The sequence below is a fragment of the Hydrogenophaga sp. OTU3427 genome, from assembly GCF_038440225.1.
GTDB lineage: Bacteria > Pseudomonadota > Gammaproteobacteria > Burkholderiales > Burkholderiaceae_C > Hydrogenophaga.
In genome coordinates this window covers 1-109556 of the sequence record NZ_JASATI010000009.1, presented here as the reverse complement: position 1 = coordinate 109556, position 109556 = coordinate 1, and the positions used below count along the sequence as shown (strand labels likewise).

Sequence of the window (109556 nt, the reverse complement as noted above, 5' to 3'; positions counted from 1 at the left end):
GTCATGAGCAGGGCCAGCCCGCTGGACCCGACAAAGCCCCAACCCACCCAGGCCACGGCCACCAGGCCCAAGGCAAAAGCAACGGCAAAAAAGATTCTGTTCATTGTGATTTCCGGGCGTCGTGGCCCATGGCTTCCATCATTCCCATGACCGGCTGCAGACGCAGGTCGAGTTCCGCTTGCAGGACGGCCTGCCACTCCTGGCCGAACACGTCCAGCCGCCCGCTCTGGCGCAGGTGCTCGAAGCGCCGCTCCAGCAGCACAGGCACCTTGGCGAGCAGCTTCTGCTCGCGGCCGGCGAGCGACTGGCCCAGCACGGCGTCCAGCCCGGCCAGCTGCCGGAGCCTGGGCGAGACCCGGGACAAGGCCTGCCGGACGCGGTCCCGCAGGGGTTCTATCTTCAATTCCATCTGACGTTGCTGCTCGGCATACCGCTGGCGGTAGGGGGTGTACCCGGCCTCCGCGTCCGCGTCCGCCTGCGTCTCGGGCACCGGGGCCGCGATGGCCTTCACCAGCGCGCTCCGCACCCGCTGGACATCGGCCGCCACGGCGGTGCTGGCGGCCGCGCGCGCATCCGGCGGCGGGCCGTCGGCGGACGCCCGGACCGGTTGCTGCACCGCATGCAGCTTGACGGCATCAAAGGCGTTCAACCACAGGCTGAGTTTTTCCGCAAAGTCCTGGTCGGATGCCGCCACCCCCACACCGGTCGAATCACTGAGCAAACGAACAAGTCTCGAACTGCTGAAGTTCCTGTGCAAATCCATACCTTCGAATCACTGGGACAAATCACCATGGGTCACCCATGGTGGGGCGTTGGCGGTCGTCCTGACCCCACCCGCCGGGAATCCACGCCAGTCGTCACACGACCGATCACCGCGGCATTCCACGCCAGCAGCAGGCGGTACCGGCCCAAAACCTTGGGCCGTGGCGCAGCTGCCAGGGGGTGATTAGAAACGATCCGCCGCGCCGTCCGTCGGCGGGCGGCCAGCGCCCATAATGCGCCGACCGGTGTGAATGAGGAGACCCGATTGAGAACACGACGAGAACTGCTGCTGGCCGCGGGCGCCCTGTGCGCGAGCGGCCTGGCAACGGCCCAGAGCTGGCCGGCCAGGCCCATCCGCCTGGTCGTGCCCTTCACACCGGGGGGCAGTTCCGACCTGCTGGGCCGTGCCATCGGCCAGAAGCTCAGCGAGAGCCTGGGCCAGCCGGTGGTCATCGACAACGTGCCGGGTGCCGGCGGATCGCTGGGTGCCGACCGCGTGGCCAAGGCCGCGCCCGACGGCCACACCCTGCTGATGGGTCACATCGGCACCCACGCCGTCAACCCGCTGATCGTGCCCAACCTGTCCTACGATCCGGTGAAACACTTCGCGCCGGTGGCCTGGGTGGCCAACGTGCCCAATGTGCTGGTGGTGCACCCCTCGGTGCCGGCGCGCAACCTCAAGGAGTTGGTGGCCCTGGCCCGCGCCAGGCCGGGCCAGCTCAACTACGGCACCGGGGGCAACGGCAGCGCCGCGCACCTGGCCACCGAATACCTCAAGCTGCGGACCCAGACCTTCATCGTCCACGTGCCCTACCGCGGCGCCGCGCCCGCCATCACCGACCTGGTGGCAGGCCAGACCCAGCTGATCTTCACCGGCGCCCCGGCGCTCACCCCCTTCGTGAAATCGGGTCAGCTGCGCGCGCTGGCGGTGTCGAGCAGCAAGCGGCTGGAAGCACTGCCCGACGTGCCCACGGTGGCCGAAAGCGGCTACCCGGGCTTCGAGGCCGACCAGTGGTACGGCGTGCTCGCGCCCGCCGGCACGCCGCCGGACATCGTGCGCAAGCTCAACAGCCACATCAACCAGGCCCTGGCCACGCCCGAACTGCGCCAGCGCCTGCAAAGCGAGGGCGCGGTGGCCATGCCCGCCACGCCAGAGGCCTTCGGCAGCCTGATCGCGCGCGAACTCGACCGCTGGCGCCCGGTGGTCAAGGCCGGCAACATCCGGCCCAATTAGGGCCTGTTCACAGGCGGCTCAGCAGCCGCGCCGGGTTGAGCACCACCTTCACCTCCTCGGCCGCCACGCTGGCCTTGACCTCGTAGGCGCGCTCGGTGGTGTCGCGCAACGCCGGCTCGCCCAGGGGCATGCCCTGGCGCCCGATGATGCTGAACACGGTGGGGGTGTTGGCACGCCGGCCGCGCTTGACCACCACCGCCACCTCGTCGTTGGCCAGGCGCACGAAGCTGCCTGGCAGGTAGATGCCCAGCGTGCGCACGAACACCGCGCCGGTGGCATTGGCCTCGCCCTTTTCGTTGAGGTAAATGCCACGGGCGGCCTGCTGCGACAGCAGGGCCGGACGCGACTTGCGCGGGCTGATGCGCGCCACGAAGACGTCGGCCAGGCACAGCAGCTGCAGCGCCGGGTGCGAGGCCGCCCCTTCGGGCGCGCCGTGGTGTTCGGCCACCAGCTTGAGCCACAGCGGGTCGCCCACGCCCAGGCCCTTGAGCACCTCGACAGTACGCTGCGGGTGGTTCTGTACCTCACGGCGCTGCTCGTCGGTCAGCGGCCCGGACTGGCGCGCCAGCTCGTCCTGCAGCCGCGCCATGCCCAGGTTCATGGTGATGGCGGCGCGGAACAGCGAAGCGCGGTCCGCCTCCGACAGCCCGGCCACCGGGGCCACCAGCTCGCACATCGTGGCCGACAAGAGCGCATGGGCGGCGCAATAGCTCAGGTTGCGGTCCTGCAGCAGGCTCACCAGCATGAACAGCGCCTGGTCAGGCCGGAAGGCCACCAGCCGCTGGGCCTTGGCCTCCAGCGCGGTGAGCCGGGACACAAAATCCTGCGCCTGGGCGCCCTGGTGCAACAAGGTGGTCAGCGAGGCGTGCAGGTCGGGCCAATCGGACACGGGCTCGAGCAGTTCGCGCTCGGTGCCCCGGCTCACCTCGCTGGGCAGGCCGGCCTGGGCAATTTCGTCCAGCGTGTGGTTGCGCCGCACCATCTGATCGAGCTGGGTGGTGTAGCTGTAGCTCCAGGCGCGGTAGTCGGTTTCGGTGATGACGGGCGAGTGCGCCATCAGGTTCTGCAGATGCCGTTCGCCTTCGATGACCTCGCCCTTGCGCAGCAACAGCGTGCCGTTCGGCTCCCAGATGTTGACCGGGATCGGTTTGTTGAGTTGCAAGCCCTCCAGGGGCAGGGGAACATAAAACGACATGGCGTTTGACAAACGAAGGGCACGGGGAAACGTGAAGGAAGTTTAGACATAATGGCACAAAGCCTCGTTGCCCCCTACCCGCCCGCATGCCATGAAAGACAGCCAGACCACGCCGATCGCCGTCGAAGAGCTGCGCATTGGCATGTTTGTGCACCTGGATCTGGGCTGGATGGACCACCCCTTCCCGCTCAGCAGCTTCAAGATCAACAGCCCGCAGCAGTTGGAAACCCTGCGCTCGCTGGGCCTGAAGACGGTGCGGTATTCCCCCGAGAAAAGCGACGCACCGGCCCCCGCTGCCGACCAGGTGGTGGCCAAGGACGTGCTGTCGCCAGAGGCCGAGGCCCGCGCCCTGGCCCAGGCCGAGGCCGAGCAGCAGCGCCTGGCCCGCCGCGCGCAGTTGCAGGCGCAGAAGTCCAGCCTGCTCCAGTGCGAGAAGCAGTTTGCCGAAGCCGCCCGCAGCTACCGCCAGCTGGTCGATGAGGTCGACAGCAACCTGGCGGCGGCCCGCACCCGCTGCGAGGGCGTGATCAACGGCTTTCTGCAGCAGATGCTGGGCGACGGCGACGCCGTGATCCGCCTGCTCTCGGAGGGACTGGGCGACCGCGCGGCCCTGCACTCGGTCAACGTCACGGTGTTGTGCCTGCTGCTGGGCAAGGCCATGGGCCTGTCACACGAGACCCTGGGCGACCTGGGCCGGGCGGCCATGCTGCACGACATGGGCAAGCAGCAGTTGCCCGACCGCGTGCGCTTCCGCGAGGACCACTTCACCCCGGCCGAACACAAGCTCTACCAGAGCCACGTGGGCCACGGCGCCATGCTGGGCAAGCAGCTGGGCCTGTCGGTCAACGCGCTGCTGGGCATCTCGCAGCACCACGAGATGGCGGACGGGACCGGCTTCCCGCTGGGCCTCAAGGACGACAAGATCGGCCCGCTGGCCAAGATCCTGGCCCTGGTCAACCGCTACGACAACCTGTGCAACCCGGGCAACCCGTCGGGCGCGCTGACGCCACACGAAGCGCTGTCGCTGATCTTCGCGCAGATGAAGACCCGCTTCGACACCCAGACACTGGGCGCCTTCATCCGCATGATGGGGGTGTACCCGCCGGGCTCGGTGGTGCAGCTGGTCGACGCCCGCTACGCCATGGTGGTGTCGGTCAACTCCTCGCGCCCGCTGCGTCCCCGCATCATCGTGCACGAGCCGTCGGTGCCCAAGGACGAGGCGCTGATCCTGGACCTGGAGCAGGCGCAGGACCTGGGCATCAAGCGCAGCGTGCGCCCTCTGCAGTTGCCCAAGGCCACCATCGACTACCTGTCGCCACGGCAGCGCATCTGCTACTTCTTTGAACGCGCCGCCGATCCGCTGGTGGTGGCCAGCGGCGCATGAAGGCCATCGACTGGACGCCGCTGATCGAAGGCATGCTCGAGGCGGTGTGGGTGGTCGACCCGCTGAGCCTGCGCATCGTTGCCGTCAACCAGGCCGCCTGCCAGCTGCAGGCGCTCACGCGCGACGAGATGATCGGCCGCCCGGTGATCGAGATGACGGCCTCGCCGGAGGACATGTTCTTCTGGGAGGACGTGGCCGCCGGCCAGAGCGACCACATCCAGTCGGAAACCCTGCTGCGGCGCGCCGACGGCCGGGCGGTGCAGGTCGAGCGCCGCGTCAGCCGCGTGCGCGCCGACGACATGCTGCGCTTCTACGTGGTGGGCATCCTCGACCACAGCGAACAACGCCGGGTGGAAGGCGAGCTGGAGAAGCTGGTGGCCGAACTGCGCGCCACGCTGGAGTCGACCGCCGATGGCATCCTGGTGTGTGACCTGGACGGTGGCATACGCGGCTACAACCAGCACTTCGCCCAGCTCTGGGACATCCCGCAGGCCCTGCTGATGGCGCGCGACGACGCGGCCATCCACGCCCATCTGGCCACCCACGTTGCCGACACAGAGCATTACAGCCAGCGCCTGAGGCAGATCACGCGGTCGCCGCTGCTGGAAGGCAACGACCTGCTGGTGCTGCGTTCGGGCCGCGTGCTGGAGCGGGTGACGCTCCCGCAGTACGGCCGCGGACGTCCCATCGGCCGGGTCTACTCCTTCCGGGACATCACCGACCGGCTGGCCGCCGAAACCCAACTGCAGCTGGCCGCCAAGGTGTTCGAGTCCAGCCTGGACGCCATCTTCGTCACCGACCCGGCCTACCGCATTCTGGTGGTCAACCCGTCGGCCGGGCGCTTGCTGCAGTGCGAGCCGCCCACGCTGCTGGGCAGTTCCTCGCGCGACCTGTTCTTCTCGCCGCACGACCCCGAGCTGACCGCGCAGATCGACGAGAAGCTGGTCCAGAACGGGTTCTGGGAAGGCGAAGTCTGGCACCGCCGCCCGGACGGTTCGGCCTTCGCGGTGCTGGCCTCGTGGGTGTTGCTGCGCGACAGCGACGGCAACCCACGCAACATCGTGGTGTTCGCCAAGGACCTGACCGAGAAACTGGCCGCGCAGCAGCGCATCGAACAGCTGGCCTACAGCGATCCGCTGACCGGCCTGCCCAACCGGCTGCTGCTGACCGAACGTGTCGAGCACGCCCTGCACCTGGCGCAGCGCGAAAACACCACCTTCGCCATCCTGTTCCTCGACCTCGACCGCTTCAAGCAGATCAACGACTCACTGGGCCACCTGTTTGGCGACCGCGTGCTGATCGAGGTGGCGCACCGGCTCAAGGGCTGCCTGCGCCAGACCGACACGCTGAGCCGCCTGGGCGGCGACGAATTCGTCATCCACCTGCACGAGGCCGACGCACGCGCGGCCGAAGTCACGGCGCAACGCATCCTGGATGCGCTGAGCAAGCCGGTCGAGCTCGACGGCATGCACTTCACCATCAGCTGCAGCATGGGCATTGCCATGCAGCCCGGCGATGGCCGCACGCTGGACGAACTGATCAAACACGCCGACACCGCGATGTACCGGGTGAAGGAACGCGGCAAGGGCAATTTCCGCTTCTACCAACCGCAGATGAACGTGGACCTGCTGGCGCGGGTCAAGATGGACCACGCCATGCGCCAGGCCCTGGCGGACAGCCGGTTTGCCCTGCACTACCAACCCCAGGTGGACACCGTCTCGGGGGCGCTGCGGGCCTGCGAGGCCTTGCTGCGCTGGAACGATCCCCAGCTGGGCCAGGTGTCGCCCGGCATCTTCATTCCGGTGGCGGAGGAAACGGGCTTCATCGTCCAGGTCGGCCTGTGGGTGCTGCAGGAAGCGGTGCGCCAGGCCGCCTCGTGGGCCACCGCCGGGCACCCGCTGCGGGTGTCGGTCAACGTCTCGGCGCTGCAATTCCAGCACAGCCAGTTCGCCGCGACCGTGGCCGACTGCTTGCTCGAACACGGCCTGGACCCCGCGCTGCTGGAACTGGAGCTGACCGAATCCATCCTGATCCACGACGCCGACGAAGCGCTGGAACGCCTGCAGGCACTGGCCGCGCTGGGCATCAAGCTGTCCATCGACGACTTTGGCACCGGCTATTCCAGTCTGGGCTACCTCAAGCAGTTCCCCATCCACAAGCTCAAGATCGACCGCTCTTTCATCGCCTCGCTGCACGAGCAGGAAAGCGACCGCGCCATCGTCACCGCCGTGGTGCAGATGGGCCACGCCCTGCGCCTGGAGGTGGTGGCCGAAGGCGTGGAAACCGAAACCCAGCGCGCCTTCCTGGCCCGCGTGGGCTGCGACCAGTTCCAGGGTTTCCTGCGCTCGCCAGGCCTGCCGGCGGCGGAGTTCGAATTGCGCTTCCTGTCAGGGACCTGAACCCGCTGATCGGGAAGATCGGTTGGCCTGCCGCGAAGGTGGCGGCCCACGGGACTCAGCCGACCGCCCCCAACCACCGCACCAGGTCGTCCGGCTTGAGCTGCCCCAGCTTGCGTTCGGCGACGCCGCCGCGCGAGTTGAAGGCCACCGAAAACGGCAGGCCGCCGCTGCTGTTGCCCAGGGCCTTGCTCAGCTCGGTGCCCTGCAGGCCACCGATGGCCACCGGGAATGCAAGTGGCAGCTTCTGCGTGAAACGGCGCACCGCGCTGGGCTGGTCGATCGCCACGCCCACCACCTGCCAGCCACGCGCCTGCTGCTCGCGGTAAAAGGCGTTGAGCAAGGGCAGTTCCTCCACGCAGGGCGGGCACCAGGTGGCCCAGAAGTTCACCAGCAAGGGCTTGCCACGCCACGCCGCCACCGCCAGCGGCGCACCGTCGGGTGTGTCGAATTGCTGCGACCACCACAGTTCTGCCGCGCCATCGGCAGGCGCATGGGGCTGGAACTTCCACCAGGCCCAGCCGGCGCCCAACGCGCCGGCGATGGCGGCCACGCCGCCGGTCAACAAGGATCGTTTGTTCATGTCTGTGAGAAGGCGCGCGGGCGCAAAAGTTCAGGCGTCGGCGCTGCCGGACAACAGGGCCCGCACGGCCCGCGCATCGCCGCGTGGCTTGCGCCCCTGGTCGTCCAGGTGCAGGGCACCGCGCTGGTCGTCGGCGTCGTAGACCATCAGGTGCACGCCGATGAATTCGCCCAGTGCGTCGCAGCGGCTGTTGAAGCTCAGCGCCTCGACCGGTTTTCCGTTGAAACCACTCACCGTGCGCGGCTCGTAGTCCACGCCCTTGTCGATCAGCGCCAGCTCGGCCGATTTCGGATCGTCGCAGAACAGCTGCAGGTAGATGTCGCTCAGGCGCGTGGCGGTGCCGTGCCAGACCGCGCCGCCCAGGTGCGGGCGGAACTCGGCCAGGCGCTCCATCCACAGCAGCGCCAGCTCACGCAGCGCGTGCAGCTCGGCCGGCTGCGTGTCGGCGCAGAACAGCCCGATGTACTCGCGCACGGCGGCTTCCAGCAGGCGGTTGTCGGGCAGCTCGGTGCGCTGCGGCAGGCCCAGCTGCTTGGCGGCGCGCTTCTTGGCCGGGCCATACTCCAGGCCCTCTTCCACCACCAGCCGGGCGGCAGTGGCGGCGATCTCATGCTTGACGGTGTGCAGTGCGCTGTCCATTGGGCGACATTGTGCATTGCGTGATCGGCGGGCGCTCCGTACAGTGCCCAAGACCACAAGGAGCCAAGCCCGATGCTGACCACCATGATGGACGTGCCGCTGTCGTTGAACCACCTGCTGGAACGCGCCGGCCACCTGTTCCCCACGCAGGAGATCGTGTCGCGGCTGCCGGACAAGTCGCTGGTGCGGCACAGCTACGCGCAGTGGCACCAGCGCACCCGGGCGCTGGCGGCGGCGCTGCAAGGGCTGGGCCTGCAGGCCGGCGACCGCGTGGCCACCCTGTGCTGGAACCACCACGCCCATCTGGAATGCTACTTTGGCATCCCGGCGGCCGGCGGCGTGCTCCACACCCTCAACCTGCGCCTGTCACCCGACGAGATCGGCTGGATCGCCGCCGACGCCCAGGACCGCATCCTGGTCATCGACGACATCCTGCTGCCGCTGTACGAGCAGTTCAGGCACCTGCACGCCTTCGACCACGTGCTGGTGTTCCCCTTCTCGGGCGCTCCGGTGCCGCCCGGCTTCACCGACTACGAGCAACTGCTGGCCGCTGCCGCTGGCGCCGGCCTCACCTACCCCACACACCACGAGACCGACCCGGTGGCCATGTGCTACACCTCGGGCACCACCGGACGCCCCAAAGGGGTGGTGTATTCGCACCGTTCCACCATCCTGCACACCCTGGTCGGCTGTATGGGCGACTTCTGGGGACTCAAGGGCACGGACGTGCTGCTGCCCGTCACCCCCATGTTCCACGCCAACTGCTGGGGCACGCCCTATGGCGCGGTGATGGCGGGCGTGAAGCTGGTCTTCCCCGGGCCACACCTGCACCCCGACGACTTGCTGGACCTCATGACCCTGGAGCCGCCCACGCTGTCGCTGGGGGTACCCACCATCTGGATGGGCCTGATCCAGACCTACAGCGCCGCCCAGGACCCGGCCCACCCGCAGCACGGCCGCTGGCGCCTGCCCAAGGGCATGCGCTCGCTGGTGGGTGGCGCGGCCGTGCCCGAGGCCCTGATCCGCGCCTTCGACGCCCACGGCATCTGGCTGCTGCAGGGCTGGGGCATGACCGAAACCTCGCCGCTGGCGTCCGTGTCCTACCCCAAGGCCGAGCTGCGCGATGCCCCGCCGGACGAACGCTACCGGCGCGCCGCCATGGCCGGCGTGCCGGTGCCGCTGGTGGACCTGCGCATACGCGGCGACGACGGCATGGACGCGCCCTGGGACGGCCAGGCCGTGGGCGAGATCCAGGTGCGCGGCCCCTTCATCACCGGCAGCTACCACCGGGTGCCGGTGAGCGAGGACAAGTTCACCGCCGACGGCTGGCTGCGCACCGGCGATGTGGCCTCGGTGGACACCCTGGGTTTTGTGCGCATCACCGACCGCACCAAGGACCTGATCAAGTCGGGCGGCGAATGGATCAGCTCGGTCGACTTGGAAAACGCCCTCATGGGCCACCCGGCCGTGGCCGAGGCGGCGGTCATCGCCATTCCCGACGAGAAATGGAGCGAGCGCCCGCTGGCTTGTGTGGTCATCAAACCCGACCACAACGTTGAGCCCGCCGCGCTCAACGCCCACCTGCTGACCCAGCACTTCGCGAAGTGGCAACTGCCCGAGCGCTATGAGTTCATCGCCGCGGTGCCACGCACCTCCACCGGCAAGTTCTGGAAACTCAAGTTGAGAGAACGGTTTCCGCGCTAGGGATAATCGGCGGATGCACATCCACATCCTCGGCATCTGCGGCACCTTCATGGGTGGCGTGGCGGCCCTGGCCCGCGAGGCGGGCCACACCGTGACCGGCTGCGACGCCGGTGTCTATCCGCCCATGAGCGACCAGCTGCGCGCGCTGGGCATCGACCTGATCGAAGGTTTTGGCGCCGATCAGCTGGCGCTCCGGCCCGACATGTTCGTGATCGGCAACGTGGTCAGCCGCGCCCGCCTGCCCGACGGCACGCCCAAATTTCCGCTGATGGAAGCCATCCTCGATGCCGGCGCACCCTACACCAGCGGCCCGCAGTGGATGAGCGAACACATCCTGCAAGGCCGGCATGTGCTGGCGGTGGCGGGCACCCATGGCAAGACCACCACCACGTCCATGTTGGCGTGGGTGCTGGAGCACGCCGGTCTGCAACCGGGTTTCCTGGTCGGCGGTGTCCCGCTGAACTTCGGCGTCTCCGCGCGCCTGGGCGGCAATGTCAGCGAGGGGGCTGCGCGCTCTGCGCAGGTAAAGGAGGAGCCCGCGCAGCGGGCGGGGGACACGGAGCAGAGCGCGCAGCCCCCTCGCGGGCCCCGCCAACCTCTCTTTGTGATCGAGGCGGATGAATACGACACCGCTTTCTTCGACAAGCGCAGCAAGTTCGTCCACTACCGCCCACGCACGGCGGTGCTCAACAACCTCGAATTCGACCACGCCGACATCTTCGACAGCCTGGCCGACATCGAGCGCCAGTTCCACCACCTGGTGCGCACCGTGCCCGGCAGCGGCCGCGTGGTCTGGAACGGCCTGGAGGAAAGCCTGGCCCGCGTGCTGCACCAGGGCTGCTGGAGCGAACAGCGCAGCTTTGGCGCCGCGGTGAGCGATTTCTCAGCAGAAGGCGAGCCACACGACTTCGCCGTGCTGCAAGCCGGGCGCGAGGTGGCGCGGGTGCGCTGGGGCCTGGGCGGGGTGCACAACCAGCTCAACGCGCTGGCGGCCATCGCCGCGGCCGAACACGTGGGCGTGCCACCGGCCCTTGCGGCCGAGGCGCTGGGTCTGTTCCACAACGTCAAGCGCCGCATGGAGGTGCGCGGCACGGTCAACGGCATCACCGTCTACGACGACTTCGCCCACCACCCCACCGCCATCCGCACCACGGTGGACGGCCTGCGCCGGCAGGTGGGCGCGGCGCGCATCCTGGCGGTGTTCGAGCCGCGCAGCAACACCATGAAGCTGGGCACCATGAAAAGCCAGCTGCCCTGGAGCCTGGAGCAGGCCGACCTGGCCTTCTGCCACAGCGGCGGGCTGGGCTGGGACGCGGCCGAAGCGCTGGCCCCCATGGGCGCGCGCGCGCAGGTGGCGGGCGACATCGGCACGCTGGTGGATCAGGTGATGGCCGCGGTCCGGCCGGGCGACCGGCTGCTGTGCATGAGCAACGGGGGCTTTGGTGGCGTGCACCAAAAACTGCTGGACGCGCTGGCCCTTCGCTTTCCGGAGCACTGACGGATCACCGCCTGGCCGCCCCAAGGTGGCTCCGCCCCTCAGGGGCAGCGGCGGAGCGTGGGGGCGTTCTTCAGTAGCTGACGGAGAGGGAAGGCACATCGATACGCACCACCGGCTTGGCCAGCACCGCGCTCACGGCGCGCGCAAAGGCGTGGGCCCAGGGGCGGTGGGCTTCCTGTGAAAAACGGTCCTGGCCAGCGGCCTGGGCCACCACCACCACCTTGTCGGCCAGCAGCAGCTTGCCCGTGGGCCGCAGGGGCTCGCACTCCATCTCGGTGAACTGCTGGTCCAGCCACTGCCGGGCCAGCTCGTGGGGCATGGGCTGCACCTCCTCCAGGTCGAACGGGTACTGGGTGTGATCGCCCCAACTGACAATGACTTGGCAACGCATGATCGGCGGCTCCTGGGTGGCGTGGTGTGCCGCCCATTGTGCCGACAAGCGCCCGGGTCTTCAAACCCGGGGCCTGCCCACCGCAACAGGTCAGCGGGCGCGGCGCGCCTGGACGGACTGCGCCAGGTTCTCCAGCACCTGTTCCGACTGCTTCCAGTCGATGCAGGCGTCGGTGATGCTCTGGCCGTAGGCCAGCTTGTTCACATCGTCCTTGCCGGGCGTGAACTTCTGCGCGCCGGGGTTGATGTGGCTTTCCACCATCACGCCGAACACGCTGCGCGAACCGCCGGCGATCTGTGCGCCGATGTCGCGCGCCACCTCGATCTGCTTCTCGTGCTGCTTGCTGCTGTTGGCGTGGCTGCAGTCCACCATCAGGGTGGCCGGCAGCTTGGCCGCCTCCAGTTCCTTGCAGGCGGCGGCCACGCTGGTCGCGTCGTAATTGGGTGCCTTGCCACCGCGCAGGATGACGTGGCAGTCCTTGTTGCCGTTGGTTTGCACGATGGCAACCTGGCCGTTCTTGTGCACCGACAGGAAGTGGTGGCCGCGCGCTGCCGCCTGGATGGCGTCGGTGGCGATCTTGATGTTGCCGTCGGTGCCGTTCTTGAAGCCGATCGGGGCGGACAGGCCCGAGGCCAGCTCGCGGTGGACCTGGCTTTCGGTGGTGCGCGCGCCGATGGCGCCCCAGGCGATCAGGTCGCCGATGTACTGGGGCGAGATCACGTCGAGGAACTCGCTGCCGGCCGGCAGGCCCAGGCGGTTGATCTCGATCAGCAGCTGGCGGGCGATGCGCAAGCCCTCGTCGATGCGGTAGCTCTCGTCGAGGTAGGGGTCGTTGATCAGGCCCTTCCAGCCCACGGTGGTGCGCGGCTTCTCGAAGTAGACGCGCATCACGATTTCCAGCGAATCGGCGTACTTGTCGCGCAGCGGCTTCAAGCGGCGCGCATAGTCGAGCGCGGCCGCCGGGTCGTGGATGGAGCACGGGCCGATCACCACCAGCAGGCGGTCGTCCTTGCCATGCAGGATGTTGTGGATGCTCTTGCGGGTGCGGGTGATCAGCGTTTCGACCGCGGTGCCGCGGATGGGGAAAAAGCGGATCAGGTGTTCGGGAGGGGGCAGCACGGTGATGTCCTTGATGCGTTCGTCGTCGGTTTCGCTGGTTTTCTCGACGGCCGCATACCAGGACTCGGGGCTGGGGCTGTGGGCTTTGGCATTCATGGCTGACTCCTCGAACAGATGGTGGACAAAGGGGGTGAACGGTGGGGAAACTGGAACGGGTGCGTGGGGCAAAAAAAAACCGCCGGGGGGTCCCGACGGTTTTTCAGATTTTGCTGGCCTTCGCGTGTGATTTGCTTACGCCTGAGCCTCTCTGCCGTCGGGGACGCGTGAGAACCAAAAGTAGGCAAAATAAAAGCGAGCGGCTTTCATAGCGGACAAATGTAGCACAGGTTTCTCAAAGATGGTTTCGCCGCCGGGCCGCTCCAAGGCGACACGCACCCCCTCGGGAGGCAGCGGCGGAGCGTGGGGGCTTCGTCATGCCGTCCCGCCGACCGTCAGGCCGTCGATGCGCAAGGTGGGCTGGCCCACGCCCACGGGAACGCTCTGGCCTTCCTTGCCACAGGTGCCCACGCCACTGTCCAGCGCCAGGTCGTTGCCGATCATGCTGACCTTCTTCATGGCCTCGGGGCCGTTGCCGATCAGCGTGGCACCCTTGACCGGGTACTGGATCTGGCCGTTCTCGACCCAGTAGGCCTGGCTGGCCGAGAACACGAACTTGCCGCTGGTGATGTCGACCTGACCGCCGCCGAAGTTGGTGGCGTAGAGGCCGCGCTTGATGCTGGCGATGATCTCCTGCGGGTCGCGCTCGCCGCCCAGCATGTAGGTGTTGGTCATGCGCGGCATGGGCAGGTGGGCGTAGCTTTCGCGGCGGCCGTTGCCGGTGGGCGCCACACCCATGAGGCGGGCGTTCAGGCTGTCCTGGATGTAGCCGCGCAGGATGCCGTCCTCGATCAGCACGTTCTTCTGCGTCGCCTGGCCCTCGTCGTCGACGTTGAGCGAACCGCGGCGGTCGGCGATGGTGCCGTCGTCGAGCACGGTGACGCCCTTGGCCGCCACGCGCTGGCCGATGCGGCCGCTGAAGGCGCTGCTGCCCTTGCGGTTGAAATCGCCTTCGAGGCCGTGGCCCACGGCCTCGTGCAGCAGCACGCCGGGCCAGCCCGGGCCCAGGACCACGGTCATCTCGCCGGCCGGGGCCGCGCGCGATTCGAGGTTGGTCAGCGCGGCGTCCACCGCTTCGTCCACATAACGCTGGGCCATGGCGTCGTCGAAATAGGCGAAGCCGAAACGGCCACCACCGCCCGAGGAACCCATTTCCCGCCGTCCCGCCTGCTCGGCGATCACCGTGACCGACAGGCGCACCAGCGGGCGCACGTCGGCGGCCAGGGTGCCGTCGGCGCGGGCCACCAGCACAACGTCGTATTCGCTGGCCAGGCCGGCCATGACCTGCACGATGCGCGGGTCCTTGGCCTTGGCCAGTTTTTCCACCTTTTCAAGCAGGGCGACCTTCTCGGTGCTGTTCAGGCTGGCGATGGGGTCGGTGGGCGCGTAGAGGCTGCGCGCCTTGGCCACCTTGCGGGCGCCGACCTTGGCCTTCTTGTTCTGGCCGTGGCTGGAGATGGTGCGCACGGTGTGGGCGGCGTCCTGCAGCGCGGCCCAGGACAGATCGTCGGAATAGGCGAAAGCGGTCTTCTCGCCACTGACGGCGCGCACGCCCACGCCTTGGTCGATGCTGAAGCTGCCGGTCTTGACGATGCCCTCCTCCAGGCTCCAACCTTCGCTGCGGGTGTACTGGAAATAGAGGTCGGCATCGTCGACGCCGTGGGACATGATCTCGCCCAGGGCCTTGCGCAAATGGGACTCGTCCAGACCAAAGGGGTCGAGCAGGAGGGACTGGGCGGTGGCAATGCGTGCCAGGGTGGGTTCGCGAGCGATCATGGGTCGATTGTAGAAAGGGTGGCAAGACGGTGCCACCGCAGGGGTCAAGCGGCGCGGTCGGGGCCACGCAAGAGCTGGAACAGCGCTGCGTCGTCGAATTCGGCCAGGCCCGCCTGGTGGGCCGCGCGGAACACGGCGGCGGCACGGGCACCCAGCGGGCCTTCAAAGCCCACCGCCTGCCCGGCCGCGACGGCCAGGCCGGTGTCTTTTTCCAGCAGGGTCACGTGGGCGCGCGGCGCCAGGTCGCCGGCGATGGCGCGGCGCATGCGGTCGCTGCCTATCCAGCTCTGACCACTGCTCTGCTCGATCACGTCCAGCGTGGTCGACAGGTCCAGCCCCAGGCGCCCGGCCAGGGCCAGGGCCTCTGCGGCGCCCACCAGGTTGATGCCGGCCAGCAGGTTGTTGACCAGCTTGGTGCGCGCGCCGTCGCCCACCCGTTCGCTGACCACAAAACGGCGCGACGACAGGTCGGCCAGCAGGGCCACGTGCCGCGCCAGCACGGCCTGCGGACCGGCCAGCATCAGGCTCATGCTGCCGTCTCGCGCCCGCGCGGGGCCGCCCGACATCGGCGCGTCCAGCGTGAACACGCCCCGTTCGGCCAGACGCGCGGCGCAGCGTTCCACGGTGTCGGGCGCGATGGTGGGGCACAACAGGACGGTCTGGCCGGCGCGCAGGCCGGTGAGCGCACCCGAGCGGCCGAACAACACGTCCTCGGTCTGCGCCGCGTCCACCACGGCCACGATCAGCACGCCGTCGGACGCCAGGCCGCGGGCCACCTCGGCGGCGTTTGCACAGACCCGCGCACCCAGCGCCTGGGCCTCGTCGCAGCGCGCAGCCGCGATGTCGTGCATGGCCACCAACCAGCCGCATTCACGCAGGCGCGCCAGCATGGCGCCACCCATGTTGCCAGCGCCAACGAGGCCCACCTGAACCGATGCGCTCATGTCTGCACCAGCCGCTTGGAGCGCGCGATCGACATCAGGATGCCCAGGCCCGCGCCCAGCGTGACCATGGCCGTGCCGCCATAGCTGACGAAGGGCAAAGGCACGCCCACCACCGGCAGGATGCCACTGACCATGCCCATGTTGACGAAGGCGTAAACGAAGAAGTTCAGCGTGATGGCGCCGCCCACCAGCCGCGAGAACAGGGTGGGCGCCTCGATGGCGATGGCCAGGCCGCGCAACACCAGGAAGGTGAAGCCGGCCAGCAGGGCCAGCACGCCGAGCAGGCCGAACTCCTCGGACAGGCCGGCGAAGATGAAATCGGTGGTGCGCTCGGGGATGAACTCCAGGTGGGTCTGGGTGCCCTGCATGAAACCCTTGCCCCAGACGCCGCCCGAGCCGATGGCGATCATGCCCTGGATGATGTGGAAGCCCTTGCCCAACGGGTCCTGGGTGGGGTCGAGCAGGGTGCACACGCGCTGCTTCTGGTAGTCGTGCAAGACCTTCCAGTCGACGCCAGGCTGGCACCAGTCGCCCTCCATGCTGACCAGCACCACCACCCCGATCACGCCCAGCAACACCGGCGGCAGGATCAGCTTCCAGCTCAGTCCGGCGAAATAGATGACCCACAGGCCAGAGGCCAGCACCAGCACGGCCGTGCCCAGGTCGGGCTGCTTGACGATCAGCCCCACCGGTACCAGCAGCAGGGCCCCAGCGGCGATGAAATCGAGCGCACGCAACTGCCCCTCGCGCTTCTGGAACCACCAGGCCAGCATCAACGGCATGGCCAGCTTCATCAGCTCGCTGGGCTGGATCACGGTGATCTGGATGTCCAGCCAGCGGGTGGCGCCCTTGCGGGTGATGCCGAACAAGGCCACCGCCACCAGCAGCACCACGCCGGCCATGTACATGGGCAGGGCCAGGGCCATCAGGCGCTGCGGCGGCACCTGGGCCACGGTGAACAGCACCGCGCCGGCGATCAGCATGTTGCGCCCGTGGTCGGCGAAGCGGGTGCCGTGGTCGAAGCCAACGGAATACATGACCAGCAGGCCCATGCCCGCCAGCAGGGCCACGGCCAGCGCCAGCGGCCCGTCAAAGCCCTGGAAGACGGGCGCCACACGCTGCCACAGAGAAGGTTTGTCAAATACAACGGCCATGGGGGTGAATTATCCTCGGGGCCATGCCCGACTCCGCTCCGCGCCCCCCGGCCACCCACCTGCTCTACCTGCACGGTTTCCGTTCCTCGCCCCAGTCGGCCAAGGCCAGGCAGATGGCCGAGCGCGTGGCCCGCGAGCACCCCGACGTGGTGTGGTGGTGCCCGCAGCTGCCGCCCTCGCCCGAGGCGGCCATGCGACAGGTGTTGGACGGTACCCGGGACTGGCCCCACGAGCGCATGGCCGTGGTGGGCTCGTCGCTGGGCGGTTTCTACGCCCGCTGGCTGCACACCCGCCTGGGCTGCCGCGTCGCCCTGCTCAACCCGGCCATCCGGCCCGCGCGCGACCTGGCCAAGCACATCGGCGAGCAGACCACCTGGCAGAACCCGCAGGAGCGCATCTTCTTCGAACCCGGCTTCGTGGCCGAGCTGCAGGCCCTGCAGAACCACATCACCCTGCCCCTGCGCGACGCCTGGGCGCTGATCGCCATGGGCGACGAGGTGCTGGACTGGCGCGAGATGGTGGGTGGCTGCGTGGGCGCCCACATCCAGCTGCTGACCGGCGGGGACCACGCGCTGTCGGATTTCGACCAGCACATCGGCGAACTGATTCAATTTCTGCAACTGGCCTGAAACGGGCTCACCCATGGCCAAAGACAAGACTCTCTACACCTGCAACGAGTGCGGCGGCAGCAGCCCGCGCTGGCTGGGCAAATGCCCACACTGCAACGCCTGGAACACGCTGGTGGAATCGGTGGCCGAACCCGTGGCGGGCACCAGGAACCGCTTCGCCGCGCTGGCGCCCACGGCCCAGATCGCCGTGCTGTCCGAGATCGAGGCCAGCGACGTCGACCGCAGCCCCACCGGCCTGGACGAGCTGGACCGCGTGCTGGGCGGCGGCATCGTCGAAGGCGGCGTGGTGCTGATCGGCGGCGACCCCGGCATCGGCAAATCGACCCTGCTGCTGCAAGCGCTGGACGCGCTGCAGCGCAGCGGCCTGAGCACGCTCTACGTCACCGGCGAGGAAAGCGGCGCCCAGGTCGCGTTGCGCTCGCGCCGCCTGGGGCTGAACCAAAGCCAGGTCAAGGTGCTGGCCGAAATCCAGCTGGAAAAAATCCTGCACACGCTGCAGGCGCAGCAGCCGGCCATCGCGGTGATCGACTCGATCCAGACCGTCTACTCCGACCAGCTGACCTCGGCTCCGGGCTCGGTGGCCCAGGTGCGCGAGTGCGCCGCCCACCTGACCCGCGCCGCCAAGGCCAGCGGCTGCGCCATCGTGCTGGTGGGCCACGTGACCAAGGAGGGCGCGCTGGCCGGCCCGCGTGTGCTGGAACACATGGTGGACACGGTGCTGTACTTCGAGGGCGACACCCACAGCAGCTTCCGCCTGGTGCGCGCCATCAAGAACCGCTTTGGCGCGGTCAACGAGATCGGCGTGTTCGCCATGACCGAAAAAGGCCTCAAGGGCGTGAGCAACCCCAGCGCCATTTTTCTCTCGCAACACGCGGAGCCGGTGCCCGGCAGCTGCGTGATGGTGACGCTGGAAGGCACGCGGCCCATGCTGGTGGAAATCCAGGCCCTGGTCGACACCGGCGGGCCGTCGCCCCGGCGCCTGAGCGTGGGCCTGGACCGCGACCGCCTGGCCATGCTGCTGGCCGTGTTGCACCGCCACGCCGGTGTGGCGTGCATGGACCAGGACGTGTTCGTCAACGCCGTGGGCGGCGTGCGCATCAGCGAACCCGCGGCCGACCTGGCGGTGATGTTGTCCATCACCAGCAGCCTGCGCGGCAAAGCCTTGCCCAAGGGCTTCATCGCCTTTGGCGAGGTCGGCCTGGCCGGCGAGGTGCGCCCCGCCCCGCGCGGGCAGGAACGCCTGAAGGAAGCCGCCAAACTGGGCTTCTCGGTCGCGGTCGTGCCCAAGGCCAACGCGCCCAAGGCGTCCGACAAGGCCTTGATGGCGGCCTTGAGCGGCATGAGCATCCACGCGGTGGAGCGCATCGAGGACGCGCTGGAGGTGGTGCGCGGCTTTTGAGCCCCGACCACCCCCCGCCCGGTAAACTCGGGGCTTTCCCAGACCGACCCCGAAAGCCCCTTTTGTTTGCATTGTTCGAAGAAGCCGGCAAGTTCCTGACCGGCCGCGTGTTGTCCGAAGCCGAAAGCTCGCTGCAGGTCGAGCTGGACTCGGGCAAACGCGTCAAGGTCAAGGCCGCCAACACGCTGCTCAAGTTCGAGAAGCCGGCGCCGGCCGCGCTGCTGTCCGCCGCCCAGGCGCTGGCCGATGGCATGGAGGCCGAGCTGGCCTGGGAATTCGCGCCCGAGGACGAGTTCGGCTTCGCCGATCTGGCGGGTGTCTACTTCAGCGACCCGCCCTCGGTGGACCAGCAGGTCGCCGCCCTGTTCAAGCTGTCCGAGGTGCCACACTACTTCCGCCGCGCCGGCAAGGGCCGCTTCAAGAAGGCCTCGGCCGAGATCGTGCAGCAGGCGCTGGCCGCCATCGAGAAAAAGAAGCTGGTGCAAGCGCAGATCGAAGCCTGGGCCGGCGAGCTGGCCGCCGGCCGCTGCCCGCAGCCGGTGCGCGACCAGCTCTACAAGATCCTGTTCCGCCCCGACAAGAACGCCGCCGAATACAAGGCCGTGGCCGAGGCCACCAAGCTCACCCACCTGGCCCCGCTGGCCCTGCTGGAGAAAGCCGGCGCCATCGCCAGCGCCTACCAGTTCCACTGGCAGCGTTTCCTGTTCGACTTCTTCCCCAAGGGCACCGGCTTCCCCGCCTTGCAGGCGCCGCCGGTGGAAGGCGAGCTGCCGCTGGCCACGGTGTTGGCCTTCTCCATCGACGACTCGCACACCACCGAAATCGACGATGCGCTGTCGGTGCAGGGCCTGGGCAGCGGCACGGTGACGCTGGGCATCCACATCGCCGCGCCCGGCCTGGCCATCGCGCCCGGCGGCCCGCTGGACCAGGTGGCGCGCGCGCGCCTGTCCACCGTCTACATGCCGGGCCACAAGATCACCATGCTGCCTGACGCCGTGGTGCAGGCCTACACACTGGACGAAGGGCGCGACTGCCCGGCGGTGTCACTGTATGTGAGCATCGACGAAGCCACGCTGGCCTTCACCGCCACCGAAACGAAGCTGGAGCGGGTGCCCATCGCCCACAACCTGCGCCACGACAAGCTGGACGAGCTGATCACGCCCGCCTGGCTGGCCGGCGTACCCGACACCAGCGCCCCGGCCGAGCTGGTGGCGCTGCAGCCCCAGCTGGCCTTTCTGTGGCGCCTGGCCCAGCACCTGAAGGCGCAGCGCGAGGTGGTGCGCGGCAAGCCCGAAAGCTTCAACCGCCCCGACTACAGCTTCAAGCTGGCCGACAAGGCAGGCGACGAACCGGTGGGCGACGAGACAGTGCTGATCACCACCCGCAAACGTGGCGCGCCGCTGGACCTGATGGTGGCCGAGGCCATGATCGTGGCCAACAGCACCTGGGGCCAGTGGCTGGCCGACTGCGGCGTGCCCGGCATCTACCGCAGCCAGCACAGCCTGGCGCCCGGCATGAAGGTGCGCATGGGCACCAAGGCCCTGCCCCATGCCGGCATCGGCGTGAAGTGCTACGCCTGGAGCACGTCGCCCCTGCGCCGCTACACCGACCTGGTCAACCAGTGGCAGATCATCGCCTGCGCCCGCCATGGCAAGACCGCCGCGCTGGCCGCGCCCTTCAAGCCGAAGGACGCCGACCTGTTCTCCATCATCAGCGCCTTCGATGGTGCCTACAGTGCCTACAACCAGTTCCAGGGTGGCATGGAGCGCTACTGGACGCTCAAGCACCTGCAGCAGGCCGGCACGACCGAGCTGACCGCCACCGTGATGAAGGACGGCCTGGTGCGCGCCGACAGCCTGCCGCTGGTGCTGCAGGTGATGGGCGCCGACGGCCTGCCGCGTGGCGCCCACGTGCGGGTGCGCCTGGGCGCCATGGACCTGATCTCGCTCGATGTGGGCGGCACCGTGATCGAGCGCCTGGACCTGGACGTGGACGAACTGATCGACGACGAGGCCGAAGGCGAGGAAAGCCTGGCCGCGCCGCTGGCGATCGCGGTCGACATGGATGCGGGCGACAGCACCGCCGCCGCGCCCGAAACCTCGTCAGACACGGATAATCCCACCCCGTGAAAGCCCCCGCCGCGTTCAGCCCCCTCCAGATCGCCCTGGGCGTGTCGGTGGCCGTGCACGCGGTCTTGCTCACGGTGCGTTTTGTCCACCCCGAGGCCTTCAACCGCGTGTTCCAGGACACGCCTCTGGAAGTGGTGCTGGTCAACGCCCGCAGCGAGGACAAGCCCGACAAGGCCCAGGCCATCGCCCAGGCCAACCTCACCGGCGGTGGCGAGGCCCAGCGCGGGCGTGCCACCTCGCCCCTGCCGCCCTCGGCCCAGGCCCGCCTGGGCGACCCGGTGGAGGAAGAGGAAAAACGCGTCGAGGCGATGAAGGAGCAGCAGAACCGCATGCTGGCCCAGATCCGCAAGCAGCTGGCCAGCTACCGCGTCAACGAGACCCCCGAGGCCCAGCGCACCCACGACGAGCAGGAGCGCGAGGAGCGCCGGCTGGCGCTGGTCAAGCTGCTGGCCGAGATCGAGCGCCGCATCAACGAGGAAAACGCGCGGCCCAAGAAGCGCTACATCAGCCCGGCCACCCGCGAAGCGGTGTACGCGATCTATTACGACCAGCTGCGCCGCAAGATCGAAGACCGTGGCACGGCGCAGTTCCCCGAAGTCGGTGGCCGCAAGCTCTACGGCGAGCTGACGATGCTGATCACCGTCAACTTCGATGGCCGCGTGCTGGCCACCGAAATCGTGGAGAAATCCGGCAAGGCCGCGCTGGACGCGCGCGCCGAGGCCATTGTCAAGAGCCTGGGCTTTGGCGGCTTCACCAGCGCCATGCGGCAACGCGCCGACCAGATCGTGGTGGTGTCACGGTTCCGCTTCACGCGCGACGAGACACTGCAGACCCAACAAATGATGACCCCATAAGCCTACTCAGCATGGACCGTTACGCCATCGTCGGCCACCCCGTGGCCCACAGCAAATCCCCCGACATCCACGCCCGTTTTGCCGAACTGACCGGCCAGACGCTGGTGTACGAACGCCTGGAGCTGCCGCTGGGCGGTTTCCTGTCCGGCATCCAGGCCGCCCGCGCCGCCGGACTGCGCGGCGGCAACGTGACCGTGCCCTTCAAGCTCGACGCCTACCAGTGGGTGCAGCACCACAGCGCGCGCGCGCGCCTGGCCGAAGCCTGCAACACCTTCTGGTTTGAAGCCGACGGCGTGCACGGCGACAACACCGACGGCATCGGCCTGGTCCGCGACATCACCCAGAACGCCGGCGTGCCCCTGCGCGGCGCGCGCGTGCTGCTGGTGGGCGCGGGTGGTGCCGGTGCGGGCGCCCTGGGCCCGCTGTTGTCGGAGCGCCCGGCCGAGCTGGTGCTGACCAACCGCACCGTGGCGCGCGCGCAGGCGCTGGCGCAACGCCATGCCCACTGGGCCACCCAGCATGGCGTGGCCCTGAGCACCGCTGGCCTGCACGATGTGAGCGGCAGCTTCGACGTGGTGGTCAACGCCACCGCGTCCAGCCTCAACGGCGCCGAGCCCCCGCTGCCCGCCAGCGCGCTGCGCGGTGGCACCCTGGTGGTCGACATGATGTACGGCCCCAAGGCCGAGCCCTTCGCGCTGTGGGCCGCCGCCCATGGCGCCACCGTGCGCGACGGCCTGGGCATGCTGATCGAACAGGCGGCGGAGGCCTTTTTCCTCTGGCGCGGCGTGATGCCACCGGCCGCACAGGTGATGGCCGAGCGCCGCGCCGCCATGGGCTGACATGCGCGCTGTGCTGCGTTGGCTGCTGTGGATGCTGGCGGCCCTGGTCGCCCTGCAAGTGTTTTTTATCGGCCGCATCGCGTTGATGGCGGTGGTCGATCCCCAAAGCACGGCCTTCATGCGCTCGGAGGCCTGGCGTCTGGCGGTGGCCGAGCGGGGCCTGCCGCGCTGGCGCCAGCAGTGGGTGGACTACGGGCAGATCTCGCCCCACTTGAAGCGCGCGGTGATGGCCTCGGAGGACGCGGCTTTCAACGAACACAATGGCGTGGACTGGGACGCGATCGAGTCGGCCCGGGAAAAAAACGCCAAGCGGGCCGAACTGGCCGAACAGCGCGCGGCCCGCGCCAAGAACCCGGCCACCGTGAAGCCACCCAAGGTCGTGGGCGGCTCCACCATCACCCAGCAACTGGCCAAGAACCTGCTGCTCTCGGGTGAGCGCAACCTGCTGCGCAAGGGCCAGGAATTCGTGCTCACGCTGGCCCTGGAAGCACTGCTGGACAAGCGCCGCATCCTGGAGATCTACCTCAACAGCGTCGAATGGGGCGAGGGCGTGTTCGGCGCCGAGGCCGCGTCGCAGCGCTATTTCCGCAAGTCCGTGCGGCAGCTGGCCCCGAGCGAGGCCGCGCGCCTGGCCGTGATGCTGCCCAGCCCCAAGTTCTTCGAGAGCCGCCCGGGATCGCCCTACCTGGCCGGGCGCGCCGCCACCATCACCGCCCGCATGGGCGCGGTGCAGGCCCCATGAGGCGGCGGCCATGATGGCGCGCATCGTCGGCTGGCTGCTGCTGGGTTTTGTGCGGGTGCTGACCGGCGCCCAGGCGCGTTGGCACGGCTGCCCGCCCAAGGCCGAGCAGCGCATCTACTTCGCCAACCACCAGAGCCACGCCGACCTGGTGCTGATCTGGGCCGCCCTGCCTCAGGAGCTGCGCGGCATCACCCGCCCCATCGCCGCCAAGGACTACTGGACCGCCAGCCGCTTCAAGCGCTGGATCACCACCGAGGTGTTCAACGCGGTCTACGTGGACCGTCAGCGCCAGATCGGCCCCGACGGCGAAGCCACCGACCCGCTGGAGCCGCTGATCGACGCGCTCACGCGTGGTGACTCCATCATCCTGTTCCCCGAGGGCACGCGTGGCCACCAGGAAGACCCGCAAGCCTTCAAGTCGGGCCTGTACAACCTGGCGCAGCGCTTTCCCGACGTGGTGCTGGTGCCCAGCTGGATACACAACGTGCAGCGCGTGATGCCCAAGGGCGAGGTGGTGCCGGTGCCGGTCCTGTGTTCGGTGACCTTCGGCGCCCCGATCCGGCTGGAAGCCGGCGAGGACCGCGCCGCTTTCCTGACCCGCGCGCGCGAGGCCGTCATGGCCCTGCGCGACATCTGAGCCCGGTGGCCACGGCATGACCAGTTTCCTGCGCAGCCTGAGCCACAACCAGCAGATCGGTCTGCTGTTCGTGCTGCTGTTCGGCCTGCTGGCGCTGGCCAGCGTGGCGGCGCTGCTGCTGTCGATGCGCGAGCGGCACCAGACCGACGGCGGGCATGAGGCGCGCATCCGCAACCAGCGCGACAACCGCCACCTGCTGCAGGTGTCCTGGATCATGGCCACCGTTTTCTGGATCGGTTGGGCCGCCGGCAGCGGCGTGGGCACCCTGATGTTCGGCCTGTTGTCCTTCTTTGCCCTGCGCGAATTCATCAGCCTGTCGCCCACCCGCCGTGGCGACCACCGCAGCCTGGTGCTGGCCTTTTTTGTCGTGCTGCCGCTGCAGTACCTGCTGGTCTGGGGCGGGCGCTACAACCTGTTCACCGTGTTCATCCCGGTCTACGTCTTCCTGGCCCTGCCGGTGGCCAGCGCCCTGGGCAACGACCCCCAACGCTTCCTGGAACGCAACGCCAAGCTGCAATGGGGCATCATGGTCTGCGTCTACGGCATGAGCCACGTGCCAGCCCTGCTGGTGCTGAACTTCCCGCGCTTCAACGGCAAGAACGCCTTCCTGGTGTTTTTCCTGGTGCTGGTGGTGCAGACCTGCATGCTGGTGCAGCACCTCGTGGCGCGGCGCCTGCGGCGGCCGGTGGCGCCCGAGATCAGCGACAGCTTCAGCTGGCGCAGCTGGACCGCGGGCCTGCTGGCCGGTGGACTGCTGGGCACGCTGCTGGCCGGCTTCACGCCCTTCGTGCCCGGCCAGGCGCTGGCCATGGCACTGGTGGCGTGTGCCGCCGGCTCCCTGGGCCACCTGGTGATGAAAGCCATCAAGCGCGACCGCGGTGTCACCCACTGGGGCGGCGCCAGCCGTTCCGTCACCGGCGCCAGCGGCCTGCTCGACCGCGTGGACGCCCTGTGTTTTGCGGCGCCGGTGTTCTTCCATTCCGTGCGCTGGTACTTTGGACTCTGACCGACCATGCGCATCCTCGGCATCGACCCTGGCCTGACCTGCACCGGCTTCGGCGTGGTGGACAGCGAAGGCGCCAGCCTGCACTACGTGGCCAGCGGCACCATCAAGACCAGCCCGGGCGACGGCGTGCTGCTGCCCCACCGCCTGAAAATTCTCTTCGACGGCATCGGCGAGGTGGTGCAGCGCTACCAGCCCGCCATCGCCGTGTGCGAGATCGTGTTCGTCAACGTCAACCCCCAGGCCACCCTGATGCTGGGCCAGGCGCGCGGCTGCTGCATGACGGCCCTGGTGGCCAACGGCCTGGACGTGCGCGAATACACCGCCCTGCAGCTCAAGAAAGCCGTCACCGGCCACGGCAAGGCGGCCAAGGAACAGGTGCAGGAGATGGTCAAACGCCTGCTGCAACTGCCCGGCCTGCCCGGCAAGGACGCCGCCGACGCGCTGGGCCTGTGCATCACCCACGCCCAGGTGGGGCGCACCCTGGCCGCCATCAACAAGACCACGCAGACCCAGGCCCGCACCAGCAGCGCCTACCGCGCCGGCAGGACGTACTGATCAGGCCCATTGCGCCAGGCGGGCGTAGAAGGCATCGACCTGGGCCTGGGCGTTGGCGCGCATGGCCTGGTCACGGGCCACGCAGGCCTGCGGGTCGGCCAGCTCGCGCGCGCCGGCCTCGCCCACCGCGCGGGAGGCGGACTGCACCATCTCGCACACAGGCTGGCGGCGCTGTCCGAAGGTGGCTAGCGCGGCCTGCAGCGCCGTGGCGTCCTCGGCATCCACCCCGGCCAGCACCTGGGCCAGCACCACAGCGTCCACCATGGCCATGGCGCCGCCCTGGCCCATGAAGGGCGTGGAGGCGTGGGCGGCGTCGCCGATCAGCAGCACCCGGCCCCGGTGCCAGGGCAGCGGCGCCACCACCTCCTCGACGGCGGTGTAGAGGATTTCGGACTGGGGCCCCAGCTCGTCGAGAAAGGCGCGCACCGGCCCCTGGTAGGGCGCGAAGGCCTCGCGCATCAGCGCCGGCCAGTCTCCGGGTGGCAGGTGGTGCCCCGCCGGCTGGCGCACGGTACCGAAGATGTAGAGGTGGTCCTGGCTGATGGGCATGATGCCCAGCCGCGTGCCCGGCCCCATCTGCATGACCTTGGCGCGCAGTCCGGGCGGGCGGCGGTGCACGCTGCGCCAGACACCGAAACCGCTGTAACGCGGCGCCAGCGGGCCGCAGACATGCTCGCGCAGCGACGAGCGCAGGCCCTCGGCACCGATGACCAAGTCGAAGCGACCGCCACTGCCGTCCGACAACCTGATGCCCACGCCCTCGGGCGATTCGTCCAGTCCCGCCAGGGTCACGCCCAACCGCGTCGGCACGCCCAGCGCCGCCAGCCGCGCGGCCAGCACGCGGTGGATCTCGGCGCGCTTGATGCCCAGGATGGGCGGCGCCGTGCCGTCGGGCGAGCGCGGGTAGAAGGTGTCGACGATGGACTGACCGAGGTGGTCGAGGTAGATGTTGCGCCCATCCTCGATGGCAAAGCCGGCGGCCAGGATCTCGTCCAGCACGCCCACCTCGCGCAGCGCGGCCAGGCCGTTGCTGTAGACGAAGATGCCCGAGCTCTGGAAACGCCAGACCGGCTGGCGCTCGATCAGCTCCACCGCCCAGCCCTGGCCGGCCAGGGTGATGGCGGCGCAGCAGCCGGCGATGCCGGCGCCCACGATCAGGGCGCGGGGCGGGGTCATGGGTGTGCGTGGGGTGCGTGGGGTGCGTGTCATGGGACGTGATGGTGCCGCGCCAGGCGCCCGGGCTCAACCACCGGACGGCCGCCAACCGGCACCGATCGGCCGGGACTCAGTCCGCCCCGCGCAGCCAAGCGGCCGGCGTGGCGCCCATGTGGCGCTGGAAGGCGCGCGCGAAGGCCTTGTCCGAGCCGTAGCCCACCGCCTCGGCCACCGACCACAGATCCCGCCGGCGCTCGCGCAGCAGGCGCGCGGCCAGGGCCATGCGCTGGGCCACCAGGTGGTCCATGGGGCTTTGGCCCATGAGGGCGCGAAAGCGCTCGGTGAACACCGTGCGCGACAGGCCACAGGCGCGCGCCAGCGCGTCCACGGTCCAGGGCCGGGCCGGCTCCTCCTGCATCAGCGCCACGGCACGGGCGATGCGCATGTCGTCCAGGCCGCGCCACCAGGCGGCATGCGGGTCCTGTGCCTGGCCCAGCCACTCGCGCAGCACGTGCACCAGCAGCAGGTCGGCCATGCGGTTGGCGCTGAGCTGCCAGCCCGGCCGCTGGCGCAGCGTGTCGTCCACCAGGGCGCGCATGGACAGCGCCAGCAGGGCGTGCGTGGGCGATTCGGCCTGGCGCAGCAGCAGCAGGGGCGGCAACCGCCGCAGCACCGGCGCCAGCACGGCGGCCGGCACCCACAGGTGCAGCGAGTACAGCTCGGTCGCCGCGCCGCCGCCGCCGTGCGCGAAACACAACGGGTGCTCGCCGTGGCGCCCGCGCATGTGGGCGGCGATCAGGGGTTGTATGGGCTGGGGCGACAGGGCGGGGTCGCTGGCCACGATGTGGGCCACGCCCGAGGGCAGCAGCGCGATGTCGCCCTCGCCCAGCGGCTGCGGCGCCAGTCCATCGACCTGGAGCCAGCAGGGAGCGCCCGCGCCCAGGCGGATCAGCAAGCCCTCCACCCCTTCGGAGCGCAGGGCCCAGGGCGCCGTGAGCGAAAAGCGCGCCGTGGCGGCGCGTTCGGAACGGCAGGCGGCGAGCACGCGGCTGAGCGTGTCGCCTGTTGTGTTGTGCGGATCGGTCGTGGGCCCCATGGGGCGCGGATTCTAGGCTCAGTCGACACCGGCTTCGAGCAGCTCCACCGGGTCCCCGTAGCGCTCGGCCAATGCCACCACCTCGGGGTCGCGCAGGGCGCACAGGAAACCCTGGTCGATCAGCAGGTTGTCGCCGGCCTTCACGGTGGCATCCAGGGTCACCAGGTCGACGTGGATGGGCGGCTCCTCCCAGTCGGGCATGGTGCGGCGGATGTAGTCGGCCGGTTTCGCCAGATCGATGCCGAAGTGCAGCGCGCCAGGAGCGTTGGAGCCGGCCGGATAGATGACGTGGCGCGGCGCCTTGGGGTTGAAGCCGCAGCCGCCGCCCTCGATCATGCGGCCGCCCACCAGCATGTCACGCAGCAGCCGGGCGTCCTTGGACTCGCCGGTGACGTGCGAGACGTACTCGCCATCGAAGAAGACGCCGATGCGTTCATCGAAGGGCCTGGCGAAACCCACGGCCCACTGCGGGTAGAGCACGCCGCTCATGCGGGTGGGCACCGACAGGTCGTTCTTGACCGCGTTGTGGTCCCACAGGTTGGGGCCGTGCGAGGCCAGGTAGTGCACGTAGCAGCCGTCCTCGTCGGCGCCCATCTTGCCGCGCCAGCGGTTGGTCGAGAGCATGTTCTCGCGCATCTGCGGCGTGAAGCCGATGCGGAAGTCACTGCCGCGCGTGTCGCTGAAGTGCAGGTCGAAATCCTGCCCCTGAGGGTAGCGGCGCGCCGTGGCGCGGGTGATCTCGCCCACCAGGTCGATGGGGAAACGCGCCTGCGGCGTGTGCAGCAGGTCCAGGTTGCGGAAGTAGGTGATCTTGACCCAGCGCTGGCCGCGCTTGCGCAGCGCGATGCAGAAGGGGTCGATGATGGAGCAGAACCAGGTGGAGACCACGAAGCTGGCGCGCTCCAGCAGTGGCTTGATCGCGTCCGGGATCTCGGTCACGCGCGAGCTGGGCTCCATGTAGACCCGCACCGTGGCGCCACGCGCCTTGGCGTGGCCCTGCACCGCGTCGATCACGCGCGGGTCCAGCAGCGGATCGGCCAGCATCAGCACCTCGTCGCCGGGGCGGAAGGCAAAGGTGCGGGTGAAGTTGTCCAGCGCCTGGAAGTAGTGCTTGGTCTCGGTGATCTCGGGCCGCAAGGCCAGGGGCATGCCGAAGTAGGACGTGCCCGAAGGAGATGGATGGTTCATGGTGGTGGTGCGAATGAAGTGCCTCAATCGGGGATGCCGCCGATCCGGCTTTGCCGGTCGGCTGGCATCGCCCCCTGGGGGGTGATGCGCCGCAGGCACGGCGCGGGGGGATCAATCAATCATCGCGCCCGAGCGCTTGACGGCCGCGCCCCAGCGCTCCAGCTCCGTGTTCACGAAGCGGCCCAGCTCCTCGGGCGTGGAGGGCGCGGGATCGCTGCCTCGGCTGGCCAGTTGCTGCTTGAGCTCGGGATCGGCCAGGGCCTTGTGGATGGCGGCGTTGACCTTGTCGACCACCGCGCGCGGCGTGCCGGCCGGCGCGAAGACGGCGTCCCAGGCGCTGACGTCGAAACCGGCAACGCCGGATTCGGCCACCGTGGGCAGCTCGGCGAAGCTGGGCACGCGCTGGGCGGTGCTGACCGCCAGGCCACGCACGCGGCCGCCGCGCACCTGGGGCGCGGTGTTGGGCATGACGTCGATCATCAGGTCCACCTGGCCGCCGATCAGGTCGGTCATGGCCGGCGCGCCGCCCTTGTAGGGCACGTGGACCATGTCCAAGTCGGCCTGGGACTTGAGCATCTCGCCCGCCAGGTGCGAGGTGGTGCCGTTGCCGGCCGAGGCGAAGGTGTACTTGCCCGGGCGGCTGCGGATGAGCTTGAGCAGCTCGGGCATGGTGACGACCTCCATCCCCGGGCGCACCACCACCAGCGCGGCGATGCGGGTCATGCGGCTGATGGGCACGAAGTCCTTGCGCGGGTCGAAGCCGGTGGACTTGTACAGCGTGTGGTTGATGGCATGGGTGCCGTTGGTGCCGTACAGCAGGGTGTAGCCGTCGGCCGGCGCACGCGCGGCGGCCTGTGAACCGACGTTGCCGCCGGCGCCCGCCAGATTTTCCACCACCAGGGGCTGACCCAACTCCTTGGCGGCACGGGTCATCACCAGGCGAGCCAGGGTGTCGCCACCGCCACCCGGCGGGAAGGGGACGATGAGGCGGATGGGCTTGTTGGGGTAGTTGTCGCCTTGGGCGTGGGCCAGGGGGAACAGGGCGGTGCAGGCCATGGCCAGCAGCCAGACGCGACGGGCATTCGTCATCGGTGTCTCCAAGTGGGGTAGTTATGCATGCAATATTAACTTTATTTGATTTAAACAAGAAGTCAAAACTATTTTTTGCATGCAATTTTGGCGACACCTACACTCTCCCCCCATGGCAACCCAGATCCACGCCACCGCCGCCGAACTCCGCCGCCGCATCCTGACCGGCCACTACCAACCGGGCGAACGCCTGGTGGAGCTGGCCGTGTCCGCCGAGCTGGGGGCCTCGCGCACGCCCATACGCCTGGCTTTCGAGGAGCTGGAGCGCGAGGGCCTGCTGGAGCGCCTGCCGACACGGGGCTTCCGGGTCCGGGCGTTTTCCACCGACGACATCGCCGATGCCATCGACGTGCGCGGCGTGCTCGAGGGCATGGCGGCGCGTCGCCTGGCCGAGCGCGTCGCCACCCCCGAGACGCTGGCGGTGCTGCGCGAGTGCATCGAACTGGGCCGCGCGCTGCTGGAAGAGGCCCGCGCGCAGGACTGGCGCATAGACGCCTCCCGCTGGGTGCCGATGAACGCGCGCTTTCACGCCACGCTGGTGGCGGCGGCGGGCAACCGCACGCTGGCCTCGGCGCTGGAACACGTGGCCAAGACGCCCCTGGCCGGCGCCGCCGCGCTGAGTCTGCACGGCACCGCGCCACGGCTGGAGTTCCACTTCATCCAGCGCGCCCAGCAGGACCACGAGGACATCCTGGAGGCAGTTGAGATGCGAGAGAGCGCTCGCGCCGAGGCCCTGATGCGCGAGCACGCCCGCCGCAGCCGCGACAACAAGCGCGAGCTGCTGACCGGGCAGCGCTCGCCCCGCTGATCAGGCGCTGATCACGGCGGCAGGGCGGTGTTCTGCCCGCGCTCCAGGTGGATCAGATAGAGGCCGCTGGCGATGATGATGGCCGCGCCCACCAGGGTGTGGGCCTGCGGCAGGGTGTGCCACAGCAGCCAGTCGATACCGGCACCCCAGGCCAGGGCGGTGTATTCGAAGGGTGCCACGGCGGCGGCCTGGCCATGGCGGAAGGCTTCGGTGATGCACAGCTGGGCGATGAAGCCGGTGGCCGCCAAGGCCAGCAGCAGGGCCGTGTGTTCGGCGCGCACCGGCACCCACTGGGGCCAGGCCATCGTGCCGGCGCCCACGGTGATCATGGCCATGGACCAGAAAATCAGGCTGACGGCCGAATCGCTGCGGCTGAGCAGGCGCCCGGTCACGGCCGACACCGAGTAGCACAGGGCCGAGCCCAGCACCGCCAGCGCGCCCCAGGTGAAGAAGCCCTCGCCCTGCGGCCGCAGGGCGATCACCACCCCCACCAGACCCACCGCCACCGCGGCCCAGTGCGCCGGCCGGACCTTCTCCTTGAGCACCGGAATGGACAAGACCGTGATCATCAGCGGCGCGATGAAGAAGATGGTGTAGGCCTCGGCCAGCTGCAGCTCACGCAGTGCGAAGGTGAACAGGCTGAGCATGACCACGCCGACCAACCCGCGCAGCAGGTGCAAGGGCCAGCGTATCCGCAGCAGGGTATGGGCCTCGCGGCGCCAGAGCACGTAGGCGACGACCAGGGGCATGGCCACGAGGCCCCGCAAGGCGGCCACCTGGGTCGCCGGGTAGTGGGCGGACAGCAGCTTGAGCACGGTGTCCATCACCGAGAAAAAAGCCACGGCGGTCAGCATCGCGGCGATGCTGCGCAGGTTGCCTGAGACGGGCATCAGCTTCGCCGCCGGGCCGCCCCAAGGCGAGGCAGCCCCCGTGGGGCTGAGGGCTGCGGCTCCAAGCCTGCCCGCGCAGGCTTGGACAGCCCGAAGAGGCGCTGACTCTGGCAGCGCCGCGGCCTGCAAGGCCAGCGACCCGCGCGGCGGTGGAGCATGGGGGCAGACATCAGGCGAGTCGTTCCAGGAAAAGGACGGCGAAGAAGCCCAGCGCCGCGATCACCGTCCACTTGAGCACCCGCAGGCCGAACAGTCGGAAGCGGGCCTGGCCGGTGCCGATGTAGAAGGCGAACGAGACCCCCGCGACCAGCAGCAGGAACATCACGGTCCAGCGGAACAGGAGCATGGGCGGTCCGAACTCGGGGATCACCAGGCCGGGGCCGGCTCGGCGAAACCTTGTGGCGCCTGCGAGCGGTGCTCGAAGTCGACGATTTCGTAGGCGTCGGGCCGGGCCAGCAGGGCGCGCAGCAGCTGGTTGTTCATGGCGTGGCCCGAGCGGTAGGCGCTGTAGGCCGCCAGCAGGGGCTTGCCCACCAGGTACAGGTCGCCAATCGCGTCGAGGATCTTGTGCTTGACGAACTCGTCGCTGTAGCGCAGGCCGTCGGCGTTGAGCACCTTGACGTCGTCCATCACGATGGCGTTGTCCAGCCCGCCACCCAGCGCCAGGCCGTTGGCACGCATCATCTCCACGTCGCGGGTGAAGCCGAAGGTGCGGGCGCGAGCGATCTCGCGGGCGTACTGGCCGCTGCCGAAATCGAATTCCACACGCTGGCCGGTGGCGTTGACCGCCGGGTGGTCGAACTCGATCTCGAAGCTGAGCTTGTAACCGTGGTAAGGGTCGAGCCGGGCCCATTTGGCGTTCTTGCCTTCGCCCTCGCGCACCTCCACCGGCTTGATCACCCGGATGAAGCGCTTGGGCGCGTTCTGCAGCGCGATGCCGGCGCTTTGCAGCAGGTAGACAAAGGACGCGGCCGAACCGTCGAGGATGGGAACCTCCTCGGCGGTGATGTCCACGTACAGGTTGTCCAGCCCCAGGCCGGCGCAGGCGCTCATCAGGTGCTCGACGGTGTGGACCTTGGCGCCACCGTGCGAAATGGTGGACGCCAGGCGCGTGTCGGTGACGGCGGTGGCCGAAATGGGGATGTCGACCGGCTGCGGCAGGTCGACACGCCGGAACACGATGCCGGTGTCGGGCTGCGCCGGGCGCAGCGTCAGTTCGACGCGCTGGCCGCTGTGCAGGCCCACGCCCACGGCGCGGGTCAGGGATTTGAGGGTTCGTTGTTGCAGCACGTGGCAATTTTACTTTTTTGAGCGTTTGGCCGCTGACAAGCCTGGCTATGCCCGCGATAGCGTCAAGACGGGGGTGGTTGCAGGTAGCGCGCATCCGACCAGGTGGCCAGCCACTGCGGGGCGAAGGCCACGAAGATGGCCGCCAGCATGCCGGTGAGGAAGGCGTCGCCCCAGGCCATGAGCCAGTGCGCCACCAGGGCCTGCTCCAGCCCGACCTGGCCCACCAGGCGGTACAGCAGTTCCTGTACGGCGCCGGACACAAACACACACAGCGCCGTGCCCAGAAACCCCCGGCCGAGCACGTACACGAAGGGATTGGGTGGCAGCCAGCGCCGCAGCGCGGCCCCCAGCAGCAGCGCCAGCGTGGCGGGCACCAAGCCCAGCCACACCAGTTGCGACAGCGCCGCCGCCAGCGGCCAGGAACCCAGCGCCCACACCCCGATGGCCACCACGGCCAGGGCCAGGACCGCCAGCGGCCAGCCGACCATGAGCACCAGCAGGCAGGCGCCCGAGAATTGCACCGCCATGCCTTGGGGCAAACGCTGGGGCAAGAGCCACACCAGCGGCAGGCAGACGGTGGCCGCCAGCCAGGGCGTCAGCAGGCTGGCTTGCAGCATGCGCCAGGGCCGCAGGGCGAGGGACACGGCCAGCACCAGCAGGGCCAGCGCGGCTTCCAGCCAGGTCAGCATGACCGGCGCCGGGTCACATACCGGGCAGCTTGGGCATGCCCTTGCCGATGCCGGGCATGCCGCCCATGCGTTTCATCATCTTCATGAGGCCGCCGCCCTTCATCTTCTTCATCATGCCCTGCATCTGCTCGAATTCCTTGAGCAGGCGGTTGACCTCCTGAACGTGCACACCGGCACCGGCGGCGATGCGGCGTTTGCGGGTCGCCTTGATGAGTTCGGGCTTGCGGCGCTCCAGCAGCGTCATGCTGCAGATGATGCCTTCCTTGCGCTTGATGTCCTTCTCGGCACGGTTCAGGTCGGCCTCGCTGGCCTTGGCGGCCATGCCCGAGGGCAGCTTGTCCATCAGGCTGGACAGGCCGCCCATCTTCTTCATCTGCCGGATCTGGTCGAGGAAGTCGTTGAGGTCGAAGCCCTCGCCGCTCTTGACCTTGGCCGCCAGGCGCTGGGCCTGGGCCATGTCCACGCCGGCGGTGACCTGCTCGACCAGGGCCACGATGTCGCCCATGCCCAGCACACGCCCGGCGTGGCGGTCGGCGTCGAACACCTCCAGGCCATCGATCTTCTCGCTGACACCGGCGAACTTGATGGGTGCGCCGGTGATGGCGCGCACCGACAGCGCCGCGCCGCCGCGCGAGTCGCCGTCCATCTTGGTCAGGATGATGCCGGTCAGCGGCAGCGCGTCCTTGAAGGCCTTGGCGGTGTTGACCGCGTCCTGGCCCTGCATGGCGTCGACCACGAACAGCGTTTCCACCGGGTTGAGCGCGGCGTGCAGCTCCTGGATCTCGCGCATCAGCGCTTCATCGATGGCCAGGCGGCCGGCGGTGTCGACCAGCAGCACGTCGAAGTAGTGCTTGCGCGCATGGTCCAGCGCCGCGCGGGCGATGTCGACCGGCTTCTGGTCGGCCGTGCTCGGGAACCACTCGGCCCCGGCCTGTTTGGTCACGGTCTTGAGCTGTTCGATGGCGGCCGGGCGGTAGACGTCGCCCGAGACCGTGAGCACTTTCTTCTTGCGCTTCTCGATCAGGTGCTTGGCCAACTTGGCGGTGGTGGTGGTCTTGCCCGCGCCCTGCAGGCCGGCCATCAGGATCACGGCCGGCGGCTGGGCGGCGAGGTTGATGTCGGCCACGCCCGTGCCCATGGTGGCAGCCAGCTCGCGGTTGACGATGCTCACCAGCACCTGGCCCGGCGTGAGCGAGCCCACCACCTCGGCGCCCAGGGCCTTGTCCTTGACGCGGGCGATGAAGTCGCGCACCACCGGCAGGGCCACGTCGGCCTCCAGCAGGGCCATGCGCACCTCGCGCAGCATGTCGGCGACGTTGCCTTCGGTGATGCGGGCCTGGCCGCGCATCTCCTTGACGATGCGGGAAAGTTTTTCGGAGAGGGCTGAAGCCATGATGAGAACCGGTTGGACAGCCGCGGGCGGGCGGCAGCGGCGGCGCCTCGGAGAGGGCGGGGCCGTTAAACTGTGCGGATGATTTTAGCTGCGAGCCCCTGGTGGAACACGGCGCTGGTCCTGAGCGCCGCGCTGGGCTATGCCGCACTGGCGCTGGGACGCCTGCGCCTGCAGGCCCCGGCACAGCGCACGCTGATGAGCCTGACCTGGCTGCTGCACGCGGCCACCTTGCTGGTGGGCTTTGGCGGCCAGCCGCCCAAGTTCGGCTTCGCGCCTGCGCTGTCTGTCACCGCCTGGCTGGTCCTGGCGGTCTACGCCATCGAGACCTGGGTCTACCCGCGGCTGCAATCCACGCTGGCGCTGGCCGGGTTGGGCACGGTGGCGGTGCTGCTGGCCTGGGTGTTTCCCGGCAGCGACCACCACAACCTGCCCTCGCAGTGGCTGCCCCTGCACTGGGCGCTGGGCGTGGCGTCCTACGCCATGTTCGCCATGGCGGTTTTCCATGCCTGGATGATGCGCCGCGCCGAGCGCGCCATGCGCCTGGGCAGCAGCGAGGCCACGCCGGGCATGCCGCTGCTGGGCCTGGAGCGCCTGACCTTCCGCTTCGTTGGCGCCGGTTTTGTGCTGCTGACCGCCACCCTGCTGGCCGGCGGCTGGTTCGCCGTGACGCTGACCGGCGGCTGGGTCTGGAACCACAAGACGGTGTTTTCGATGCTGGCCTGGCTGACCACGGCCGTGCTGCTGTGGGGCCGCTGGCGCCTGGGCTGGCGCGGGCGCACCGCCGCGCGGGTGCTGTACGCCGGCGCCGGCCTGCTGCTGCTGGGCTATGTGGGCTCGCGCTTCGTGCTTGAAGTGCTGCTGCAGCGCGCATGAAGTTCCTGCTCGTCCTGGTGGTGGTGCTGGCCGGCGTGTGGCTCTGGCGCCGTGCCCGCGTCAACGACATGGCCAGCCGCCAGCCGCCACCGGCGCGCCCCCAGACGCCCGCCCAGCCCCCCGGTCCATCGGCCATGGTGGCCTGCGCGCATTGTGGCCTGCACCTGCCGGCCAACGAGTCCCTGGCCGGCGCCCGTGGGCCGTATTGCAGCGCCGAACACCGGCGCCTGAGTGAAGGCGGCCCATGAGCGCCGCACGGCCGCCGAAGGCGTTCGCGCCATCGCCCGCCAGGGCGTGGGCCAGTCGCTCATGAGCGGAAGCCCCCCACTCCAGCATCGGCCCCGGTGATGAAACGGCGGGACGCGGCGTCAACCTTCATCCCCACCTGGTTCCACGAATCGGAGATGGCCCAGGCGGGCGCGGCCGACGCCCATGCCCATTCCTTCGCCCGCCTGTGGCGCGCCTTCATGCAGGCGCGGGTCCTGGTGGCCGTGGTGCTGCTGGGCTTGCAGCTGTGGGCCCACACCATCAACACCGGCGGCCAGCCCTGGCTGATCGGTGTCAGCGTGGCCTACGTCGTGTCCACCGCGGCTTCGCTGCGCTGGTCGCCACGCAGCGACAGCGGCCGGCGCATCGACCTGCGCTGGATCTGGACCCTGGTGATCGACATCGCCGTCTTCGGCTGCCTGCAATTCTTCCAGCAGGGCGGCTTCAACTACACGCCGCTGTTTGTGCTGCCCTTGCTGCTGGCCTCGGTGCTGGGCTCGCTGATGCTGAGCCTGGCCACGGCCGCCGCCGTCACGCTGTTCCTGCTGTTCGACGCCGGCTGGAGCCTGCTCTCGGCCAGCAACGATTCGGCCGCCCGCCTGGTGCAGACCGGCCTGACCGGCACCGGCTTCTTCCTGGTCGCGCTGCTGGCCAACCAGCTGGCGCTGCGCCTGGCGCGCGAGGAAGCCCTGGCCCAAAGCAGCCAGATCGCTGCGCGCACCCAGGCCCAGGTGAACGAGCTGGTGATCGAAGGCCTGTCCGAAGGGGTGCTGGTGATCGACCGCCAGGGCCGCGCCCGCCACGCCAACCCGGCCGCCCAGGCCATGTTGTATGCCGACGGCCCGCGCGCCGACCACGGCAGCGCGCTGGACCTGGCCAGCCACCAGGCCTGGCAGGACATGCTGCAACTGGTGCAACGCGCCTTCGAGTCGCGTGTGCCGCTGGAGGAGGAGCTGCGGCTGGACCTGGGCCAGGGCGTGCGGCGCACCCTGTTCGCCCGCACCCACCTCACCGGCGTGCACGGCGACGAGACGGACAACCTGTGTGTGGTGTTCATGGAAGACCTGCGCGAGATGGAGGCCCGCGTGCGCACCGAAAAACTGGCGGCCATGGGGCGCATGTCGGCCGCGGTGGCGCACGAGATCCGCAACCCGCTGGCCGCCATTTCCCAGGCCAATGCCCTGCTGGAAGAAGAGCTGAGCGCGCCCACCCAGCGCCGCCTGACCGGCATGATCGGGCAGAACGCGCAGCGCCTGGCGCGCATCGTCGACGACATCCTCAATGTGGCGCGGCTGGAGCCCACGCCAGCCGCGCTGGGCAACGCGCCGGCCCTGGCGCTGGACGTGAATGTGCACGCGCTCGCCCACGACTGGGCGCAGCAGAACCAGTGCGCTGCCATGCTGGAGGTGCGCGCGCACTGCCCGGGCGCCCACGTTGCCTTCGACCCCGAGCACCTGCGCCGGCTGCTGGTCAACCTGCTGGACAACGCCCGACGCTATGCGAGCGGCCACGCCGGCAGCATCTGCGTCAGCACCCAGCCGCTGGGCCTGTACCGCGTGCGCCTGAGTGTCTGGAGCGACAGTGCGCCACTGGACGCAGGCGTGCGTCGCCACCTGTTCGAGCCCTTCTTTTCGTCGGAAAGCCGCAGCAGCGGCCTGGGCTTGTACATTTGCCGGCAGTTGTGCGAACGTTATGGGGCCCACATCGGCTACCAGCGCGGCCCGCTCGACCAGCGCGAAGGCAACGAGTTCATGGTGGACATACCGCGCCTGAACAGCCTGTCGCCCGCCTTCCCCGCCTCGGCCATCGCCCACCCATGACCTCCTCCAGCGCTGCCGCCACCCCCTACGACATCCTGGTCGTCGACGACGAGCCCGACCTGCGCACGCTCTACGAGCTCACGCTGCTGCGCGAGGGCTACCGGGTTGAAGCCGCCCAGGACCTGCGGGAAGCACGCGCCGCGCTGGAGCACAAGCGTTTCCATGCGGTCATCACCGACATGCGCCTGCCCGACGGCCTGGGCATCGAGCTGCTGCGCGAACTCAGCGCCGGGCAACGTCCGGAGCGGGCGATCGTGATCACCGCCCACGGCTCGGCCGAAAACGCGGTCGAGGCCCTCAAGTGTGGTGCCTTCGACTACCTGACCAAACCGGTCGACCTCAAGCAGTTCCGCAGCGTGGTGGCCTCGGCGCTGCACAGCCTGCCAGGCGAGAAGCCGCTGCAGGCCGCCCGCCAGGCGGCATCGGCCCCCACCCTGGCCGAAGAGGCCACCGACAACAGCCCGTTGGCCCGCATCGTGGGCCCGTCGGTGCTCATGCAGACGGTGCGCCAGCGCATCGAGCGGGTGGCGCGCAGCATGGCACCGGTGCTGGTGCTGGGCGAATCGGGCACCGGCAAGGAGCTGGTCGCGCGTGCGCTGCACGGCTGCAGCCACCGCGCCAGCGCGCCGTTTGTGGCGGTCAACTGCGGCGCCATCCCGGAGTCGCTGATCGAGGCCGAGTTCTTCGGCGTGCGCAAAGGCGCCTACACCGGCGCCACCCAAGACCGCGAGGGCTACTGCCAGGCCGCGCACGGCGGCACCCTGTTCCTGGACGAGATCGGCGACCTGCCGCTGTCCATGCAGGCCAAGCTGCTGCGGGTGGTGCAGGAGCGTCAGGTGCGCGCCCTGGGCGCGGTGCAGGAGGAGCGCATCGACGTGCGGCTGGTCAGTGCCACCCACAAGGACCTGGCGGCCGAGGTCAAGGCCGGGCGCTTCCGGCAGGACCTCTTCTACCGGCTCAACGTGATCGAGGTCCGCATGCCGGCGCTGCGCGAGCGGCGCGAGGACCTGGAATCGCTGGTGCATGCCCTGCTCAGGCGCATCTGTGCCGAATCGGGCCAGCCACTGCCCGAGGTGTCGCCCGAGGCCATGGCCTGGCTGCAACAACACCCGCTGCCCGGCAATGTGCGCGAGCTGGAAAACCTGCTGCACCGCGCGCTGGCCTTGTGTGGCTCGGAGACCATCACCCCCGAGGACCTGCACGACGGCGCCCCCCCGCCCCTGGACACCGACGGCGCGCCCGCACCCGCCGAGCCAGCCGCGCCCGGCATGCCCACCGATGCGGGCGTGGCGGCGCCCGCCCCCACCGATCTGCAGGCCTACCTGGACCAGCAGGAGCGCGAGGTGCTGGTGCGCGTGCTGCGCGAGACCCACTTCAACCGCACGCTGGCGGCGGCCAAGCTGGGCCTGAACCTGCGCCAGATCCGCTACCGCATCCAGCGCCTGCAGATTCCCATGCCCAATGGCACCCCCGACAATGACGAGTGACGCGGCACCACCCCGGGGTGGTGCGCCGGCCGGCCACTGGCTCAGCCACACGCGCCACAGTCCGTCGCCCAATTTCGGACCGCGCCCGGCGGGCACCGCCATCGACCTGATCGTGGTGCACTCGATCAGCCTGCCACCGGGCGTGTTCGGCGGCGGCGAGATCGAGGCCCTGTTCCACAACCGCCTGGACTGGGACGCCCACCCCTATTTCCAGGGCATCCGCGGGCTGCGGGTGTCGGCGCATTTCCTGGTCCGGCGCGACGGCTCGGTGCTGCAGTTCGTGGCCTGTGATCAACGGGCCTGGCACGCCGGTCAGTCGTCGTGGCGCGGCCGCGACAACTGCAACGACTACGCGATCGGCATCGAACTCGAAGGCCTGGAAGGCGGGCTGTTCGAAGCGGCGCAATACGCCGCGCTGGCCACGTTGTGCCAACGGCTGGCGCGGCGCTACCCCATCGTCCAGGTGGTGGGCCACGAGCACGTGAGCCCCGGCCGCAAGTTCGACCCCGGACCCGGTTTTGACTGGCCTGCCTTCCGGCGGCAATTGGGCTGGCCGGATCGGTGTTTTCCCCGATAGGCCCGCACCCGCAGCGCCCCACGTCGCCATGACCGGACCATGATCCGGCCGATGCGTCGGATCATGCAAGCCAGCAGCGGCGCGCCCTGCGAGCAAAAAACCACCGCCAGGCCGCATGGCATGAGGCCTGCGACACGCACACCAGCGCCGGCCATGGCGATGCAGCGGGCACCGTGGAGGTGCCATGCCGATCACCTGGGCCCGCAAAAAAATACCCGCTTTTTTGCCTATTGAAACCGGCGATCGATACACTACCGGTAGTGGCTTGTCGTAAGCCGACACACTAGATATAGTGCCCATCCAGCGATTTGGACAAAACACCGGGAAGGCCACCATGCCACCTCCCCTGGTCCCCTGGTGAAGCCTCGAAACCCTGAAAAGCCATCACGCTCAGTCCCCCGCATTGCAGCGAAACGAACCCACAACAATCTCAAGAGGAACCAATGCAAACCACCGAAGCCAGCATCTCCCCCGCCGCCCAGGCCGGCCTGCCCATGGCCACCGACACCGCGGCGCGCGCCACCACCGGCGATGCGCTGTCGCACTACCAGATCATCCGTCGCAACGGCGCCGTGGTGCCCTTCGCCCCCAACAAGATCGCCGTCGCGCTGATGAAGGCCTTCCTGGCCGTGCACGGCACGCAGGGCGCTGCCTCGGCCAGCGTGCGCGAGGACGTGGAGCAGCTGACTCAGGCCGTGGTGCGCGCGCTGATGCGCTCGCGCCCCAGCGGCGGCACCTTCCACATCGAAGACGTGCAAGACCAGGTTGAACTGGGCCTGATGCGCAGCGGTCACCACGAAGTGGCCCGCGCCTACGTGCTGTACCGCGAACGCCGCGCGCAGGAGCGCGCACAACAAGGCGCACCGACCACCACCGCCCCGGTGCTGCACGTGCTGGACCAGGGCCAGCGCGTGACGCTGGACATCGCCCACCTGCAGGGCCTGATCAACAACGCCTGCGCCAACCTGGGCAGCGAGGTCAAGCCCGACCCGATCGTCGCCGAAACGCTGCGCAACCTCTACGACGGCGTGCCGCTCGAAGAAGTGCACAAGGCCGCCATCCTGGCCGCCCGCACCCTGATCGAGAAGGACCCCGACTACACCTACGCCACGGCACGCCTGCTGCTGCACACCATCGTCAAGGAAGTGCTGGGCGAGGAAGTGCTGCAGGCCGACATGGCCACCCACTACGCCGACTACTTCCCGGGCTTCATCAAGAAGGGGGTGGAGAACGAGCTGCTGGACGAGAAGCTGCTGCAGTACGACCTCAAGCGCCTGGGCGCCGCGCTCAAGGCAGACCGCGACCTCGGCTTTGACTACCTGGGCCTGCAGACCCTGTACGACCGCTACTTCCTGCACGTGCGTAAGACCCGCATCGAGCTGCCGCAGGCCTTCTTCATGCGTGTGGCCATGGGCCTGGCGCTGAACGAAATCGACCGCGAGGCGCGCGCCATCGAGTTCTATGAGGTGCTGTCCTCGTTCGACTTCATGTCGTCCACGCCCACGCTGTTCAACTCGGGCACGCTGCGCTCGCAGCTCTCCAGCTGCTACCTGACAACGGTGCCCGACGACCTCGACGGCATCTACGAGTCCATCAAGGAAAACGCGCTGCTGAGCAAGTTCGCCGGCGGCCTGGGCAACGACTGGACGCGCGTGCGCGCCCTGGGCAGCCACATCAAGGGCACCAACGGCGAGTCGCAGGGCGTGGTGCCTTTCCTCAAGGTGGTCAACGACACGGCCGTGGCCGTGAACCAGGGCGGCAAGCGCAAGGGCGCGGTCTGCACCTACCTGGAAACCTGGCACCTGGACATCGAGGAATTCCTGGAGCTGCGCAAGAACACCGGCGACGACCGCCGCCGCACCCACGACATGAACACGGCGAACTGGATTCCCGACCTGTTCATGAAGCGCGTGATGGAAAAGGGCGAGTGGAGCCTGTTCTCACCCAACAACGTGCCCGACCTGCACGACAAGTTCGGCACCGACTTCGAAAAGGCCTACCTGGCCTACGAGGAGAAGGCCGCGCGCGGCGAGATCAAGCCCTACCGCAAGGTGCCGGCCACCGACCTGTGGCGCAAGATGCTCTCGATGCTGTTCGAGACCGGCCACCCCTGGATCACCTTCAAGGACGCCTGCAACGTGCGCAGCCCGCAACAGCACGCCGGCGTGGTGCACTCGTCCAACCTGTGCACCGAGATCACGCTCAACACCAGCGACACCGAAACCGCGGTCTGCAACCTCGGCTCGGTCAACCTGGCGCAGCACCTGAAGGACGGCCAGATCGACCAGGACAAGCTCAAGCGCACCATCACGACGGCGATGCGCATGCTCGACAACGTGATCGACATCAACTACTACGCGGTCAAGAAGGCGCGCGACTCCAACCTGCGCCACCGCCCGGTCGGGCTGGGCATCATGGGCTTCCAGGACGCGCTGTACCAGTTGCGTGTGCCCTACGCCTCGCAGGAAGCGGTCGAGTTCGCCGACCGCTCGATGGAAGCCGTGTGCTACCACGCCTACTGGGCGTCGACCGAACTGGCCCGCGAGCGTGGCCGCTACTCCAGCTACAAGGGCTCGCTGTGGGACAAGGGCATCCTGCCGCTGGACTCGCTGGAGCTGCTGGCCCAGCAGCGCGGCGGCTATGTGGAATGCGACCGCTCGGCGACGCTGGACTGGGACGCGCTGCGCGCCAAGATCGCGGCCGACGGCATGCGCAACTCCAACTGCGTGGCCATCGCCCCCACCGCCACCATCTCCAACATCATTGGCGTGGATGCCTCGATCGAGCCCTGCTTCGGCAACCTGTCGGTCAAGTCCAACCTGTCGGGCGAGTTCACCGTCATCAACAGCTACCTGGTCAAGGACCTCAAGCGCCTGGGCCTGTGGGACGACGTGATGGTCATGGACCTCAAGCACTTCGACGGTTCGCTGCGCCCCATCGACCGCGTGCCGCAGGACATCAAGGCCTTGTACGCCACCGCCTTCGAGGTGGAGACCACCTGGCTGGTGGAAGCCGCCGCACGCCGCCAGAAGTGGATCGACCAGGCACAGAGCCTGAACATCTACATGGCCGGCGCCTCGGGCAAGAAGCTCGACGACACCTACAAGCTGGCCTGGCTGCGCGGCCTCAAGACCACCTACTACCTGCGCACCATGAGCGCCACGCACGTGGAGAAATCCACCGGCCGCACCGGTCAGCTCAACGCGGTGTCCATGGGCAGCGGCGGCGCGATGCAGACCGCACCCCAAGCCGCCGTGAGCACCGAACCGATGCTGGGCGAAGCCGCCACGGACATCAAGTTCTGCGCCATCGACGACCCCGGTTGTGAGGCCTGCCAGTAAGTGCGACCCCACACGCACGGACCCCATCAGGGTGTTCGTGCGTGTTTTCGATGCACTGACACAACAAACACATGCCGCGATTCGAGATGACGCTTTGCTTTTCGAATCGCTGCTTTGATAATCCACACACTCGGACACACCTATGCTGACCTGGGACGACGAAGTCAAGCCCTCATCGCCACGCCAATCTCTGCCGCCGGCATCGCACAGCCCCAGCGGTGTGCCAGCCTCGCCGTCTCTGGCGCAACACAGTCCCGCTCCCCTCGTTGCTTCCGCGCCCATCCAGGCACAGGCCATGGTCGCACAGCAGGCCGCCAGCCGCCTGGGTGGCCGCGTCTCGGCCGCCGACAAGCGCATCATCAACGGCCAGACCGACGTCAACCAGCTGGTGCCCTTCAAGTACAAGTGGGCCTGGGAAAAATACCTGGCCACCTGCGCCAACCACTGGATGCCGCAGGAGGTGAACATGTCGCGCGACATCGCGACCTGGAAAGACCCCAACGGCCTGAGCGAAGACGAGCGCCGCATCGTCAAGCGCAACCTCGGCTTCTTCGTCACCGCCGACTCGCTGGCCGCCAACAACATCGTGCTGGGCACCTACCGCCACATCACGGCGCCCGAGTGCCGCCAGTTCCTGCTGCGCCAGGCCTTTGAAGAAGCCATCCACACCCACGCCTACCAGTACATCGTCGAGTCCCTCGGCCTGGACGAAGGCGAGATTTTCAACGCCTACAACGAGGTGGCGTCGATCCGTGACAAGGACCAGTTCCTGATCCCCTTCATCGAGGCGATCATGGACCCCAACTTCCACACCGGCACGCCCGAGAACGACCAGACCCTGCTCAAGAGCCTGATCGTCTTTGCCTGCCTCATGGAAGGTCTGTTCTTCTACGTCGGCTTCACGCAGATCCTGGCGCTGGGCCGCCAGAACAAGATGACCGGTGCCGCCGAGCAGTACCAGTACATCCTGCGCGACGAGTCCATGCACTGCAACTTCGGCATCGACCTGATCAACCAGCTCAAGCTCGAGAACCCGCACCTGTGGACACCCGAATTCAAGGCCGAGATCAAGGCGCTGTTCGAGAAGGCCGTCGAGCTTGAATACCGCTATGCCGAGGACACCATGCCCCGCGGCGTGCTGGGCCTCAACGCCTCCATGTTCAAGGGCTACCTGCGCTACATCGCCAACCGGCGTGCCACGCAGATCGGCCTGGAGCCCCTGTTCCCCAACGAAGAAAACCCGTTCCCCTGGATGAGCGAGATGATCGACCTCAAGAAGGAACGCAACTTCTTCGAAACCCGCGTGATCGAGTACCAGTCGGGCGGCGCACTGTCCTGGGATTGAGCCCAGCGCCCACACCTTCTTCCACCTCATGCGGCCCTCATCCTCAAAACCCGACCAACACGCTGCCGCGACGCGGCGCGCGGGTTTTGTCTCCCCATTCAACGCGCTGGGCACCACAAGTGGCATGCATCCACAGGCTCCCAACCCGCTGAATCGCTGCACGTCCATCCTGGGGCGTGTGGTGCACTGTGCAACTTGATCAAGGAGAACAAAATGGCAACTGCGAAAAAAGCTGCGGCAAAAAAGGCCGCTCCTGCGAAGAAGGCGGCCGCACCGGCCAAGAAGGCAGCACCTGCTAAGAAAGCCGCACCGGCGAAGAAGGCAGCACCTGCTAAGAAGGCCGCACCGGCGAAGAAGGCAGCACCTGCTAAGAAGGCCGCACCGGCGAAGAAGGCTGCGCCTGCCAAGAAGGCCGCACCGGCGAAGAAGGCTGCGCCTGCTAAGAAGGCCGCACCGGCGAAGAAGGCTGCGCCTGCCAAGAAGGCCGCTCCGGCGAAGAAGGCTGCGCCTGCGAAGAAGGCCGCTCCGGCGAAGAAGGCTGCGCCTGCGAAGAAGGCCGCTCCGGCGAAGAAGGCTGCAGCACCTGCGAAGAAGGCCGCCCCGGCGAAGAAAGCGGCTGCGAAAAAAGCACCCGCCGCCAAGAAAGCCGCCGCCCCTGCCGCCAAGAAAGCCGCCGCGAAAAAGGCGCCCGCCAAGCCTGCCCCTGCACCCGCAGCGCAAACCACGCTGAACCCGCAGGCCGCATGGCCTTTCCCCACGTCCAGCAAGCCCTGATTCGGGGTTTCCTGACGTCAAAAGCCCGGTGCTTCGCGCACCGGGCTTTTTTCATGGGGCGTCGTCATGCCAACGTGCGGTCGGCCTCGCTGAGCTGGTAGTTCTGCGGGCCGCGGCTGGCGATCTTGCGCGCGCCCATGCGGTTGCCCAGGGCCGCACAACGTGCCAGTGGCCAGCCCTGCGACAGACCAAACAGCAGCGCCGCGCGGAAGGCGTCGCCACAGCCGGTGGGGTCCAGCACCTGCTCGGCCCGGTCGCCCGCGACGCGCTGCGCCCGACCCTGCTCCCACACATCAACGCCGTGCTCGCCCAGGGTGACGATGAGCCCGCGCACCTGCTGCGATACCTCGGCCAGGCTCCAGCCGGTGCGCTCGCTGAGCATGTGGCCTTCGTAATCGTTCACGGCCACCCAGTCGGCCAGGTCGATGAAGTGACGCAGCTCGGCACCGTCGAACATGGGCAGGCCCTGGCCGGGATCGAACACGAACGGGATGCCAGCGGCATGGAACTGCTCCGCATGGCTGAGCATGGCCTCTCGGCCATCGGGCGCGATGATGCCGATGTGGCCACCGCCGACCGGGCGGATGGGGTTGAGGTGGGCCTGCGACATGGCCCCGGGGTGGAAGGCGGTGATCTGGTTGTTGTCGCGGTCGGTCATGATCATGGCCTGAGCGGTGTAGGCACCGGCGTCGAGTTGCACATGACTGGTGTCAATGCCCAGCGACGTCAGGCGCGCCAGATAGTCCTGGCCGTCGTTGCCCAGCGTGGCCACGGGTGTGACCGAGGCGCCAAGCTGGCGCAGGCCATAGGCGATGTTGCCGGCACAGCCCCCGTACTCGCGCCGCAGGGCCGGGACCAGGAAAGACACGTTGAGGATGTGCAACTGCTCGGGCAGGATCTGCTCCGCAAAACGGCCCTCGAAGGACATGATGGTGTCGAAGGCCAGGGAGCCACAAACGTAGATGGACATGGTGTGAGCGGGTAGGAAACGGTCAGGGGTAGAAAACCAGGGTGCGGTAGCCGGCCAGCGCGTCGCCCAGCGTGGCATCGATGGACACCTCCATGCGCAGCGTCGTCAGGCCCTGGGGCGGCACCTTGTCCGCCGGTGGTGGCATCTCGGTGGGCAGGATGACGCGGCGCACCAGCAACTGGTCGCGCACGTCGGTCACGCTGAGCTCGAGCGCCGGCATGGCCAGCTCGAAGATCGAGGCGTTGCGCAACACCACTTCCAGCGCGTAGCGGCCGTTGCCACGGCGGGCCAGCGTGGTGCTTTCGATGCTGAGCGCGTCGATCCAGCGCAAGGCCTGGACCTGGCAGCCCAGCGGCTGGCACAGGCGCTGCAGCACCGGGCGCAGATCGGGCCGCAGGGCCGCGATGCGGTCCCGCTCGTGCAAGATCCACTGCAGCGCCAGGGCCAGCACCAGACCCACGCTCGCCAGCGCCAGCATCCAGCGCACACCCGTGCGTTGCCACCAGGCACGGCGCTGGGCCTGGCGCACAAAACCCACCGATTCAGGCACCAGCGGCGTGTCGTCCTCGGACGGGCCTGCCCACTCCGCGGCGGGCGTCCAGGCAGCTTCGGCCGGAACCGCCTCGGGCTCGGGCGTGTGGTTGGGTGGTGAGAGATCGGCGTCGGCCGGCACTTCGGGCGGCTCGGCCGGCCCGTGTTCGCCACGGGGTGCATCGGCCACGGGCCATGCACTGTCGTCGGCCACCGAGGCCGCCCCATCGTCCGAGGGAAATTCCAGCAGCACATCCACCGCCGGATCGTCCGTGGCCTCGGCAGGCAAGTCCAAGCGCTGCTCAGGGGGCTGCGGATCGGGGGCCGTTGGCGGGGCCGCAGACACCATGCCCGCGCCGGCCTCCGTGTCGGACTCGATGCCGGGCTCGGCGTGTACCGGGCCATGCGCCGAATCCGACCAGGACACCAGGTCCTGGGTGGCGTCAAACACCTCCCCACACTGGCCACAACGCACCCAGCCCTCGGAAATCTTGAGCTGGTCCGCGACCACCCGGAAACGGGTGGTGCAGGCGGGGCAACGGGTGGCAAAGCTCATCGTCAGCGATTGTAGAGGCGCGGGTGCACGGCTTTTGTGCCCCCGCCTCGTGGCGACGCCGAGCCTGGACGCCGCCTGTCAGGGCCGCTGCGCGGTCATGAGCACCCAGCCATCGAGCTCGTCGGTCACCTGCAGCGCCATCCAGGGCGCATAGGCCGCCTTGAGCTCGTCCACCTGGCGCGACAGGATGCCCGCCAGCACCAGATGGCCGCCGGCGGCCACGTGGGCACACAGCAGCGGGGCCAGCACCTTGAGCGGCGTGGCCAGGATGTTGGCCAGCACCACCTGGTACAGACCTTGGGCCTGATCCGGCAGACCGGCGTGCAAGGCCACGTGGTTGTTGGCCGCGTTGAGCCGGGTCGATTCGACAGCTGCCGGGTCGATGTCGACCGCGACGATGTCGGTGGCGCCCACCTTGGCGGCGCCAATGGCCAGGATGCCGGAGCCGCAGCCGTAGTCCAGCACCCGCTGGTCGGCGAGGCTGCGTGCCGCGATCCAGCGCAGGCACATGCGGGTGGTCGGATGGGTGCCGGTGCCGAAGGCCAGGCCGGGGTCCAGGCGTATGACCTGTTGGGCTTGCGCCGGCGGTTCGTGCCAGCTGGGCACGATCCAGAACGTGGACGTGATTTCCACCGGGTCGAACTGCGACTGAGTCAGGCGCACCCAGTCCTGGTCGGCCAGCGGGGTCACGGCCAGGATCTCGCAGCCGTCGAAAAAGTCCTGCGCCTGCAGCAGCGCGGCCGCCTCGCGGGCGGCGGCCTCGGCGTTGAACAGGGCCACCACGCGCGAGCGCTGCCAGCCGGCCTTGGGCGGTGGCATGCCGGGCTCGCCGAACAAGGCCTGCTCGGCCTCGGTCAGCGCGTCGGCGTCTTCCACCGACACGCTCAGCGCGTCCAGGGCTTCCAGCGCCTCGCTCAGGGTCTCGACGCGGTCTTCGGGGGCGAGCAGGGTCAGTTCGAACATCAGCGTACCCGCTTGGACAGCCACTCTTCGAGGTAGTGGATGTTGGTGCCACCGGCCACGAAGCTGGCGTCGACCATCAGCTCGCGGTGCAGCGGAATGTTGGTCTGTATGCCTTCGACCACGGTCTCGGACAAGGCCGTGCTCATGCGCGCCAGGGCCTGCTCGCGGGTGTCGCCGTGCACGATGATCTTGCCGACCATGGAGTCGTAGTTGGGCGGCACGAAGTAGTTGGCGTAGACGTGCGAGTCCACCCGCACGCCAGGACCGCCCGGCGCGTGCCAGGTGGTCACCCGGCCCGGCGAAGGCGTGAACTTGTAGGGGTCCTCGGCGTTGATGCGGCACTCGATGGCGTGGCCCCGCAGCTCGATCTGGCGCTGGGTGAAGGGCAGCTTCTCGCCCGCCGCCACCGCGATCTGGGTGCGCACGATGTCGATGCCGGTGATCCACTCCGTCACCGGGTGCTCCACCTGCACGCGGGTGTTCATCTCGATGAAGTAGAACTCGCCGTTCTCGTAGAGGAACTCGAAGGTGCCCGCTCCGCGGTAGCCGATCTTCTTGCAGGCCGCAGCGCAGCGCTCGCCGATCTTCTCGATCAGGCGGCGCGGAATGCCCGGCGCGGGCGCCTCCTCGATCACCTTCTGGTGGCGGCGCTGCATGGAGCAGTCGCGCTCGCCCAGGTAGACGGCGTTGCGGTGCTGGTCGGCCAGGATCTGGATCTCGATGTGGCGCGGGTTCTGGAGAAACTTCTCCATGTAAACCTCCGGGTTGCCAAAAGCGGCACCCGCTTCGGCCTTGGTGGTCTGCACCGCGTGCAGCAGCGCCGCCTCGGTGTGCACCACCCGCATGCCGCGCCCGCCGCCACCGCCCGCCGCCTTGATGATGACCGGGTAGCCGATGGCCTTGGCCGTGCGCTTGATCACCACCGGGTCGGCAGGCAAGGCACCGTCGGAGCCGGGCACGCAGGGCACGCCGGCGCGGATCATGGCCTGCTTGGCCGACACCTTGTCGCCCATCAGTCGGATGGATTCGGGCGTGGGGCCGATGAACTTGAAGCCGCTTTTTTCCACCCGCTCGGCAAAATCGGCGTTTTCACTCAGGAAACCGTAGCCCGGGTGGATGGCCTCGGCGTCGGTCACCTCGGCGGCCGAAATGATGGCCGGCATGTTGAGGTAACTCTGTGCAGACGGGGCCGGTCCGATGCAGACCGCCTCGTCCGCCAATTTGACGTACTTGGCGTCACGGTCGGCTTCGGAGTAGACCATCACGGCCTTGATGCCCATTTCCCGGCAGGCGCGCTGCACCCGCAGGGCGATCTCGCCCCGGTTCGCAATCAGTATCTTCTTGAACATGGCATGGCGCCCATCACTCAATGACGAACAGCGGCTGACCGTATTCGACCGGCTGGCCGTTCTCGACCAGGATTTGGGTGACCGTGCCGCTCTTGTCGGCCTCGATCTCGTTGAGGATCTTCATGGCCTCGACGATGCAGATCGGCTCGCCTTCCTTGATCTGCGCGCCAATCTCGACAAACGCCTTGGCGCCCGGGCTGGACGCGCGGTAGAACGTGCCCACCATGGGCGACTTCACCACGTGGCCCGCCGGCGCTGCGGGTGCTGCCACCTCGGCCGCGACCGGTGCGGCCACCGCCACCGGGGCCGGCGCCACCGCCTGCACGACCGGCGCCACCGCGACCGCGGCGCCCACGGGCGCGCTCTTCACAATTCTGACCTTGCCTTCGGCTTCGGTGATTTCGAGTTCCGACACGTTGGACTCCGACACCAGATCGATCAGGGTCTTGAGTTTGCGCAAATCCATATGTTTCTCCAGTGTGTGCATCTAGAATGCAACAAACCATTTGCAATGGTTCAAAAGCGTGCGGACTATACACGAAGGCCCATTTTCGACCCTCTGGCCGATTGTGGTAAGCAATTTCGGCCATCTACCCGACAAAATGCAGCCATCTGCCATCAATGCCAATCATCCACCATGGGATCGAAGGACCAGGAACGCATGATGGCGACATGGCTCCGTGGTCAACCCGTGATTGGGTGCGTCCGCCAGATGGGCGCTTTTCATGGCTGAAGAAGACAAATCCACCACGGTGACCATGGCCTTGCCGGGCTTGGCGCGCACCCTGGTGGCCGCTGGCAAACTCGACGCCCGACGCGCCGAAGACATCTACGCCCGCGCCCAGGCGCAGCGCGCCAGCTTCATCTCCGAGCTGGTCGGCAGCGGCGCGGTCTCGGCGGCCGATCTCGCCCACACCATGTCGCAGGCCTTCTCCGCGCCGCTGGTCGATCTCGACGCGGTGGACGTCCACCGCCTGCCCCAGGGCGTGCTCGACCCCAAGGTCTGCCAGCAGGCCCGCATCCTGGTGCTGAGCCGGCGCAGCAACCGACTCACCATCGCCACCGCCGACCCCTCGGACCACCAGGCGCTGGAGAAGATCAAGTTTTCGTCCCAGCTGGGCGTGGACTGGGTGATTGCCGAATACGACAAGTTGTCGCGCCTGGTCGATGCCGCCGGCACCAGCGCCAGCGAAGCCATCGACCACATCGTCGGCGGCGAGTTCGAGTTCGACGAGACCAGCGTCGAAATGAGCTCGGGCGAGCCGGCGGAAAAGGTGTCCGCCGAGGTCGAAGACGCGCCTGTTGTGCGCTTTTTGCAGAAGATGCTGTTGGATGCCTTCAGCATGCGGGCATCCGACCTGCATTTCGAACCGTTCGAGACCAGCTACCGGGTGCGTTTCCGCATCGACGGCGAATTGCGCGAGATCGCCAACCCACCGGTGGCGATCAAGGACAAGCTGGCTTCGCGCATCAAGGTGATTTCCAAGATGGACATCTCCGAGAAGCGTGTGCCCCAGGACGGGCGCATGAAACTCAAGGTGGGCCCGGACAAGGTGATCGACTTTCGCGTCAGCACGCTGCCCACGCTGTTCGGCGAGAAGATCGTGATCCGCATCCTCGACCCCAGCAGCGCCAAGCTGGGCATCGAGGCCCTGGGCTACGAACCGGACGAGAAAAGAAAGCTGCTGGACGCGATTTCGCGCCCTTACGGCATGGTGCTGGTCACCGGCCCCACCGGCTCGGGCAAGACGGTGTCGCTCTACACCTGCCTGAACATCCTCAACCAGCCGGGCGTGAACATCTCCACCGCAGAGGACCCATCCGAAATCAACCTGCCCGGCGTCAACCAGGTCAACGTGAACGAGAAGGCCGGGCTGACATTTGCCGCCGCCCTCAAGGCCTTCCTGCGCCAAGACCCGGACGTCATCATGGTGGGTGAGATCCGAGACCTGGAAACCGCCGACATCGCGATCAAGGCCGCACAGACCGGCCACATGGTGTTGTCCACCCTGCACACCAACGACGCGCCGTCCACGCTCACGCGCATGATCAACATGGGCATCGCGCCCTTCAACATCGCCGCCAGCGTGATCCTGATCACCGCGCAGCGGCTGGCCCGCCGCCTGTGCCCCCAGTGCAAGACACCGCTGGACGTGCCCGAACACGCCCTGCTCACCGCCGGCTTCAAGCCGGAGGAGCTGGACGGCAGCTGGCGCCCCTACAAGCCGGTGGGCTGCAACGCCTGCAACAACGGCTACAAGGGCCGGGTCGGCATCTACCAGGTGATGCCCATCACCGAGGAAATGCAGAACATCATCCTGCGCGGCGGCAGCGCGCTGGAAATCGCCAAACAGGCCAGCCGGGAAGGCGTGCGCAGCCTGCGCGAAGCGGGCTTGCACAAGGTTAAACTGGGCGTCACCTCGCTTGAGGAAGTGCTCAACTGCACCAACGAGTGAACACGCCGCCGGCCCACGCCCCGACATTCAGAGGACCCCACATGGCAACCGCGACACAGAAGAACGTCAAGGAGTATCTGTTCGAGTGGGAGGGCAAGGACCGCAATGGCAAGACGGTGCGAGGTGAAACCCGCGCCGCCGGCGAAAACCAGGTGCAGGCCTCGCTGCGGCGCCAGGGCATCCTGCCGAGCAAGATCAAGAAGCGGCGCATGAATTCGGGCAAACCCATCAAGCCCAAGGACATCGCCATCTTCACCCGCCAGCTGGCCACCATGATGAAGGCCGGCGTGCCCTTGCTGCAGTCCTTCGACATCGTGGGCCGAGGCAACCCCAACCCCAACGTGGCCCGGCTGCTCAACGACATCCGCACCGACGTGGAGACCGGCACCTCGCTGAGCTCGGCCTTCCGCAAGCACCCGCTGTATTTCAACAACCTCTACTGCAACCTGATCGAGGCCGGTGAAGCGGCCGGTATCCTGGAAGAACTCCTGGACCGCCTGGCCATCTACATGGAGAAGACCGAAGGCATCAAATCCAAGATCAAGTCGGCGCTGATGTACCCGATCGCGGTGATGGTGGTGGCCTTTGTGGTGGTCACCATCATCATGATCTTCGTGATCCCGGCCTTCAAGGAGGTGTTTTCGTCCTTCGGCGCCGACCTGCCAGCCCCCACCCTGATGGTGATCGCCATCAGCGAATTCATGATCGCCTACTGGTGGCTGATTTTTGGCCTGCTGGGCGGCGGCATGTATTTCTTCCTGCAGGCCTGGCAGCGCAACGAAAAAGTGCAGCAGTTCATGGACCGGGTCATGCTGCGCATCCCCATTTTCGGCACCCTGGTTGAAAAGTCGGTGGTGGCCCGGTGGACCCGCACCCTGTCCACCATGTTCGCGGCCGGCGTGCCCCTGGTGGAGGCGCTGGACTCGGTCGGTGGCGCATCGGGCAACTCGGTCTATGCCCTGGCCACCGAAAAAATCCAGCAGGAAGTCTCCACCGGCACCAGCCTGACCCAGGCCATGACCAATGCCAGCATCTTCCCGTCCATGGTGCTGCAGATGTGCGCCATCGGCGAAGAGTCCGGCTCCATCGACCACATGCTCGGCAAGGCGGCCGATTTCTACGAGGCCGAGGTCGACGAGATGGTGGCCGGCCTGTCCAGCCTGATGGAGCCCATCATCATCGTGGTCCTGGGCACCATCATCGGTGGCATCGTGGTGGCCATGTACCTGCCCATCTTCAAGATCGGCGCGGTGGTCTGAATGGTTGTCACCGATCCCATCGGCCTGCTGCTGGCAGCCATCCTCGGCCTGCTGGTCGGCAGCTTCCTCAACGTGGTCATCCACCGCCTGCCCAAGATGATGGAGCGGCGTTGGGCGCAGGAGTGCGCCGAGCTGTCGGGCCATCCGCCCCCCGAAGGCAAGCCCTTCAACCTGGTGACCCCACGCTCGCACTGCCCGGCCTGCCAGACGCCGATCCACTGGTACCAGAACGTTCCGGTCCTCAGCTGGCTGGCACTGCGCGGGCGCTGTGGCCAGTGTGGTGCCGGCATCTCGGCGCGTTACCCCCTGGTCGAACTTGTGACCGGCGGCTTGTTCGCCTACAGCTTTGCACGGCACGGCTTGAGTGTGAGCACACTCGCCTGGTGCCTGTTTGCCGCCGCCCTGGTCTCCCTGGCCTTCATCGACTGGGACACCACCCTGCTGCCCGATGACATCACCCTGCCCCTGCTGTGGGGCGGGCTGATCGCCGCGGCGCTGCAATGGACCAGCGTGCCACTGGTGGATGCCTTGTGGGGCGCGGTGGCGGGCTACCTGTCCTTGTGGAGCATCTACTGGCTGTTCAAGCTCGCCACCGGCAAGGAAGGCATGGGCTATGGCGATTTCAAGCTGCTCGCCGCGCTGGGCGCCTGGTTCGGCTGGCAGGCCCTGGTGCCCATCATCCTGATGGCCTCGGTGATCGGCGCCATCGTGGGCATCGCGCTCAAGGTGTTCAGCCGGTTGCGCGAAGGCGGCTACGTGCCCTTTGGCCCCTTCCTGGCCGGCGCGGGTTTCGCCGCCCTGTTCTTCGGCCCGCAGGCCATCCTGGGGGCGATCGGGCTGTGAGCGCCCAGCCGCGTTGGCGCCTGGGCCTCACGGGTGGCATCGGCAGCGGCAAGAGCACCGTCGCTGGCCTGCTGGGCGCCCTGGGGGCCCAGGTGCTCGACGCCGATGCCATGTCGCGCGCCAGCACGGCGGCCGGCGGCAGCGCCATGGCCGAGATACGCCGCGTGTTCGGCGACGATTTTGTCGCGGCCGATGGCAGCCTGAACCGCGACCGCATGCGTGCCCAGGTTTTCAGCGACCCGTCGGCCAAGCAGGCGCTCGAGGGCATCGTCCACCCCGCCGTTCAACGCGCCATGGCCGCCGCGCTCCAGGCCAGCACCGCGCCGTGTGTGGTGTTCGACGTGCCCCTGCTGGTCGAATCCCCCCACTGGCGGACGCGGGTCGATGCGGTGCTGGTCGTCGACTGCGACGCCGACACCCAGATCCAGCGTGTCATGGCGCGCAACGGCTGGACGCGCGAGGCGGTGGAGGCGGTCATGCGCCAGCAGGCCACACGGGCGCGGCGGCTCGCGGCCGCCGATGCCGTGGTCTTCAATGGCAGCGGCAACAGCCTGCTGCAATTGGAACAGGATGTGCGGGCGTTCGCCGCGTCATTCGGGCTATGATGGTTCTTTCGCCCCACCCGACTCTGCCTGCGCCGTGATCCTGTACGAGTACCCCTTCAACGAACGCATTCGGACCTACCTTCGGCTGGAGCACCTGTTCCGGCGTCTGGGTGAGCTGGTCCCCCGCACCCACCCGCTGGACCACCACTTCGCCATCCAGACCATCTTCGAGGTGATGGACGTGGCCGCGCGGGCCGATATGAAGACGGACGTGCTCAAGGACCTGGAGAAGCACAAGCAGCAGCTCAACAGCTACCGTGGCAACCCGGCCATCTCGGAAGCCGCGCTCGACCAGGTGGTGAACCGCCTCGACGACTGCTTCAGCGCCCTCAACGCCATCTCGGGCAAGATGGGCCAGACCCTCACCGACAACGACTGGCTGATGGCCATCCGCAGCCGCATCGGCATCCCGGGTGGCACCTGCGAGTTCGACCTGCCGGCCTACTTCGACTGGCAGCACCAGCCGGCCGAACAGCGCCAGCGCGACCTCGGCGAATGGGTGGGCCAGCTCGCGCCCCTGGCCGAGGCCATCCACTGGTTGCTCAAGCTGCTGCGCGATGCCGGCTCCCCCCAAAAGGTGGTGGCGGTGGGCGGGCAGTTCCAGCAAAACCTGCCGCAGGGCCGCACCTTCCAGATGCTGCGCGTGCACATCGATGGCGGATTGGGCCTGGTGCCCGAGATCAGCGGCAACCGCCTGATGTTTTCGGTGCGCATGATGCGCATGGGCGAGGACCACCGTCTGCACGGTGCCACCGACGCCGACATCAATTTCGAGCTCAGCCTCTGCGCATGACGGTGTGACGGTGACCCCAGAGGCATTGCCCCCACGGACCGTGCGCTGTCCCGCCTGCGGCGGCCCCAGCATCTACGCCACCAGCAACCGCTACCGCCCCTTCTGCTCGGAGCGCTGCAAGCAGACGGACCTGGGCGCCTGGGCCAGCGAAAGTTTCCGCATGCCAACCGAGGCACCGCCGGACGAACAGCCCTTCGGCGACCCCCGGCTTCAGTAGCGGCCCGGCTCCTGTTCCAGCCAGTCCAGCACCGGATAGGCTCCGGGCAACACAGGCGACACCGTCAAAGGAAAGGTCTGCCACGCCATCTGCTGGCCTTCGCGCATCTCGAAGTCGCCCTGCCATTCGCGCACCTTGCACCAGTGCAGGCGCACCAGCGCATGGGGGTAATCGTGCTCGGTGACACGCCACTCGACGGCGTCGGCGATGGTCACGCCCAGTTCTTCGTGCAGTTCCCGCCGCAAGGCCTCGGTCACCGTCTCACCGGCCTCGACCTTGCCACCCGGAAATTCCCAGTAGCCCGCATAGGGCTTGCCTTCGGGGCGGGTGGACAGCAGCAGCGCGCCATCCTGGCGGATGAGAATGCCGACGGCCACCTCGGTGAAGGATCGTGCCCCCACGCTCGGCACTTCGTGTGCTCGCTGCCCCCCAAGGGGGTTGGCGCCCGCTTGGGGCGGCCCGGCGCGGTCACCGCTGCTCATCCGGCGTGCCGGCCCGCGTAATCGCGCGCGAACTGGTAAGCCACGCGGCCGCTGCGCGAGCCCCGTTCCAGGGCCCACACCAGCGCCTCGGGGCGTGCCGCCTCGATGGCGGCCGCGGGCACATTGAAAGACGACAGCCACTGCGCCACGATGGCGAGGTACTCGTCCTGGCTGAAGGGATAGAAGCTGACCCAGAGGCCAAAACGCTCGGACAGCGAGATCTTCTCTTCCACCACCTCGCCTGGGTGCACCTCGCCGTCGGCGGTGTGGGTGTAGGTGAGGTTTTCCTTCATGTACTCGGGCAGCAGGTGGCGCCGGTTGCTGGTCGCGTAGATCAGCACATTGGGCGAGGCCGCCGACACCGAGCCATCGAGGATGGACTTGAGCGCCTTGTAGCCCGGCTCGCCGTCCTCGAAACTCAGGTCGTCGCAGAAGACGATGAACTTCTCGGGCCGGCCGGCCACCACATCCACGATGTCGGGCAGATCGATCAGGTCGGCCTTGTCGACCTCGATCAGGCGCAGGCCCTGGGCCGCGTATTCGTTGAGGCAGGCCTTGATCAGCGAGCTTTTGCCCGTGCCACGCGCGCCGGTCAGCAACACGTTGTTGGCCGGCTGGCCGAGCACGAACTGCAAGGTGTTGCGCTGGATCTTGTCCTTCTGCGGGTCGATTTCCTTCAACGACGCCAGGCGCATGTCGGCCACATGGCGCACCGGCTCCAGGCTGCCGTGGCCGCTGCTGCGCTTGCGGTAGCGGTAGGCGATGGAGGCCGACCAGTCGGGCTCGCCCAGGGGTTGGGGCAAGACACTTTCGATGCGGGAGATCAGCTGTTCGGCACGTTGCAACAGACGCTCGAAATGTTCGTTCATGCCGGAGTCAACTCCTGTAGTCGGCGTTGATGGTGACGTAGTCGTGGCTGAAGTCGCAGGTCCAGACGGTGTCGGTCACCGCGCCGCGGTTCAGGCCGATGCGGATGGTGATCTCGCTTTGTTTCATCACGCGCGCGCCGTCTTCCTCGCGGTAGGCCGGGTGGCGCCCACCCTGGGTGACCACGTGCACGTCGTCCAGGTGCAGCTCGATCTTGTTCTGGTCCAGGTCGGCGATGCCGGCGTAGCCCACGGCCGCCAGGATGCGGCCCAGGTTGGGGTCGCTGGCGAAAAAGGCCGTCTTGACCAGGGGCGAATGGGCCACGGCGTAGGCCACCTTGAGGCATTCGTCGGTGCTGTTCCCGCCTTCCACGCGGACGGCGATGAATTTGGTCGCGCCTTCGCCGTCGCGCACGATGGCGTGGGCCAGGGTGCGCGCCACGTCCAGCAGGGCGGCGCGAAGGGCCTGGCCATCGGCCGATGCCAGATCGGTGATCTCGGCATGTGCGGCCTGGCGTGTGGCCACCAGCACAAAGGAGTCGTTGGTCGAGGTGTCGCCGTCCACCGTCACGCGGTTGAAGGAGCCGTCGGCCAGTTCGCGCGCCAGGCCTTGCAGCAAGGCAGGCGCGATCTTCGCATCGGTGGCCACATAGCCCAGCATGGTCGCCATGTTGGGGCGGATCATGCCCGCGCCCTTGGCGATGCCGGTCACGGTCACCGTCTGACCACCCAGGGTGATGCGGCGGCTGGCGGCCTTGGCCACGGTGTCGGTGGTCATGATGCCCTCGGCCGCCTTGAGCCAGTGGCCCGCCTGCGCGTCGGCGATGGCAGTCGGCAGGCCGGCCAGCACGCGGTCGACCGGCAGCGGCTCCATGATCACGCCGGTGGAGAAGGGCAGCACCTGCGAGGGTGCCAGGTCCAGCGCCTTGGCCAGGCCGATGCAGGTGGCCCGCGCGTTCACCAGGCCCGGCTCGCCGGTGCCGGCGTTGGCGTTACCGGTGTTGATGACCATGGCCCGGACACCGGTTCCCATGGCCAGGTGCTCGCGGCAGATCTGCACCGGCGCCGCGCAGTAGCGGTTCTGCGTGAAGACGCCGGCCACCGCCGTGCCCTCGTCGAGCAGGAACACGGTCAGGTCCTTGCGGTTGACCTTGCGGATGCCGGCCTCGGCCACGCCGATGCGCACACCGGGCACAGGGTACAGATCGGTCGCACTCGGTGCGGTCCAGTTCACAGCCATCTCAAACTCCTCAGCTCAATTTGCCGTGGCAGGCCTTGTACTTCTTGCCGCTGCCACAGGGGCAAGGGTCGTTGCGGCCCACGCGGGGCACCTCGCCGGCCACGGTGCTCGCGTCCACGACGGACTCGGCCTCTCCGGTCTCGGTGGGCGCGGTGTAGGTCACGTTGCTCACGCGCTCGGCGCTGGCTTCCAGCGCCTGGGCGGCCTGGGCGATCTGTTCCTCGGACTGGATGCGCACGTTCATCAAGGTGCGGGTGACTTCGTTCTTCACCGTGTCGAGCAGCTGGCCGAACAACACGAAGGCCTCGCGTTTGTATTCCTGCTTGGGCTGCTTCTGCGCGTAGCCGCGCAGGTGGATGCCCTGGCGCAGGTAGTCGAGCGCGCTCAGGTGCTCGCGCCAGTGCGAGTCGATGCTCTGCAGCAGCACCATGCGCTCGAACTGCGTGAAGCTGTCGGCGCCGGCCTGCGCGACCTTGGCATCGAACACCTCGTGGGCGGCCTTGAGCACGCGCTCCAGCACGTCCTCGTCGGTCACGGCCTCGGCCTGGGCCACGAAGTCCACCAGCGTGACTTCCACCGCCCACTCGTCGCGCAGCACCTGCTCCAGGCCGGGCAGGTCCCACTGCTCTTCCACCGTGCCCTCAGGCACGTGGGCGCGCACCACGTCGGTGATGGCGCCCTCGCGCAGGCCGGCGATCTGGGCGCTCAGGTCCTGGGCGTCGAGGATGTCGTTGCGCTGCTGGTAGATCACCTTGCGCTGGTCGTTGGACACGTCGTCGTATTCCAGCAACTGCTTGCGGATGTCGAAGTTGCGGGCCTCGACCTTGCGCTGGGCGCTTTCGATGCTGCGGGTGACGATGCCGGCCTCGATGGCCTCGCCCTCGGGCATCTTCAGGCGGTCCATGATGGCGCGCACGCGGTCACCGGCGAAGATGCGCATCAGCGCGTCGTCCAGGCTCAGGTAGAAACGCGAGGAGCCGGGGTCGCCCTGGCGGCCCGAGCGGCCGCGCAGCTGGTTGTCGATCCGGCGGCTCTCGTGGCGTTCGGTGGCGATGATGCGCAGGCCGCCCAGGGCCTTGACCTGCTCGTGGTCGGCCTGCCACTGGGTGCGCAGCGCCTCCATGCGCTGTGCCTTGGCGGCCTCGTCCAGCGAGGCGTCGGCTTCCACGGCCGCCAGCATCTTTTCGAGGTTGCCGCCGAGCACGATGTCGGTGCCGCGGCCCGCCATGTTGGTGGCGATGGTGATGGCCTTGGCGCGGCCGGCCTGGGCAATGATGTCGGCCTCGCGGGCGTGCTGCTTGGCGTTGAGCACCTCGTGGGGCAGGCCGGCCTTCTGCAGCAGGTTGGCAATGATCTCGGAATTCTCGATCGACGAGGTGCCCACCAGCACCGGCTGGCCGCGCTCGTGGCATTCCTGGATGTCGGCGATGGCGGCGTCGTACTTTTCCTGGGTGGTCTTGTAGACGCGGTCGAGCTGGTCGGTGCGCTGGCTGGGCCGGTTGGGCGGCAACACCACGGTTTCCAGACCGTAAATTTCCTGGAATTCGTAGGCCTCGGTGTCGGCGGTGCCGGTCATGCCGGCCAGCTTGGCGTAGAGGCGGAAGTAGTTCTGGAAGGTGATGGACGCCAGGGTCTGGTTCTCGGGCTGAATACCCACGCCTTCCTTGGCTTCCACGGCCTGGTGCAGGCCGTCGCTCCAGCGTCGGCCCGACATCAGGCGGCCGGTGAACTCGTCGACGATGACGATCTCGCCGCCCTGGTTCACGTAGTGCTGGTCGCGGTGGTAGAGGTGGTGGGCCTTGAGCGCGGTCACCAGGTGGTGCATCAGCGCGATGTTGCTCGGGTCGTAGAGCGAGGCGCCTTCGGCCAGCAGGCCGGCCTGGGTGAGGATGCGTTCGGCGTTCTCGTGACCATCCTCGGTCATGTGGATGGCATGGCCCTTTTCATCGACGGTGAAGTCGCCGGGCTTGATCACGCCTTCGCCGGTGCGCGGGTCGGCCTCGCCCTCCTGGCGGGTCAGCAGCGGCACGACCTGGTTGATGGCGATGTAGAGCGCGGTGTGGTCTTCGGCCTGGCCGCTGATGATCAGGGGCGTGCGCGCCTCGTCGATCAGGATGGAGTCGACCTCGTCGACGATGGCGTAGTTGAGCCCGCGCTGCACGCGGTCCACGGTCTCGTAGACCATGTTGTCGCGCAGGTAGTCGAAGCCGTATTCGTTGTTGGTGCCGTAGGTGATGTCGGCCTGGTAGGCGGCCTGCTTGTCCTCGCGCGGCATCTGCGGCAGGTTGATGCCCACCGTCAGGCCCAGGAAGTTGTACAGGCGGCCCATCCACTGGGCGTCGCGGTTGGCCAGGTAGTCGTTGACCGTGACCACGTGCACGCCCTTGCCGGTCAGGGCGTTGAGGTAGACCGGCAGCGTGGCGGTCAGGGTCTTGCCCTCACCGGTGCGCATCTCGGCCACCTTGCCGTGGTGCAAGGCGATGCCGCCGAGCAGCTGAACGTCGAAGTGGCGCATCTTCATGACACGCTTGCTGCCTTCGCGCACCACCGCAAAGGCCTCGGGCAGCAGGCTGTCGACGGACTCGCCCTGGGCCACGCGGGCCTTGAACTCTTCGGTCTTGGCCTTGAGCGCCTCGTCGCTGAGCTGCTCGAGCTGTGGCTCCAGGCGGTTGATCTGTTCCACCGTCTTGCGGTAGGTCTTGAGCAGGCGGTCGTTGCGGCTGCCAAAGATTTTGGTCAGGAAATTTGTGGCCATAGGTGCTTGACCGGCGGCCCTGCCCTGTCGGCAGGCCGGCGGTGATGACGGATCAGGAAACTCTTGGAATCTGCCAAGCCGTGGGGTCAAAAAATGACAGCAGGCCTCGTGTGAAACGCACGGGGCCAAACTTGCTGATTCTACCCGGGGAGGGATGGCGGGCCGGGCCCACAGGCCTGCCGAGGCGCCGGGTCAGCGGCGCGGTGTGGCGGTGGCCAGGGCGGTGCCCGTCGGGGCCTTGGCGCGCGGTCCGGCACGCGCCTCCTGCGGTTGCGCAGCCAAGCGGCCGGCATCGAGGAATTTCTGCGGGTCTTGCGGCACGCCGGCCACCAGCACCTCGAAGTGCAGGTGGGCACCGGTCGAACGCCCGGTGTTGCCCACCTCCGCGATCTTTTGCCCCCGGCGCACGAGGTCGCCCTTCTTGACAAACAGCCGCGAGGAATGGGCGTAGCGGGTCAGCAGGTCGTTGCCATGGTCGATTTCCAGCGTCTGCCCATAAGCGGCGTTCCAGCCGGAATACACCACCACGCCACCGGCCGCCGCGACGATGGGTGTGCCGGTGTCGGCCGGGAAATCGAGCCCGCTGTGCAGCGCCGACTGGCCGGTGATGGGATCGATGCGCCAGCCAAAATGCGAGCCGGTGTCGACCCCCGCCACGGGGGCCTCGGTCGGCAGGCGGCTGCTGCGCACCTTTTGTTCGAACAGGCTGGACTCGGTGGCGGCCAGCCAGTCCATCTGGCTCAAGGCCGCACCATCCAGGCGCTCCAGCGCCGATTGCAGTTCGGCGGCGGACAACGAGCGCGGCGCGATGAGCAAACCACCGGCGCCCGCCTTGGGCGGGGTGGCCGCGGCCGGCACGCCGGCCAGGCCCGCGACCCGTTCGCTCAGCGATTCGAGCTGCACCAGCCGCGCCTGCATCTGGCCCAGGCGCTTGGCCATGGCGTCCAGGTTCTCGCGCATGATGGCGTCCTGCGAGGCCATCTCGTCCTTGATCAGCAGGCGCACCATGGGCCCGACCACTGGCCAGCCCTGACGGGCGCCCTCCAGGAAGACCCAGTGGTACAGGCCGAGCGAGGTCAGCAACAGCCCCACCGACAGCCCCAGGCCGGCCAGCGCCAACTGCACCCCACTCAGGTGCAGCGCGCGGCTCTTGGCAGCCCAGGCGTCAGTGATAATCAGATGCATACGCTCCTTGCGTCATTCATTCGCGGGCCCATTGATGAACAGCCAGACCCGTACCCACCACCAGATGATGAGCCTGCAACAGGCCGCCAACGCGTCGCCCACGCTGGCGCATTTGAGTGAACTGGTGGCCCAGTCGCAGCAGCGACTGGCCGTGATTTTGCCACTCCTGCCGCCCGGCCTGCGCAAAGCCGTCCGCGCCGGCCCCTTTGACCAGGGCGATTGGTGCCTGCTGGTCGACCACACGGCGGCGGCGGCCAAGCTGCGGCAGCTGATGCCGGCGTTCAAGCTGGCGCTGGAGGGCAAGGGCTTGCCGGTGACAACCGTTCGGATCAAGGTGCAGCAAGGCGCGTGGCGGTAACAGATGCAAGACACCCACAATCCCACCGCCACGCAGCGCGCCTGGATTTTTGCCGCCGCGCTGCTGATGAGCATGAGCTGGCTGATTTCGATCAAGGCAGCGCCTTGGTCCAATCTGTACCAGGAAGCCTGGGCCGCGCTGTCGATCGCGTTGGTGCTGGGCATCCTGCTCTACCGGTCCAAGCCTGCGGCATTCCAGTTTTCCTGGGTCAGCGCCCTCTGCCTCGGGCTGCTGTTCATCCCTGCCATCCAATACGCCTTTGGACTGATCTTGTGGTGGGGCGACGCGGTGATACAGACGACCTACCTCGCTGGTTTGCTGATGGCCATCACGGCCACCCAGCAGTTGGACCAGCGTGCCCAACACACGTTGTTGACCGCTATGGCCCTTTCACTGGTGTTGGCATCCTGCGCGTCGGTGCTGTTCCAATGGTTTCAGTTGTCCGGTTTTCGGCTGGAGTGGCTGCGCCAGGAAATCTACATCACCCGCCCCAGCGCCAACCTGTCGCAACCCAACCACCTGGGCACCCTGCTGGTCTTGGGTCTGGTGTCGGCGCATTTCCTGTTTCGCCAGGCATGGATCTCGCGGGCCTTGCTGCTGCTGATCAGCGCTTTGCTGAACTTCGGCATTGCTCTCACGGCATCGCGCACCGCCCTGCTGGGCGTAGTCGCCGTGGTGGCCTGGCATGCCTATGCGCAGCGACGCGGACGGGAAGACAAGGATCCGCATTGGACAGCAGTGCTGCTGATGCTGGTGCTGGCCCAGGTGTTCGTGTGGCTGATGTGGCAACACTTTCCCTTCGGCGCCATGCTGGACCATGCGTTCAACCCCGAACTTCTGCGGACCCATTCGGCACAGCGGCTGGACGCCTGGCTCATGTTTGTCCACCGCGTGATTGAGTCGCCCTGGGTGGGCTATGGCATGGGTCAGGTCGGCATTGCCCACCTGATCGGCGAAACCCACGTCCATCCCTTTGGCGCATTGTTTCAAAGCGCGCACAACATCGCGCTGGACGTGCTGCTGTGGGTAGGCATTCCACTGGGCATCTCTATTCTGGGTGCTGGCACCTACATCGTTGCTCGCGCGCTGACCATGGCCACCGACGGCCAGCGCCTGGCCAGCGGTGCCATCGTCGCCATCCTGAACCATGCCCTGCTGGAATACCCGCTGTTTTACAGCTACTTCCTGCTGACTGCGGGGGTGTTCATTGGCGCGAACTCACCACGTTTCACCCTGCGTTCTGGCCAAGCCCAGCTCACTCAGCGCTGGCTGCTGGTGCCGCTCGCCCTGCTGGTGGCCGCAGCGGGTAAATTGGCCTGGGACTTCAAGGCCACCAGCGAACTGCTGGCGCGCACGGACGTCACGCAAAAGCCGAGCGACGCTGCCAGGGACGCCGCCACCGCCCACCTGGGGGTCAACCAGCACTGGCTCAAGCTGATCCAGTACAGCCTGACCGACCTCCGCTCAAATCCTCACCTCGTCGATTTGCAGGAACTCCAGGCGGTCTTTTTCCGTTTTCCCACCGTTCATGTGGGCCTGAACTACGCCATACAGCTCCAGATGCGTGGCGAATCACAGGAGGCCCAACACTGGCTGCGACAAACTTGCAGCGTACAGTCGCCGCGCCATTGCGATTACCTGAAAACGCAATGGATAGCATCACTCAACACCAACGCCTCTTGGCCCACCACGGTGTTTGACTCCGCCGCGCAAATGTCACCACGTTGAAAAGCAGAAAAGCCGCATCCTTTCGGCATGCGGCTTATACGGGTGACCCCAACACCAAACTGATCAATAAGGGATGCTGATGACAGTGGTTGCGACACCGGGCGCCAGAGGCGTTCCCGTGACTGAATGCGCGCCCGCCGCGCCCGCGCCAACGATACCCGAGCAAGCTCCAGGCGTGTACGCGGGCATCGCGGCCGTGTTACTGTTGATCAATTCAGCGGACCAGACACCCGCATGCGCGCGAGTATCGGCTCGGCAAGCCCCTTCAGCCGAGCGGATGCGGTAGTTGTTGTACTGGGGAATGGCAATGGCAGCCAAGATACCGATGATCGCAACAACGATCATCAACTCGATCAGGGTAAAACCTTGCTGGACACGTTTCATGGAAAACTCCTATAAGTTTAGAGAAGCAACAATAGCAAATTTCAGACGATAAGCAAACAATATCGACAAAAATTGAATGCGGTGCGGGATTGAAACCACAAATCGCACTCTATAAAAAAACAAAAGACCGCTTTGTCCCGAATGAAAAGAAGCCACAGATCTGTGGCTTCTTTAAGGCTCTTCACTCCATCGCCACCAAGTCAGCTAATGTTGCAACTGCCACGGTAAGCACTGGAAAATCAATACGGAATGCTGATGACAGTGGTTGCCACACCAGGAGCCAGAGGCGTGCCGGTGACGGAGTGAGCCCCCGCTGCACCTGCACCAACAATGCCCGAGCAAGCTCCAGGCGTGTATGCAGGCATCGCGGCCGTGTTGCTGTTGATCAGCTCAGCCGACCACACGCTGGCATGCGCACGGGTATCCGCTTGGCAAGCACCTTCAGCCGAACGGATGCGGTAGTTGTTGTACTGCGGAATGGCGATGGCGGCCAGGATACCGATGATCGCGACCACGATCATCAGTTCGATCAGGGTAAAACCTTGCTGAACACGTTTCATGGAAAAACTCCTAAAAGAGTGAGATGGACCATGCCAGCAGCAAACGCCGTGCCAAGCCCAGGCAACCCTGAAACAGGGGATCTCAAGGCTTTTTGGAGGCCTGGGATCGCCATTTTTGGCAACTTTTGACGCACCACGGGCTGAAAACTGACATTTTTTGTCAATCTCAGCGCACAAACGGAGCCTATCAAAGGCAAAAAGCCTCCAAGGCGCGTGCCTGGAGGCTTTCATGCATTTTAGGTGGTGCGCTTGTCGTAACCACCATTGCCTCTGCAAGCCGCATGATTGCTATGTTTTCGCACATCACTACGACAAAAATACCGTCAAAAATACCGTCACGCCTTGTGCCCTGCCCATCCTGGCCAGCTCGTGTTCACGGCACAACCCCCTAAGGGACACCACTGAACAGTCCGAGATCGGGGCGCGAATTACCCGCATCGGCACCTCGCCGGGAGAACCTGGTCAGTCAAACGCACCATCGACCTGCATCACGGCCTCGGATGCACCGGCCAGTCGCTGAAGCACCTGGTGGATTTCCGCGTACAACAGACGCTGGACTGCTGCCGGGTCGGACTCAGCCGCCAGTATGGGCCCCATACGCGCAGCAATCTGGATCAGTCCCTCGCGGGTGGTGGCGTAATCCAACGCCAGTTGGTCCTGCACCGCCTGCACACGGATCAGCTCGCGCCGCAGCCTGGCCTCATCCATCTCGGCCATGTTCGCCTCCGCGATCTCGCGCCGGGTGCGGGCAGCGTCCCGGTGTTCGTCCGGGAAGTCCGGCATGGGCGGCCAGGCCTCAGCCGGATCTGGCCGGCGACTGGCGGCCACAGCCAGCGGAGCCGGCGTCGGCTTGCGGGCCGCCACGTTCTGCCGGGCCTCTCGCCAAGCTTGCGCCGCTTCCGCCGATTCGACGGGCATCCCCTGATGTTTCAGTTTGCTGATCGACTGCTTTGACAGCCCCAGCCGACGCCCTAGTTCACTTTGAGAAATCATCTTGTCTACCTCCTGTTGGTTGTCCACTGTCCACCGTCCACCCTTTTTCCAGACCACGCACTAGGTCGACAACGGGGCGCGAATTACCCTTACCGCGACCCTCCCGGGAGGACCCATGAACGCCTGGGGCCGGGTTCGTCCTTCCGGTTGGTCACTTTTTTCGCGGTAACAGCGGTAACGCGGTAACCGTCACTGTAAGTCATTGATTTAAAAAGGTTTTCTCCGTTACCGGCACTGCGTTTTTTGTTACCAGGACGAATTCGCCGGTAACTTTCGAATCGCCTCCAAAAGTCAGAATCAAGCATTTACAGGGCCTACCGAGTTAGCGACCACTTACACATTAACTTTGCCGGTTGCCACCCCAACGAGAAAGCACTATCCGAACACCATGGAAGATGACCCACCAAACCGTGGCCAGTCACCCTCTGCGATCAGCAGCACCCATGTGGTCGCACCTGGTGAGACTTCGTGGTGGCCACCAAGGCAAGTGACGCCTGCAGCTGGTAGCGCCACTCAGCACAATCGTCGATCACAGGCTGCGCAAGTAACCAGAGGTGTTCCACCTTGGAAAGTCCGCGCGAAAGTTGACTCTCCCCCGCGCCCCTCCGGCGCCCGGCCAGCCCTGCCGCAGCCGCGGCACAAACAAGAACGGGAGGCAATCGGTCTGAGTGCCTCCCGCATCGGAATGAAAGGTGACAGGCTCCCAACGAAAAGGAGCATCGCGTCCGCAACCTGTCTTACATGTGGACTGCCCTCCACATGCGCGGTGCACCGTTGGTGCTTTCCCGTGACTATCAACAAGCAACCGTCTTCAGATGAAACAGCCGCTGGCCAGGTCGATACTCAGGCAGCGCTGCCACGCACGATGCCGACCCGCCCCAGCATGGCGGCGCCCAGATCGGCCACGCCCTTGACAGCGATGCCATCGATATGAATGGAATCCTTGGGGCGGCTCTCCACCCGCAAAGGCTTCTGAGCGCCTAGCAGGCGGACAACAGCAATGGTTGGCGCCAGCGTTTGATCGGCCAGCGCGTACCAACGCCCAGCAGGCAGGTCTGCCATGGCTGCAACCTGCACGTCCATACCTGCCTCACGGATCACTCGCCGTGCGGTGGCCTCCAGCTCGGGCTCCACCACCAGGTGCCTCAGCTCCAGATCGGCATACTCGCCGCCCGGAGCCCTCTGCCGGCGCAGCAGGCGGATCGCCTCGTTGAGCGCGTCTTCATCAAAAGCACCCGGCGTGGCCAGATTCCCAAAGTCAGCATGAAACACCGGCTGCGCATCATCCATGCTGCCCGAAGACTCGAGCGCGGCGGCCACCAGTCGGGCCTCCAGGCGTGAAGTGGCAGCGCCGTACGCTGCAAACATTCGGCCGATCTCCAGCACCTCGTTATTCACCACCGCCCGACGGGTCACACCGAACAGGCGCGCATACCGCCCCAGTCGAATGCCCTGCGCACCGCCCACGCTCTCAACAGTGCCCCAAGAGATTTCCGCATTCGGACCAAGCAACTGGGGGGACACTTCGAGACCAAGGCCGGGCACATCAAAAGGCTGGTAGTTCTTGGCCTCGACCACGCCACAAAAAGCCAGGTGCTGCGCCTGCTTGCCATAAGTGGCCACAGTGACCTGCAGGCCTGCCTGGCCCAAGGCGTCTTTGAAATCGTCGGTACCGATGCCGGAACTCATCGCAGCAATCCGGTTGCCACCGGCGAGACCGCGGCCATTTTTTAACCCTGCGGCATGGGCAATCGTTCCAAGTGCGCCATCCTCACAAATGAGGCGGGCCAGCGGATGGGGGCGTTCCACATCGAAGCCCATCCCCATGGCAATGGCGTCGGCAGCCGCCGCAACGACCTCCCGTGGATTCCGGTCTACAGAGAAATTGACAGTCATATTGCGTCCTTGAAACTGGTTTTAGGTTGAAGGGCGCACGCCCTTTTTCGTGACTGCAGTTTCTCTGGCCCAAGCCGAAAATGGCTGCCTATTCTTTCGGGCCGGACCGCTTCACGGCGATGTCGTAAATCCGTCGCTGCTCCCTGGGAAATTGCGTGCGGCAGCGGAACAACCGACACAGCAGCACATCGGATGGCGCCGCTGGCCGCACGCTGCCCAACTGGACCCGAGGCCACACGCGCGACTCGAACTGCTTGATCTTTTGCTCGACCCGCATCGCCAGTTCCCACCGAGAGCAGCGGCCATCGTCCAGCAGCTTCGCCAGCTCAGCGAGCAGGCGCCTGGCCTCGCGTTTGCGCTCGTGCTGACCTAGGCCAAAAGCACATGCCAGGTCAGTCCCTCCAAGGTAGGCGAGGCAGCTCTCGCGCACCCAGTTCAGAACCTCGGGGTCGGTGTCGCCATCGGCGGCGCGCTCGATCATTTGCAACGATTGCTTCATAGGTCGAGCTCGAAAATTTTCGTGGTGATCTGGTACACGCGCGTTCGCTTTGCCATACCCGGCACTGCGACGACTGTGGTTGACCGTGAACCCCCTGATTTCTCTTGGTACTTGACCAAGCAGCCGTGATCGATCAGCACCTGCGCCACGGTATCCGGGTCGAAGCCCTTGGCTATCTCTGTTCGGAAAACCTCTGGCAAAACCAGCCACTCAAGCGTTTCATCCTCACGCACCATCAAAGATGGGTCATCAGTAGACAGACGCCGGGAGATTGGTCGCCCATCGGCGGTGAGTACTCGCCGCCATCCCGCGCGATAGAGCGTCTTGCTGTTGTGATCGTCGAACACCCTGTGGAAGTAACCGAATCGACCCTCACCGTGCATCTCAAAGAAGTTGCGCACCTGGCGCAGGATCGACCGAATTTCTCCGTTGCCAGTACCGCCTCTGGACGCCAGCCAGGCATTGAAGCAAGCACGGGCTGCACGCTCACTTTCACCCACGGCCCAGCCCGTCAGGCCCGCAGCGGTGGCCAGTTCACCGGCCGCACCCACCAGGGCAAAGCGGGCGCCCACACGCTCCACCTGGCCGCTGGCGGCCTCGGGCACGATCTGGTCGCCCAGCTGCCCCGCAGCCTCACGAATGCGGGCCTTGAGGCCGTCTGCGTTCTCGGTCAACCACTGCAGCCAGGCACGGCCTGGGGCGCCGTACACGGTGCCGGCCAGCCCCACCACCTGGCGCGAGAACGCGGCGCCACCGTCCAGGCCGTGCAGGTTCTCGAAAGCGCCCAGCCCCTGGCCTGCGTCGGCCGGTATGTCGGCCATGCGCACTTCCTGGCCGGTGCGGGTGCGCTTCATGCCCTCGGCCATGTGGTCGGCAAGGCCCAATTCACCAGCACTTAGGAACAGCAGGCGCCAGGACAGGCGGGCACGGGCCGCACCGCTGCGCGTGGACCGGGCCTTGCTCTGTTCGTTGGCCAGCATGTAGGCGCACTCGCCGGCCGTCTTGGGGTCCACCTGGGCCAGTTCGTCCAGGATCAACAGGCCGTCGCAGTGTTGGGCCGCGATGGCCTCCAAGGCGTTGTCAGTTGTTCGCCACCGCTGCAGGTAGCTCGGGCCACCGTACACACTGGCGGCCACCTTCAAGGCCGTGGTCTTGCCGCTGGAACTGTCGCCCCGGAAGTGAAAGCCTCCACTCTCCACGCCACCAGGGCGCAGCAGCGGACCGGCAAAGGCGCAGGCCACAGCGAACACCAGGCGCGAATTGCCGGCGCACAACGCACCCACGCGGTCGCGCCATTGCTCGGCCGTACCCTTCACGCGAAAGGTGTTTTCCTGGGCGTTCTCGCTCTGGAACACGATGCGTTCGGCATCGTCGCCGATGGTTTCGTGCGGCAGCACGAAGGCGCGGCCGTGCCAGCCCACGCGGTCGGTGCAGGTGGCGTAGTCGTCGGGGCTTCGGGTTTGGATGTACTGCGTCAGCAGGTTGCGGGCACGGGGGCTGGTGGCGATGCGCAGGCCCTCATTCAACAGCGTGGCGCGGTATTCGCCACCGTCGCCGGCCAGCATGCGGGCAGGCATGGCCCATTGTTTGGGGCGGCCCAGCGGGTCGGCGAAGTTCAGCAGGTAGCCCCAGCCGTGGCCATCCGCATCACGGGTCAGTGCCTCCACATCGAGGCGGCTGCACACCCATTCGGGCTTCGTCGGTTCGCCGTCCTTGTCCACCCCACGGTGGAACACGCCGTCATCCACAACCATGAAGCGGTCCCACTCGGGGGCGGGCTTGTCGGGTGGCGGTGCAGGCGCACCAGGTGGCGCACCAGGTGGCGCAGTGGGTGGCACACCGGGCGGCACAGGCGGGCCGCTGACACCGTTTGCAGTCGCTGGCCCTGCCCAGCCCTTGGCCCTGGCCTGTTTCGCGTCCTGGGCGGCCTGCTGTTCGGCCGTGTGGACATTGATGGCGGATTGCACAAGCCCCCTCACAGCATCAAGCCCCGCAGCACCGCCCACGTGTTGGTGTAAGTCGTTGAAGTCGCTGCCACCATCGGGCAGGCCCTCGGGAAACACCACCAGGCCGCGCACCGCTTGGGCCGCTACGCTGGCCTTCATGCGGCCGGGATTGGTGCCGGTCTGCGCCTCAGTGGCGGCATCATCGTCACCGGCCACCACCAGCAGCGCGGCCGGGTGCGCCTTGCGCAGGGCGCGGGCCACGTGCACCAGGTTGCCGGCATCAAAGGCCACCGCCACCGTGTAACCCGTGGCCTCGTGCAAGCTGGCGCAAGTGGCGAAACCCTCGCTCACCAAAAGGGGACCTGCGTTCACCTTCTCGGGGTCTAGGAAATCACCCAGCATGTGCCACAGCCCCGACTTGCGGCCACCCTTGAGGAACAGTTTTTCCGGCGCTCCGCTGGCGGGTTTCTCAGGTGCGATGCGCTGCAGGTTCCACAGCGTGCCCTCAGCATCGCGCACGGGCACCAGCAGCCAGCCACCCGGCGCAAAGCGCACCCCGTGGGCCTGCACACCCTTGCGCACCAGGTAAGGGCTGGCGCCAGCCTCGCTGGCGGCTTCCCACTGCGTCACCGCCTCGGCAGCGGCTGCAGCGTGGCGGGCCTCGGTGTCGGCCTGTTCCTGGCGCTGGCGCTCAAGCCGTTTGCGCTCGCGTTCGGCCAGCTCGGCGGGCGTGGGTGCGGGCGGCGGCTGGTCGGCCTTGGGGAGTTCAAACCCACCATCCTGGGCCATCTTCAACACCGTGGCAACGCCCACACCTCCCCCGCTTTTCACACTGCGCCAGGTGGCCGTGACTGCCTTCTTGTCATACCTGTCACCATCGGTTGCGCTCCAGGCATCGAACAGATCAAAGCCGGCAGCGTCCGGGAATTCGCTCTTGATGCCCATCGCCACCCGCGCCCATTCGTCACGGGGCAGGCTGGCGGGCACGTAGGCCAGCGCCTGGCGGATCAAATCGGGGGTGACACTGGTCATTCGGCCACCGTCCAAGTCGCGTCCAGCACTGGCAGCTCGCGAGCCAAGGTTTCAATGGCGGCCGTTCCGTCGACTTCGGCATCGATGGTGAGGCCAATGGTTGCGTTCGTTTCCATAGCTGAATACCTCACAGCGGGCGGACCTGCACATGGTCAAGCTCGAACGGCTCGCCTGCCCGGCTGCGTGCAAGTAGTTCACCCGTGCGTGGGTCATGGACCGACAGCACGCCAGGCCACTCAAAGCGCACCACCACAGCACCCAAGCCGGGCACGCGCATGGTCTTCTGCAGCAACGGCCGCGCGGTTGCGTGCAGCGATGCGAACGTGGCTGCGGCTGCCAGCGTGCGCCGGGCTGAATCGGCCTTGGCTTGGCGCAGGTCCGCTTGGCTCATGCGGGCGGTCATTGCGACACCCCAACAACCGGCGCAGCCGTGACCCGCCACAGTTCATCCGTCGCTCCTGCTCCAGGCAGCACGGGGGTGGGGACAACCTCGCCGCTTTCCAGCTGCCGCACGAACATCACGCGCAAATTGGCCTCATGAACCGGCGCGTTCGGATGTGCCTGTCGGTAGACGCGCAACGTCTCAAAGCAGTAGCCGTCGGCCACAAGCGACTCAATCACCGCAGCAGGGTTTGGCACCTCCACATAACACTCACGCTGCAACTGGTGGTCAAACGCTGGGCCGTACTCACGCAGGCGTGCCAGCACGTGGGCTTTCTGAGTCTCCAAGCCAACAGGATGCCCCGACGCTGCGCTCGAAGAATTCGTGTGCCGGGCCATCGCAAGTCCCCGCCTTGCTTGGACGCGCGCATTCGCACGACGAAAGTTCTCGGGGCCGCCCGCCTCGAAGGCATCCCTCACCGTGCGATTCCGCACTTCGGTTCGGTTTTCGTAATGCGCAGCCCGGACCGCATCGCGCTGGTCCTGACCGGTTGTTTTTCCCTGGCCGACTGATGCGTAGCCAGAGGGGGCAGTCATGCGGCGGTTCACGCCTGCCCCCTTTCTGCCACTCGGGCATCTAACCAAGCAAGGACTTCGTGCTCCAAAAAGGCAACGCACCTGCGCGACAAGACCACCCTCTGTGGAAAACTACCCAGCCGGATCAATCCGTAAACGTGAGACTTCTTAAGCCCAGTCAGGGACTCCACCTCGTTCATGCGAATCAGCCGACGTTTCGGGCCGACCTCACACGCAGGACTCACCGGTAACGCAACATCGGACTGCACCAGATCAGTGACATTCACCATCACAGCTCCTCAAAAAATGGCAACCAAAAACCACATGGACACAGGCTGATGGTTTCCAGGGTCAAGTGAGCAATCTGAAAAGACAGCCGCCCGTTTTTCTTGTGACTCACATGACCCGAAAGGAAACCAAACCAACCAGAACCGCGAGGATTCCAAGAAAGTTGTGCCACGTCTTAAATCGCGTGGCACTATTCCACGTGACTCACATGACCAGTGCGGAATTGAGTAAGCCAAAGAAGGTGTGCAACCGTCTAAAAACCGTTGCACTTTCTTCAAGAACCTTGCATTCATGCGGCCTGCAGCGCGATGAAGTAGGCATAAATTCGCGGGATACGTAGGGCCCGGCCAGCCCTACGTCAATGCTCAGCCGATGACCAGCAGCACTCGCCTCTGCAGCTCAGTCACCGTTACGGCTTCGTCAAACAGCCCCGACTGCAGGGCTTTGGCAAGCTCATTCAAGCGAGCCGCGACGCCACGCACCACGAGGCTGGTTCCGCCGTCGTCACCTACCTCAACCCTTACCAGGTCAGGCAGCTTCAGGGCCAACGCCTCGATTTCCCACGCGGCCTCAAGGCACACGGCGTGGCGTGATTTGGACAGCGTGACGGCCTCAGTGGCGGGGTCAACGTTCAAGGTGTCAGCCATGACCCACCCCCTCACCAGGCACAGAGTCGGCACGGCCAACACAGCACCGTGCAACGGACCGCCGCTGCTGGCCAGCATCCTCAGCGGCGAAGACGCCCACCTTTTCGGCCTCCCAGCCGATGCAATCTGCGACCTCAGCTGTGGTGTGCAAGATCACCCGCAGGGCTTGGGCAATGGCCTCTGTGTCACTCTGGCCGCTCGGGGTTTCCAACGCGTGCAGCGCCAGCCGGCAAAGCCCTTGCACCTTCTCCGAAGCACTGTTGGACAGGTTCTCCATGTTGTCGACGGCGGCAAGTGCCTGTCGCAGTGTTGGCGTGGATTTTTCAGTCATGATTCACCTCCCGCGCGGCAGTCAACGGCACCAGGTGGGCTGCTTGGTGGGTCCACAAGGCCACAGGCGCAGTGGCCAGCCAGCGGCGCACGATTTCGCGACCTACCAGCTCGGCAAAGTGGCAGGCGTCACAGTCGCCATAGGGCGCGGGGTTGGCCTGGGCGATGTGCCAGAGCTGGGCCACGTGTTCGTCGGTGTAGTGCGGCAGGCGGTCGGTATCGACCTCGAACGCAATGGTGGCTTTCATATGTCACCCCCGTGCGCAGCGGTGACAACCTCAAGCAGCCGTGCCGCTACTTCTAGAACATCCGTCAGTAGCGGGATCGGGTCGCCGGGAGCAAAAAACTGGACCGGGCCCAACGCGCCCTTGTACGCCTTGTCAAACGAGGGAGTGAGCAGCCGCGCCGTGTTGACCTCGCTGTTTGACTTGGCCGTCAGCGCGACCCAGCCCGCCATCTTGAGGATGGGCAGCACGTCGCAGGTCAGACTGATTGCGTAGGCCGTTTGCGGTGGTGTGGTGGGCGACTCAGCCATGGCGCACCCCCGCCGCGTTGACGCCTTCACCGGCCGGCGCCCGTACAGCAGCACAGCACGCCTCAACCTCAGCGCCAGTTAACACCCCCTTTTCCAGAAGGGCCAGTGCAACAGCTTCAATTGCTGCCCACTCACTGCGCACGATCTCTCTCACCTCACTTTCGACACGCTCCCATCCAGATTTCTCGCTGGCAAAGCCGTTCTCAATCAACCCCGCCAGGACGTCATTGATTTGCAAAAAATCACCTTGGCCACTGGTGAAAAGAATCGCCGTCAGAGAACGTCTGCGCACGCGAGCCTCAGCAACAGGCCCAGCCAGCAGGACAGTAAGCAAATCCCACTGTGCATACTGACCGTCACTCCGGCACTTCCACGATTCGCCCGTGCCATGAGACAGACCCGCGCCTGACACGTCAATCTCTACAGGTGTGGAGGGCGCACCGACATGCAGGCGGGCAACCGCATGGCCGGCCTCGTGAAAAGCGGCGTGGCGCAGCAGCGCGTTTGAACGATCAGCCATGGCGCACCTCCACCCCGTTGACGCACTCGTTGATCCTCTTCAACAGCGTGGCGCCCCTGGTGGCGCGGGCCGTGGCCAGGCGCAGGGTGGCGGGTGTGGCGTCCAGGCGGCGCAGCTCATGCAGCGCGGTGGACAGCGCGTTTTCGGCTTGCACGTGCAGGCCGATCAGCTCGGGGGTGGAAGGCAGGGGGGACGCGGCGGCACGGCGGCCGGCCAAGGGAATGACCGTGGTCATGGGTTGATGCTCCTTATCGAGACTTCAGACCCACACACCCCGTTTTGAAGCGAGGCGGGTGGACGGGATGTTCAAAACACGAGATAAGTCGTGCGCCAGGTGTTGCCACTCTGGCCATCCCGCCCAAAACCCTGAACACCCGCGTGGCAGGCATTCGACATGCCCCACTTGGGGACACGAGCGAATGTGTCAAGGCGACACATTCACAGAATCTAGACGTGACAAAACCTCACTTACGGGGAGGCTGCACCGCTTATCTCAAGGTGTTTTGAAGCACCGGGCCTTTCGGCTTACACACACTGTAGCACGGCGGGCGGTGGGGGTGTCAAGCGGTTTTCACAGAATAATAATCGGATATTGTTTCTTTAGACAATTTGCAAAAGTGTGCAATCACCATATACTCCGCACATGACCACCAGCGTCGACGCTTTCAACACACCAGGGCAGCTCATCGAGCGGCTGCTGGAAGAGCGCGACTGGACAAAAAAGACGCTGGCCCTGGTCCTCGGCATGGACGAAGCGGCCCTTAACCGTGTGTTAGCCGCCAAGCGCCCCCTCACTGCTGAGATGGCCTTGATGATCGCAGAGGTGCTACCTGATGCCAACGCTGAGGACTTGTTGGCGCTTCAGCAAAAGCACGATCTTGCTCAGGCCCGCCTGGCTGTCATGCCAGACACGCGGCGCCAAACACGGGCAGAGCTGTTTGGTGACCTGAAGGTGAACCACCTGCTCAAGCGCGGCTGGCTAGCTGTTCGTGACGAGAAAGACGTGAACGCCATCGAGCAGGCGGTGAACCAGTTTTTTGGCAAACCGTTCGCAGAGGTGATGCGAATCAGCCACGCTGCCAAAAAGACCGATGCCAACGAAGAGGCCACCGCCAGCCAGATTGCCTGGATCTGGCGCGTGCGGCAGTTGGGCCGGCTGATCAACCCTGGCGCCCCCTACTCTGCTCAAAAGCTGAGAGCCCAGCTGCCGCGGCTGCAGGCGTTGATGGCATCACCGGAGCAAATAGAAAAAGTGCCTGGTGTGCTGCTGGATGCGGGTGTGCGGCTTGTCGTTGTCGAGTCCCTGCCATCGGCCAAGATCGATGGCGTGTGCCTGTGGCTTGATGATGGCTCGCCGGTGATCGGGCTGTCGGCTCGGTTCGACCGCATCGACAATTTCTGGTTTGTCCTGCGCCACGAGATCGAGCACGTGCTGAATGGCGACGGCAAGGACGACCCGTTGGGCGGGCACCTTGACACCGACCTGGTGGGCAAACGGGCCAGCGCTGAGCCGACCCTGCCAGAGATCGAAATCAAAGCCAACAAGGCCGCGTCCAACTTCTGCGTCAGCACTCCGGCCATGGACACGTTCTTTGAGGAAAACAACCCGTATTTCTCAGAGCGCAAGTTGCTGGAATTCGCCAACGAGTGTGGCGTGCATCCCGGCATCCTCGCCGGCCAGCTGCAGCACCGCACAGGCCGGTATGACCGCTTCCGCGCTCACCTGGAAAAAGTCAGGGCCCACCTGGTGAAGTCGGCCGTCACTGACGGCTGGGGCAACCTTCCACAAACCTCAGAGAAAGGAGCGCTATGAAGCAAGCACCATGAAGAAAAAAGCCCACGAAACGATCTCTCGTTTCGCAGGCTCTTTGAAACCACCGCTGCCATAGTTGACAGAGCAGTTCCGTGTCTTGCCGGACAACGGAATGCTACCACCGTAAGCACGCTCAGTCGAGCCATGGCCCTTTGAATTCTTCAATGAAGGAGGGCCTATGCGCACCTACCGACGATTGAAGAGCGTGTTTGTGCGTGCATACGACCGGTACCGATTTGGGCGCTGGGAAAACGTGTGCCAACACTACCGCTCTCATCCCGGTCAGATGTCTTTCGACTTCTGACCCTGACCCCAGGCCGCACCGATGGGCGGTGCGGCCATCTGTTGAGCATCTTTCGGAGCATTCCAAATGACCAAAGCACGTAACGAAACCACCTCTGCCAAAGCCGCCACGGCGGCATCCAAGGTCCTGCGCGACCCGAAGAGCACTGCGACCCAGAAGACTGCGGCAGCGTCGGCGCTGACGCAGGTGGCCAGCCGCAAGGCCGCACCGACCCGCAAACGCTGAGACCGGCTCCGGGCTTCGGGCTTCGGGCTTCGGGCTTCGGGCTTCGGGCTTCCGGCTTGCCGGGAGCCCGATCTCGGTCGGGATCTCACACCATGATGCGAGTGAGTAAGGCAGCCAACTCGGTTGGGATGGTGGCGGCAATGATGCCCACCACCAGCGCCACCAGTCCGGCAGCCTCCAGGTAAAGGGATTCGGCGGCTACACCCTCCAGTGTTCGCCTTGCCGCTTGGACCTGCTGCGACCGCTCAGCACGCTCGGATGCAATGGCCTGTTGCACCTCGGTGATTTGCGCGCTTTGGCGTTGAGCGAGTGAGTCATATTGACCGCGCAGGGTTTCGAGGTTTTCTCTGATCGCAGCTAACTGCACATCAAGCGGCTGATCCAGCAGCGGACCGCGCCAAACTGTGAGTTCAGCGCTGCCGAAGGCATTGGTGCTAGCAATTCCGGTGGCCTCCAGCACCTGGTGGCGCGGGCGAAGACGCGGAGCGCGACGAATCCACTGCTTGGCATAGGCGAGTACCGGCAGACGTCCAAAGAGCTTACCGCGCCCCCTGAGCGTGTAGGCCACGACACCAACACCCACAAGCTGCAGGAGCATTCCTGCGTATCGAATGCCGGCTTCAGTCGTGAACCCGAGGCCAAGCGGGAGGCCAAAGCACGCCATCAGCAAGGCAAGAAAACCCCAGAAGGTCGGCACTTCACCGAGCCATGCCCACACACGCCCAAGCCAAGACTTCATGATTTGAGGTATCGCCAGTGTTTCAAAGATTTGCAAGGGGAATCACATCGACCAGGTGCGAGCCACTGGCAGTGGGCATCAGGGAACGCCGATGGCACCTCGACTACCCTAAAAGCTCACCTCTGCGCAGCAGTCTCTGGCAAGCTGCGCTGACTCTCCCAGCAGGGAAGTCGCAATGACTCCGGCGCGCTGACCAAGCACAGTTGATCGTGCGACATGACCAAGACCAACTGGAAGCTTCGGAGGAAGTCCACCCCCACCAGGCAGTCGCATGGCTGTCGGGCCATGACTGCAATGCCAGTGCGAGTGCACCCCGCATAGCCTATGTTGGCACGAGCGGTGTTCATGATGCTGCGCCCACCGCCGGCTAGGGTGGCCTGTGTGGTGCCAAACGCTTCAAGACCATGTGGGCTTGCCTGCGCCTCGGAGATCATGAGAAAGCCGCTGAAGCCTGAGTCAACGGTGGCCGTTATCGCCTCCGGGTGCCCCTGTGTACCAGCCAGCTGAAACGTGATTTCAGGACGCCCGCCCGGCTTAACGTGGCCTCGCCAAATCGGCATCTTCGGAAGGAACAAAAAACGCTACGCAGTACGCACTGGCCGCACCTACGCGAACCAGATGAAGCAACGCTGTAGAGCAGGAGTCGAGCGCTTTGTCTATCGCATCTTCAGCATAGGGTGCAACGAAAGCACGTCCAGATCGCACATCAATGGCCGCAAACTGCTCTGCAAACTTGGTCTCGTATTCCTGCTGGAAACGCTCTCGATAAATGCGCTCACCCTCTGCTGCAATCGCAGAAGGGTCCGCCATGGAAAGAGTTCTCATGATGGGACTCCGATCGGATCAGGACCAGTGCCGAATACGATGTTGTGCAAAGGATGCTCCTGATTGTTCGCGACGAAACACGATTTGATCCGAATACTAGCAGGCTGTGAAGCACGTTGATCACTGGATACCCACAAAGTTATCCACAGATGCTGTGCACAAAATGCCTGAAAAACCCAAATACCTACGCCCCAGATGCTACTGGCGAGGTGTCTGTCTGTGGGTAACTCATCACGACAAACGTACCTTGTCTTGCGCGCCGTCGCGAGTTGAGAGGCGCGCATGGTGCCATCGGTGCAGCTCAGCCGGGGCTAGGGTGTTGGCCAGCTGCTGGCCTGCAGGCTTAACAACGATGCAACGGAGTGCAGTCTTGGCGACGTCGCAGGCTGGCAGGACCGCGGATTCCCGATAGCAGCCACCGCCATCTCGCGTGCCGTGGCCATCATGCGGCGCAGCCACCCCAAGTCCTGAGGTTGGCGGTGCCGGCTGCAAGGGCGGTAGTAGCCTGGGCCTCATCCAGCATCAGCGTTGCCAGATCTTCCTTGGCACTCTTGCCCACCAGTAGAGCCAGCGCAACCGGACTCATGGCGGCGATCCGGCTCTTGCGTCGAGTCCGTTTTCGCATGCCTCGATTGTGGCGAGGCTACCAAGCCCGCGCCAGCGTGGGCAGCACAGAGGCAATGCGGCTTGGGGCGGAAGGGCAGGCCGCGAGATTTTCTTTTCGCGCTCAATTCCGCACAAGTTCAAAGCACCAAAGGGTGGCCCGAATGCTTTCAACCGGAACCGCCCGGTAACAGTGCAGCAAGGTCGACCACCCCCTGCAAGGGAGAGGAAAAGGATCAAAACATCTACATAAGAGAGAAAAGAGAGTTCATTTTTTTACTATATAAAAACCGTTACCGGTCCGTTACCGCTCCGTTACCGGTTCGTTACCGCTGTTTTTGCCCCTGTATCGGGCTGCAAGCCACATAAAACTTCACTTCTCATGTTCTGTTACCGCGTTACCAGCGTTTTTGCAGGAAATCGGGAGGCGAAAGCGATCAACAGGTGCAAAAAACCGCCTCTGTGGGCGGTCGGCGGGGTCAGCCTGGGGGCAGTCAGGCGGCGCTGCGCAGCGGGATGACGTTGGCGCCTGCCTCCAGCGCTGTGACCAGCGCCCCCCAGTCGTCCATGATCTTGCGGCGCTCTTCCAGGTGTTCGCTACGGGCGTAGGCGGCCACCACCTTGCTGCGTTCCGCGTGGTCCAGCTGGCGCTCGAGCGCTGCGACCGTCCAACCACGCTCGGACAAGAGGCTGCGGGCCGAGGCCCTGAAGCCGTGCAGGGTCTGACGGCCCTGGTACCCCATTCGGATCAGCATGCGACCGATGGTGTTCTCGCTCATGGGCTTGTCGCTGCCATGGCTGCTGGGGAAGACTGCCTCGGTGTGGCCGGCAAATACCTCCAGCTCCCTGAATGTGTCGAGCGCAGCTTGGGACAGCGGCACCACGTGTGCCTGGTTCAAACCCTTGCCCATCTTCATGCGTGCGGCCGGTATGCGCCACTCCCTGGCTTCGTAGTCCACCTCTGACCACTGGGCCAGGCGCAGCTCCTTGGAGCGCACGAAGGTCAACAGCGCAAGGCGTGTGGCCAGCAGCGTCAGCGGATCGGCGGCCTGGTAGCTGCGCAGGTCGCGAAGGAAGACGCCGAACTCGCGGCGGTCGGTGATGGCTGGCCTGTGCTCGACGTCGGGCACCACGATGGTTTTCACCAGGTCGGCAGCCGGGTTGTAGGTGGCCCGGCCGGTGGCAATGGCGTAGCGGAACACCTGGCCGCACAGCTCGCGCAGCCTGGTGGCGGTGTAGGCAGCGCCCCTGGCCTCCACCTTGCGCAACATGGCCAGCAGCTCGGGCGGGGTGACTTCAGCCACAGGGCGGTGACCAACGACAGGGAAGGCGTCGGCCTCCAGATGATTTAGGGTCTTGCTTGCTGTGACAGCGGCCCAGCGCTTGGCGTTGGCCTCGTGCCACTCCAACGCGACGGACTTGAAACTGTTGGCTGCAGCCGCGGCTACAGCCAGCTTCATCAAGGCTCGCTCCTGCATGGGATTGATGCCAACGGCCAGCGTCTTCTTGGCCGCATCTAGGCGCTCCCTGGCGTCTTTCAGGCCCACTGAGGGATACACCCCCAGCGCCATGGTCTGGCGTTTTCCAGCGTGTCGGTAGTCCCACCGCCAGTACTTTCCCGTCGCGTTCACCAGCAGATACAGGCCGTTTCCATCTGCCAGTTTGAGTGGCTTTTCGACCGGTTTGGCGTTGCGGCAGGCGGTATCTGTGAGGGGCATGACGGTATCTCGGTTGACGGTAGTTCCAGATACCGTCAAAAGTACCGTCAAAATCGACCGGATGCAAGCGGAAGCGAGCGGAATCCAGCGGAAGCGAGTGGAAGAAAAAAGCCCCTAAGTAATTGATTTACTTAGGGGCAGTGGACTTATATGGAAGTCAGTGGAGGTTTTACTGGTGCCGCTTGTCGGAATCGAACTGACGACCTACCGCTTACAAGGCGGTTGCTCTACCAACTGAGCTAAAGCGGCGTGGAAGGGATTTTACTTGACGCCCTACTTGACGCGTTTGAGTGCCGGCCGGCCGCCTGCGGGGGACGCGGGTGGCGGGGCGTCGCCGTCGGGTGTGTCGGTGGCGTCGGACTTGACCAGTTGCAAGGCCTTGGACTCGTCGGCGGCGGGCGCGGCGGGCGCTTCCGCTGCGGGCGGGGTCACGGCCGACGCCGCAGGTGCGGCCTGGAGCCCCGATTGCGGCGGCGGCGGAAAGGCCATGCCCTGCCCGTTTTCGCGGGCGTAGATGGCCACCACGTGGGTGATGGGCACGATGATGTCGCGCGCCACACCCCCGAAGCGGGCCTTGAACTCGACGTATTCGTTGCCGAGCTTGAGGCCGCTGGTGGCATCGAAGCTGACGTTGAGCACGATTTCGTTGTTCTTGACGAACTCGCGCGGCACCTGCACCGAGCCGTCGACCTGCACCGCCAGGTAGGGGGCGAAGCCGTGGTCGGTGCACCATTCGTGCAGCGCCCGTATGAGGTAGGGGCGCGTGGAAGGGGTGGCGTCGTCCTGGTTCATGGTCGTCAAGGCCGCTGCTGGCCGCTTATTTGCGCATGACCTTTTCCGAGGGCGTGAGCGCCTCGATGTAGGCCGGGCGCGAGAAGATGCGTTCGGCGTACTTGAGCAGGGGAGCGGCGTTCTTGCTGAGCTCGATGCCGTAGTAGTCCAGGCGCCACAGCAGCGGCGCGATGGCGACGTCGAGCATGGAGAAGTTGTCGCCCAGCATGTATTTGTTCTTGAGGAACACCGGCGCGAGCTGCGTCAGGCGGTCACGGATGTGGGCCTTGGCCTTTTCCATCGCCTTGTCGTTGCCCTTGTTGCTGCGGGTCTCGAGCACGGACACATGGGTGAACAGCTCCTTCTCGAAGTTGAGCAGGAACAGGCGCACGCGGGCGCGGTCCACCGGGTCACCGGGCATGAGCTGCGGGTGCGGGAAACGCTCGTCGATGTACTCGTTGATGATGTTGGACTCGTACAGGATGAGGTCGCGCTCGACCAGGATGGGCACCTGGCCGTAGGGGTTCATCACGCTGATGTCCTCGGGCTTGTTGTAGAGGTCCACATCGCGGATCTCGAAATCCATGCCTTTTTCGAACAGGACAAAGCGGCAGCGGTGCGAGTAGGGGCAGGTCGTGCCCGAATACAGAACCATCATGATGGGGACTCCTCAAGTGAAAACAGTGGTCGCCATGGACCGAGGTCCAAAGGCCAACCACTGTGGGTGACCGGGCCGCCAGGGCCGCCCGGGCAGGCGTTTATTTGACGTCTTTCCAGAACGCCGCGTTCAGGCGCCAGGCGATCAGGGTGAAGACGCACAGGAACAGCAGCACCCACACGCCCAGGCGCACGCGGTTGTTCTGGTCGGGCTCGGCCATCCACTGCATGAAGGCCACCAGGTCGCCCACGGTGCGGTCGAATTCGGCCGGGGTCAGGGTGCCGGGCTTGGTCTGTTCCCAGCCGCGCAGCACCTCGACTTCGTGGCCGTGGCTTTCCGCCTTGTCGAACACCGGGCGGCGCTCGCCCTGCAGTTCCCACAGGGGGTTGGGCATGCCGACGTTGGGGAAGGCCAGGTTGTTCCAGCCGGTCGGCTTGGTGGCGTCGCGGTAGTAGGTGCGCAGGTAGGTGTACAAGTAGTCCGCACCGCTGCCGCCGGCACCGGCGCGCGAGCGCGCCACCAGGGTCAGGTCGGGCGGCTGGGCGCCGAACCATTCCTTGGCCTGACGCGGGTTGATCGCCGCGTTCATGGTGTCGCCCACCTTGTCGGTGGTGAAGGTCAGGTTTTCCTTGATCTGGCGCTCGGTCAGGCCGATGTTGGTCAGGCGGTTGTAGCGCATGAACGAGGCCGAGTGGCAGTTCAGGCAGTAGTTGACGAAGACCTTGGCGCCGTTTTGCAGGGCGGCCATGTCGTTGGTCAGCTTGGGGGCCTTGTCCAGCGGGATGCCGCCGCCGCTGGCGAGTGCGCCGGTGGCGGCACCGAGTGCCAGCATCCAGCCAAGAATCAGCTTTTTCATGTTCTTGTTCTCCAAATGTCTCAGTGCGGCTGGAAGGTGACGCGTGCGGGCACCGGCTTGGGCTCGCCCAGGCGGCTCCACCAGGGCATCAGCAGGAAGAAGCCGAAGTAGAACAGGGTGCCGACCTGCGACACACGCTCGCCCACCGGCGACGGCGGCAACACACCCAGGTAGCCCAGGATCAGGAAGTTGATCACGAAGATGGTGTACAGGTAGATGTGCCAGCTCGGACGGTAGCGGATGGACTTGACCGGGCTGTTGTCCAGCCAGGGCAGGAAGAACAGGATCACGACCGCGCCGCCCATGGCGACCACGCCCCAGAACTTGGCGTCGATGGCCAGCATGGCGGCCACCAGCACCAGGGCACCGATCACGATGCCGCCCTTGATGGCAGCGCCGACCTTGGCCTTGAGCACGCCCAGCACCGCGCCCAGCAGCACGCAGGCCACGAGCGGATACATCATCTCGGCCGTGATGGCGCGCAGCATGGAGTAGAAGGGCGTGAAGTACCACACCGGCGCGATGTGCAACGGCGTCACCAGCGGGTTGGCCGGGATGAAGTTGTTGAACTCCAGGAAGTAGCCGCCGAACTCGGGCGCGAAGAACACGATGGCCGAGAACACCAGCAGGAAGACCGAGACGCCGAACACGTCGTGCACGGTGTAGTAGGGGTGGAACGGCACGCCGTCCAGCGGCTTGCCCTTGGCGTCCTTGGGGGCGTTGGGACCCTTGATCTCGACGCCGTCGGGGTTGTTGGAGCCGACGTCGTGCAATGCCAGCAGGTGGGCGACCACCAGGCCCAACAGCACCAGCGGCACGGCGATGACGTGGAAGCTGAAGAAGCGGTTCAGCGTCGCGTCACCCACCACGAAGTCGCCGCGGATCAGCAGGGCGAGGTCGGGGCCGATGAAAGGAATGGCGGAGAACAGGTTGACGATCACCTGGGCGCCCCAGTAGGACATCTGGCCCCAGGGCAGCAGATAACCCATGAAGGCTTCGGCCATGAGCACCAGGAAGATGGCGCAGCCGAACACCCACACCAGCTCGCGCGGCTTGCGGTAGCTGCCGTAGAGCAGGCCACGGAACATGTGCAGGTAGACCACCACGAAGAAGGCCGATGCGCCGGTGGAGTGCATGTAGCGGATCAACCAGCCCCAGGGCACGTCGCGCATGATGTACTCGACCGAGGCAAACGCCACCGGCACACCCACGCTGTTGACCGACGCGTCGGGCTTGTAGTGCATGACCAGGAAGATCCCGGTCACGATCTGGATCACCAGCACCAGCAGCGCCAGCGAGCCGAAGATGTACCAGAAGTTGAAGTTCTTGGGTGCGTAGTACTCCGACATGTGGACGCGGTAGGCGTCGAACGCGGTCGGGAACCGGTTTTCAAACCAGTTCGTCAGCTTGGCGCCCACGGGCGCGTCGGGTGAGATGTCCTTGAATTCAGCCATTTTGTGCCTCTGCGGTGTTCAGGTCAGGCCTTCTTGTCTTCACCAATCAGCAGCGTGGTGTCTGACAGGTATTGGTGCGGCGGGATTTCGAGGTTGTCGGGCGCCGGCTTGTTCTTGAACACGCGGCCCGCCAGATCGAACTGGGAACCGTGGCAGGCGCACAGGAAACCGCCCTTCCAGTCGTCGGGCAGCGAGGGCTGGGGACCGGGCGTGAACTTGTCGCCGGGCGAGCAGCCCAGGTGGGTGCAGATGCCCACCGCCACCAGGAACTCGGGCTTGATCGAGCGGTGGCCGTTCTTGGCGTACTCGGGCGTCGGGTAGGCCTTGCGGTCGGAGTTGGGGTCGGCCAGCTGCGACTCGACCGCCTTGAGCGATTCCAGCTGCTCGGGCGTGCGGCGCAGAATCCACACGGGCTTGCCGCGCCATTCGACCACCAGTTTTTCACCGGGCTTGACACCCGAGACGTCCACCTCGACAGCGGCACCGGCGGCCTTGGCGCGCTCGGAGGGCTGGAAAGTGCTGACAAAGGGAACGGCCACGGCAGCGGCACCCGCGCCACCCACGGCGCATGAGGTGATCAGCCAGTTTCGACGGCCGTTGTCTACGGTTGCTTCGCTCATGGGGATCTTTCAATGACGGTAAGCGGTGTCGTGCGCACAAAACGCGCGTGCATGACGCACGCGCCGGCCTTCGGCGCACTTGAGACAGCCCGCGATTGTAGCGGAGCCCACAAGCCCGATTTTTGTGGGCCGTCGTGGCCAGCCTGGGCCACAATGATCACTTTAACAACACAGGAGGGCTCCCATGAGCGTGGTGCAGGAATTCAAGGCTTTTGCCGTCAAGGGCAACGTGATCGACTTGGCGGTCGGCGTGATCATCGGCGGCGCCTTCGGCAAGATCGTCGACTCGCTGGTGGCGGACATCATCATGCCCGTGGTGGGCGCGGTGTTCGGAAAGCTGGATTTTTCCAACATGTTCGTGGCCCTGGGCACGGTGCCGTCGGGCACGGCGCCCACGCTGGCCGCCGTCAAGGCCGCTGGCGTGCCGGTGTTCGCCTACGGCAACTTCATCACCGTGGCCATCAACTTCCTGATCCTGGCCTTCATCATCTTCATGATGGTCAAGCAGATCAACCGGCTCAAGACCGAGGAAGCCGCCGCTCCGGCGGAGCCGGCCCCGACGCCGGAAGACGTGCTGCTGCTGCGCGAAATCCGCGACAGTCTCAGGAAGTGAGGGCCTGGCCGCTCATCTGAGCGGCCAGCGCCACCGCGGCCAGAAAGCTGGCCGGATCGGCCCGCCCCGTGCCCGCCAGGTCGAAGGCGGTGCCGTGGTCGGGGCTGGTGCGCACCAGCGGCAGCCCCAGGGTCACATTGACGCCATGGGCCAGCCCCAGGTATTTCACCGGGATCAGGCCCTGGTCGTGGTACATGGCCAGCACCACGTCAAAAGCCCCCTCCCGGGCGCGCATGAACACCGTGTCGGGTGCGTGGGGGCCGCTCACATCCAGGCCTTCGCTGCGCGCCTGCGCGATGGCGGGTGCGATCACCTCGATTTCTTCGCGGCCAAACAGGCCCCCCTCGCCCGCGTGTGGATTGAGACCTGCCACGGCGATGCGTGGCGGCGGCAGGCCCACACGGGCCCAGTGCGCGGCGGTGATGCGCAGCGTGGACAGCACGTTGGCCTGCGTGACCGCCTCGATGGCCTCGCGCAAGGACACGTGGATGCTGACCAGCACGGTCTTGAGCTCGTTGTTGGCCAGCATCATGCGCACCGGCAACTGCGACACCGGCCGCCCCAGGTGCTCGGCCGCCAGCGCCTGCAGCATCTCGGTGTGCCCGGGATAGGGCACGCCGGCGGCGGCCAGGGCTTCCTTGTGGATGGGCGCCGTCACCACCGCTGCGGCTTCACCGGCCAGCGCCCGGCGCGTGGCCCAGGTGATGCAGTCGGCGGCGGCGCGGCCCGCCGAGGCGCTGATCCGGCCCCAGGCCGGCGGCACCGCCGCGGGCGTGGCCTGCACCAGGGGCAGACACCCCGGGCGCGGTGACCAGGCGACCAGATCGACCAGTGGCGTGGGCACCAGCGTGCTGCCCACGCAGGCATTGGCGCGCTGCAGGCAGGCGGCGTCGCCCGCCACCACGCAGCGCGCCGCCAGCGCCGGGTGGTCGCGGTACAGCAGGGCGATCAGCTCCGGGCCGATGCCGGCGGCGTCGCCCATGGTCAGCAGCAAGGGGCGCGGGGTGCTCATGCCGGGTTGGGGATGTCGATGAAGGTGTGCACCAGGCCCAGCTGCCGCGCCACATGCGCCGCCACGGCCGGTGCGCCAAAACGCTCGCTGGCGTGGTGGCCGCAGGCAATGAAGGCCACCCCGCATTCACGCGCATAGTGCGCCTGCGGCTCGGAGATCTCGCCCGTCACGAACACGTCGGCGCCGGCCGCGATGGCGGCCTCGAAATAGGACTGCGCACCGCCGGTGCACCAGGCGATGCGCCGGGGTGTCCGCCCGGGCGCGTCCACCAGCGTGACCGGCCGGCCCAGCCGCCGCTCCACGTCCAGTGCCAGGGCGGCGGCGCTGTCGAAGGGCTGCAGGCTGCGCCCCAGCCAGCCCAGGGACTGTTCGCCAAAGCGCCCCTGGGGGGCCTCCTCGCCGATCCAGCCCAGGTGGCGGGCCAGCTGCGCGTTGTTGCCCAGCTCGGCGTGGGCATCCAGCGGCAGGTGGTAGGCCAGCAGGTTGATGTCGTGGGCCAGCAGCCGGGCCACGCGCTGCTTCATCCAGCCGGTCAGGCGGCCGTCGTGGCCGCGCCAGAACAGGCCATGGTGCACCAGCAGCGCATCGGCCCCGGCCGCGATGGCGGCATCGATGAGCGCCAGGCTGGCGGTGACGCCGCTGACGATGTGGCGCACGCGCTCGCGCCCCTCCACCTGCAGCCCGTTGGGGCCGTAGTCGCGAAAAAGCTGGGGCTGCAGCAGTTCGTCCAGCGCACCCAACAGCTGGGCGCGCGAACATCCCGTATCGTCATGGGCTTCGTTCATCGCGCTATTCTGACAGCGCGTTCGCCTGCTTCCTCCGGGGCTTTGGCGGACAATAGAACCCCGTCTTTTCACAGCCCCTCCATGAAACGTCTCTGGCTGCTGTTCGCCCAAACCGCCACCGTGCTGCTCGCGGTGTATTTTGTTGTCGCCACGCTCAAGCCGCAGTGGCTGGACCGCCGCGCCCAGGTGGCCGGCATCGTCCCGGTGTTCGAAGCGGCCACCGGCAGCGCCAGCGGCGGCAAGGCCAGCGGGTTCCGTGCGGCGGCCCAGGCGGCGGCCCCCGCGGTGGTCAGCATCAACACCAGCAAGGCCCGGGCACGCAACCCCCAGGGCAACGACCCGTGGTTCCGCTTCTTTTTTGGCGATCAGGACGAGTCCCAGCAGGCGCAGACCGGGCTGGGTTCGGGCGTGATCGTGAGCCCCGCCGGCTACATCCTGACCAACAACCACGTGGTCGAGGAGGCCGACGACATCGAGGTCATCCTCAATGACGGCCGCCACACCCAGGCCAAGGTCATCGGCACCGACCCCGAGTCGGACCTCGCGGTGCTCAAGATCGAGTTGACCGACCTGCCGGTGATCACCCTGGGCAACTCGGACGAACTCCACGTCGGCGACGCGGTGCTGGCCATCGGCAACCCCTTCGGCGTGGGCCAGACAGTGACCAGCGGCATCGTCAGTGCCCTGGGCCGCACCCAGCTGGGCATCAACACCTTCGAGAACTTCATCCAGACCGATGCCGCCATCAACCCGGGCAATTCGGGCGGCGCGCTGGTCGACAGCAACGGCCACCTGATGGGCATCAACACCGCCATCTACTCGCGCTCGGGCGGATCCATGGGCATCGGCTTTGCCATCCCGACCGCCACCGCCCGCAGCGTGCTGGACGCCATCGTGCGCGACGGCCAGGTGATCCGCGGCTGGATCGGCGTGGAGCCACAGAACCTGAGCCCGGAGCTGGCGCAGAGTTTTGGCATCAAGAGCGACGAGGGTGTGATCATCACCGGCGTGCTGCAGAACGGCCCAGCCGCCCAGGCCGGCCTGCGCCCGGGCGATGTGATCACGGCGGTGAATGGCACCAAGGTGAACGCCGTGCCCGAGCTGCTGGGCGCCGTGGCGGCCCTCAAGCCGGGGCAGGCGGCGCCGTTTGAAGTGGTGCGCCGCGATGCGCGGCAACAGGTACAGATCACACCGGCGCAACGGGTGCCGACGCGGCGCCCAGGCCGCTGACACGGCCGGCGCTGGATCAGCTCGGGTCGGTGCGCTCCGCCTCGGTGGCCTCGGGTGCCGCGCTGCTCTTGGCAAACCAGCGCGCGCCCAGGATGCCCAGCTCGTACAGGATGCACATGGGCACGGCCAGGGCCAGCTGTGAGATCACGTCGGGCGGCGTGACGACGGCGGCAATGACAAAGGCCAGCACGATGAAGTAGCCGCGGAAAGCCTTGAGCCGCTCGATGGTGACCATGTTGAGCCGCACCAGCAGCATCACCACGATGGGCACCTGGAAGGCCAGGCCAAAGGCCAGGTAGAGCGACAGGATGGCCTCGACGTAGGAAGCAATATCGGGCGTGGCGGCCACGCTGGCGGGCGTGAACTGCTGGATGAAGCCAAACATCTTGTCGAGCACGAAGAACTGCACGAAGCCGATGCCGATGTAGGCCAGCAGGCTGCCGAGCACGATCAGCGGCATGGCGAACTTCTTCTCGTGGCTGTAGAGGCCTGGCGCCACGAAGGCCCACATCTGGTACATCAGCCAGGGCAGCGACATCAGCACCGCCGCCATGCCCAGCACCTTGATGGGCACGAAGAAGGGCGAGAACACGCCGACGGCGATCAGCTTGGCGTCGGGCGGCATGTGGGCCTTGATGGGCACGGCGATCAGGTCGATCAGCCCACTCGGGCCGGGCCACACGGCCAGGATGGCCATGCAGACCGCCAGGCCATAGACGCAATAGAGCAGGCGGTCGCGCAGCTCCATCAGGTGCTGCACGAAGGGCTGTTCGGTGCCGGCCAGTTCGTCGGCCGGATCGGGTGTGTTGGACATGCGAGCGCTTACTGGACAGGCCGGCTGCGGGGGCGGAAGCGCGCCACGCGGGCAGCGCCCGACTGCGTGCGGGTGCGCACGCCGGCCCGGGCCTTGTACCACTGGGGCACGGCCTTCTGCTTGAGGCGGAAGTTCTTCTTGGGATGCCGGTACTCGGGCATCGGCGTGGTCAGCGCATCGAAGTTGCTGCCCGTGCCGTCGAGCCCGGCCGTGGCCTCGGACCAGGACTTCTCGAAGTCGGACGCGCTGGTCTGCACGCTGCTCTCGACGTCCCGCGCCGCGGACTCGACCGAGTCCTTCATCTTCTTGAGCTCCTCGAGGTCCATGGAGCGGTTGACCTCGGCCTTGACGTCGGCCACGTAGCGCTGTGCCTTGCCCAGCAGGGCGCCCACGGTGCGGGCCACGCGCGGCAGCTTCTCGGGCCCGATGACGATCAGGGCCACGGCCCCGATGAGGGCGAGCTTGGAAATACCCAGGTCAATCATGCGTAGGGGACGCCAGGTGCAACGTCAATGGATGCGGGCGGCCAGCGGCAGCCCGGGGGCTCAGCTTTTCTGCTTCGCTTCGACGTCGATGGTGGTCTTGGTGGTGTCCTGCGACACCTGGCCGGCCGGGGGGGTGTCGGTGCCGGCAGCCGCCTGGCCGCCTTCCTTCATGCCGTCCTTGAAGCCCTTGACGGCGCCGCCCAGGTCGGAGCCGATGTTCTTCAGCTTCTTGGTGCCGAACACCATCACCACGATCAGCAGAACGATCAGCCAATGCCAAATGGAAAGGGAACCCATGTTGAAACTCCTGTGCGGGGACGGACCCCTGAATTGCCTTGGATTCTAAAGCCAGGGTGCGTCGCTTCCATGACGAAGGACAAAATGCAACCACAGCCCCTAGGGACAGCGGCGCCCGAGCACGCGCCCCACCCGGGAGACACCGCCGGGCTGGCGCCGCCAGACGGCTGGCATCGCCCCCTGGGGGTGACGCTGCAAGCGGCGCGGGGGGAACTCGCGTTCAGCCGCGCAGCCAGGGCCGCGGGCCACCCATCACATGCAGGTGCAGGTGGTGGATTTCCTGGCCGCCTTCGGCGCCGGTGTTGGTCACGATGCGGAAACCGCCTTCGGGGTAGGGCCGGCAGCCCTGCTCCAGGGCCAGGCGCGGCGCCAGGCTCATCATGTGGCCCAGCAGCGCGGCGTCGTCGGCCGTGACCTGTGCCATGGACGCGATGTGGCGCTTGGGCACCAGCAGAAAATGCACCGGTGCCCAGGGGTGGATGTCGTGGAAGGCGAACACATGTTCGTCCTCGTAGACCTTCTTGCTCGGGATCTGGCCGGCAACAATCTTGCAGAACAGGCAGTTGTCAACGCTCATGCGGGAATCTCCATGGGCTGACCAGCGTTCATGCGGGTCATGCCTTTGACGATGCGGTAGAGGAACCAGACCGAGATCGCGACCCACGCGATCCAGCCCGGGAAGAAGAACAGCAGCCACAGCGGCACGGTCACCAGGTAGAGCACCATGGCCCACATGACGCTGCGCAGGCGCCAGCTGAAGTGGCTGGCGTGCCAGGTGCCCACCGCCTCGCCGCGCTTCACCAGGTCGATGACCAGCGCCACGATCAGCAGCGTGGGGCCCCACTGCCCACCCGGCACCACCGCGCTGACCGCCACGATGAGGTGCAGCACGTAGCTGATGGTGCCCACGGTGTTGAGGCTGCGCAGGCGTTCGGTCTGGTCATCCATGGCGGGTCTCCGGGGCGGGTTGGGGTCAGTGCCCGGCGTCGCGGGCCTGTGCCTTGCGCAGGGCTTTTTCTTCCAGGCCGCTCAGGCCTTCGCGGCGCGCCAGCTCGGCCACCACGTCGGCCGGCGACAGGCCGTAATGGGCCAGCGCGATCATGGAATGGAACCACAGATCGGCCACCTCGCCCACCAGCTTGGCGGGGTCGCCGCCGTGGTCGCAGTCCTTGGCGGCCATCACGGTTTCGGTGGCTTCCTCGCCGATTTTCTTGAGAAAGGCGTCGGGGCCCTTGTGCAGCAGGCGGGCGACGTAGCTCTTGTCCGGGTCGCCGCCGTTGGCGGGCTTGCGGCTTTCGATCACCGCGGCAAGGCGGTCCAGGGCATCGGTGGCGTTCATCGTCATTTGTAAATCGATTCCGGGTCCTTGAGCACCGGCTCCACCGGCGTCCAGGCGCCGTCTCGGAGCACGCTGAAGAAACAGCTGTGGCGGCCGGTGTGGCAGGCGATGCCGGGTTCGTGGCCCAGCTGCGTCACCTGCAGCAGCACCACGTCGTTGTCGCAGTCGATGCGGATCTCGTGCACCGTCTGCACGTGGCCCGATTCCTCGCCCTTGAACCAGAGCTTGTTGCGCGAGCGGCTGAAGTACACGGCACGGCCCAGCGCGGCGGTCTTTTCCAGCGCCTCGCGGTTCATCCAGGCGAACATCAGCACGTCCTTGCTGCCGTGCTCCTGGGCGATCACCGGCACCAGGCCCTGGGCGTCCCACTTGATCTGATCGAGCCAGTCCATCACAGCCTCACTGGAATGCCGCGCTCGGCCATGTGGCGCTTGGCCTGGCCGACGGTGTATTCGCCGTAATGGAAGATGCTGGCGGCCAGCACCGCGTCGGCGCCGCCCGCCTGGATGCCGGCGGCCAGGTGGTCGAGGTTGCCCACGCCGCCCGAGGCGATCACCGGCACGTCCACCGCCTCGCTCACGCTGCGCGTGAGTTCCAGGTCGAAGCCGGCCTTGGTGCCGTCGCGGTCCATGCTGGTCAGCAAAATTTCGCCAGCGCCGTGTTCGGCCATCTGCCGGGCCCAGGCCACGGCGTCCAGGCCGGTGTTCTTGCGCCCGCCGTGGCTGTAGACGTCCCAGCCTTCGCCGCGGTCCAGCAGGTCGGCGCCAAAGCGGCGCTTGGCGTCGATGGCGACCACGATGCACTGCGCGCCGTATTTGGCCGAGGCCTCGCGGATCACCTGCGGGTTGGCGATGGCCGCCGAGTTGAAGCTGGTCTTGTCGGCGCCGGCGTTGAGCAGGCGGCGCACGTCTTCCACGGTGCGCACACCGCCGCCCACGGTCAGCGGGATGAAGACCTGCGAGGCGACCGCTTCGATGATGTGCAGGATCAGGTCGCGACCGTCGCTGGTGGCGGTGATGTCGAGAAAGGTCAGTTCGTCGGCGCCCTGGTCGTTGTAACGGGCGGCGATTTCCACCGGATCACCGGCATCGCGCAGTTCGACGAAGTTGACGCCCTTGACGACGCGACCACCGGTCACGTCCAGGCAGGGGATGATGCGTTTGGCGAGCATGGCCCTATTGTCGCAGGCCCGCAGCCTCCCCCGCCCGGCCTAGACGCCGGCCACCGCCAAGATGCTCACTGCGGCACCAGTCCAGAGGCCTTCACCAGTTCCGCATGCAGCGTGAGTTCCTGCGCGATGGTCTGCTGGAACTGCTCGGGCGTGGTGGGCGCCACATCCATGCCGGCTTCCAGCAAGTGGTTCTTCACCTCCTCGCTCTGCAGGATGGCGTGCACCTGGCGGTTGAGCTGGTCGACGATGGGGCGCGGCGTGCGCGCCGGCGCCAGCAGGCCGATCCAGGTCTGCATGACCATGTTCTGGATGCCGGCCTCGCGCATGGTGGGCACGTCGGTGATCAGCGGTGAGCGCTTCTCGCTCATCAGGGCCAGCGCCGCCAGCTTGCCGGCCTTGATGTGAGGCAGCGCCTCGGGCAGTGGCGCGAACAGCAGGTCCACGTTGCCGCCCAGCAGGTCGTTGATGGCCAGCGCGCCACCCTTGTAGGGAATGTGTGTCATGCGCAGCTGCATGCGGGTCTCGAACATGAGCGCGGCCAGGTGCTGCGGGCTGCCATCGCCCGAGCTGGCGTAGGTCAGGCTGCCCGGGTTGGCCTTGGCCGCGGCCAGCACGGCGCCGGCGGTCGCGAACTTCTGCTTGTCCTTGACCACCAGCACCATGGCCTGGTTGGCCAGCTTGGTGATGGGCGCGAAATCGGCCTGTGGGTCGTAGGGCATCTCCTTGAAGATGGCCTTGTTGGTGGTCAGGAAGGAGGCCGGCGAGGCCATCAGCATGTAGCCGTCCGGCGGCGCCTTGGCCACCACCGGCAGGCCGATGCGGCCGGACGCACCGGCCCGGTTGTCGACCACGAAGGGCTGGCCGGTGACGGCCGCCAGCTTCTGGCCCACCAGGCGGGCGATCATGTCCACGCCCCCACCGGCCGGCAAGGCCACCATGAGCTTGACCGGGCGGTCGGGATAGCCGCCCTGGGCGCTGGCCGGTGCCGCGGCGGCCAGCAGGCCGATCGCGCAGGCCAGGAGGGAAAGTGTGCGTCGTGTGTTCATGTCTGCAGCTCCAGTGGTTCAGGAAGAAAGGGGGGTGCCTTGGCCGGCCTCGTCGCCAACGAGGCGGTCCAGGCGCAGGCGGGTGATGGCGGCGATCTCGTCGAGCGTGTGAGCCAGCTCGGTGGCGCGGTCGTGTTCCAGGCGCTGCCGGAAGGCGAGCAACGCCGACGCCCGCGTGTGGCGGCGGATGCAGAGAATGAAGGGGAAGCCGAAGCGCGTGCGGTAAGCGTGGTTGAGTTCATCCCACCGACTGGCCTCTTGCCCATCCAGGCGGTCCAGCGCGAGCGTGCCCTGCTCGTCCACCGAGGCCGCGGTCATGGTGCCCCGGCGGGCGTCTTCGCCGGCCAGCTCCGGGTGGCCGGCATAGAAGGCCACGCGCTCGGGCTCGCCCAGCCCGGCAACCACCCCCACCATCGCGCGGTGCAGTGCCTCGGCGCTCGCGAAGGGGCGCTGGTCCAGCACGCCGCGGGCCACCCACGGCGCGTGCTCCCAGATGTCGGCCAGTGCGGCGCAGAAGGCCTCGGGCTCGCAGGTGTTGAGGTGTTGAAGGCTGATGCGTGCTGTCATGAAACGCATCGTAGGCAGGGCTTTCATTGCCGTCCATCTCAGCTTTTGCAGCATTGCGTACGCAAAATCAGTATGATTTACCTGCCCTCCTCCCTGCGGGATCCGTCCATGCGCCATTCGCTCGTCTCCGCCGGACTGCGCTACGCCGACCAGGTCGCGCGCTCCGGCTCCATCCAGAAAGCCGCGCGCGAACTGCACGTGGCGGCCTCCGCCATCAACCGGCAGATCCTGAATCTGGAAGACGAACTGGGGGTACCCCTGTTCGAGCGGCTGCCGCGTGGCATGCGGCTCACCTCATCGGGCGACGCCATCATCACGCTGGTGCGCCGCTGGCGGCAGGACGAGCGCCAGCTGGCGGCCGAGATCCGGCGCATCCAGGGCATACACCAGGGCCATGTGTCGCTGGTGGCCATGGACAGCCATGCCACCAGCATCCTCCCGGCGCTGGTGGAGGACCTGAGCGCACAGCACCCATTGATCAGCCTGTCCATCGAGCTGGCCACGCCCGACGATGCCGAGGTCGCGCTGATGACGGGCAAGGCCGACCTGGCGGCCATCTTCAACCTGGCGCCACGGCGGGAACTGCTGGTGCTCTGGAAAAGCGAGCTGCCCCTGGGCTGCGTGGTGGCGCCGGGCCACCCGCTGGCGCAACGCCAGACCGTGAGTTTCCAGGAGGCCACGGTCCACCCGATCGCGCTGCAGAGCAAGGCCCTGACGATACGGCGTTACCTCGAGGCCCAGTACAGCTGGCTGTTCAAGGAATCGCGCCGCTGCATCGAGACCAATTCATTGCAGCTGGTCAAGCAGCTGGCGCTGGGGGGCCACCATGTGGTGTTCACGTCCGAGCTGGACGTGGGGCCGGAGCTGGCCAGCGGCCGCCTGGTCTTCATTCCGATCCGGGACCGGGGCGCCGAGCCCCAGGGCATCAGCGTGGCCGTGGACGCCGCCCGCCCGCCCCGTCCGATCGTGAAGCTGGTGTCCGAGCGCCTCATCGCGGCGCTGCAGGACTGCCTGAGCGCCGCGCGCGGGCCCGGTGTCCGGGGACCGGACACCCAGCCCTGAGGCCTCAGCCGTTCAACTCGTCGGCCAGCTGCTGGCCGGCCTCGAAGTCGAGGTCGCCGGTGTAGATGGAGCGGCCGCAGATCACGCCCTCCACGCCCTCGCCCTCGACCTCGCACAGGCGGCGGATGTCTTCGAGGTTGGACAGGCCGCCCGAGGCGATCACGGGGATGCTCAACGCCTGGGCCAGCTTGACGGTGGCCTCGATGTTGATGCCGGTCAGCATGCCGTCGCGGCCGATGTCGGTGTAGATCACGGACTCGACGCCGTAGTCCTCGAACTTCTTGGCCAGGTCGACCACCTCGTGGCCGGTCAGCTTGCTCCAGCCGTCGGTGGCCACCTTGCCGTCCTTGGCGTCCAGCCCCACGATGATGTGGCCGCCGAAGGCGGTGCAGGCGTCCTGCAGGAACCCGGGGTTCTTGACCGCGGCGGTGCCGATGATGACGTAGCGCAGGCCGGCGTCGAGGTAGCGTTCGATGGTGTCGAGGTCGCGGATGCCGCCGCCGAGCTGCACGTCGACCTCGGAGCCCACTTCCTTGAGGATCTTGCGGATGGCCTGCTCGTTCTTGGGCTTGCCGGCAAAGGCGCCGTTGAGGTCGACCAGGTGCACGCGGCGCGCGCCCTTGTCGACCCAGCCCCGGGCCACGGCCGCCGGGTCTTCGCCGAACACGGTCGTCTGGTCCATGTCGCCCTGTTTGAGGCGCACGCATTGGCCGTCTTTCAAGTCAATGGCAGGTATCAGCAGCATGGCGGTGTGGTGTGAAAGAAAGGACGCGTCGCGTCAGGGGTTCCAGTGGAGGAAGTTGCGGTAAAGCGCCAGCCCTTGGTCGGCGCTCTTCTCGGGGTGAAACTGGGCGGCAAAAATGTTGTCGCGCGCGATGGCGGCGGACAGCCGCACGCCATAGTCGGTCTCGCCCACGCTGTGCGCGGGCGCATCGGGCTGGGCATAGAAGCTGTGCACGAAGTAGAAGTAGGCACCCTCTTCCACGCCCTGCCACAGCGGGTGCGGCGCGCCGCGGCCGAGTTGGTGGAAAACCTGGTTCCAGCCCATCTGTGGCACCTTGTAGCGGCTGCCGTCGGGCTGAAGCTGGCCTTCGAGGCGGAAGCGGCGCACCTGGCCGGGAATCAGGCCCAGGCCGTCGGTGGGGCCTTCCTCGCTGTGGCTCAGCAGCATCTGCATGCCGACGCAGACACCGAACAGCGGTTTGTGGGCGGCAGCGTGCAGCACGGCGTCGCGCAGGCCCGAGCGCTGGAGCTCGGCCATGCAGTCGGGCATGGCGCCCTGGCCGGGCAGCACCACCCGCTCGGCGTTCAGCACGTCCTGGGGATCGGAGGTCACGACCACCTCGAAGCCGGTGCCGGCGGTGACGTGCGCCACCGCCTGCGATACCGAGCGCAGGTTGCCCATGCCGTAGTCGACCACGGCCACTGTCTTGCGATTCATGCGAGGAAAAACCCGTTGGCTGCCACGGCAGGGTCAAATGTTCAGAGCGAACCTTTGGTGGAGGGGATGACGTCGCCCAGGCGCGGATCGCGCTCCAGGGCCATGCGCAGCGCGCGCGCGAACGCCTTGAAGATGGTCTCGCACTGGTGGTGTGCGTTCACGCCCTTGAGGTTGTCGATGTGCAGGGAGACACCGGCGTGGTTGACGAAACCCTGGAAGAACTCGAACACCAGCTGGGTGTCGAGCTGGCCGATCATGCCGCTGGTGAAGGCCACCTCCATGTGCAGGCCCGGGCGACCGGAGAAATCCACCACCACGCGGCTCAGCGCCTCGTCCAGCGGCACGTAGGCATGGCCGTAGCGGCGGATGCCCTTCTTGTCGCCCACCGCTCGCGCGAAGGCCTGGCCCACGGTGATGCCCACGTCCTCCACCGTGTGGTGGCCATCGATGTGCAGGTCGCCCTCGCAGGCGATGTCGAGGTCGATCAGCCCGTGGCGGGCGATCTGGTCGAGCATGTGGTCGAAGAAGCCGATGCCCGTGGCCAGGCGCGAGCTGCCCTTGCCATCGAGATTGATGGCCACGCGGATGCGGGTTTCGCTGGTCTGGCGGTCGACCACCGCGATGCGGTCGGGATGGGAAACGATGAGGTTGGTGGTCATAGGGCTTGGCGCAGGGCCGACAGCATCTGCGTGTTCTCGTCGGCGGTGCCCACGGTCAGGCGCAGGCAGTTGGCCAGCAATGGGTGCATTTTAGAAACATTCTTCACCAGCACGCCAGCGGCCTTGAGGCCATCGAAGGCGCGCCCGGCATCGGGCACACGCACCAGCACCATGTTGGCCTGGCTGGGGAAGACGCGGGTGCCGGGCAGCCCCGCCAATGCGTCGATCAGGCGCTGGCGCTGGGCGCGGATGTCGGCCGCCTGGGCGGCGAACACCTGGTCGTGTTCCAGCGCGAACAGCGCACACTCGGCGTTGAGCACGCTGATGTTGTAGGGCGGACGGACCTTGTCGACCTCGGCCACCAGGGCCTGCGGCCCCACCATGTAACCCAGGCGCACGCCGGCCAGGCCGAACTTGGACAGGGTGCGCATCAGCAGCACGTGACCGTTGGCCGCCGGATCGCGGTGGATCTCGTCCAGCCAACTGGCGCTGGAGAAGGGCTGGTAGGCCTCGTCGATGACCACCAACCCCCCCACGGCCGCCACCTCGGCGACCAGGCGGCGCATCACGGACGCGTCCCACAGGTTGGCGGTGGGGTTGTTGGGGTAGGCCAGGTAGGTGATGGCGGGCTGGTGGGCGCGGATGGCGGCGGTCATGGCCGCCTCGTCGAGTTCGAAGTCGGCCGTCAGGTCCACGCCATGGAAGGCCAGGCCCTGGAGCTGGGCGCTCATGGCGTACATCACAAAACCCGGCAGCGGCGCCAGGATGCTGGCGCCGGGCACGTCGCAGGCCATGGCCAGCAGCGAGATCAGTTCGTCGGACCCGTTGCCCAGCATGAGCGCGTGGCCCGCGGGCAGGTCCACATGGCGCGCGATGGCGGCCTTGAGGGCATCCACCCGCGGCCCGGGGTAGCGGTTGATGGCCACCGCGCCCAGGCGGGCGCCCAGCTCGGCCTGCAGGGCGGGCGACAGCCGGTGTGGGTTCTCCATCGCGTCGAGCTTGAGCAGACCGGCCGCGTCCTGCACCGCGTAGGCGTGCATGGACTGGACGTCGGCGCGGATGCGCTGGGCCGGCGCGGGGGGCAAGGTGGCGTTCGCGTTCATTTGGGCATCAAACATCAATCGGCACAGCGGTAGCTGCTGGACAAGGCATTGGTCATCACCAGCTCCACCGGCATGTCGGCTTCGTACACACCTTCGTTGCGCAACAGCTCGGCGCGGTAGAGCGAGGCCGCCGTCTGCGGCGTGAGCCGCCGGCCCTGCAGGCAAAACAGCGGCTTGCGCCCGTTGCGCTGGGCCATGGCATTGGCCTCCAGAGCCCCCTCCATCACACCGATCAGGTAGTACTGCGCGTGGAGGTCGCCGTTGGCCTGCAACTGCTCGATGGCGCGCAACTCGCGGATGCTCATGGCGCTGGCCTGGGTGGCGCACAGCGCCAGGGCCAGCCACGCCAGACACCCCGGGCTGGAGCGCAAGCACGCATTCAACAGGGGGCGCCGCCGGGCTGGCTTTGCCAGACGGCTGGCGCCGCCCCCTGGGGGGTGACGCGAAGCGGCGCGGGGGGAGCTCATTTCAAGCGCATTTCTGCCGCCCGGGCGTGGGCTTGCAGGCCCTCGCCGTGCGCCAGCACGCTGGCGGTGTGGCCCAGCACCTGGGCGCCAGCCTCGCTGACCTCGATCAGGCTGCTGCGTTTCTGGAAGTCGTAGACGCCCAGGGGCGAGGAAAAACGCGCCGTGCCGCTGGTGGGCAGGACGTGGTTGGGGCCGGCGCAGTAGTCGCCCAGGCTTTCGCTGGTGAAGGCGCCAAGGAAGATGGCGCCGGCGTGGCGCAGCAGCGGCTCCCAGCGGTGCGGGTCGCGGCTGCTGACCTCCAGGTGCTCGGGTGCGATGCGGTTGCTGATGTCGCAGGCCTCTTCCATGCTGCGGGTGTGGATCAGGGCGCCACGGTCGTTCAGGCTCTTGGCGATGATGGCCGCGCGCGGCATCTCGGGCAGCAGGCGGTCGATTTCGCGCTGCACCGCGTCGATGTAGCCGGCGTCCGGGCACAGCAGGATGCTTTGCGCCAACTCGTCGTGCTCGGCCTGCGAGAACAGGTCCATCGCCACCCAGTCGGGCGGGGTCGTGCCGTCGGCCAGCACCAGGATCTCGCTCGGGCCGGCGATCATGTCGATGCCCACGGTGCCGAACACGCGGCGCTTGGCACTGGCCACGTAGGCGTTGCCGGGGCCGGTGATCTTGTCCACACGCGGCACGGTGGCCGTGCCGTAGGCCAGCGCGCCCACGGCCTGCGCTCCCCCGACGGTGAAGGCTCGGCTGACGCCGGCCACGGCGGCGGCGGCCAGCACCAGCGCGTTGCGCTCGCCCTTGGGCGTGGGCACCACCATGATGATCTCGGGCACACCGGCCACGTGGGCGGGGATGGCGTTCATCAGCACGCTGGATGGGTAGGCCGCCTTGCCGCCGGGCACGTAGATGCCCACGCGGTCCAGCGGCGTGACCTTCTGGCCCAACAGGGTGCCGTCTTCGTCGCGGTACTGCCAGCTTTCGCCACAGGCGCGTTTCTGGGCCTCGTGGTAGCTGCGCACCCGCGCGGCAGCAGACGCCAGCGCCTGGCGTTGCTCGGCCGGCAGGGCCAGCAGCGCCGCCTGCAGCTCGGCCTGCGTGATTTCGAGCGCGGCCACGCTGTCGGCCTGCAGGCCGTCAAAGCGCGCTGTGTAGTCCAGCACAGCCGCGTCGCCCCGGGCCTGCACGTCGGCCAGGATGTCGGCCACGCGCTGCTCGATGGCGGCGTCGGTGTCGGCGGCCCAATGCTGCAGCGCCTTGAAGCGGGCCTCGAAATCGGGCTGGGCGGTGGACAGGCGAACGGGCTGGGCGGACATGGCTGGAGGCTTTCAGGCGGGCTGGGCCGCAGTGGCAAAGGCTTCGATGATGGGTTTGATGGTCGCGCGCTTGAGCTTGAGCGCGGCCTGGTTGACGACCAGGCGGGAGCTGATGTCCATGATGCGCTCGACCTCGACCAGGTGGTTGGCCTTGAGGGTGTTGCCGGTGGAGACCAGGTCGACGATGGCGTCGGCCAGGCCGGTCAACGGCGCCAGCTCCATGCTGCCGTAGAGCTTGATCAGGTCCACGTGCACGCCCTTGGCCGAGAAGAACTCGCGCGCGATGGCCGTGTACTTGGTGGCCACGGTCAGGCGCGAGCCCTGGCGCACGGCCGAGGCGTAGTCGAAATCGGCGCGCACGGCCACGCTCATGCGGCAGCGGGCGATGTGCAGGTCCAGCGGCTGGTAGAGCCCGCCGCCGGCACCGCCCCACTCGGCCTGGTGTTCGATCAGCGTGTCCTTGCCACACACGCCCAGGTCGGCGCCGCCGTACTGCACGTAAGTGGGCACGTCGGAGGCGCGCACCAGCACCACCTGCACGTCCGGGCGGTTGGTCGGGAGGATGAGCTTGCGCGACTTCTCGGGGTCTTCCAGCACCTCGATGCCGGCGGCTTTGAGCAGCGGCAGCGTCTCTTCGAAAATGCGGCCCTTGGACAGCGCGAGGGTGACCAGATCAGGTTTCATGGCTTGACGCGTTCGATGTCCGCGCCCAGAGCGCGCAGCTTGTTTTCCATGCGGTCGTAGCCGCGGTCCAGGTGGTAAATGCGGTCCACGGTGGTCTCGCCGTCGGCCACCAGGCCGGCGATCACCAGGCTGGCGGAGGCGCGCAGGTCGGTGGCCATCACCGTGGCGCCCGACAGGCGCGGCACGCCGGTGATCAGGGCCACCTTGCCCTCCACCTGGATGTCGGCCCCCAGGCGCTGCAGCTCCTGCACGTGCATGTAGCGGTTCTCGAAGATGGTCTCGGTCACGCGGCTGGCGCCCTGGGCCACCACGTTGAGCGCCATGAACTGGGCCTGCATGTCGGTCGGGAAACCGGGGTATTCGGTGGTGCGGAAGGTCTGCGCCTTGAGCGCGCCGGCACCGGGCGAGGCCACGCGCACGCCGCCCGCCACGGCTTCCACCGTCACGCCGGCGTCGCGCAGCTTGTCGATGACGGCGTCCAGGTGGTCGGCACGGGCGGCCTGCAGGATGGCGTCACCGCCGGCGGCGGCCACCGCGCACAGGAAGGTGCCGGCCTCGATGCGGTCGGCCACCACCTGGTGTTCGCAGCCGCCCAGGCGTTCCACGCCCTGGATGCGGATGCGGCGCGAGCCATGGCCCTCGATGCGGGCGCCCATCTTGATGAGCATCTCGGCCAGGTCCACCACCTCGGGTTCTTCGGCTGCGTTTTCCAGCACGGTCTCGCCATCGGCCAGGGCAGCGGCCATCATGAGGTTTTCGGTGCCGGTGACGGTCACCATGTCGGTGGTGATATGGGCGCCTTGCAGGCGCGTGCGGCCGGTGGGCAGCGAGGCCTCGATGTAGCCGTGCTCGACCACGATGACCGCTCCCATGGCCTGCAGGCCCTTGATGTGCTGGTCCACCGGGCGCGAACCGATGGCGCAGCCCCCGGGCAGCGACACCCGTGCATGGCCAAACCGCGCCAGCAGCGGGCCCAGCGCCAGGATGGAGGCGCGCATGGTCTTGACCAGCTCGTAGGGCGCCTCGGGCTTGTCCAGCGCGCCAGCGCCCAGCAGCACGCGGTCGCTGTCGGCCGGGTCGCGCTCGGCGGTCACGCCCATGTTGCGGATCAGCTTGAGCATGGTGCTCACGTCCTGCAGCGCCGGCACATTGTGCAGGGTCACGGCATCGGCCGTGAGCAGGGCCGCGCAGAGCTCGGGCAGGGCGGCGTTCTTGGCGCCCGACACCCGCAGTTCGCCGTGCAGGCGCTGGCCGCCGCGTATGCGCAGTTGATCCATGCGTCAGCCCCCCGCCTGCCGGGCCCACTCGGCCGGCGTGTGGGTCTTCATCGACAGGGCATGCACCTCGTCGGTCAACATGCGGCTGCCCAGCGTGGCATAGACACGCTGATGGCGCTGGATGGCGCGCTTGCCCTCGAATTCGGAGGAAACGATCACGGCCGACCAGTGGCGGCCATCGCCGCTCACTTCGATGTGGTCACAGCGCAGTCCGGCGCTGATGATGGCTTGCAGTTCTTCGGCGGTCATGGGTCCCTGGGGTCGCTTAGTGTCGGATCTTGTAGCCGATGCGCAGCAGATGCAGCGCGATCGCGCTGACCCCGGCAAAGGCGGTGGCCACGATGCTCAGGCTCAGCCACGGCGAGGCGTCGCTGACGCCGAAGAAACCGTAGCGGAAGCCGTCGATCATGTAGAAAAACGGATTGAGGTGGCTCACGCGCTGCCAGAACTCGGGCAGCGAGTGGATGGAATAGAACACGCCCGACAAAAAGGTCATGGGCATGATGAGGAAGTTCTGGAAGGCGGCCATCTGGTCGAACTTCTCGGCCCACAGACCGCCGATCAGGCCCAGCGCGCCCAGCAGACCGGCGCCGAGCACCGCGAACAGCACGATCCACTGCGGCGCCACCCAGCTCGGACGGCCGAACCAGGCCGTCACGGCCAGCACGCCCGCGCCCACCACCAGACCTCGCACCATGGACGAACCGACGTAGGCCACGAACCAGGCGCGGTGCGACAGCGGCGTGAGCAGCAGGAACACCAGGTTGCCCATCATCTTGCTCTGGATCAGGCTGGACGAGCTGTTGGCAAAGGCATTCTGCAACACACTCATCATCACCAGGCCGGGCACCAGGAAGGCGGTGTAGCTGATGGAGCCGTAGACGGTGACGCGGCCTTCGAGCACGTGCCCGAAGATCAACATGTAGAGCAGCGCGGTGACGATGGGCGCGATCACGGTCTGGAAGGCCACCTTCCAGAAACGAAGAATCTCTTTGTAGAACAGGGTCTGCCAACCGGTCATTTGCATGCCCCCATGCTTGTCGCTGCGCGCACTGCGCTGCCCCCTGAGGGGATGTGCGCGCCTTCGGGCGGTCGTGCGGTGCTCATGGCGTCACCTCCTCGGTCGGTGGCATGGGCGCCATGGGTGCGGTGGTGGCCGACGCGCCGGACATCACGTCCAGGAACACGTCCTCCAGATCGGCCTTGCGGATCTCGATGTCATCGACCACCAGACCGGCCTCCCGCGCACGCGCCAGGATGCGCTCGACCTCGGCCGCGTTGTGCGCCGGCAGCTGCACCACCCGCCCGGTGACGCGGGCGATCGCGGTCAGGTCGGCGGGCAGGGTCTGGTCGGTCTTGAAGCGCAGCACGTTGGACGACGCCCGGCTCAGCAGGTCGGAGGTTTTTTCGAGCGCCACCACCTCGCCCCGCTTCAGCATGGCGATGCGGCCACACAGGGCCTCGGCCTCTTCGAGGTAGTGGGTGGTCAGCAGCACGGTGCTGCCCTGGGTCTTGTTGAGCTGCGAGACAAACTGCCAAAGGGTCTGGCGCAGCTCCACGTCCACGCCAGCCGTGGGTTCGTCGAGCACGATGACCGGCGGCTTGTGCACCAGGGCCTGCGCCACCAGCACACGGCGTTTCATGCCACCCGAGAGCTGGCGCATGTTGGCGCCGGCCTTGTCGGCCAGGCCCAGGCCCTCGAGCAGTTCGTCGATCCAGGCGTCGTTGCCCTGGATGCCGAAATAGCCGGACTGGATGCGCAGGGTCTCGCGCACGTTGAAGAAAGGGTCGAACACCAGCTCTTGTGGCACCACGCCCAGCTGGCGCCGGGCGGCGGCGAAGTCGCTCACCACATCGTGGCCGAGCACCCGTACATGGCCACCGCTGGCGCGCGAAAGGCCCGCCAGTATGCTGATGAGGGTGGTTTTGCCGGCGCCATTGGGGCCGAGCAAGCCAAAAAACTCACCCGCCTCGATGTCGAAACTCACGCCCTTGAGGGCCTGCAGCTCGCCACGCGGCGTGGCGTAGTTCTTGGAGACGTTCTGAAATGAAATGGCGGGCATGGACCCGGCATTTTACGCGGGCAACAGTTCGCCTACCCCGTACAGGGCCACCAGCTCGGCCAGCCGCGCCGGCAAACGTCGCACCTCCAGCGCGCGGCCCTGCGACAGCGCCCAGCGGCGCAGCGACAGCAGCGCGGCCAGCGCGGTCGAATCGAAGTCCTGCAGCGCGGAAGCGTCCACCACGACCGGCCCCGTTGCCGCGCCGGCCTGCTGCTGCAAGGCGGCCAGGCAGGCCACCGCGTCGGCATGGGTCAGGCGTGCCGGCAGCGCCAGGGCGGCCGAGGAGGCGGTGTTCATCAGCTCTTGCCGTTGGATTTGTTGCGCTGGGCCAGCGACGTGATCAGTCCGTCCAGCCCCTTGTTGTTGATTTCCTGCGCGAACTGGCTGCGGTAGGTCTCGACCAGCCAGACGCCCAACACGTTGAGGTCGTAGATTTTCCAGCCGCCGGCGGTCTTCTCCAACCGGTAGTCCAACTGGATGGGTTCGCCACGGCCACGCACCTCGGAGCGCACCACCACCTCGGTATCCTCGGGTTTGGCACGCAGCGGCTTGAAGCTCAGGGTGTGCTCCTTGACCTCGCCCAGGGCGCCCGAATAGGTGCGCACCAGCAGGGTCTTGAACTCATCCTGCAGGCGTTTCTGCTGCTCGGGCGTGGCCTGGCGCCAGAAGCGGCCCACGGCGGAGGCCGTCATGCGGGTGAAGTTGACGTTGGGCATGATCTTGCCGTCCACCAGCGCGGTGATGCGGCCCACGTCGCCGGCCTGGATGGCGGCATCGCTCTTGACGGCATCGAGCACCTCGGTCGAGATGCGCTTGACCAGGGCGTCGGGCGCCTCTTCCTGGGCCCAGGCGCCGCCAACGGCGAACACGCTGCCCACGGCCAGCACAGTGCGGTAAAAGTCACGTCGTTTCATGGCTGTCGCCTTTCCGGGCCGCACCGGCGGCCCCTGATGAATGTTCAAAGACCCCGGCCACGGACCTGGGTTCCATGTTGCTACAAGTGCTTACTCGTCGGCGGCATCGTCGTCGCGCCCAATCAAGGCGCGGACCTGGCTGTCGCGGCGCTGCAGGTAGGCATCGCGGGTGAAGCTGTACTTGTCCAGCGCGGCCTGGTCGAGCATGGTACCGGCGCGCAGCAGGTTGGCACGGGCCTCGACCACGCGCAGCGCATACAGCGAATTGCGCGAAGGCACGTGGTCCATGCCCATCACCAGGTCACCCGACGCCTCCACGCCCATGCCCACCGCGTCGCGCACGGTGGACGGCCCCATGAAAGGCAGCACCAGGTAGGGGCCCGAGGGGATGCCCCAGCGGCCCAGGGTCTGGCCAAAATCCAGCGTGGTGCGCTCGATCTGCAATTCGGACGCCACGTCCAGCACACCGCCCAGGCCCAGGAAGGTGTTGACGTTGAAGCGCATGAAGTTTTCCACCGCCTCCTGCGGCCGCAGCTGCAGCGCGGCGTTGACCGAGGACCACAAGTCGCGCAGGTTGGCGAAGAAGTTGTTGACACCGGTGCGCAGCAGGTCGGGCATGACCTCGCGGTAGGCGGTGGCCACGGGCTTGAGCACCGCCTCGTCGACGCCGTCGTTGAAACGCTGCACGCCGCGGTTGAAGGGTTCGATGGGGTCGCGCGGGTGGGCGTTCGGGCCCGAGGCGCAACCGGCCAACACCACCAGGCACAAGGCGAGGCACCAGGACAGCCACCGCGCCATCACCGGGCGGATTGAAACAGCGCTGCAATGGGGGTTCATCGTGAATCCTTTCGAACTGGGGGCGGCATCGGCGCCCTCATTCGTCCTTTTTGCTGCCGCCATCGGCGGCCGATTTGAACAGGAACTGGCTGATCAGGTTTTCCAGCACCACCGCCGACTGCGTCTGCGTGATCACCGCACCTTCGCCCAGGTTGGCGGTATCGCCACCGGCCTCGACACCGATGTACTGCTCGCCCAGCAGGCCGCTGGTGAGGATCTTGAGCGAGCTGTCCTTGGGAAAGGCATAGCGGGCGTCCATGCTCAGCACCACGTTGGCCTGGAAGCTCTTGTCGTCGAAACCGATGGCCTCGACCCGCCCCACCACCACGCCGGCGCTGCGCACCGCGGAGCGAGGCTTGAGGCCACCGATGTTGTCGAAGCGCGCCGTGACCCGGTAGGTGGGATCGAAGCTGATCTGCAGCAGGTTGGCCGACTTGAGCGCCAGGAACAGCAGCGCGGCGATGCCGATCACCACAAACAGCCCCACCCAGACGTCGTTTTTGCTTTGTTGCATGTCTTTTCTCCGGCGTTCAGACCGTGAACATCATGGCCGTCAGGCCGAAATCGAGGCCCAGCACCCACAGCGAGGCCACCACCACCGTGCGGGTGGTGGCGCGCGACACGCCTTCGGGCGTGGGCTGGGCCATGTAGCCCTGGTAGAGCGCCACGAAAGTGACGGTGACGCCGAACACGATGCTCTTGAGCACGCCGTTGCCGAGGTCGTTCCACCACTCGACGCCGCCCTGCATCTGGCTCCAGAAGGAGCCGGCGTCGACACCGATCATCACCACCCCCACCAGCCAGCCGCCGATGATGCCCACGGCGCTGAAGACGGCCGCCAGCATGGGCATGGTGAACACGCCGGCCCAGAAACGCGGCGCCAGCACGCGACGGATCGGATCGACCGCCATCATCTCCATGGCGCTGAGCTGCTCGCCGGCCTTCATGAGGCCGATCTCGGCGGTGAGCGCGGTGCCGGCGCGGCCGGCGAACAGCAGCGCCGTGACCACCGGCCCCAGCTCGCGCAGCAGCGACAGCGCCACCATCATGCCCAGGGCCTCGGCCGAGCCGTAGCGCTGCAGGATGTAGTAGCCCTGCAGGGCCAGCACAAAACCGACGAACAGGCCCGACACGCCGATGATGGCCAGGGAGTAGTTGCCCAGAAAGTGAATCTGGTCGCGCACCAGGCCAAACCGCGCCAGCGTGGCCGGCAGCAGCTGCAGCAGGCGCAGGAACAGGCGCGTGGCCAGCCCCACCGCGCCCAGGCCCAGCCGCGCCGAGCGGCCCAGATCGGACAACAGCGCGCCCATCAGCGGCGCCCTCCGCGGGTGGCCACGCCAAAGTCGTCGGCCACGGTTGGGCCAGGGTAGTGGAAATGCACCGGCCCGTCGCTCTCGGCGTGCACGAACTGGTGCACCAGCGGATCGGTGGAGTGGCGCACCTCGTCGGGCGTGCCCTGCGCGGCCACCCGGCCGTTGGCCAGCACGATCACCTGGTCGGCGATGCCGAAGGTTTCTTCCAGGTCGTGCGAGACGATGATGCTGGTGATGCCCAGCGCGTCGTTGAGGCGGCGGATCAGCTGGGCCGCCGTGCCCAGGGAAATGGGGTCCAGGCCGGCAAAGGGCTCGTCGTACATGATGAGCTCGGGGTCCAGCGCGATGGCGCGGGCCAGCGCCACGCGCCGCGCCATGCCCCCCGAGATTTCGCTAGGCATGAGGTCACGCGCGCCACGCAGGCCCACGGCATTGAGTTTCATGAGAACGATGTCGCGCAGCAGGTCGTCGGGCAGGCGGGTGTGTTCGCGCAGCGGAAAAGCCACGTTCTCGAACACGCTCAGGTCGGTGAACAGGGCGCCGAACTGGAACAGCATGCCCATGCGGCGGCGCAAAGCGTGCAGACCCTCGCGGTCCAGCGTGGCCACGTCCTCACCATGCACCACGACCTGGCCGCCGCCGGCCTTTTGCTGGCCACCAATCAGGCGCAGCACGGTGGTTTTGCCGCCCCCCGAGGCGCCCATGAGCGCCGTCACCTTGCCACGCGGCACCTCCAGGCTGACGCCGTCGAGGATGACGCGCTCACCCCTCGCACCGGGATAGGCGAAGGTGACGTCGCGGAATTCGACCAGGTTGTCGTCGGCCATGCAGGGTAGGGGTGAAATGAAAACGCCGACCCTGCGGTCGGCGCGTTCCAGGCGGATTCAGGTGCTGTCAATGATAAAGGGTTTACCCCAGACCCCTGGATCCGCGCAGGTTAAGCTTTTGTCAACGCGGCAAATCGCTGTAACCCATCAGGAACTCGTCCACCGAG

Annotated in this window: 116 protein-coding genes, 1 tRNA gene and 2 pseudogenes (1 of these 119 running past the window's edge); 36 read left to right on the top strand and 83 right to left on the bottom strand. The window is 66.9% G+C overall.

The window, feature by feature from the left end:
* Together AAHB17_RS07975 and AAHB17_RS07970 are read right to left on the bottom strand one after the other, a co-directional pair.
* On the bottom strand, positions 1–104 hold the start of the coding sequence (locus tag AAHB17_RS07975; protein ID WP_342130006.1) for a DUF802 domain-containing protein. Its footprint begins 2068 nt before the window's first position; the window shows 104 of its 2172 coding nt (coding positions 1–104); the start codon lies at positions 102–104; the stop codon falls past the left edge of the window.
* A complete protein-coding gene (locus tag AAHB17_RS07970) occupies positions 101–763 on the bottom strand; it encodes a DUF3348 family protein (RefSeq protein ID WP_342130005.1) in 663 nt (220 codons plus the stop codon). Before AAHB17_RS07970 ends, AAHB17_RS07975 begins: the two co-directional genes overlap by 4 nt.
* Before the next feature lie 264 nt (positions 764–1027).
* Between AAHB17_RS07970 and AAHB17_RS07965 the strand changes: the two genes are divergently transcribed.
* Positions 1028–1996 (top strand): Bug family tripartite tricarboxylate transporter substrate binding protein, encoded by a 969-nt coding sequence (locus AAHB17_RS07965; RefSeq protein WP_342130004.1) that lies wholly within the window; start codon positions 1028–1030, stop codon positions 1994–1996.
* A 7-nt stretch (positions 1997–2003) separates the two neighbouring features.
* Here AAHB17_RS07965 and AAHB17_RS07960 read toward each other — a convergent pair whose 3' ends face one another.
* Positions 2004–3191 (bottom strand): HD-GYP domain-containing protein, encoded by a 1188-nt coding sequence (locus tag AAHB17_RS07960; protein ID WP_342130003.1) that lies wholly within the window; start codon positions 3189–3191, stop codon positions 2004–2006.
* Between the two features lie 91 nt (positions 3192–3282).
* On the opposite strand from AAHB17_RS07960, the gene AAHB17_RS07955 reads away from it, so the two are divergent.
* Positions 3283–4575 (top strand): HD-GYP domain-containing protein, encoded by a 1293-nt coding sequence (locus AAHB17_RS07955; protein ID WP_342130002.1) that lies wholly within the window; start codon positions 3283–3285, stop codon positions 4573–4575.
* Positions 4572–6974: a sensor domain-containing protein gene (locus AAHB17_RS07950; protein WP_342130001.1), complete on the top strand. Its 2403-nt coding sequence runs from the start codon at positions 4572–4574 to the stop codon at positions 6972–6974. Before AAHB17_RS07955 ends, AAHB17_RS07950 begins: the two co-directional genes overlap by 4 nt.
* 55 nt (positions 6975–7029) lie before the next feature.
* On the opposite strand, the gene AAHB17_RS07945 is transcribed toward AAHB17_RS07950, so the two are convergent.
* Both AAHB17_RS07945 and AAHB17_RS07940 read right to left on the bottom strand, forming a co-directional pair.
* Positions 7030–7554 carry a TlpA family protein disulfide reductase gene (locus tag AAHB17_RS07945; RefSeq protein ID WP_342130000.1) on the bottom strand — a complete coding sequence of 175 codons (525 nt, stop codon included), beginning with the start codon at positions 7552–7554 and terminating at the stop codon, positions 7030–7032.
* 30 nt (positions 7555–7584) lie between these two features.
* Complete coding sequence (locus AAHB17_RS07940) at positions 7585–8193, bottom strand: hypothetical protein (RefSeq protein ID WP_342129999.1); 609 nt, start codon at positions 8191–8193, stop codon at positions 7585–7587.
* A 72-nt stretch (positions 8194–8265) separates the two neighbouring features.
* On the opposite strand from AAHB17_RS07940, the gene AAHB17_RS07935 reads away from it, so the two are divergent.
* Positions 8266–9897 carry a long-chain fatty acid--CoA ligase gene (locus AAHB17_RS07935; protein WP_342129998.1) on the top strand — a complete coding sequence of 544 codons (1632 nt, stop codon included), beginning with the start codon at positions 8266–8268 and terminating at the stop codon, positions 9895–9897.
* A gap of 13 nt (positions 9898–9910) precedes the next feature.
* Complete coding sequence (gene mpl / locus AAHB17_RS07930; RefSeq protein ID WP_342129997.1) at positions 9911–11395, top strand: UDP-N-acetylmuramate:L-alanyl-gamma-D-glutamyl-meso-diaminopimelate ligase; 1485 nt, start codon at positions 9911–9913, stop codon at positions 11393–11395.
* Positions 11396–11465: 70 nt separating this feature from the next.
* Here the strand turns inward: mpl and AAHB17_RS07925 are convergent, their stop codons facing one another.
* From AAHB17_RS07925 to rodA, 5 genes are all read right to left on the bottom strand, one after another.
* Positions 11466–11786: a hypothetical protein gene (locus AAHB17_RS07925; RefSeq protein WP_342129996.1), complete on the bottom strand. Its 321-nt coding sequence runs from the start codon at positions 11784–11786 to the stop codon at positions 11466–11468.
* 90 nt (positions 11787–11876) lie between these two features.
* A complete protein-coding gene (locus AAHB17_RS07920; protein WP_342129995.1) occupies positions 11877–13001 on the bottom strand; it encodes a 3-deoxy-7-phosphoheptulonate synthase in 1125 nt (374 codons plus the stop codon).
* A gap of 315 nt (positions 13002–13316) precedes the next feature.
* A complete protein-coding gene (tldD, locus tag AAHB17_RS07915) occupies positions 13317–14777 on the bottom strand; it encodes a metalloprotease TldD (protein WP_342129994.1) in 1461 nt (486 codons plus the stop codon).
* Positions 14778–14821: 44 nt separating this feature from the next.
* Positions 14822–15721, bottom strand: a complete 900-nt coding sequence (locus AAHB17_RS07910) for an NAD(P)-dependent oxidoreductase (RefSeq protein WP_342129993.1) — start codon at positions 15719–15721, stop codon at positions 14822–14824.
* Positions 15718–16875 carry a rod shape-determining protein RodA gene (gene rodA / locus AAHB17_RS07905; RefSeq protein WP_342129992.1) on the bottom strand — a complete coding sequence of 386 codons (1158 nt, stop codon included), beginning with the start codon at positions 16873–16875 and terminating at the stop codon, positions 15718–15720. Before rodA ends, AAHB17_RS07910 begins: the two co-directional genes overlap by 4 nt.
* Before the next feature lie 23 nt (positions 16876–16898).
* Between rodA and AAHB17_RS07900 the strand changes: the two genes are divergently transcribed.
* From AAHB17_RS07900 to ruvC, 9 genes are all read left to right on the top strand, one after another.
* Positions 16899–17504 (top strand): YqiA/YcfP family alpha/beta fold hydrolase, encoded by a 606-nt coding sequence (locus tag AAHB17_RS07900; RefSeq protein ID WP_342129991.1) that lies wholly within the window; start codon positions 16899–16901, stop codon positions 17502–17504.
* Positions 17505–17517: 13 nt separating this feature from the next.
* Positions 17518–18903 carry a DNA repair protein RadA gene (gene radA / locus AAHB17_RS07895; RefSeq protein ID WP_342129990.1) on the top strand — a complete coding sequence of 462 codons (1386 nt, stop codon included), beginning with the start codon at positions 17518–17520 and terminating at the stop codon, positions 18901–18903.
* A gap of 62 nt (positions 18904–18965) precedes the next feature.
* On the top strand, positions 18966–21032 hold the full coding sequence (locus AAHB17_RS07890; protein WP_342129989.1) for a ribonuclease catalytic domain-containing protein: 2067 nt from the start codon (positions 18966–18968) through the stop codon (positions 21030–21032).
* Complete coding sequence (locus tag AAHB17_RS07885; RefSeq protein ID WP_342129988.1) at positions 21029–21886, top strand: energy transducer TonB; 858 nt, start codon at positions 21029–21031, stop codon at positions 21884–21886. Before AAHB17_RS07890 ends, AAHB17_RS07885 begins: the two co-directional genes overlap by 4 nt.
* Positions 21887–21897: 11 nt before the next feature.
* Entirely contained in the window at positions 21898–22725 is an 828-nt protein-coding gene (gene aroE, locus AAHB17_RS07880) for a shikimate dehydrogenase (RefSeq protein ID WP_342129987.1), read from the top strand.
* A gap of 1 nt (position 22726) precedes the next feature.
* Positions 22727–23467, top strand: a complete 741-nt coding sequence (locus AAHB17_RS07875) for a transglycosylase domain-containing protein (protein ID WP_342129986.1) — start codon at positions 22727–22729, stop codon at positions 23465–23467.
* A gap of 10 nt (positions 23468–23477) precedes the next feature.
* The gene (locus AAHB17_RS07870; RefSeq protein WP_342129985.1) at positions 23478–24104 is read left to right on the top strand and encodes a lysophospholipid acyltransferase family protein; all 627 of its coding nucleotides are present in this window, start codon (positions 23478–23480) and stop codon (positions 24102–24104) included.
* A 16-nt stretch (positions 24105–24120) separates the two neighbouring features.
* Positions 24121–25110: a phosphatidate cytidylyltransferase gene (locus AAHB17_RS07865; protein ID WP_342129984.1), complete on the top strand. Its 990-nt coding sequence runs from the start codon at positions 24121–24123 to the stop codon at positions 25108–25110.
* A 6-nt stretch (positions 25111–25116) separates the two neighbouring features.
* On the top strand, positions 25117–25665 hold the full coding sequence (ruvC, locus tag AAHB17_RS07860) for a crossover junction endodeoxyribonuclease RuvC (RefSeq protein ID WP_342129983.1): 549 nt from the start codon (positions 25117–25119) through the stop codon (positions 25663–25665).
* On the opposite strand, the gene AAHB17_RS07855 is transcribed toward ruvC, so the two are convergent.
* From AAHB17_RS07855 to AAHB17_RS07840, 4 genes are all read right to left on the bottom strand, one after another.
* On the bottom strand, positions 25666–26841 hold the full coding sequence (locus AAHB17_RS07855) for an FAD-dependent oxidoreductase (RefSeq protein WP_342129982.1): 1176 nt from the start codon (positions 26839–26841) through the stop codon (positions 25666–25668).
* Positions 26842–26950: 109 nt separating this feature from the next.
* Complete coding sequence (locus tag AAHB17_RS07850) at positions 26951–27916, bottom strand: AraC family transcriptional regulator (RefSeq protein WP_342129981.1); 966 nt, start codon at positions 27914–27916, stop codon at positions 26951–26953.
* Positions 27917–27934: 18 nt separating this feature from the next.
* Positions 27935–29104, bottom strand: coding sequence for a hypothetical protein (locus AAHB17_RS07845; RefSeq protein ID WP_342129980.1), 1170 nt, complete (start codon positions 29102–29104; stop codon positions 27935–27937).
* Between the two features lie 111 nt (positions 29105–29215).
* Entirely contained in the window at positions 29216–30193 is a 978-nt protein-coding gene (locus AAHB17_RS07840) for a Bug family tripartite tricarboxylate transporter substrate binding protein (protein ID WP_342129979.1), read from the bottom strand.
* Between the two features lie 112 nt (positions 30194–30305).
* Between AAHB17_RS07840 and AAHB17_RS07835 the strand changes: the two genes are divergently transcribed.
* Positions 30306–31001 carry a GntR family transcriptional regulator gene (locus tag AAHB17_RS07835; protein ID WP_342129978.1) on the top strand — a complete coding sequence of 232 codons (696 nt, stop codon included), beginning with the start codon at positions 30306–30308 and terminating at the stop codon, positions 30999–31001.
* A gap of 11 nt (positions 31002–31012) precedes the next feature.
* Here the strand turns inward: AAHB17_RS07835 and AAHB17_RS07830 are convergent, their stop codons facing one another.
* From AAHB17_RS07830 to ffh, 5 genes are all read right to left on the bottom strand, one after another.
* The gene (locus AAHB17_RS07830) at positions 31013–31891 is read right to left on the bottom strand and encodes a DMT family transporter (protein WP_342129977.1); all 879 of its coding nucleotides are present in this window, start codon (positions 31889–31891) and stop codon (positions 31013–31015) included.
* Between the two features lie 169 nt (positions 31892–32060).
* Positions 32061–32237 (bottom strand): hypothetical protein, encoded by a 177-nt coding sequence (locus AAHB17_RS07825; RefSeq protein WP_342129976.1) that lies wholly within the window; start codon positions 32235–32237, stop codon positions 32061–32063.
* Between the two features lie 20 nt (positions 32238–32257).
* A complete protein-coding gene (lpxC, locus tag AAHB17_RS07820; RefSeq protein ID WP_342129975.1) occupies positions 32258–33181 on the bottom strand; it encodes a UDP-3-O-acyl-N-acetylglucosamine deacetylase in 924 nt (307 codons plus the stop codon).
* A 62-nt stretch (positions 33182–33243) separates the two neighbouring features.
* Positions 33244–33870, bottom strand: coding sequence for a hypothetical protein (locus AAHB17_RS07815; protein WP_342129974.1), 627 nt, complete (start codon positions 33868–33870; stop codon positions 33244–33246).
* Positions 33871–33883: 13 nt separating this feature from the next.
* A complete protein-coding gene (gene ffh, locus AAHB17_RS07810; RefSeq protein ID WP_342129973.1) occupies positions 33884–35263 on the bottom strand; it encodes a signal recognition particle protein in 1380 nt (459 codons plus the stop codon).
* A gap of 78 nt (positions 35264–35341) precedes the next feature.
* Between ffh and AAHB17_RS07805 the strand changes: the two genes are divergently transcribed.
* The 8 genes from AAHB17_RS07805 to AAHB17_RS07770 all read left to right on the top strand — a co-directional run bounded on the left by AAHB17_RS07805 (position 35342) and on the right by AAHB17_RS07770 (position 45747).
* Positions 35342–36136: a cytochrome C assembly family protein gene (locus AAHB17_RS07805; protein WP_342129972.1), complete on the top strand. Its 795-nt coding sequence runs from the start codon at positions 35342–35344 to the stop codon at positions 36134–36136.
* A complete protein-coding gene (locus AAHB17_RS07800; RefSeq protein ID WP_342129971.1) occupies positions 36133–36384 on the top strand; it encodes a PP0621 family protein in 252 nt (83 codons plus the stop codon). The genes AAHB17_RS07805 and AAHB17_RS07800 overlap by 4 nt, the downstream gene beginning before the upstream one ends.
* Positions 36385–36483: 99 nt before the next feature.
* Positions 36484–38223 (top strand): two-component system sensor histidine kinase NtrB, encoded by a 1740-nt coding sequence (locus AAHB17_RS07795; RefSeq protein WP_342129970.1) that lies wholly within the window; start codon positions 36484–36486, stop codon positions 38221–38223.
* Entirely contained in the window at positions 38220–39710 is a 1491-nt protein-coding gene (locus tag AAHB17_RS07790; RefSeq protein ID WP_342129969.1) for a sigma-54-dependent transcriptional regulator, read from the top strand. Before AAHB17_RS07795 ends, AAHB17_RS07790 begins: the two co-directional genes overlap by 4 nt.
* On the top strand, positions 39700–40287 hold the full coding sequence (ampD, locus tag AAHB17_RS07785) for a 1,6-anhydro-N-acetylmuramyl-L-alanine amidase AmpD (RefSeq protein ID WP_342129968.1): 588 nt from the start codon (positions 39700–39702) through the stop codon (positions 40285–40287). Before AAHB17_RS07790 ends, ampD begins: the two co-directional genes overlap by 11 nt.
* Before the next feature lie 443 nt (positions 40288–40730).
* Positions 40731–43628, top strand: a complete 2898-nt coding sequence (locus tag AAHB17_RS07780) for a ribonucleoside-diphosphate reductase subunit alpha (protein ID WP_446719570.1) — start codon at positions 40731–40733, stop codon at positions 43626–43628.
* A 142-nt stretch (positions 43629–43770) separates the two neighbouring features.
* Positions 43771–44973: a ribonucleotide-diphosphate reductase subunit beta gene (locus AAHB17_RS07775; protein ID WP_342129967.1), complete on the top strand. Its 1203-nt coding sequence runs from the start codon at positions 43771–43773 to the stop codon at positions 44971–44973.
* Positions 44974–45186: 213 nt separating this feature from the next.
* A complete protein-coding gene (locus tag AAHB17_RS07770) occupies positions 45187–45747 on the top strand; it encodes a histone (protein ID WP_342130035.1) in 561 nt (186 codons plus the stop codon).
* 64 nt (positions 45748–45811) lie between these two features.
* On the opposite strand, the gene AAHB17_RS07765 is transcribed toward AAHB17_RS07770, so the two are convergent.
* The 5 genes from AAHB17_RS07765 to accB form a co-directional block, all read right to left on the bottom strand.
* Entirely contained in the window at positions 45812–46717 is a 906-nt protein-coding gene (locus AAHB17_RS07765; RefSeq protein ID WP_342129966.1) for a carbohydrate kinase family protein, read from the bottom strand.
* 22 nt (positions 46718–46739) lie between these two features.
* A complete protein-coding gene (locus AAHB17_RS07760) occupies positions 46740–47804 on the bottom strand; it encodes a zinc-ribbon and DUF3426 domain-containing protein (protein WP_342129965.1) in 1065 nt (354 codons plus the stop codon).
* Positions 47805–47882: 78 nt separating this feature from the next.
* Complete coding sequence (gene prmA / locus AAHB17_RS07755) at positions 47883–48767, bottom strand: 50S ribosomal protein L11 methyltransferase (protein ID WP_342129964.1); 885 nt, start codon at positions 48765–48767, stop codon at positions 47883–47885.
* Positions 48767–50116, bottom strand: a complete 1350-nt coding sequence (gene accC / locus AAHB17_RS07750) for an acetyl-CoA carboxylase biotin carboxylase subunit (protein ID WP_342129963.1) — start codon at positions 50114–50116, stop codon at positions 48767–48769. The genes prmA and accC overlap by 1 nt, the downstream gene beginning before the upstream one ends.
* Before the next feature lie 13 nt (positions 50117–50129).
* Complete coding sequence (gene accB, locus AAHB17_RS07745) at positions 50130–50582, bottom strand: acetyl-CoA carboxylase biotin carboxyl carrier protein (protein ID WP_342129962.1); 453 nt, start codon at positions 50580–50582, stop codon at positions 50130–50132.
* A 259-nt stretch (positions 50583–50841) separates the two neighbouring features.
* Between accB and pilB the strand changes: the two genes are divergently transcribed.
* From pilB to AAHB17_RS07715, 6 genes are read left to right on the top strand one after another with little or no spacing between them, the layout of a single operon-like run.
* Positions 50842–52572: a type IV-A pilus assembly ATPase PilB gene (gene pilB, locus AAHB17_RS07740; protein WP_342129961.1), complete on the top strand. Its 1731-nt coding sequence runs from the start codon at positions 50842–50844 to the stop codon at positions 52570–52572.
* Positions 52573–52613: 41 nt separating this feature from the next.
* Positions 52614–53831, top strand: a complete 1218-nt coding sequence (locus tag AAHB17_RS07735; RefSeq protein ID WP_342129960.1) for a type II secretion system F family protein — start codon at positions 52614–52616, stop codon at positions 53829–53831.
* A complete protein-coding gene (locus AAHB17_RS07730) occupies positions 53832–54674 on the top strand; it encodes a prepilin peptidase (RefSeq protein WP_342129959.1) in 843 nt (280 codons plus the stop codon). It abuts the gene before it with no gap.
* On the top strand, positions 54671–55279 hold the full coding sequence (gene coaE, locus AAHB17_RS07725; protein ID WP_342129958.1) for a dephospho-CoA kinase: 609 nt from the start codon (positions 54671–54673) through the stop codon (positions 55277–55279). Before AAHB17_RS07730 ends, coaE begins: the two co-directional genes overlap by 4 nt.
* A 34-nt stretch (positions 55280–55313) precedes the next feature.
* Positions 55314–56072 carry a cell division protein ZapD gene (gene zapD / locus AAHB17_RS07720; protein ID WP_342129957.1) on the top strand — a complete coding sequence of 253 codons (759 nt, stop codon included), beginning with the start codon at positions 55314–55316 and terminating at the stop codon, positions 56070–56072.
* 40 nt (positions 56073–56112) lie between these two features.
* Entirely contained in the window at positions 56113–56289 is a 177-nt protein-coding gene (locus AAHB17_RS07715; protein ID WP_446719569.1) for a DNA gyrase inhibitor YacG, read from the top strand.
* Here AAHB17_RS07715 and AAHB17_RS07710 read toward each other — a convergent pair.
* From AAHB17_RS07710 to AAHB17_RS07690, 5 genes are all read right to left on the bottom strand, one after another.
* A complete protein-coding gene (locus AAHB17_RS07710; RefSeq protein WP_342129955.1) occupies positions 56283–56690 on the bottom strand; it encodes an NUDIX domain-containing protein in 408 nt (135 codons plus the stop codon). The genes AAHB17_RS07715 and AAHB17_RS07710 overlap by 7 nt on opposite strands.
* Positions 56691–56767: 77 nt before the next feature.
* On the bottom strand, positions 56768–57640 hold the full coding sequence (locus AAHB17_RS07705; RefSeq protein ID WP_342129954.1) for an ATP-binding protein: 873 nt from the start codon (positions 57638–57640) through the stop codon (positions 56768–56770).
* A gap of 7 nt (positions 57641–57647) precedes the next feature.
* Complete coding sequence (gene argJ, locus AAHB17_RS07700; RefSeq protein ID WP_342129953.1) at positions 57648–58877, bottom strand: bifunctional glutamate N-acetyltransferase/amino-acid acetyltransferase ArgJ; 1230 nt, start codon at positions 58875–58877, stop codon at positions 57648–57650.
* A gap of 10 nt (positions 58878–58887) precedes the next feature.
* Positions 58888–61632: a preprotein translocase subunit SecA gene (secA, locus tag AAHB17_RS07695; protein ID WP_342129952.1), complete on the bottom strand. Its 2745-nt coding sequence runs from the start codon at positions 61630–61632 to the stop codon at positions 58888–58890.
* 192 nt (positions 61633–61824) lie between these two features.
* Complete coding sequence (locus AAHB17_RS07690; RefSeq protein WP_342129951.1) at positions 61825–62817, bottom strand: M23 family metallopeptidase; 993 nt, start codon at positions 62815–62817, stop codon at positions 61825–61827.
* Between the two features lie 34 nt (positions 62818–62851).
* On the opposite strand from AAHB17_RS07690, the gene AAHB17_RS07685 reads away from it, so the two are divergent.
* Entirely contained in the window at positions 62852–63175 is a 324-nt protein-coding gene (locus AAHB17_RS07685; protein WP_342129950.1) for a hypothetical protein, read from the top strand.
* Positions 63176–63178: 3 nt separating this feature from the next.
* Positions 63179–64903 (top strand): PglL family O-oligosaccharyltransferase, encoded by a 1725-nt coding sequence (locus tag AAHB17_RS07680; RefSeq protein ID WP_342129949.1) that lies wholly within the window; start codon positions 63179–63181, stop codon positions 64901–64903.
* A 258-nt stretch (positions 64904–65161) separates the two neighbouring features.
* On the opposite strand, the pseudogene AAHB17_RS07675 reads toward AAHB17_RS07680, so the two are convergent.
* The 15 genes and pseudogenes from AAHB17_RS07675 to AAHB17_RS07610 all read right to left on the bottom strand — a co-directional run.
* A pseudogene (locus AAHB17_RS07675) lies at positions 65162–65287 on the bottom strand (prepilin-type N-terminal cleavage/methylation domain-containing protein); the annotation flags it as partial.
* Between the two features lie 434 nt (positions 65288–65721).
* Positions 65722–65847: pseudogene (locus AAHB17_RS07670) on the bottom strand (prepilin-type N-terminal cleavage/methylation domain-containing protein); the annotation flags it as partial.
* Positions 65848–66309: 462 nt separating this feature from the next.
* Positions 66310–66840 (bottom strand): hypothetical protein, encoded by a 531-nt coding sequence (locus AAHB17_RS07665; protein WP_342129948.1) that lies wholly within the window; start codon positions 66838–66840, stop codon positions 66310–66312.
* A gap of 843 nt (positions 66841–67683) precedes the next feature.
* Positions 67684–68736 (bottom strand): phage major capsid protein, encoded by a 1053-nt coding sequence (locus AAHB17_RS07660; protein WP_342129947.1) that lies wholly within the window; start codon positions 68734–68736, stop codon positions 67684–67686.
* 88 nt (positions 68737–68824) lie between these two features.
* Positions 68825–69235: a hypothetical protein gene (locus tag AAHB17_RS07655; protein WP_342129946.1), complete on the bottom strand. Its 411-nt coding sequence runs from the start codon at positions 69233–69235 to the stop codon at positions 68825–68827.
* The gene (locus AAHB17_RS07650) at positions 69232–72213 is read right to left on the bottom strand and encodes a DUF927 domain-containing protein (protein WP_342129945.1); all 2982 of its coding nucleotides are present in this window, start codon (positions 72211–72213) and stop codon (positions 69232–69234) included. The genes AAHB17_RS07655 and AAHB17_RS07650 overlap by 4 nt, the downstream gene beginning before the upstream one ends.
* A 127-nt stretch (positions 72214–72340) precedes the next feature.
* Positions 72341–72604 (bottom strand): hypothetical protein, encoded by a 264-nt coding sequence (locus tag AAHB17_RS07645; protein WP_342129944.1) that lies wholly within the window; start codon positions 72602–72604, stop codon positions 72341–72343.
* An 8-nt stretch (positions 72605–72612) separates the two neighbouring features.
* Positions 72613–73191 (bottom strand): hypothetical protein, encoded by a 579-nt coding sequence (locus AAHB17_RS07640; protein WP_342129943.1) that lies wholly within the window; start codon positions 73189–73191, stop codon positions 72613–72615.
* 8 nt (positions 73192–73199) lie between these two features.
* On the bottom strand, positions 73200–73370 hold the full coding sequence (locus AAHB17_RS24725) for a helix-turn-helix transcriptional regulator (protein ID WP_446719571.1): 171 nt from the start codon (positions 73368–73370) through the stop codon (positions 73200–73202).
* 453 nt (positions 73371–73823) lie between these two features.
* Positions 73824–74105, bottom strand: a complete 282-nt coding sequence (locus AAHB17_RS07635) for a hypothetical protein (protein WP_342129942.1) — start codon at positions 74103–74105, stop codon at positions 73824–73826.
* On the bottom strand, positions 74098–74436 hold the full coding sequence (locus tag AAHB17_RS07630; protein WP_342129941.1) for a hypothetical protein: 339 nt from the start codon (positions 74434–74436) through the stop codon (positions 74098–74100). Before AAHB17_RS07630 ends, AAHB17_RS07635 begins: the two co-directional genes overlap by 8 nt.
* Positions 74429–74683: a hypothetical protein gene (locus tag AAHB17_RS07625; protein WP_342129940.1), complete on the bottom strand. Its 255-nt coding sequence runs from the start codon at positions 74681–74683 to the stop codon at positions 74429–74431. The genes AAHB17_RS07630 and AAHB17_RS07625 overlap by 8 nt, the downstream gene beginning before the upstream one ends.
* On the bottom strand, positions 74680–74970 hold the full coding sequence (locus tag AAHB17_RS07620; protein WP_342129939.1) for a hypothetical protein: 291 nt from the start codon (positions 74968–74970) through the stop codon (positions 74680–74682). Before AAHB17_RS07620 ends, AAHB17_RS07625 begins: the two co-directional genes overlap by 4 nt.
* The gene (locus AAHB17_RS07615) at positions 74963–75490 is read right to left on the bottom strand and encodes a hypothetical protein (RefSeq protein ID WP_342129938.1); all 528 of its coding nucleotides are present in this window, start codon (positions 75488–75490) and stop codon (positions 74963–74965) included. Before AAHB17_RS07615 ends, AAHB17_RS07620 begins: the two co-directional genes overlap by 8 nt.
* A complete protein-coding gene (locus AAHB17_RS07610) occupies positions 75483–75725 on the bottom strand; it encodes a hypothetical protein (RefSeq protein WP_342129937.1) in 243 nt (80 codons plus the stop codon). Before AAHB17_RS07610 ends, AAHB17_RS07615 begins: the two co-directional genes overlap by 8 nt.
* A gap of 408 nt (positions 75726–76133) precedes the next feature.
* On the opposite strand from AAHB17_RS07610, the gene AAHB17_RS07605 reads away from it, so the two are divergent.
* Both AAHB17_RS07605 and AAHB17_RS07600 read left to right on the top strand, forming a co-directional pair.
* Positions 76134–77303 carry a helix-turn-helix domain-containing protein gene (locus tag AAHB17_RS07605; RefSeq protein ID WP_342129935.1) on the top strand — a complete coding sequence of 390 codons (1170 nt, stop codon included), beginning with the start codon at positions 76134–76136 and terminating at the stop codon, positions 77301–77303.
* Between the two features lie 370 nt (positions 77304–77673).
* Entirely contained in the window at positions 77674–77832 is a 159-nt protein-coding gene (locus AAHB17_RS07600) for a hypothetical protein (protein ID WP_342129932.1), read from the top strand.
* 85 nt (positions 77833–77917) lie between these two features.
* On the opposite strand, the gene AAHB17_RS07595 is transcribed toward AAHB17_RS07600, so the two are convergent.
* The 10 genes from AAHB17_RS07595 to petA form a co-directional block, all read right to left on the bottom strand.
* A complete protein-coding gene (locus AAHB17_RS07595; protein ID WP_342129931.1) occupies positions 77918–78607 on the bottom strand; it encodes a hypothetical protein in 690 nt (229 codons plus the stop codon).
* 498 nt (positions 78608–79105) lie between these two features.
* Positions 79106–79396, bottom strand: coding sequence for a hypothetical protein (locus AAHB17_RS07590; protein ID WP_342129930.1), 291 nt, complete (start codon positions 79394–79396; stop codon positions 79106–79108).
* Between the two features lie 442 nt (positions 79397–79838).
* A complete protein-coding gene (locus tag AAHB17_RS07585) occupies positions 79839–80021 on the bottom strand; it encodes a hypothetical protein (protein ID WP_342129929.1) in 183 nt (60 codons plus the stop codon).
* 472 nt (positions 80022–80493) lie between these two features.
* Entirely contained in the window at positions 80494–81717 is a 1224-nt protein-coding gene (locus AAHB17_RS07580) for a tyrosine-type recombinase/integrase (RefSeq protein ID WP_342129928.1), read from the bottom strand.
* A gap of 173 nt (positions 81718–81890) precedes the next feature.
* Positions 81891–81966: transfer RNA gene (locus AAHB17_RS07575), tRNA-Thr, on the bottom strand.
* 24 nt (positions 81967–81990) lie between these two features.
* Positions 81991–82509: a ClpXP protease specificity-enhancing factor gene (locus AAHB17_RS07570; protein ID WP_342129927.1), complete on the bottom strand. Its 519-nt coding sequence runs from the start codon at positions 82507–82509 to the stop codon at positions 81991–81993.
* 25 nt (positions 82510–82534) lie between these two features.
* Complete coding sequence (locus AAHB17_RS07565; RefSeq protein ID WP_342129926.1) at positions 82535–83146, bottom strand: glutathione S-transferase N-terminal domain-containing protein; 612 nt, start codon at positions 83144–83146, stop codon at positions 82535–82537.
* 100 nt (positions 83147–83246) lie between these two features.
* The gene (locus tag AAHB17_RS07560) at positions 83247–84002 is read right to left on the bottom strand and encodes a cytochrome c1 (RefSeq protein WP_342129925.1); all 756 of its coding nucleotides are present in this window, start codon (positions 84000–84002) and stop codon (positions 83247–83249) included.
* A 20-nt stretch (positions 84003–84022) separates the two neighbouring features.
* On the bottom strand, positions 84023–85456 hold the full coding sequence (locus AAHB17_RS07555) for a cytochrome b (protein ID WP_342129924.1): 1434 nt from the start codon (positions 85454–85456) through the stop codon (positions 84023–84025).
* 23 nt (positions 85457–85479) lie between these two features.
* The gene (gene petA, locus AAHB17_RS07550) at positions 85480–86076 is read right to left on the bottom strand and encodes a ubiquinol-cytochrome c reductase iron-sulfur subunit (RefSeq protein WP_342129923.1); all 597 of its coding nucleotides are present in this window, start codon (positions 86074–86076) and stop codon (positions 85480–85482) included.
* Between the two features lie 184 nt (positions 86077–86260).
* On the opposite strand from petA, the gene mscL reads away from it, so the two are divergent.
* The gene (mscL, locus tag AAHB17_RS07545) at positions 86261–86689 is read left to right on the top strand and encodes a large conductance mechanosensitive channel protein MscL (RefSeq protein ID WP_342129922.1); all 429 of its coding nucleotides are present in this window, start codon (positions 86261–86263) and stop codon (positions 86687–86689) included.
* Here mscL and pdxA read toward each other — a convergent pair.
* Together pdxA and AAHB17_RS07535 are read right to left on the bottom strand one after the other, a co-directional pair.
* On the bottom strand, positions 86679–87701 hold the full coding sequence (pdxA, locus tag AAHB17_RS07540; RefSeq protein ID WP_342129921.1) for a 4-hydroxythreonine-4-phosphate dehydrogenase PdxA: 1023 nt from the start codon (positions 87699–87701) through the stop codon (positions 86679–86681). The two genes, mscL and pdxA, sit on opposite strands and share 11 nt — an antisense overlap.
* Positions 87698–88486: a Nif3-like dinuclear metal center hexameric protein gene (locus tag AAHB17_RS07535; RefSeq protein WP_342129920.1), complete on the bottom strand. Its 789-nt coding sequence runs from the start codon at positions 88484–88486 to the stop codon at positions 87698–87700. Before AAHB17_RS07535 ends, pdxA begins: the two co-directional genes overlap by 4 nt.
* An 81-nt stretch (positions 88487–88567) precedes the next feature.
* Between AAHB17_RS07535 and AAHB17_RS07530 the strand changes: the two genes are divergently transcribed.
* Positions 88568–89716 (top strand): S1C family serine protease, encoded by a 1149-nt coding sequence (locus tag AAHB17_RS07530; protein ID WP_342129919.1) that lies wholly within the window; start codon positions 88568–88570, stop codon positions 89714–89716.
* Between the two features lie 16 nt (positions 89717–89732).
* Here AAHB17_RS07530 and tatC read toward each other — a convergent pair whose 3' ends face one another.
* The 10 genes from tatC to uraD all read right to left on the bottom strand — a co-directional run bounded on the left by tatC (position 89733) and on the right by uraD (position 95435).
* The gene (gene tatC / locus AAHB17_RS07525) at positions 89733–90530 is read right to left on the bottom strand and encodes a twin-arginine translocase subunit TatC (RefSeq protein ID WP_342129918.1); all 798 of its coding nucleotides are present in this window, start codon (positions 90528–90530) and stop codon (positions 89733–89735) included.
* Between the two features lie 8 nt (positions 90531–90538).
* Positions 90539–91015, bottom strand: a complete 477-nt coding sequence (gene tatB, locus AAHB17_RS07520) for a Sec-independent protein translocase protein TatB (protein ID WP_342129917.1) — start codon at positions 91013–91015, stop codon at positions 90539–90541.
* Positions 91016–91075: 60 nt separating this feature from the next.
* On the bottom strand, positions 91076–91312 hold the full coding sequence (gene tatA, locus AAHB17_RS07515) for a Sec-independent protein translocase subunit TatA (RefSeq protein ID WP_342129916.1): 237 nt from the start codon (positions 91310–91312) through the stop codon (positions 91076–91078).
* A 220-nt stretch (positions 91313–91532) separates the two neighbouring features.
* The gene (locus AAHB17_RS07510) at positions 91533–91889 is read right to left on the bottom strand and encodes a histidine triad nucleotide-binding protein (RefSeq protein ID WP_342129915.1); all 357 of its coding nucleotides are present in this window, start codon (positions 91887–91889) and stop codon (positions 91533–91535) included.
* Positions 91886–92260: a DUF4870 family protein gene (locus tag AAHB17_RS07505; protein WP_342129914.1), complete on the bottom strand. Its 375-nt coding sequence runs from the start codon at positions 92258–92260 to the stop codon at positions 91886–91888. Before AAHB17_RS07505 ends, AAHB17_RS07510 begins: the two co-directional genes overlap by 4 nt.
* Before the next feature lie 25 nt (positions 92261–92285).
* Positions 92286–92657, bottom strand: coding sequence for a phosphoribosyl-ATP diphosphatase (locus AAHB17_RS07500; RefSeq protein ID WP_446719568.1), 372 nt, complete (start codon positions 92655–92657; stop codon positions 92286–92288).
* Positions 92654–93043 (bottom strand): phosphoribosyl-AMP cyclohydrolase, encoded by a 390-nt coding sequence (hisI, locus tag AAHB17_RS07495; RefSeq protein WP_342129912.1) that lies wholly within the window; start codon positions 93041–93043, stop codon positions 92654–92656. The genes AAHB17_RS07500 and hisI overlap by 4 nt, the downstream gene beginning before the upstream one ends.
* Complete coding sequence (hisF, locus tag AAHB17_RS07490; RefSeq protein ID WP_342129911.1) at positions 93043–93822, bottom strand: imidazole glycerol phosphate synthase subunit HisF; 780 nt, start codon at positions 93820–93822, stop codon at positions 93043–93045. Before hisF ends, hisI begins: the two co-directional genes overlap by 1 nt.
* A gap of 65 nt (positions 93823–93887) precedes the next feature.
* A complete protein-coding gene (locus AAHB17_RS07485; protein WP_342129910.1) occupies positions 93888–94868 on the bottom strand; it encodes a Bug family tripartite tricarboxylate transporter substrate binding protein in 981 nt (326 codons plus the stop codon).
* A gap of 18 nt (positions 94869–94886) precedes the next feature.
* The gene (gene uraD / locus AAHB17_RS07480) at positions 94887–95435 is read right to left on the bottom strand and encodes a 2-oxo-4-hydroxy-4-carboxy-5-ureidoimidazoline decarboxylase (protein WP_342129909.1); all 549 of its coding nucleotides are present in this window, start codon (positions 95433–95435) and stop codon (positions 94887–94889) included.
* A gap of 108 nt (positions 95436–95543) precedes the next feature.
* On the opposite strand from uraD, the gene AAHB17_RS07475 reads away from it, so the two are divergent.
* Positions 95544–96497, top strand: a complete 954-nt coding sequence (locus AAHB17_RS07475; protein ID WP_342129908.1) for a LysR family transcriptional regulator — start codon at positions 95544–95546, stop codon at positions 96495–96497.
* 4 nt (positions 96498–96501) lie between these two features.
* Here the strand turns inward: AAHB17_RS07475 and hisA are convergent, their stop codons facing one another.
* From hisA to AAHB17_RS07390, 17 genes are all read right to left on the bottom strand, one after another.
* Positions 96502–97242, bottom strand: a complete 741-nt coding sequence (hisA, locus tag AAHB17_RS07470; protein WP_342129907.1) for a 1-(5-phosphoribosyl)-5-[(5-phosphoribosylamino)methylideneamino]imidazole-4-carboxamide isomerase — start codon at positions 97240–97242, stop codon at positions 96502–96504.
* Between the two features lie 33 nt (positions 97243–97275).
* Positions 97276–97938, bottom strand: coding sequence for an imidazole glycerol phosphate synthase subunit HisH (gene hisH / locus AAHB17_RS07465; RefSeq protein WP_342129906.1), 663 nt, complete (start codon positions 97936–97938; stop codon positions 97276–97278).
* A 41-nt stretch (positions 97939–97979) separates the two neighbouring features.
* Entirely contained in the window at positions 97980–98597 is a 618-nt protein-coding gene (gene hisB / locus AAHB17_RS07460) for an imidazoleglycerol-phosphate dehydratase HisB (RefSeq protein ID WP_342129905.1), read from the bottom strand.
* Positions 98594–99700, bottom strand: a complete 1107-nt coding sequence (gene hisC, locus AAHB17_RS07455; protein WP_342129904.1) for a histidinol-phosphate transaminase — start codon at positions 99698–99700, stop codon at positions 98594–98596. The genes hisB and hisC overlap by 4 nt, the downstream gene beginning before the upstream one ends.
* Positions 99701–99714: 14 nt before the next feature.
* Positions 99715–100071, bottom strand: a complete 357-nt coding sequence (locus AAHB17_RS07450) for a hypothetical protein (protein WP_342129903.1) — start codon at positions 100069–100071, stop codon at positions 99715–99717.
* 92 nt (positions 100072–100163) lie between these two features.
* The gene (gene hisD, locus AAHB17_RS07445; protein WP_342129902.1) at positions 100164–101474 is read right to left on the bottom strand and encodes a histidinol dehydrogenase; all 1311 of its coding nucleotides are present in this window, start codon (positions 101472–101474) and stop codon (positions 100164–100166) included.
* Between the two features lie 12 nt (positions 101475–101486).
* On the bottom strand, positions 101487–102158 hold the full coding sequence (hisG, locus tag AAHB17_RS07440) for an ATP phosphoribosyltransferase (RefSeq protein ID WP_342129901.1): 672 nt from the start codon (positions 102156–102158) through the stop codon (positions 101487–101489).
* Positions 102155–103435: a UDP-N-acetylglucosamine 1-carboxyvinyltransferase gene (gene murA, locus AAHB17_RS07435; protein ID WP_342129900.1), complete on the bottom strand. Its 1281-nt coding sequence runs from the start codon at positions 103433–103435 to the stop codon at positions 102155–102157. The genes hisG and murA overlap by 4 nt, the downstream gene beginning before the upstream one ends.
* A 3-nt stretch (positions 103436–103438) precedes the next feature.
* Positions 103439–103684 carry a BolA family protein gene (locus AAHB17_RS07430; RefSeq protein ID WP_342129899.1) on the bottom strand — a complete coding sequence of 82 codons (246 nt, stop codon included), beginning with the start codon at positions 103682–103684 and terminating at the stop codon, positions 103439–103441.
* Between the two features lie 16 nt (positions 103685–103700).
* A complete protein-coding gene (locus AAHB17_RS07425; RefSeq protein ID WP_342130034.1) occupies positions 103701–104456 on the bottom strand; it encodes an ABC transporter permease in 756 nt (251 codons plus the stop codon).
* A gap of 82 nt (positions 104457–104538) precedes the next feature.
* Positions 104539–105498, bottom strand: a complete 960-nt coding sequence (locus AAHB17_RS07420; RefSeq protein WP_342129898.1) for an ABC transporter ATP-binding protein — start codon at positions 105496–105498, stop codon at positions 104539–104541.
* 12 nt (positions 105499–105510) lie between these two features.
* The gene (locus tag AAHB17_RS07415; protein ID WP_342129897.1) at positions 105511–105795 is read right to left on the bottom strand and encodes an STAS domain-containing protein; all 285 of its coding nucleotides are present in this window, start codon (positions 105793–105795) and stop codon (positions 105511–105513) included.
* A complete protein-coding gene (locus tag AAHB17_RS07410) occupies positions 105795–106412 on the bottom strand; it encodes an MlaC/ttg2D family ABC transporter substrate-binding protein (RefSeq protein ID WP_342129895.1) in 618 nt (205 codons plus the stop codon). Before AAHB17_RS07410 ends, AAHB17_RS07415 begins: the two co-directional genes overlap by 1 nt.
* A 90-nt stretch (positions 106413–106502) precedes the next feature.
* The gene (locus tag AAHB17_RS07405; RefSeq protein WP_446719567.1) at positions 106503–107249 is read right to left on the bottom strand and encodes an MlaA family lipoprotein; all 747 of its coding nucleotides are present in this window, start codon (positions 107247–107249) and stop codon (positions 106503–106505) included.
* A gap of 37 nt (positions 107250–107286) precedes the next feature.
* The gene (gene mlaD / locus AAHB17_RS07400; RefSeq protein WP_342129894.1) at positions 107287–107763 is read right to left on the bottom strand and encodes an outer membrane lipid asymmetry maintenance protein MlaD; all 477 of its coding nucleotides are present in this window, start codon (positions 107761–107763) and stop codon (positions 107287–107289) included.
* A gap of 16 nt (positions 107764–107779) precedes the next feature.
* On the bottom strand, positions 107780–108559 hold the full coding sequence (gene mlaE / locus AAHB17_RS07395; protein WP_342129893.1) for a lipid asymmetry maintenance ABC transporter permease subunit MlaE: 780 nt from the start codon (positions 108557–108559) through the stop codon (positions 107780–107782).
* Complete coding sequence (locus AAHB17_RS07390) at positions 108559–109389, bottom strand: ABC transporter ATP-binding protein (RefSeq protein WP_342129892.1); 831 nt, start codon at positions 109387–109389, stop codon at positions 108559–108561. The genes mlaE and AAHB17_RS07390 overlap by 1 nt, the downstream gene beginning before the upstream one ends.
* Positions 109390–109556 lie beyond the last annotated feature (167 nt).

What these genes read in the sequence shown, in the direction of transcription:
- AAHB17_RS07970 (WP_342130005.1), bottom strand. Translation starts at nt 763, where the DNA reads ATGGATTTGCACAGGAACTTCAGCAGTTCGAGACTTGTTCGTTTGCTC.
- AAHB17_RS07960 (WP_342130003.1), bottom strand. Translation starts at nt 3,191, where the DNA reads ATGTCGTTTTATGTTCCCCTGCCCCTGGAGGGCTTGCAACTCAACAAA.
- AAHB17_RS07955 (WP_342130002.1), top strand. Translation starts at nt 3,283, where the DNA reads ATGAAAGACAGCCAGACCACGCCGATCGCCGTCGAAGAGCTGCGCATT.
- AAHB17_RS07950 (WP_342130001.1), top strand. Translation starts at nt 4,572, where the DNA reads ATGAAGGCCATCGACTGGACGCCGCTGATCGAAGGCATGCTCGAGGCG.
- AAHB17_RS07945 (WP_342130000.1), bottom strand. Translation starts at nt 7,554, where the DNA reads ATGAACAAACGATCCTTGTTGACCGGCGGCGTGGCCGCCATCGCCGGC.
- AAHB17_RS07940 (WP_342129999.1), bottom strand. Translation starts at nt 8,193, where the DNA reads ATGGACAGCGCACTGCACACCGTCAAGCATGAGATCGCCGCCACTGCC.
- AAHB17_RS07935 (WP_342129998.1), top strand. Translation starts at nt 8,266, where the DNA reads ATGCTGACCACCATGATGGACGTGCCGCTGTCGTTGAACCACCTGCTG.
- mpl (WP_342129997.1), top strand. Translation starts at nt 9,911, where the DNA reads ATGCACATCCACATCCTCGGCATCTGCGGCACCTTCATGGGTGGCGTG.
- AAHB17_RS07925 (WP_342129996.1), bottom strand. Translation starts at nt 11,786, where the DNA reads ATGCGTTGCCAAGTCATTGTCAGTTGGGGCGATCACACCCAGTACCCG.
- AAHB17_RS07920 (WP_342129995.1), bottom strand. Translation starts at nt 13,001, where the DNA reads ATGAATGCCAAAGCCCACAGCCCCAGCCCCGAGTCCTGGTATGCGGCC.
- tldD (WP_342129994.1), bottom strand. Translation starts at nt 14,777, where the DNA reads ATGATCGCTCGCGAACCCACCCTGGCACGCATTGCCACCGCCCAGTCC.
- AAHB17_RS07910 (WP_342129993.1), bottom strand. Translation starts at nt 15,721, where the DNA reads ATGAGCGCATCGGTTCAGGTGGGCCTCGTTGGCGCTGGCAACATGGGT.
- rodA (WP_342129992.1), bottom strand. Translation starts at nt 16,875, where the DNA reads ATGGCCGTTGTATTTGACAAACCTTCTCTGTGGCAGCGTGTGGCGCCC.
- AAHB17_RS07900 (WP_342129991.1), top strand. Translation starts at nt 16,899, where the DNA reads ATGCCCGACTCCGCTCCGCGCCCCCCGGCCACCCACCTGCTCTACCTG.
- radA (WP_342129990.1), top strand. Translation starts at nt 17,518, where the DNA reads ATGGCCAAAGACAAGACTCTCTACACCTGCAACGAGTGCGGCGGCAGC.
- aroE (WP_342129987.1), top strand. Translation starts at nt 21,898, where the DNA reads ATGGACCGTTACGCCATCGTCGGCCACCCCGTGGCCCACAGCAAATCC.
- AAHB17_RS07875 (WP_342129986.1), top strand. Translation starts at nt 22,727, where the DNA reads ATGCGCGCTGTGCTGCGTTGGCTGCTGTGGATGCTGGCGGCCCTGGTC.
- AAHB17_RS07870 (WP_342129985.1), top strand. Translation starts at nt 23,478, where the DNA reads ATGATGGCGCGCATCGTCGGCTGGCTGCTGCTGGGTTTTGTGCGGGTG.
- AAHB17_RS07865 (WP_342129984.1), top strand. Translation starts at nt 24,121, where the DNA reads ATGACCAGTTTCCTGCGCAGCCTGAGCCACAACCAGCAGATCGGTCTG.
- ruvC (WP_342129983.1), top strand. Translation starts at nt 25,117, where the DNA reads ATGCGCATCCTCGGCATCGACCCTGGCCTGACCTGCACCGGCTTCGGC.
- AAHB17_RS07855 (WP_342129982.1), bottom strand. Translation starts at nt 26,841, where the DNA reads ATGACCCCGCCCCGCGCCCTGATCGTGGGCGCCGGCATCGCCGGCTGC.
- AAHB17_RS07850 (WP_342129981.1), bottom strand. Translation starts at nt 27,916, where the DNA reads ATGGGGCCCACGACCGATCCGCACAACACAACAGGCGACACGCTCAGC.
- AAHB17_RS07845 (WP_342129980.1), bottom strand. Translation starts at nt 29,104, where the DNA reads ATGAACCATCCATCTCCTTCGGGCACGTCCTACTTCGGCATGCCCCTG.
- AAHB17_RS07840 (WP_342129979.1), bottom strand. Translation starts at nt 30,193, where the DNA reads ATGACGAATGCCCGTCGCGTCTGGCTGCTGGCCATGGCCTGCACCGCC.
- AAHB17_RS07835 (WP_342129978.1), top strand. Translation starts at nt 30,306, where the DNA reads ATGGCAACCCAGATCCACGCCACCGCCGCCGAACTCCGCCGCCGCATC.
- AAHB17_RS07830 (WP_342129977.1), bottom strand. Translation starts at nt 31,891, where the DNA reads ATGCCCGTCTCAGGCAACCTGCGCAGCATCGCCGCGATGCTGACCGCC.
- AAHB17_RS07825 (WP_342129976.1), bottom strand. Translation starts at nt 32,237, where the DNA reads ATGCTCCTGTTCCGCTGGACCGTGATGTTCCTGCTGCTGGTCGCGGGG.
- AAHB17_RS07815 (WP_342129974.1), bottom strand. Translation starts at nt 33,870, where the DNA reads ATGCTGACCTGGCTGGAAGCCGCGCTGGCCCTGCTGGTGCTGGCCGTG.
- ffh (WP_342129973.1), bottom strand. Translation starts at nt 35,263, where the DNA reads ATGGCTTCAGCCCTCTCCGAAAAACTTTCCCGCATCGTCAAGGAGATG.
- AAHB17_RS07805 (WP_342129972.1), top strand. Translation starts at nt 35,342, where the DNA reads ATGATTTTAGCTGCGAGCCCCTGGTGGAACACGGCGCTGGTCCTGAGC.
- AAHB17_RS07800 (WP_342129971.1), top strand. Translation starts at nt 36,133, where the DNA reads ATGAAGTTCCTGCTCGTCCTGGTGGTGGTGCTGGCCGGCGTGTGGCTC.
- AAHB17_RS07795 (WP_342129970.1), top strand. Translation starts at nt 36,484, where the DNA reads ATGAAACGGCGGGACGCGGCGTCAACCTTCATCCCCACCTGGTTCCAC.
- AAHB17_RS07790 (WP_342129969.1), top strand. Translation starts at nt 38,220, where the DNA reads ATGACCTCCTCCAGCGCTGCCGCCACCCCCTACGACATCCTGGTCGTC.
- ampD (WP_342129968.1), top strand. Translation starts at nt 39,700, where the DNA reads ATGACGAGTGACGCGGCACCACCCCGGGGTGGTGCGCCGGCCGGCCAC.
- AAHB17_RS07780 (WP_446719570.1), top strand. Translation starts at nt 40,731, where the DNA reads ATGCAAACCACCGAAGCCAGCATCTCCCCCGCCGCCCAGGCCGGCCTG.
- AAHB17_RS07775 (WP_342129967.1), top strand. Translation starts at nt 43,771, where the DNA reads ATGCTGACCTGGGACGACGAAGTCAAGCCCTCATCGCCACGCCAATCT.
- AAHB17_RS07770 (WP_342130035.1), top strand. Translation starts at nt 45,187, where the DNA reads ATGGCAACTGCGAAAAAAGCTGCGGCAAAAAAGGCCGCTCCTGCGAAG.
- AAHB17_RS07765 (WP_342129966.1), bottom strand. Translation starts at nt 46,717, where the DNA reads ATGTCCATCTACGTTTGTGGCTCCCTGGCCTTCGACACCATCATGTCC.
- AAHB17_RS07760 (WP_342129965.1), bottom strand. Translation starts at nt 47,804, where the DNA reads ATGAGCTTTGCCACCCGTTGCCCCGCCTGCACCACCCGTTTCCGGGTG.
- prmA (WP_342129964.1), bottom strand. Translation starts at nt 48,767, where the DNA reads ATGTTCGAACTGACCCTGCTCGCCCCCGAAGACCGCGTCGAGACCCTG.
- accC (WP_342129963.1), bottom strand. Translation starts at nt 50,116, where the DNA reads ATGTTCAAGAAGATACTGATTGCGAACCGGGGCGAGATCGCCCTGCGG.
- accB (WP_342129962.1), bottom strand. Translation starts at nt 50,582, where the DNA reads ATGGATTTGCGCAAACTCAAGACCCTGATCGATCTGGTGTCGGAGTCC.
- pilB (WP_342129961.1), top strand. Translation starts at nt 50,842, where the DNA reads ATGGCTGAAGAAGACAAATCCACCACGGTGACCATGGCCTTGCCGGGC.
- AAHB17_RS07735 (WP_342129960.1), top strand. Translation starts at nt 52,614, where the DNA reads ATGGCAACCGCGACACAGAAGAACGTCAAGGAGTATCTGTTCGAGTGG.
- AAHB17_RS07730 (WP_342129959.1), top strand. Translation starts at nt 53,832, where the DNA reads ATGGTTGTCACCGATCCCATCGGCCTGCTGCTGGCAGCCATCCTCGGC.
- AAHB17_RS07705 (WP_342129954.1), bottom strand. Translation starts at nt 57,640, where the DNA reads ATGAACGAACATTTCGAGCGTCTGTTGCAACGTGCCGAACAGCTGATC.
- argJ (WP_342129953.1), bottom strand. Translation starts at nt 58,877, where the DNA reads ATGGCTGTGAACTGGACCGCACCGAGTGCGACCGATCTGTACCCTGTG.
- secA (WP_342129952.1), bottom strand. Translation starts at nt 61,632, where the DNA reads ATGGCCACAAATTTCCTGACCAAAATCTTTGGCAGCCGCAACGACCGC.
- AAHB17_RS07690 (WP_342129951.1), bottom strand. Translation starts at nt 62,817, where the DNA reads ATGCATCTGATTATCACTGACGCCTGGGCTGCCAAGAGCCGCGCGCTG.
- AAHB17_RS07685 (WP_342129950.1), top strand. Translation starts at nt 62,852, where the DNA reads ATGAACAGCCAGACCCGTACCCACCACCAGATGATGAGCCTGCAACAG.
- AAHB17_RS07680 (WP_342129949.1), top strand. Translation starts at nt 63,179, where the DNA reads ATGCAAGACACCCACAATCCCACCGCCACGCAGCGCGCCTGGATTTTT.
- AAHB17_RS07665 (WP_342129948.1), bottom strand. Translation starts at nt 66,840, where the DNA reads ATGATTTCTCAAAGTGAACTAGGGCGTCGGCTGGGGCTGTCAAAGCAG.
- AAHB17_RS07660 (WP_342129947.1), bottom strand. Translation starts at nt 68,736, where the DNA reads ATGACTGTCAATTTCTCTGTAGACCGGAATCCACGGGAGGTCGTTGCG.
- AAHB17_RS07655 (WP_342129946.1), bottom strand. Translation starts at nt 69,235, where the DNA reads ATGAAGCAATCGTTGCAAATGATCGAGCGCGCCGCCGATGGCGACACC.
- AAHB17_RS07650 (WP_342129945.1), bottom strand. Translation starts at nt 72,213, where the DNA reads ATGACCAGTGTCACCCCCGATTTGATCCGCCAGGCGCTGGCCTACGTG.
- AAHB17_RS07645 (WP_342129944.1), bottom strand. Translation starts at nt 72,604, where the DNA reads ATGAGCCAAGCGGACCTGCGCCAAGCCAAGGCCGATTCAGCCCGGCGC.
- AAHB17_RS07640 (WP_342129943.1), bottom strand. Translation starts at nt 73,191, where the DNA reads ATGACTGCCCCCTCTGGCTACGCATCAGTCGGCCAGGGAAAAACAACC.
- AAHB17_RS24725 (WP_446719571.1), bottom strand. Translation starts at nt 73,370, where the DNA reads ATGAACGAGGTGGAGTCCCTGACTGGGCTTAAGAAGTCTCACGTTTAC.
- AAHB17_RS07635 (WP_342129942.1), bottom strand. Translation starts at nt 74,105, where the DNA reads ATGGCTGACACCTTGAACGTTGACCCCGCCACTGAGGCCGTCACGCTG.
- AAHB17_RS07630 (WP_342129941.1), bottom strand. Translation starts at nt 74,436, where the DNA reads ATGACTGAAAAATCCACGCCAACACTGCGACAGGCACTTGCCGCCGTC.
- AAHB17_RS07625 (WP_342129940.1), bottom strand. Translation starts at nt 74,683, where the DNA reads ATGAAAGCCACCATTGCGTTCGAGGTCGATACCGACCGCCTGCCGCAC.
- AAHB17_RS07620 (WP_342129939.1), bottom strand. Translation starts at nt 74,970, where the DNA reads ATGGCTGAGTCGCCCACCACACCACCGCAAACGGCCTACGCAATCAGT.
- AAHB17_RS07615 (WP_342129938.1), bottom strand. Translation starts at nt 75,490, where the DNA reads ATGGCTGATCGTTCAAACGCGCTGCTGCGCCACGCCGCTTTTCACGAG.
- AAHB17_RS07610 (WP_342129937.1), bottom strand. Translation starts at nt 75,725, where the DNA reads ATGACCACGGTCATTCCCTTGGCCGGCCGCCGTGCCGCCGCGTCCCCC.
- AAHB17_RS07605 (WP_342129935.1), top strand. Translation starts at nt 76,134, where the DNA reads ATGACCACCAGCGTCGACGCTTTCAACACACCAGGGCAGCTCATCGAG.
- AAHB17_RS07600 (WP_342129932.1), top strand. Translation starts at nt 77,674, where the DNA reads ATGACCAAAGCACGTAACGAAACCACCTCTGCCAAAGCCGCCACGGCG.
- AAHB17_RS07590 (WP_342129930.1), bottom strand. Translation starts at nt 79,396, where the DNA reads ATGAGAACTCTTTCCATGGCGGACCCTTCTGCGATTGCAGCAGAGGGT.
- AAHB17_RS07585 (WP_342129929.1), bottom strand. Translation starts at nt 80,021, where the DNA reads ATGCGAAAACGGACTCGACGCAAGAGCCGGATCGCCGCCATGAGTCCG.
- AAHB17_RS07580 (WP_342129928.1), bottom strand. Translation starts at nt 81,717, where the DNA reads ATGCCCCTCACAGATACCGCCTGCCGCAACGCCAAACCGGTCGAAAAG.
- AAHB17_RS07570 (WP_342129927.1), bottom strand. Translation starts at nt 82,509, where the DNA reads ATGAACCAGGACGACGCCACCCCTTCCACGCGCCCCTACCTCATACGG.
- AAHB17_RS07565 (WP_342129926.1), bottom strand. Translation starts at nt 83,146, where the DNA reads ATGATGGTTCTGTATTCGGGCACGACCTGCCCCTACTCGCACCGCTGC.
- AAHB17_RS07560 (WP_342129925.1), bottom strand. Translation starts at nt 84,002, where the DNA reads ATGAAAAAGCTGATTCTTGGCTGGATGCTGGCACTCGGTGCCGCCACC.
- AAHB17_RS07555 (WP_342129924.1), bottom strand. Translation starts at nt 85,456, where the DNA reads ATGGCTGAATTCAAGGACATCTCACCCGACGCGCCCGTGGGCGCCAAG.
- petA (WP_342129923.1), bottom strand. Translation starts at nt 86,076, where the DNA reads ATGAGCGAAGCAACCGTAGACAACGGCCGTCGAAACTGGCTGATCACC.
- mscL (WP_342129922.1), top strand. Translation starts at nt 86,261, where the DNA reads ATGAGCGTGGTGCAGGAATTCAAGGCTTTTGCCGTCAAGGGCAACGTG.
- pdxA (WP_342129921.1), bottom strand. Translation starts at nt 87,701, where the DNA reads ATGAGCACCCCGCGCCCCTTGCTGCTGACCATGGGCGACGCCGCCGGC.
- AAHB17_RS07535 (WP_342129920.1), bottom strand. Translation starts at nt 88,486, where the DNA reads ATGAACGAAGCCCATGACGATACGGGATGTTCGCGCGCCCAGCTGTTG.
- AAHB17_RS07530 (WP_342129919.1), top strand. Translation starts at nt 88,568, where the DNA reads ATGAAACGTCTCTGGCTGCTGTTCGCCCAAACCGCCACCGTGCTGCTC.
- tatC (WP_342129918.1), bottom strand. Translation starts at nt 90,530, where the DNA reads ATGTCCAACACACCCGATCCGGCCGACGAACTGGCCGGCACCGAACAG.
- tatB (WP_342129917.1), bottom strand. Translation starts at nt 91,015, where the DNA reads ATGATTGACCTGGGTATTTCCAAGCTCGCCCTCATCGGGGCCGTGGCC.
- tatA (WP_342129916.1), bottom strand. Translation starts at nt 91,312, where the DNA reads ATGGGTTCCCTTTCCATTTGGCATTGGCTGATCGTTCTGCTGATCGTG.
- AAHB17_RS07510 (WP_342129915.1), bottom strand. Translation starts at nt 91,889, where the DNA reads ATGAGCGTTGACAACTGCCTGTTCTGCAAGATTGTTGCCGGCCAGATC.
- AAHB17_RS07505 (WP_342129914.1), bottom strand. Translation starts at nt 92,260, where the DNA reads ATGGATGACCAGACCGAACGCCTGCGCAGCCTCAACACCGTGGGCACC.
- AAHB17_RS07500 (WP_446719568.1), bottom strand. Translation starts at nt 92,657, where the DNA reads ATGACGATGAACGCCACCGATGCCCTGGACCGCCTTGCCGCGGTGATC.
- hisI (WP_342129912.1), bottom strand. Translation starts at nt 93,043, where the DNA reads ATGGACTGGCTCGATCAGATCAAGTGGGACGCCCAGGGCCTGGTGCCG.
- hisF (WP_342129911.1), bottom strand. Translation starts at nt 93,822, where the DNA reads ATGCTCGCCAAACGCATCATCCCCTGCCTGGACGTGACCGGTGGTCGC.
- AAHB17_RS07485 (WP_342129910.1), bottom strand. Translation starts at nt 94,868, where the DNA reads ATGAACACACGACGCACACTTTCCCTCCTGGCCTGCGCGATCGGCCTG.
- uraD (WP_342129909.1), bottom strand. Translation starts at nt 95,435, where the DNA reads ATGACAGCACGCATCAGCCTTCAACACCTCAACACCTGCGAGCCCGAG.
- AAHB17_RS07475 (WP_342129908.1), top strand. Translation starts at nt 95,544, where the DNA reads ATGCGCCATTCGCTCGTCTCCGCCGGACTGCGCTACGCCGACCAGGTC.
- hisA (WP_342129907.1), bottom strand. Translation starts at nt 97,242, where the DNA reads ATGCTGCTGATACCTGCCATTGACTTGAAAGACGGCCAATGCGTGCGC.
- hisH (WP_342129906.1), bottom strand. Translation starts at nt 97,938, where the DNA reads ATGAATCGCAAGACAGTGGCCGTGGTCGACTACGGCATGGGCAACCTG.
- hisB (WP_342129905.1), bottom strand. Translation starts at nt 98,597, where the DNA reads ATGACCACCAACCTCATCGTTTCCCATCCCGACCGCATCGCGGTGGTC.
- hisC (WP_342129904.1), bottom strand. Translation starts at nt 99,700, where the DNA reads ATGAACGCGAACGCCACCTTGCCCCCCGCGCCGGCCCAGCGCATCCGC.
- hisD (WP_342129902.1), bottom strand. Translation starts at nt 101,474, where the DNA reads ATGTCCGCCCAGCCCGTTCGCCTGTCCACCGCCCAGCCCGATTTCGAG.
- hisG (WP_342129901.1), bottom strand. Translation starts at nt 102,158, where the DNA reads ATGAAACCTGATCTGGTCACCCTCGCGCTGTCCAAGGGCCGCATTTTC.
- murA (WP_342129900.1), bottom strand. Translation starts at nt 103,435, where the DNA reads ATGGATCAACTGCGCATACGCGGCGGCCAGCGCCTGCACGGCGAACTG.
- AAHB17_RS07430 (WP_342129899.1), bottom strand. Translation starts at nt 103,684, where the DNA reads ATGACCGCCGAAGAACTGCAAGCCATCATCAGCGCCGGACTGCGCTGT.
- AAHB17_RS07425 (WP_342130034.1), bottom strand. Translation starts at nt 104,456, where the DNA reads ATGACCGGTTGGCAGACCCTGTTCTACAAAGAGATTCTTCGTTTCTGG.
- AAHB17_RS07420 (WP_342129898.1), bottom strand. Translation starts at nt 105,498, where the DNA reads ATGCCCGCCATTTCATTTCAGAACGTCTCCAAGAACTACGCCACGCCG.
- AAHB17_RS07415 (WP_342129897.1), bottom strand. Translation starts at nt 105,795, where the DNA reads ATGAACACCGCCTCCTCGGCCGCCCTGGCGCTGCCGGCACGCCTGACC.
- AAHB17_RS07410 (WP_342129895.1), bottom strand. Translation starts at nt 106,412, where the DNA reads ATGAAACGACGTGACTTTTACCGCACTGTGCTGGCCGTGGGCAGCGTG.
- AAHB17_RS07405 (WP_446719567.1), bottom strand. Translation starts at nt 107,249, where the DNA reads ATGAACCCCCATTGCAGCGCTGTTTCAATCCGCCCGGTGATGGCGCGG.
- mlaD (WP_342129894.1), bottom strand. Translation starts at nt 107,763, where the DNA reads ATGCAACAAAGCAAAAACGACGTCTGGGTGGGGCTGTTTGTGGTGATC.
- mlaE (WP_342129893.1), bottom strand. Translation starts at nt 108,559, where the DNA reads ATGGGCGCGCTGTTGTCCGATCTGGGCCGCTCGGCGCGGCTGGGCCTG.
- AAHB17_RS07390 (WP_342129892.1), bottom strand. Translation starts at nt 109,389, where the DNA reads ATGGCCGACGACAACCTGGTCGAATTCCGCGACGTCACCTTCGCCTAT.